The 94,806-nt window shown below is 39.0% G+C and carries 96 protein-coding genes and 1 other annotated feature (1 of these 97 running past the window's edge); of the genes, 87 read left to right on the top strand and 9 right to left on the bottom strand.

Annotation, left to right across the window (positions count from 1 at the left end; all coding sequences use genetic code 11):
• Nucleotides 1-347 precede the first annotated feature (347 nt).
• The 8 genes from cyoE to M5A78_RS02645 all read left to right on the top strand — a co-directional run bounded on the left by cyoE (nucleotide 348) and on the right by M5A78_RS02645 (nucleotide 8,383).
• Nucleotides 348-1,286, top strand: coding sequence for a heme o synthase (gene cyoE, locus M5A78_RS02680; protein WP_248733719.1), 939 nt, complete (start codon nucleotides 348-350; stop codon nucleotides 1,284-1,286).
• Between the two features lie 106 nt (nucleotides 1,287-1,392).
• Entirely contained in the window at nucleotides 1,393-2,454 is a 1,062-nt protein-coding gene (gene coxB, locus M5A78_RS02675) for a cytochrome c oxidase subunit II (protein WP_248733718.1), read from the top strand.
• Nucleotides 2,455-2,485: 31 nt separating this feature from the next.
• Nucleotides 2,486-4,354, top strand: a complete 1,869-nt coding sequence (gene ctaD / locus M5A78_RS02670; protein WP_248733717.1) for a cytochrome c oxidase subunit I — start codon at nucleotides 2,486-2,488, stop codon at nucleotides 4,352-4,354.
• On the top strand, nucleotides 4,354-4,983 hold the full coding sequence (locus M5A78_RS02665; protein ID WP_248733716.1) for a cytochrome (ubi)quinol oxidase subunit III: 630 nt from the start codon (nucleotides 4,354-4,356) through the stop codon (nucleotides 4,981-4,983). Before ctaD ends, M5A78_RS02665 begins: the two co-directional genes overlap by 1 nt.
• Nucleotides 4,984-4,987: 4 nt before the next feature.
• Complete coding sequence (gene ctaF / locus M5A78_RS02660; protein ID WP_248733715.1) at nucleotides 4,988-5,323, top strand: cytochrome c oxidase subunit IVB; 336 nt, start codon at nucleotides 4,988-4,990, stop codon at nucleotides 5,321-5,323.
• Nucleotides 5,324-5,453: 130 nt separating this feature from the next.
• Nucleotides 5,454-6,359: a cytochrome c oxidase assembly factor CtaG gene (gene ctaG, locus M5A78_RS02655; RefSeq protein ID WP_248733714.1), complete on the top strand. Its 906-nt coding sequence runs from the start codon at nucleotides 5,454-5,456 to the stop codon at nucleotides 6,357-6,359.
• Between the two features lie 265 nt (nucleotides 6,360-6,624).
• Entirely contained in the window at nucleotides 6,625-7,089 is a 465-nt protein-coding gene (locus M5A78_RS02650) for a DUF420 domain-containing protein (protein ID WP_248733713.1), read from the top strand.
• A gap of 115 nt (nucleotides 7,090-7,204) precedes the next feature.
• On the top strand, nucleotides 7,205-8,383 hold the full coding sequence (locus tag M5A78_RS02645) for a GNAT family N-acetyltransferase (protein WP_248733712.1): 1,179 nt from the start codon (nucleotides 7,205-7,207) through the stop codon (nucleotides 8,381-8,383).
• A gap of 54 nt (nucleotides 8,384-8,437) precedes the next feature.
• On the opposite strand, the gene M5A78_RS02640 is transcribed toward M5A78_RS02645, so the two are convergent.
• A complete protein-coding gene (locus M5A78_RS02640) occupies nucleotides 8,438-8,797 on the bottom strand; it encodes a YugN family protein (RefSeq protein WP_248733750.1) in 360 nt (119 codons plus the stop codon).
• A gap of 189 nt (nucleotides 8,798-8,986) precedes the next feature.
• Here M5A78_RS02640 and M5A78_RS02635 point away from each other — a divergent pair, with 189 nt between their 5' ends.
• Both M5A78_RS02635 and M5A78_RS02630 read left to right on the top strand, forming a co-directional pair.
• Nucleotides 8,987-9,421 carry a CBS domain-containing protein gene (locus M5A78_RS02635; protein WP_248733711.1) on the top strand — a complete coding sequence of 145 codons (435 nt, stop codon included), beginning with the start codon at nucleotides 8,987-8,989 and terminating at the stop codon, nucleotides 9,419-9,421.
• 190 nt (nucleotides 9,422-9,611) lie between these two features.
• Nucleotides 9,612-10,670, top strand: coding sequence for a CAP domain-containing protein (locus M5A78_RS02630; protein WP_248733710.1), 1,059 nt, complete (start codon nucleotides 9,612-9,614; stop codon nucleotides 10,668-10,670).
• A gap of 59 nt (nucleotides 10,671-10,729) precedes the next feature.
• On the opposite strand, the gene M5A78_RS02625 is transcribed toward M5A78_RS02630, so the two are convergent.
• Entirely contained in the window at nucleotides 10,730-11,089 is a 360-nt protein-coding gene (locus M5A78_RS02625; RefSeq protein WP_248733709.1) for a hypothetical protein, read from the bottom strand.
• A 76-nt stretch (nucleotides 11,090-11,165) separates the two neighbouring features.
• Complete coding sequence (locus tag M5A78_RS02620) at nucleotides 11,166-11,645, bottom strand: PaaI family thioesterase (RefSeq protein WP_248733708.1); 480 nt, start codon at nucleotides 11,643-11,645, stop codon at nucleotides 11,166-11,168.
• 148 nt (nucleotides 11,646-11,793) lie between these two features.
• On the opposite strand from M5A78_RS02620, the gene M5A78_RS02615 reads away from it, so the two are divergent.
• The 5 genes from M5A78_RS02615 to M5A78_RS02595 all read left to right on the top strand — a co-directional run bounded on the left by M5A78_RS02615 (nucleotide 11,794) and on the right by M5A78_RS02595 (nucleotide 13,962).
• Nucleotides 11,794-12,222, top strand: coding sequence for a YlbD family protein (locus M5A78_RS02615; protein ID WP_248733707.1), 429 nt, complete (start codon nucleotides 11,794-11,796; stop codon nucleotides 12,220-12,222).
• 18 nt (nucleotides 12,223-12,240) lie between these two features.
• Nucleotides 12,241-12,480 carry a YlbE-like family protein gene (locus M5A78_RS02610; RefSeq protein WP_248733706.1) on the top strand — a complete coding sequence of 80 codons (240 nt, stop codon included), beginning with the start codon at nucleotides 12,241-12,243 and terminating at the stop codon, nucleotides 12,478-12,480.
• 105 nt (nucleotides 12,481-12,585) lie between these two features.
• Complete coding sequence (locus tag M5A78_RS02605; RefSeq protein ID WP_248733705.1) at nucleotides 12,586-13,032, top strand: hypothetical protein; 447 nt, start codon at nucleotides 12,586-12,588, stop codon at nucleotides 13,030-13,032.
• Between the two features lie 63 nt (nucleotides 13,033-13,095).
• Nucleotides 13,096-13,533: a YlbF family regulator gene (locus tag M5A78_RS02600; protein ID WP_248733704.1), complete on the top strand. Its 438-nt coding sequence runs from the start codon at nucleotides 13,096-13,098 to the stop codon at nucleotides 13,531-13,533.
• Between the two features lie 153 nt (nucleotides 13,534-13,686).
• The gene (locus M5A78_RS02595; protein WP_248733703.1) at nucleotides 13,687-13,962 is read left to right on the top strand and encodes a YlbG family protein; all 276 of its coding nucleotides are present in this window, start codon (nucleotides 13,687-13,689) and stop codon (nucleotides 13,960-13,962) included.
• A 27-nt stretch (nucleotides 13,963-13,989) separates the two neighbouring features.
• Here M5A78_RS02595 and M5A78_RS02590 read toward each other — a convergent pair whose 3' ends face one another.
• Entirely contained in the window at nucleotides 13,990-14,379 is a 390-nt protein-coding gene (locus M5A78_RS02590) for a DUF7147 family protein (protein WP_248733702.1), read from the bottom strand.
• A 386-nt stretch (nucleotides 14,380-14,765) separates the two neighbouring features.
• On the opposite strand from M5A78_RS02590, the gene rsmD reads away from it, so the two are divergent.
• Together rsmD and coaD are read left to right on the top strand one after the other, a co-directional pair.
• Nucleotides 14,766-15,320 (top strand): 16S rRNA (guanine(966)-N(2))-methyltransferase RsmD, encoded by a 555-nt coding sequence (rsmD, locus tag M5A78_RS02585; protein ID WP_248733701.1) that lies wholly within the window; start codon nucleotides 14,766-14,768, stop codon nucleotides 15,318-15,320.
• Between the two features lie 20 nt (nucleotides 15,321-15,340).
• A complete protein-coding gene (gene coaD / locus M5A78_RS02580) occupies nucleotides 15,341-15,823 on the top strand; it encodes a pantetheine-phosphate adenylyltransferase (RefSeq protein ID WP_248733700.1) in 483 nt (160 codons plus the stop codon).
• Between the two features lie 26 nt (nucleotides 15,824-15,849).
• Here coaD and ylbJ read toward each other — a convergent pair whose 3' ends face one another.
• Nucleotides 15,850-17,064 carry a sporulation integral membrane protein YlbJ gene (gene ylbJ, locus M5A78_RS02575; protein WP_248733699.1) on the bottom strand — a complete coding sequence of 405 codons (1,215 nt, stop codon included), beginning with the start codon at nucleotides 17,062-17,064 and terminating at the stop codon, nucleotides 15,850-15,852.
• Nucleotides 17,065-17,428: 364 nt separating this feature from the next.
• On the opposite strand from ylbJ, the gene M5A78_RS02570 reads away from it, so the two are divergent.
• The gene (locus M5A78_RS02570) at nucleotides 17,429-18,208 is read left to right on the top strand and encodes a patatin-like phospholipase family protein (protein ID WP_248733698.1); all 780 of its coding nucleotides are present in this window, start codon (nucleotides 17,429-17,431) and stop codon (nucleotides 18,206-18,208) included.
• Nucleotides 18,209-18,216: 8 nt separating this feature from the next.
• Nucleotides 18,217-19,236 (top strand): SepM family pheromone-processing serine protease, encoded by a 1,020-nt coding sequence (locus M5A78_RS02565; RefSeq protein ID WP_248733697.1) that lies wholly within the window; start codon nucleotides 18,217-18,219, stop codon nucleotides 19,234-19,236.
• Between the two features lie 233 nt (nucleotides 19,237-19,469).
• On the opposite strand, the gene M5A78_RS02560 is transcribed toward M5A78_RS02565, so the two are convergent.
• Nucleotides 19,470-19,751 (bottom strand): transposase, encoded by a 282-nt coding sequence (locus M5A78_RS02560; RefSeq protein WP_264760430.1) that lies wholly within the window; start codon nucleotides 19,749-19,751, stop codon nucleotides 19,470-19,472.
• A gap of 474 nt (nucleotides 19,752-20,225) precedes the next feature.
• Nucleotides 20,226-21,440 (bottom strand): nucleotidyltransferase, encoded by a 1,215-nt coding sequence (locus tag M5A78_RS02555; protein ID WP_248733696.1) that lies wholly within the window; start codon nucleotides 21,438-21,440, stop codon nucleotides 20,226-20,228.
• A 239-nt stretch (nucleotides 21,441-21,679) separates the two neighbouring features.
• Between M5A78_RS02555 and M5A78_RS02550 the strand changes: the two genes are divergently transcribed.
• The 4 genes from M5A78_RS02550 to M5A78_RS02535 all read left to right on the top strand — a co-directional run bounded on the left by M5A78_RS02550 (nucleotide 21,680) and on the right by M5A78_RS02535 (nucleotide 24,090).
• Nucleotides 21,680-22,207, top strand: coding sequence for a YceD family protein (locus M5A78_RS02550; protein WP_248733695.1), 528 nt, complete (start codon nucleotides 21,680-21,682; stop codon nucleotides 22,205-22,207).
• Nucleotides 22,208-22,291: 84 nt separating this feature from the next.
• A complete protein-coding gene (rpmF, locus tag M5A78_RS02545; RefSeq protein ID WP_024029176.1) occupies nucleotides 22,292-22,465 on the top strand; it encodes a 50S ribosomal protein L32 in 174 nt (57 codons plus the stop codon).
• 147 nt (nucleotides 22,466-22,612) lie between these two features.
• Nucleotides 22,613-23,374, top strand: coding sequence for an enoyl-CoA hydratase/isomerase family protein (locus M5A78_RS02540; RefSeq protein ID WP_248733694.1), 762 nt, complete (start codon nucleotides 22,613-22,615; stop codon nucleotides 23,372-23,374).
• A gap of 86 nt (nucleotides 23,375-23,460) precedes the next feature.
• Complete coding sequence (locus M5A78_RS02535; protein WP_248733693.1) at nucleotides 23,461-24,090, top strand: RsfA family transcriptional regulator; 630 nt, start codon at nucleotides 23,461-23,463, stop codon at nucleotides 24,088-24,090.
• Nucleotides 24,091-24,236: 146 nt separating this feature from the next.
• Here M5A78_RS02535 and M5A78_RS02530 read toward each other — a convergent pair whose 3' ends face one another.
• On the bottom strand, nucleotides 24,237-24,710 hold the full coding sequence (locus tag M5A78_RS02530) for an N-acetyltransferase (RefSeq protein ID WP_248733692.1): 474 nt from the start codon (nucleotides 24,708-24,710) through the stop codon (nucleotides 24,237-24,239).
• Nucleotides 24,711-24,946: 236 nt separating this feature from the next.
• Between M5A78_RS02530 and M5A78_RS02525 the strand changes: the two genes are divergently transcribed.
• The 48 genes from M5A78_RS02525 to pyrE all read left to right on the top strand — a co-directional run bounded on the left by M5A78_RS02525 (nucleotide 24,947) and on the right by pyrE (nucleotide 75,538).
• Nucleotides 24,947-26,281, top strand: coding sequence for an acetyl-CoA carboxylase biotin carboxylase subunit (locus M5A78_RS02525; protein ID WP_248733691.1), 1,335 nt, complete (start codon nucleotides 24,947-24,949; stop codon nucleotides 26,279-26,281).
• Nucleotides 26,282-26,295: 14 nt separating this feature from the next.
• On the top strand, nucleotides 26,296-26,508 hold the full coding sequence (locus M5A78_RS02520) for a biotin/lipoyl-containing protein (protein ID WP_248733690.1): 213 nt from the start codon (nucleotides 26,296-26,298) through the stop codon (nucleotides 26,506-26,508).
• 19 nt (nucleotides 26,509-26,527) lie between these two features.
• Nucleotides 26,528-28,069, top strand: coding sequence for an acyl-CoA carboxylase subunit beta (locus tag M5A78_RS02515; RefSeq protein WP_248733689.1), 1,542 nt, complete (start codon nucleotides 26,528-26,530; stop codon nucleotides 28,067-28,069).
• 122 nt (nucleotides 28,070-28,191) lie between these two features.
• Complete coding sequence (locus M5A78_RS02510) at nucleotides 28,192-29,094, top strand: 2-dehydropantoate 2-reductase (protein WP_248733688.1); 903 nt, start codon at nucleotides 28,192-28,194, stop codon at nucleotides 29,092-29,094.
• Nucleotides 29,091-29,486 (top strand): DUF3397 domain-containing protein, encoded by a 396-nt coding sequence (locus tag M5A78_RS02505; protein WP_248733687.1) that lies wholly within the window; start codon nucleotides 29,091-29,093, stop codon nucleotides 29,484-29,486. The genes M5A78_RS02510 and M5A78_RS02505 overlap by 4 nt, the downstream gene beginning before the upstream one ends.
• An 82-nt stretch (nucleotides 29,487-29,568) precedes the next feature.
• Complete coding sequence (bshC, locus tag M5A78_RS02500) at nucleotides 29,569-31,203, top strand: bacillithiol biosynthesis cysteine-adding enzyme BshC (protein ID WP_248733686.1); 1,635 nt, start codon at nucleotides 29,569-29,571, stop codon at nucleotides 31,201-31,203.
• A gap of 340 nt (nucleotides 31,204-31,543) precedes the next feature.
• Nucleotides 31,544-31,975 (top strand): division/cell wall cluster transcriptional repressor MraZ, encoded by a 432-nt coding sequence (gene mraZ, locus M5A78_RS02495; RefSeq protein ID WP_248733685.1) that lies wholly within the window; start codon nucleotides 31,544-31,546, stop codon nucleotides 31,973-31,975.
• 108 nt (nucleotides 31,976-32,083) lie between these two features.
• Nucleotides 32,084-33,016, top strand: a complete 933-nt coding sequence (gene rsmH / locus M5A78_RS02490) for a 16S rRNA (cytosine(1402)-N(4))-methyltransferase RsmH (protein WP_248733684.1) — start codon at nucleotides 32,084-32,086, stop codon at nucleotides 33,014-33,016.
• Between the two features lie 136 nt (nucleotides 33,017-33,152).
• Nucleotides 33,153-33,512, top strand: a complete 360-nt coding sequence (gene ftsL, locus M5A78_RS02485) for a cell division protein FtsL (RefSeq protein ID WP_248733683.1) — start codon at nucleotides 33,153-33,155, stop codon at nucleotides 33,510-33,512.
• Nucleotides 33,509-35,770 carry a penicillin-binding protein gene (locus tag M5A78_RS02480; RefSeq protein WP_248733682.1) on the top strand — a complete coding sequence of 754 codons (2,262 nt, stop codon included), beginning with the start codon at nucleotides 33,509-33,511 and terminating at the stop codon, nucleotides 35,768-35,770. Before ftsL ends, M5A78_RS02480 begins: the two co-directional genes overlap by 4 nt.
• Before the next feature lie 135 nt (nucleotides 35,771-35,905).
• Nucleotides 35,906-37,825 (top strand): stage V sporulation protein D, encoded by a 1,920-nt coding sequence (locus tag M5A78_RS02475; RefSeq protein ID WP_248733681.1) that lies wholly within the window; start codon nucleotides 35,906-35,908, stop codon nucleotides 37,823-37,825.
• A 192-nt stretch (nucleotides 37,826-38,017) separates the two neighbouring features.
• Nucleotides 38,018-39,481, top strand: a complete 1,464-nt coding sequence (locus M5A78_RS02470) for a UDP-N-acetylmuramoyl-L-alanyl-D-glutamate--2,6-diaminopimelate ligase (RefSeq protein ID WP_248733680.1) — start codon at nucleotides 38,018-38,020, stop codon at nucleotides 39,479-39,481.
• A 2-nt stretch (nucleotides 39,482-39,483) separates the two neighbouring features.
• Nucleotides 39,484-39,933 carry a hypothetical protein gene (locus tag M5A78_RS02465; protein ID WP_248733679.1) on the top strand — a complete coding sequence of 150 codons (450 nt, stop codon included), beginning with the start codon at nucleotides 39,484-39,486 and terminating at the stop codon, nucleotides 39,931-39,933.
• A 1-nt stretch (nucleotide 39,934) separates the two neighbouring features.
• Nucleotides 39,935-40,912, top strand: coding sequence for a phospho-N-acetylmuramoyl-pentapeptide-transferase (gene mraY / locus M5A78_RS02460; protein ID WP_248733678.1), 978 nt, complete (start codon nucleotides 39,935-39,937; stop codon nucleotides 40,910-40,912).
• Complete coding sequence (gene murD / locus M5A78_RS02455; protein ID WP_248733677.1) at nucleotides 40,913-42,262, top strand: UDP-N-acetylmuramoyl-L-alanine--D-glutamate ligase; 1,350 nt, start codon at nucleotides 40,913-40,915, stop codon at nucleotides 42,260-42,262.
• A gap of 295 nt (nucleotides 42,263-42,557) precedes the next feature.
• Nucleotides 42,558-43,622: a stage V sporulation protein E gene (gene spoVE / locus M5A78_RS02450; protein ID WP_406603659.1), complete on the top strand. Its 1,065-nt coding sequence runs from the start codon at nucleotides 42,558-42,560 to the stop codon at nucleotides 43,620-43,622.
• A 163-nt stretch (nucleotides 43,623-43,785) separates the two neighbouring features.
• A complete protein-coding gene (gene murG, locus M5A78_RS02445; protein ID WP_248733675.1) occupies nucleotides 43,786-44,889 on the top strand; it encodes an undecaprenyldiphospho-muramoylpentapeptide beta-N-acetylglucosaminyltransferase in 1,104 nt (367 codons plus the stop codon).
• Nucleotides 44,890-44,948: 59 nt separating this feature from the next.
• Nucleotides 44,949-45,857 (top strand): UDP-N-acetylmuramate dehydrogenase, encoded by a 909-nt coding sequence (gene murB, locus M5A78_RS02440; RefSeq protein WP_248733674.1) that lies wholly within the window; start codon nucleotides 44,949-44,951, stop codon nucleotides 45,855-45,857.
• Between the two features lie 279 nt (nucleotides 45,858-46,136).
• A complete protein-coding gene (locus tag M5A78_RS02435) occupies nucleotides 46,137-46,928 on the top strand; it encodes a cell division protein FtsQ/DivIB (RefSeq protein WP_248733673.1) in 792 nt (263 codons plus the stop codon).
• Nucleotides 46,897-47,616, top strand: coding sequence for a DUF881 domain-containing protein (locus M5A78_RS02430; protein ID WP_248733672.1), 720 nt, complete (start codon nucleotides 46,897-46,899; stop codon nucleotides 47,614-47,616). The genes M5A78_RS02435 and M5A78_RS02430 overlap by 32 nt, the downstream gene beginning before the upstream one ends.
• Nucleotides 47,617-47,647: 31 nt before the next feature.
• The gene (locus M5A78_RS02425; protein WP_248733671.1) at nucleotides 47,648-48,379 is read left to right on the top strand and encodes a DUF881 domain-containing protein; all 732 of its coding nucleotides are present in this window, start codon (nucleotides 47,648-47,650) and stop codon (nucleotides 48,377-48,379) included.
• Nucleotides 48,379-48,741 (top strand): small basic family protein, encoded by a 363-nt coding sequence (locus M5A78_RS02420; RefSeq protein ID WP_248733670.1) that lies wholly within the window; start codon nucleotides 48,379-48,381, stop codon nucleotides 48,739-48,741. The genes M5A78_RS02425 and M5A78_RS02420 overlap by 1 nt, the downstream gene beginning before the upstream one ends.
• A 125-nt stretch (nucleotides 48,742-48,866) precedes the next feature.
• Nucleotides 48,867-50,162: a cell division protein FtsA gene (gene ftsA, locus M5A78_RS02415; RefSeq protein WP_248733669.1), complete on the top strand. Its 1,296-nt coding sequence runs from the start codon at nucleotides 48,867-48,869 to the stop codon at nucleotides 50,160-50,162.
• Nucleotides 50,163-50,204: 42 nt separating this feature from the next.
• Complete coding sequence (gene ftsZ, locus M5A78_RS02410; protein WP_248733668.1) at nucleotides 50,205-51,338, top strand: cell division protein FtsZ; 1,134 nt, start codon at nucleotides 50,205-50,207, stop codon at nucleotides 51,336-51,338.
• Nucleotides 51,339-51,558: 220 nt separating this feature from the next.
• On the top strand, nucleotides 51,559-52,485 hold the full coding sequence (spoIIGA, locus tag M5A78_RS02405; RefSeq protein ID WP_248733667.1) for a sigma-E processing peptidase SpoIIGA: 927 nt from the start codon (nucleotides 51,559-51,561) through the stop codon (nucleotides 52,483-52,485).
• Nucleotides 52,486-52,530: 45 nt separating this feature from the next.
• Nucleotides 52,531-53,250, top strand: a complete 720-nt coding sequence (gene sigE, locus M5A78_RS02400; RefSeq protein ID WP_248733666.1) for an RNA polymerase sporulation sigma factor SigE — start codon at nucleotides 52,531-52,533, stop codon at nucleotides 53,248-53,250.
• Nucleotides 53,251-53,408: 158 nt separating this feature from the next.
• On the top strand, nucleotides 53,409-54,188 hold the full coding sequence (gene sigG / locus M5A78_RS02395) for an RNA polymerase sporulation sigma factor SigG (RefSeq protein ID WP_248733665.1): 780 nt from the start codon (nucleotides 53,409-53,411) through the stop codon (nucleotides 54,186-54,188).
• A 144-nt stretch (nucleotides 54,189-54,332) separates the two neighbouring features.
• Entirely contained in the window at nucleotides 54,333-54,602 is a 270-nt protein-coding gene (locus M5A78_RS02390) for a YlmC/YmxH family sporulation protein (protein ID WP_248733664.1), read from the top strand.
• A gap of 70 nt (nucleotides 54,603-54,672) precedes the next feature.
• Entirely contained in the window at nucleotides 54,673-55,503 is an 831-nt protein-coding gene (pgeF, locus tag M5A78_RS02385) for a peptidoglycan editing factor PgeF (RefSeq protein WP_248733663.1), read from the top strand.
• Nucleotides 55,500-56,177, top strand: a complete 678-nt coding sequence (locus M5A78_RS02380) for a YggS family pyridoxal phosphate-dependent enzyme (RefSeq protein ID WP_248733662.1) — start codon at nucleotides 55,500-55,502, stop codon at nucleotides 56,175-56,177. The genes pgeF and M5A78_RS02380 overlap by 4 nt, the downstream gene beginning before the upstream one ends.
• An 11-nt stretch (nucleotides 56,178-56,188) precedes the next feature.
• Complete coding sequence (locus tag M5A78_RS02375) at nucleotides 56,189-56,650, top strand: cell division protein SepF (RefSeq protein WP_248733661.1); 462 nt, start codon at nucleotides 56,189-56,191, stop codon at nucleotides 56,648-56,650.
• Between the two features lie 6 nt (nucleotides 56,651-56,656).
• Nucleotides 56,657-56,920 (top strand): YggT family protein, encoded by a 264-nt coding sequence (locus M5A78_RS02370; RefSeq protein WP_248733660.1) that lies wholly within the window; start codon nucleotides 56,657-56,659, stop codon nucleotides 56,918-56,920.
• A gap of 28 nt (nucleotides 56,921-56,948) precedes the next feature.
• Nucleotides 56,949-57,722, top strand: coding sequence for a YlmH family RNA-binding protein (locus M5A78_RS02365; protein WP_248733659.1), 774 nt, complete (start codon nucleotides 56,949-56,951; stop codon nucleotides 57,720-57,722).
• Between the two features lie 84 nt (nucleotides 57,723-57,806).
• Nucleotides 57,807-58,322, top strand: a complete 516-nt coding sequence (locus tag M5A78_RS02360; RefSeq protein ID WP_248733658.1) for a DivIVA domain-containing protein — start codon at nucleotides 57,807-57,809, stop codon at nucleotides 58,320-58,322.
• A 49-nt stretch (nucleotides 58,323-58,371) separates the two neighbouring features.
• Nucleotides 58,372-58,611: a binding site (T-box leader), on the top strand.
• 155 nt (nucleotides 58,612-58,766) lie between these two features.
• Nucleotides 58,767-61,538: an isoleucine--tRNA ligase gene (gene ileS / locus M5A78_RS02355; protein ID WP_248733657.1), complete on the top strand. Its 2,772-nt coding sequence runs from the start codon at nucleotides 58,767-58,769 to the stop codon at nucleotides 61,536-61,538.
• A gap of 336 nt (nucleotides 61,539-61,874) precedes the next feature.
• Nucleotides 61,875-62,171: a hypothetical protein gene (locus tag M5A78_RS02350; RefSeq protein WP_248733656.1), complete on the top strand. Its 297-nt coding sequence runs from the start codon at nucleotides 61,875-61,877 to the stop codon at nucleotides 62,169-62,171.
• Between the two features lie 138 nt (nucleotides 62,172-62,309).
• Nucleotides 62,310-62,801, top strand: coding sequence for a signal peptidase II (gene lspA / locus M5A78_RS02345; RefSeq protein WP_248733655.1), 492 nt, complete (start codon nucleotides 62,310-62,312; stop codon nucleotides 62,799-62,801).
• Nucleotides 62,773-63,678 carry an RluA family pseudouridine synthase gene (locus M5A78_RS02340; RefSeq protein ID WP_248733654.1) on the top strand — a complete coding sequence of 302 codons (906 nt, stop codon included), beginning with the start codon at nucleotides 62,773-62,775 and terminating at the stop codon, nucleotides 63,676-63,678. The genes lspA and M5A78_RS02340 overlap by 29 nt, the downstream gene beginning before the upstream one ends.
• A gap of 188 nt (nucleotides 63,679-63,866) precedes the next feature.
• Nucleotides 63,867-64,409 carry a bifunctional pyr operon transcriptional regulator/uracil phosphoribosyltransferase PyrR gene (gene pyrR / locus M5A78_RS02335; RefSeq protein ID WP_264760425.1) on the top strand — a complete coding sequence of 181 codons (543 nt, stop codon included), beginning with the start codon at nucleotides 63,867-63,869 and terminating at the stop codon, nucleotides 64,407-64,409.
• A 165-nt stretch (nucleotides 64,410-64,574) separates the two neighbouring features.
• Nucleotides 64,575-65,885 carry a solute carrier family 23 protein gene (locus M5A78_RS02330; RefSeq protein ID WP_248733653.1) on the top strand — a complete coding sequence of 437 codons (1,311 nt, stop codon included), beginning with the start codon at nucleotides 64,575-64,577 and terminating at the stop codon, nucleotides 65,883-65,885.
• Between the two features lie 150 nt (nucleotides 65,886-66,035).
• Nucleotides 66,036-66,980: an aspartate carbamoyltransferase catalytic subunit gene (locus M5A78_RS02325; protein ID WP_248733652.1), complete on the top strand. Its 945-nt coding sequence runs from the start codon at nucleotides 66,036-66,038 to the stop codon at nucleotides 66,978-66,980.
• Nucleotides 66,940-68,217, top strand: a complete 1,278-nt coding sequence (locus M5A78_RS02320) for a dihydroorotase (protein ID WP_248733651.1) — start codon at nucleotides 66,940-66,942, stop codon at nucleotides 68,215-68,217. Before M5A78_RS02325 ends, M5A78_RS02320 begins: the two co-directional genes overlap by 41 nt.
• Before the next feature lie 4 nt (nucleotides 68,218-68,221).
• A complete protein-coding gene (locus M5A78_RS02315; RefSeq protein ID WP_248733650.1) occupies nucleotides 68,222-69,328 on the top strand; it encodes a carbamoyl phosphate synthase small subunit in 1,107 nt (368 codons plus the stop codon).
• Nucleotides 69,307-72,513, top strand: coding sequence for a carbamoyl-phosphate synthase large subunit (gene carB / locus M5A78_RS02310; RefSeq protein WP_248733649.1), 3,207 nt, complete (start codon nucleotides 69,307-69,309; stop codon nucleotides 72,511-72,513). The genes M5A78_RS02315 and carB overlap by 22 nt, the downstream gene beginning before the upstream one ends.
• Nucleotides 72,510-73,283: a dihydroorotate dehydrogenase electron transfer subunit gene (locus tag M5A78_RS02305; protein ID WP_248733648.1), complete on the top strand. Its 774-nt coding sequence runs from the start codon at nucleotides 72,510-72,512 to the stop codon at nucleotides 73,281-73,283. Before carB ends, M5A78_RS02305 begins: the two co-directional genes overlap by 4 nt.
• Complete coding sequence (locus M5A78_RS02300; protein ID WP_248733647.1) at nucleotides 73,280-74,191, top strand: dihydroorotate dehydrogenase; 912 nt, start codon at nucleotides 73,280-73,282, stop codon at nucleotides 74,189-74,191. The genes M5A78_RS02305 and M5A78_RS02300 overlap by 4 nt, the downstream gene beginning before the upstream one ends.
• A 1-nt stretch (nucleotide 74,192) precedes the next feature.
• On the top strand, nucleotides 74,193-74,909 hold the full coding sequence (pyrF, locus tag M5A78_RS02295; protein WP_248733646.1) for an orotidine-5'-phosphate decarboxylase: 717 nt from the start codon (nucleotides 74,193-74,195) through the stop codon (nucleotides 74,907-74,909).
• The gene (gene pyrE / locus M5A78_RS02290) at nucleotides 74,906-75,538 is read left to right on the top strand and encodes an orotate phosphoribosyltransferase (RefSeq protein ID WP_248733645.1); all 633 of its coding nucleotides are present in this window, start codon (nucleotides 74,906-74,908) and stop codon (nucleotides 75,536-75,538) included. The genes pyrF and pyrE overlap by 4 nt, the downstream gene beginning before the upstream one ends.
• A gap of 27 nt (nucleotides 75,539-75,565) precedes the next feature.
• On the opposite strand, the gene M5A78_RS02285 is transcribed toward pyrE, so the two are convergent.
• Entirely contained in the window at nucleotides 75,566-77,278 is a 1,713-nt protein-coding gene (locus M5A78_RS02285) for an Rqc2 family fibronectin-binding protein (protein ID WP_248733644.1), read from the bottom strand.
• A 169-nt stretch (nucleotides 77,279-77,447) separates the two neighbouring features.
• Between M5A78_RS02285 and M5A78_RS02280 the strand changes: the two genes are divergently transcribed.
• From M5A78_RS02280 to M5A78_RS02205, 16 genes are all read left to right on the top strand, one after another.
• Nucleotides 77,448-80,126, top strand: coding sequence for a calcium-translocating P-type ATPase, SERCA-type (locus M5A78_RS02280; protein WP_248733643.1), 2,679 nt, complete (start codon nucleotides 77,448-77,450; stop codon nucleotides 80,124-80,126).
• A gap of 106 nt (nucleotides 80,127-80,232) precedes the next feature.
• Nucleotides 80,233-81,108, top strand: coding sequence for a YicC/YloC family endoribonuclease (locus M5A78_RS02275; RefSeq protein WP_248733642.1), 876 nt, complete (start codon nucleotides 80,233-80,235; stop codon nucleotides 81,106-81,108).
• Between the two features lie 60 nt (nucleotides 81,109-81,168).
• Nucleotides 81,169-81,432 (top strand): extracellular matrix/biofilm regulator RemA, encoded by a 264-nt coding sequence (remA, locus tag M5A78_RS02270; RefSeq protein WP_024030186.1) that lies wholly within the window; start codon nucleotides 81,169-81,171, stop codon nucleotides 81,430-81,432.
• A gap of 11 nt (nucleotides 81,433-81,443) precedes the next feature.
• Entirely contained in the window at nucleotides 81,444-82,058 is a 615-nt protein-coding gene (gene gmk / locus M5A78_RS02265) for a guanylate kinase (RefSeq protein ID WP_248733641.1), read from the top strand.
• A gap of 1 nt (nucleotide 82,059) precedes the next feature.
• Entirely contained in the window at nucleotides 82,060-82,278 is a 219-nt protein-coding gene (gene rpoZ, locus M5A78_RS02260) for a DNA-directed RNA polymerase subunit omega (protein ID WP_248733640.1), read from the top strand.
• Nucleotides 82,279-82,657: 379 nt separating this feature from the next.
• Nucleotides 82,658-83,884, top strand: coding sequence for a bifunctional phosphopantothenoylcysteine decarboxylase/phosphopantothenate--cysteine ligase CoaBC (gene coaBC / locus M5A78_RS02255; RefSeq protein ID WP_248733639.1), 1,227 nt, complete (start codon nucleotides 82,658-82,660; stop codon nucleotides 83,882-83,884).
• Nucleotides 83,871-86,282: a primosomal protein N' gene (gene priA, locus M5A78_RS02250; protein WP_248733638.1), complete on the top strand. Its 2,412-nt coding sequence runs from the start codon at nucleotides 83,871-83,873 to the stop codon at nucleotides 86,280-86,282. Before coaBC ends, priA begins: the two co-directional genes overlap by 14 nt.
• A gap of 69 nt (nucleotides 86,283-86,351) precedes the next feature.
• Nucleotides 86,352-86,837, top strand: a complete 486-nt coding sequence (gene def, locus M5A78_RS02245) for a peptide deformylase (RefSeq protein ID WP_248733637.1) — start codon at nucleotides 86,352-86,354, stop codon at nucleotides 86,835-86,837.
• Nucleotides 86,834-87,778: a methionyl-tRNA formyltransferase gene (gene fmt, locus M5A78_RS02240; protein WP_248733636.1), complete on the top strand. Its 945-nt coding sequence runs from the start codon at nucleotides 86,834-86,836 to the stop codon at nucleotides 87,776-87,778. Before def ends, fmt begins: the two co-directional genes overlap by 4 nt.
• Before the next feature lies 1 nt (nucleotide 87,779).
• On the top strand, nucleotides 87,780-89,129 hold the full coding sequence (rsmB, locus tag M5A78_RS02235) for a 16S rRNA (cytosine(967)-C(5))-methyltransferase RsmB (RefSeq protein ID WP_248733635.1): 1,350 nt from the start codon (nucleotides 87,780-87,782) through the stop codon (nucleotides 89,127-89,129).
• 3 nt (nucleotides 89,130-89,132) lie between these two features.
• Nucleotides 89,133-90,224 carry a 23S rRNA (adenine(2503)-C(2))-methyltransferase RlmN gene (gene rlmN, locus M5A78_RS02230; protein WP_248733634.1) on the top strand — a complete coding sequence of 364 codons (1,092 nt, stop codon included), beginning with the start codon at nucleotides 89,133-89,135 and terminating at the stop codon, nucleotides 90,222-90,224.
• A gap of 5 nt (nucleotides 90,225-90,229) precedes the next feature.
• The gene (locus M5A78_RS02225; RefSeq protein WP_248733633.1) at nucleotides 90,230-90,979 is read left to right on the top strand and encodes a Stp1/IreP family PP2C-type Ser/Thr phosphatase; all 750 of its coding nucleotides are present in this window, start codon (nucleotides 90,230-90,232) and stop codon (nucleotides 90,977-90,979) included.
• A gap of 6 nt (nucleotides 90,980-90,985) precedes the next feature.
• On the top strand, nucleotides 90,986-92,965 hold the full coding sequence (gene pknB / locus M5A78_RS02220) for a Stk1 family PASTA domain-containing Ser/Thr kinase (RefSeq protein WP_248733632.1): 1,980 nt from the start codon (nucleotides 90,986-90,988) through the stop codon (nucleotides 92,963-92,965).
• Nucleotides 92,966-93,054: 89 nt separating this feature from the next.
• A complete protein-coding gene (gene rsgA, locus M5A78_RS02215; RefSeq protein ID WP_248733631.1) occupies nucleotides 93,055-93,936 on the top strand; it encodes a ribosome small subunit-dependent GTPase A in 882 nt (293 codons plus the stop codon).
• Nucleotides 93,937-93,938: 2 nt separating this feature from the next.
• Nucleotides 93,939-94,583 (top strand): ribulose-phosphate 3-epimerase, encoded by a 645-nt coding sequence (gene rpe / locus M5A78_RS02210; protein WP_248733630.1) that lies wholly within the window; start codon nucleotides 93,939-93,941, stop codon nucleotides 94,581-94,583.
• A 58-nt stretch (nucleotides 94,584-94,641) separates the two neighbouring features.
• Nucleotides 94,642-94,806 carry the 5' portion of a thiamine diphosphokinase gene (locus M5A78_RS02205; protein WP_248733629.1) on the top strand. 483 nt of this gene lie beyond the right edge of the window, so the window shows 165 of its 648 coding nt (coding positions 1-165); the start codon lies at nucleotides 94,642-94,644; the stop codon falls past the right edge of the window.

The following is a 94,806-nucleotide window of genomic DNA, read 5'->3' as shown; positions in this document are numbered from 1 at the left end:
TATAGCGTTTAACTCTTGTATTAATTAAACATTAAAGAAATAATTAATATTAATAGGAATAACATTTGTTGGAAAATGTAAAGTAATTGGTCCATATATGAACCTTGTCACAATTTAGTTAAAAATTATTCAAAAAAAGTTCACAAAAATATCAAAAAGTGTGATTTAATATACAGAGAAAGTGTTTTAGAAAATCACTGCGTTTTAAAAAAAGATTATTTGTATCAGCTGAAAAAAATAGAAGAACTACTTAACATTATTCTTCAATGATAAAAGGTATAGAATATTGAGGTATTGATAGGACTCAAATGGTGAATATTTGTTATTAAGGACTAGGAGGAAAAAATATGTCTAACTCTAAGGCTTACGGAGAAGCGGCCATAGAAAATGGCGCCTCAAGCCTGCAATCGAATATAGAAAAAACCTCGGATTGGAAAGACTTTATGGCTCTCATCAAAATTGGAATTGTAAATTCTAATTTGATTACCACCTTCACTGGTTTATGGCTCGCCCTTCATTTTTCCGGTCAAAGCTTTCTAGATAATTTGGATATCATATTTTTTACTGTAGCAGGTTCCTCGCTTATCATTGCCGGTTCTTGTGCAATCAATAATTATGTTGACCGAGATATTGATCATTTAATGGAAAGAACGAAGAGTAGACCTACGGTAACTGGGAAAATACTGCCTTCGAAAGTCCTAGTCTTAGGTATTTTACTTATTGGATTGGGAACACTCTTTTTATTCTTTACGACCATGACTGCAACAGTAATTGGACTGCTTGGAGTTTTTAGTTATGTTTGCTTATACACCTTGTGGTCTAAGCGGCAATTGGTTTCTAACACAATTATTGGAAGTATCTCAGGGGCTGTACCGCCACTAATCGGCTGGGCAGCAGTAGATGCAAATCTTGATATCATGGCATGGGCATTGTTTGTACTTATGTTTGTTTGGCAGCCTCCTCATTTTTATGCACTAGCTATGAGGCGAGTAAATGAATACAGGGCGGCGGGAGTCCCAATGCTACCTGTAGTGAAGGGATTTAAGACAACGAAAATCCACATCATAGTCTGGGTTGCGCTGCTCTTGCCAATCCCGTTTTTTCTTACCAAATTAGGAATCCCATTTCTAATCCTAGCAACCATATTAAATATCGGCTGGCTGGCATTAGGGATTTATGGATACAGGATCAAAGATGACATAAAGTGGGCAAAATTAATGTTTGTTTATTCTTTGCAATATTTAACTATTATTTTTGTGGCAATGGTTATTGTTACCTTAATTTAGTTTTGTCTGACGATTCTTTTCAGGTTTAGGAAAGAATCAACTACATACTTCTTTGATCAAACAAAAATATTAAGAATTTATAAGTGAAAGAGGGGTTTGATTAAGCATGAAAAGGCTTGCAAAATGGCGTTTGATATCGTTATTCGCGATTTTAGCGCTGGTACTCTCCGGATGCAGTGGTGAACGATTTGTTTCTGCGTTAAGACCAGCCGGTGAAGTTGCAGACATGCAATATGATTTAATGAAGCTAAGTACGTTTGTAATGGTTGGGGTTATCGTAGTGGTAATGATCATTTTCATAATCATTTTTTTCCGCTTTAGAAGAAAGGATGAAAGTATTCCGAAACAGGTGGAGGGAAGTCACAAATTAGAAATTATTTGGACTGTGATTCCAATTCTTTTACTTTTAATCCTTGCTGTTCCAACTGTGGCTACAACCTTTCACCTTGCAGACGTTTCACCGATGGAGAAGAAAAACTCCAAGGTGCTTACTATTAATGTTCGCTCTCATTTATATTGGTGGGATTTTGAGTATCCCGGCCAAAAGCTAGTAACCAGTCAAGAGCTGGTTGTACCGACAAATGAAAAGGTGTATTTCAATTTAAAATCTATGGATATTAAACATTCATTCTGGATTCCAGCCGTTGGCGGTAAATTGGATACGAATACCGATAACATTAATAAATTTTGGTTAGAGTTTGATGACAAGCGTGCAAATGAAGCAGGAAATCTCTTTTACGGAAAATGTGCTGAGCTTTGTGGTCCATCACATGCGTTAATGGATTTTAAAGTAAAAGCCATCAGCCGTGATAAATTTGATGCATGGGTTACAGCGATGCAGGGGATCAAAGAACCGCAAAAAGCACAAGGCGATTTAGCTGTTCAAGGTCAGGAACTATTTAATCAAAGCTGTATCGGTTGTCATGCTGTAACATCGGAAAACAAAATGCCTGAAACAGCGCGTACGGCACCTAACTTAACCAACTTTGGTGACCGATCTCGTGTAGCTGGTATTTTAGATCATAATAAAGAAAAATTAAAAGAATGGATTAGTAATCCTGAAACCTATAAACCAGGTAACTTGATGACAGGTAAATACCCTAAAATGTCAGATCAGCAGCTTGATGCGTTAGCAGAATATTTAATGGGCTTAAAGGTTCAGGAATAATAGGGGAATTGGTTGAAAGGGAGGTAAAATTGTGAGTACCATTGCTCAAAAAAAGGGATTTGGCGCAACGCTATGGGACTTTTTAACAACAGTTGACCATAAAAAAATTGCCATCCTATATCTTATTGCAGGTGGATTTTTCTTCGTAGTTGGTGGACTTGAAGCAGTATTTATCCGTATCCAACTTGCAATACCAAATAATGATTTTGTCAGTGCTGGGGCGTTTAATGAGATTATTACTATGCACGGAACTACCATGATTTTCTTAGCCGCTATGCCACTTTTGTTTGCCTTTATGAATGCGGTCATGCCACTTCAGATTGGCGCTCGTGACGTTGCGTTTCCGTTTATAAATGCGCTAGGATTTTGGTTATTTTTCTTTGGTGGTGTATTCCTTAACCTTTCATGGTTTTTGGGCGGTGCACCTGACGCCGGTTGGACCTCTTATGCATCACTTGCTATCCATTCAAAGGGGCACGGGGTTGATTTTTATGTTTTAGGTTTACAGATATCCGGGATTGGAACACTGATTGGTGGGATTAACTTCCTGGTTACGATTATTAATATGCGCGCACCTGGTATGACGTATATGAGAATGCCATTGTTTACATGGTCAACATTTGTTGCTTCAGCGATGATTTTATTTGCATTCCCACCATTAACAGTTGGTTTAACATTAATGATGTTTGACCGTTTGTTTGGAGCGAATTTCTTTGAAGTGGCAATGGGTGGTAATACTATTATTTGGGAACATCTTTTCTGGATTTTTGGACACCCGGAAGTTTATATTCTGATTCTTCCAGCGTTCGGTATTTTTTCGGAAATTTTCTCATTGTTCTCAAGAAAACGCCTTTTCGGTTATTCATCCATGGTATTTGCAACCGTATTAATCGGTTTCTTAGGATTCATGGTATGGGCTCACCATATGTTCACAGCTGGTTTAGGTCCCGTTGCCAATGCTATTTTCGCAGTTGCCACAATGGCCATTGGTGTACCAACGGGTATTAAGATTTTCAACTGGCTATTTACAATGTGGGGCGGCAGTGTTAAGTTCACCACTCCAATGTATTATGCTTTTGGTTTTATTCCATCATTTGTAATGGGAGGAGTAACTGGGGTCATGGTTGCCACTGCGGCAGCGGATTACCAATATCATGATACGTATTTTGTCGTTGCTCACTTCCACTATGTAATTGTTGGTGGAGTTGTGCTGGCAATTCTTGCAGCGACGCATCTTTGGTGGCCGAAAATGTTTGGTACGATGTTAAATGAAACGTTAGGAAAGATTACTTTCTGGTTCTTCTTTATTGGCTTCCATTTAACATTCTTTATCCAGCACTTCTTAGGTCTTTGGGGAATGCCGCGACGTGTGTTCACTTATCTGCCAGGGCAAGGGTTTGATGCTGCGAACGCGGTAAGTTCAGTTGGTGCCGCATTTATGTCAATTGGTGTCCTTATAATGCTCTATAACATTATTATGACATCAGTGAAAAATGTTAAGGTTGGAAATGATCCATGGGGAGATGGAAGATCTCTTGAGTGGGCAATTCCGTCACCACCGCCGTTCTATAACTTTAAGCAACTGCCACTAGTGCGCGGTTTAGATGCTTACTGGCTAGAAAAGATGGCAGGCAAAAAAGGTATGACACCTGCTGAACCTCTTGGTGATATTCATATGCCAAATTCATCGTTCATACCATTTATGATTTCATTGGGATTATTTATTGCAGCTTTTGGTGCCATGTATCATCGAGATCATTCATGGGGAATGGCAGTACTCATATTGGGATTACTCGTGACATTTGGATCGATGTTCTTACGTTCCGTTAAAGATGACCATGGTTTCCATATTCATAAAGAAGACTTAGTTGATGAAAGTGATAAGGGGGTTAAGGCATAATGCACGCTGAAGAAAAAATGACCTATGAAAAATGGCCTGCAGCGCCTGAGAAAGCAACCCTTGAGGCAAAAAATAAATTTTTAGGTTTTTGGTTATTCTTAGGGGGAGAGACAGTATTATTCGCCTCTCTCTTTGCCACATATCTTGCATTAAAAGATAAGGTTCCAGATACGAGCCAGCATTTAGCAAAGGATTTATTTGAATTACCATTAACATTTGTTGCCACAATGCTTCTCTTAACAAGCTCATTAACAAGTGTATACGCCATGTACCATATGAAAAATTTTGCATTCAAAAAAATGATGCTATGGCTTGGACTAACTGTATTACTTGGAGCAGGGTTCTTGGGGCTTGAAGTTTATGAGTTTAATCATTATGTACATGTGTATAAGCATACCTTTACAAGTAGCGCGTTTGGATCGGCCTTCTATACATTAGTTGGTTTCCACGGTGCTCACGTTGCCTTTGGTTTGTCTTGGATCTTGTCTTTAATGATCCGAAACTCTAAACGCGGTTTAAATCTTTACAATGCTCCAAAGTTCTATGTTGCAAGTCTTTACTGGCACTTTATCGACGTGGTGTGGGTGTTCATCTTTACAGTAGTTTATTTAATGGGAATGGTGGGATAGGCTGATGACAAATCAACAATTAAATTCAGGTAACCCTAGTGTTGACATTGAATATCGCCGCCGAAAAAATGCGGAAGAAATGAGATATCAAGTTATTTCATTTTCGTTAATGATTTTCTTAACATTAGTTGCTTTTGCCTCAGTGGCGATGAAGGATTTTACCGCATGGTTTACGATGCCGTTTATACTTCTTTTAGCTGTCGTTCAAGTGATTTTCCAATTGTTTTATTTTATGCATATGAGCCATAAGGGGCATGAGGCACCAACCCTATTCCTATTTTCGGGATTGTTTGTTGGATTAACCGGGATATTGGCATTTCTTACCATTGTTTGGTGGTAATAGTAAAAGAAAATCGGCTAAAAGCCGATTTTCTTTTTGAACTTAATCCATCTCATTCCTTTGCTTACAGTTTTGAGGATGGGTATAATAGAAGTATAATTCTTTCATTATTTATCGAGGTGATATTGAGGTGCTTACATTAAGTATTTTTGGATTTGAAGCCCTTTGGAGCCCGTATTTTTTATTTTTTATACTAGCAGTAACAGTAGCTTATTTTCTCATAACCGTAAAATTTAGGACTAAGTTTCGGGAAAGTGAGAATCTATCCCTAAAACAAGCTACATACTTTCTCACTTCAATGGTTCTTTTGTACGCCATAAAGGGGTCACCGCTGGATTTAATGGGGCATCTAATGTTTTATATCCATGGAATTACAATGGTGGTCTTAGTATTATTAATTCCACCACTATTTATTATGGGGATTCCTGCCTGGCTTTGGAGAAGTATTCTTAATTTAAGGATAATTAAAACCATATTTAATCTTTTTACGAAGCCTGTGGTAGCGATCCTATTATTTAATGGTTTATTTTCTTTTTACCATATTCCGATTATTTTTGATCATGTTATGCAAAATCGGTTTTACCATGGAGGGTACTCAGCTCTTTTATTTGCTGCAGCTGTTTTTATGTGGTGGTCACTACTTAGCCCGCTTCCTGAATATCGACCATTGACTGGGATAAAAAAAGTAGCTTATTTATTTGCAAACGGAATGCTGTTGACACCTGCTTGTGCACTGATTATTTTTTCTGATACGCCAATGTATGCAACCTATTATGACCCAAATGTTTGGGGTAAAGTAATGAGTTTGTGTGTGGGTACATCGACATTTTCCAATTTGAATCTAAGTGGACCAGAGCTATTTAGTTCGATGCCAGTGGTTGATGACCAACGACTAGGTGGGGTAGTAATGAAAATTATTCAGGAAATCATTTACGCCGTAGTTTTAGGACAAGTGTTTTTTGAATGGTATCGCAAAGACCAAGAAGAGTCAGAAAATGAAATGGAACATATTTTAAACCCAACACCCGCAGAATAAACTCCCATTCATTTGGGAGTTTTTTTAGAAGAAAAACTAATATAAGGTTCAACTCCTAACCCAATCATGGAAATGAATTGGAGTCTAGCAAAATTTAGTCGTGTGATTAGTGCTTAGCTGACTCCAATTCAAAGTGAAAAAATATTTTTACTATGCTAGTTAAGGTGACACGGCTCCGCCTTTTTCCACAGAATAGGAATTAATTGAAAAAGGTAGAGAACTACACTAATATAATTATAGACCCTATAAAAGAAAGGATATATTTATGAACTCTATACCGATTTTACCAACGATTAGTACATCATTCATTGTTTTAAGTGCTATTACTGTTGCTATTGGCTGGTGGCAAATAAAACAAAGAAAAATTGATGCCCACAAAAAAACGATGTTTTTTGCGGCTATTTTCGCTCTTATCTTTTTCATCATTTATGCTTCTAGAACAATTTTTATCGGGAATACCTCATTCGGTGGTCCAGATGATATCAAAATCTATTACACCATCTTTTTAATTTTTCATATTACATTAGCTACGATTGGAGCGGTATTCGGGATTGTTTCTTTACAAACAGGTTATAAAAATAATCTGTCCAAACACCGCAAGCTTGGCCCTATAACGAGTTTCATTTGGTTCTTTACAGCGATTACAGGAGTGGCTGTCTATCTTTTATTATACGTTTTCTACAAAGGCGGAGAGACAACGTCTGTAATCAAAGCTATTCTAGGATTATAGGATTATAGGATAAGGGTGCCTAATAAGGCGCTTTTATTTTAACTCTATTTATCAGAATCTTCCTATTTTTATTAAATATTAATTTCATATTAGTTTTCAAAGAGGAGGAAATAACGTGGAGATTAAAATTCTAACTGAAGAAAATTATCCTGAAGCAATGAAGCTATCAGAGTATGCCTTCCAATATAAGATTCCCGAGGATGAAATTCCAGCTAGACATAAAAAGTTAAAAAATCATAAAGTGCTAGGTATTTGGGAACAAGATCAGCTTGCCGCAAAATTACATATTATTTCCCTTCAGGTATTTATGTATGGTGAAGAGTGGAGCATGGGTGGTATCGCTGGAGTTGCTACTTATCCTGAATTCCGACGAAGTGGTTATGTTAAATCATTAATGATAGAGTCTTTAAAAAAAATGTATGAGGATGGGCAGATTGTTTCCTTGCTTGCTCCATTCGATTTTGCTTTTTATCGGAAATTCGGCTGGGAAATTTTAAGTGATAATAAAAAGATAACCATTGAAAAAAGCAATCTTAAATTTCTAAGTCATATGCCAGGTTCAATAAAAAGGTATTCAAAGGAAAGCCATCAGGAGCATATTGAAAATGTCTATAGCAAGTATTGTGACAACTTTTCAGGGATGCTTGTACGTGATACTAATTGGTGGAAAGAACATGTATATGATGATGATTCGCACATTGCTGTATATTACAATGTATCACACGAGGCAAGGGGTTATATTCTCTACAATGTGAAGAAAAGAAAGATGGAAGTTCAGGAGATGGCAGTTCTTGATCATGAAGCAAGAGGCGGACTTTGGAATTTCATTTGTCAGCACGATTCCATGGTGGAAAGTGTAACAATCAGCCTGTCTATTCATGATCCATTTCCTTATTTCCTTCAACAGCCAAAATTTAAGACCGAAGTTTACCCCTATTTCATGGCGAGGATTGTGGATGCTGAGAAGTGTTTGAATAAATTTTCATTTAATTTGGAATCAGAGCCGTTATTTCTTCATCTAGTGGATCCGTTTGCGGCTTGGAATGAGGGGAGCTATCTTGTCGGAGGAAATGGTCAAGTGAGGGCATTTAGAGAAAAAATAGGCAGTCAGTGTGTTCATCCACCACAAAAGGGAATCCAGTTAACAATCAATGACCTTTCAGCGATAATCTTTGGATATAAAAGACCACTTGAGCTCTATGATATGGGTTTCTTAAAAGGCACTCGGCAAGAAATAGATAAACTCGAAAGAATGGTTCCAAATATAAAATCATCATTTTATGACTTTTTCTAAAAAGAAGATAAGAAAAGACGTATGAAAAAAGGAATTCATACGTCTTTTCTGTGTTTATAGAGCAAACTTGCTAACTTCTTCTTTAACATCCTCAAGAATTTTTTCACATGAATTCACAAGGGAAGCAGGGAAGTTTTCACCTTCACCATATTCGACGCCATGTGGATAATAATGCTTACCTAAAAGTGGTGTCATTAACTGAATCGTTGCCTTAAATGTATCCACGTCGCCTTCTAATGCATAGCCTTGAACACGAAGGTAAAATATTTCGTCCTTCATTTCAAACTTGCGGTCGTATGTAACACGCTCATAGTCCCATTGACCTGCCCGAACTAATCCGTGAGCCTCCATTACCTCATCTAAACGGTTTAATTCAGCTTTTAATTTTTCAATACCCGTATTCTCAAATTTCATCATTAATCCCTCCTAAAAACAATGCCAGTACCCCTATGTTCCTTTAATGATATTACAGCAAGTATAATTCATTTTAATAATAGTTGAAAATGTTTCAACTTGCAATGAATTCATTTGTCGAATAATACAATAGCGAATGGAAAAGCTATTAAGGTGTTAATAGAAAAAAATTTCCTGGAGGCCGATAGGATGGAAACAATTCGTGATATTATGACTGATGAGGTTGAATGCTGTACATTATTAGATAATATGTATGAAGTCGCTTTAAAGATGAAAGAATTAAATGTTGGAGCCATCCCGATTGTTGACCAAGATAAATTGATTGGAATGATAACAGACCGAGATATTGTCATAAGGGGTGTTGCTGAAAAGCACCCAGGTTCATCAAAGGTTGGGGAAATCATGAGTCATGACATGATTACGGTTTCACCTGATACTACAAGTAAAGATGCTGCAAAATTAATGGCTAAGCACCAAATTCGCCGATTACCTGTAGTTGAGGAAAGTAGGTTAATTGGAATTGTTTCACTTGGTGATTTTGCAATAAGTGAATTAACCGATGACCAGGCAAAAGAGGCGTTAACAGAAATTTCTGAGCAAAACTATAACGGGATTCAACAATAATTATTATATAGGAAATAGAATTGTTCGTTAAGACAGGTACACAATGTACCTGTTTTTATTTATATATTGTTAACTTTTCAGACATTTTCGATAATAACTATTACGAATCAAGTTATTGGTGATATAATAATTTTATCCATTATAATGATAGAAAAAGTAATAGAGAGGATGTTAGCCTCTGAGTACGCTAATGAGAATTCTGATACTTTCAGTTGTTTTCTTAACAATTGGCTTTTATGTAAGTATAAATGACAAAAATGATAGTAATGTTTTGATTAAGGAAGATCATACATCAGAAATGAAGCAGCTGCCACAAGTGCCTGATAATAAGCCAAGTAAAAAGGCGGTCACAGAAAAACCTAAAGAGGGATTGGCTTTATTAATTGGTCAAGACGTCATATCCCTAGAAAAAGAACTCGGCAAACCAATGCGTATTGATGAATCAATGTATGGTTACCAATGGTATATTTATAATCTGGACTATTCCCATTATCTCCAGGTGGGCGTTGAAAATAAGCAGGTTGTGACGATTTTTGCTGCTGGCGAAAATCTCGACATTGCTCCGTTTGAAATCGGACAGCCGGTGGAGGAAATCTTTAATACGCAATTTATTGATACAGATATTAATTTAAGGTTAAATGGAAATTCCTATCGTTTTGAACTGAATGATACAGATTTAAATCTAAGACCTATGGTTCATATAGGTGATGTTTTTGTTCAGCTTTATATCGATAAGTTTACTGGAAACCTTTCAAGTGTGCGTTTCCTTAATGCAGAAACATTGATTAAGCAGAGACCTTATGAACTTGATTATACTGGTGAGTTAATAGTACCACCTGTACCTAGCGAAGATATGTGGAAAGAAATTGAAAACGATTCAGCACTGGAGATTTTTGATATCACAAATGTTTTGCGTATAAGGCATAAACTAAAGCCATTGGAATGGGATGATAATACTGCTGAAGCGGCCTTTGGGCATAGTAAAGATATGTTTGAAAATAAGGAGTTTTCTCACACATCAACGAAATTCGGCGACCTTGCAAATCGATTAAAGACAGCAAACGTCGCATACGTTGCTGCAGGCGAAAATATCGCGGCAAATTATACAGATGGACCTGCTGTAGTTGAAGGCTGGTTAAATAGTAAGGGGCACCGAGACTCCTTATTAAATAAGGATTTTACCCATCTAGGTGTTGGTGTTTTTCAAAAGTACTATACACAAAATTTTATTCAAAAAGTTGAACAGTAAAAAGAGGTGACACTCAGTTTGTCACCTCTTTTCAAATTTTCAATCTCTATAAACACCTATCATGACTTTTCTCCAACATAACCATTAAAGAAAAATTTGGTTCCCTCCCAGCTACCATACAAACGAATGACCTCTCCTACATTAAATGGCTCAATTTTCATATTTTTGGTGATAGGGGTTACCTTTTTCGCAGTGATTAATTTCGCCGCCGTTTTAAGTTTTAAGGTTTGTACGAATATGTATCGGTGATAATAAAAACGCTGCTTCTCTTCAGTAAGGCTTATTATCTCCCCTATTAGAACGGCTTCTTGCTGTACATTCCCGCAAGCAAGCCATTTCTTGTCATGCTCTTTCATTTCTTTTTTAGTTAGCCAATAAAAGTATAAAACAATGATTGGTATAACAATGGCGGTGACCATCTTTGATCAGACTCCTCCATTTATTATTTATTTATCCCACATTAATGTGCAGTAATCCCTCTACTGATTGATGTTTTCACTTTATGATGAAAAAAGTCCCTGTTGCATAGGCGATTTTTTTTCCATCACTGCGAAAGGCTTCTCCAGATATAACCAGCGTCTTACTTCCTTGATGAACGACTTCTGCTTTACACCGTAGTGAATCACCTATACCCGGAGCAATGTAATGGATATTGAGCTGATTTGTAACAGCTCCAAAACCTTCAGGTAGCAGGTAATTAGCTAAGCTGCCCATAGCTGTGTCGAGAACTGTCGCTGTAATCCCGCCATGAACGATATTTAGATTATTATTAATAATTGGATTAATGGGGATTGAAATTTCACAAGTATCTTTATCAAATGTCCTTTCCATATGAAGAATCCCATCAATGAAAGTGCTTCTCTTATAAGTTATCTTCTTTTGGACACCTTTTATGAGAGTGCTAAGGGCGTTTAGGTCATCATCTGTCCCATTTTCGATACATGATTCTAATAATTGACGCAATTCATCTTTCATCCTGTTTCCCTCTTTCATTTCTTTTTCTTTTGACATCTTACCATTTAAGGGCATATTAATAAATATTTTCACTTGATTTGTGGTTATCACATTTCTAACTGTTTATCATATTGTATTATTGGGATGAATATGGGCAGAGGTGAGAAACATGACACAAAAAAAATTGCACCCATCCGTACAAAAATTCAAAGAGTTTGTCAGAGATAATCCGAAAATTATTCAAGAAGTAAGGAAAGGGAAGTCGACCTGGCAGGAATTATATGAGGATTGGTATTTATTAGGAGAAGAGGATAAACGTTGGGAAACAATTGGTTCAGAACCGGATTCAGAATCAGGTTCAGAATCGGATTCTGAACCTGAAAAAAACAAAGAGTCCCAGGGAGATTGGATGTCCAATATTATGGGGATGGTTAAGAAAATGGATCCTAATCAAATGCAAAACCATATTAATAATCTAAGTCAGGCTTTAGGAGCCATCCAAGGTGTTATCGCACAATTTCAAGGAAGTAATCCAACTGCAGGACCTGTAAAACCGATCGAAGGGCCTAAGAATCCATTTTTATTTAGAAAAGACTAACGAAGGGAACATTAACCGATGCGAAGAGAGGTATTTGAGTATTTAGAAAATCAGAAGGACCTAAAGCAATTTGTTCGGGAACAGCCGCACTGGTATCGGAAGCTGTCAAGAAATCCATATGATATCCAATCACTTGAAATTGCTTCCTTACATCATTATAAGAAAACGATTCCTGACAAGGTTGAAAAGTTTTCTAGTGGTGTTCAAATGGCCAACATGATGTATCAAATGTTTCAGGCAATGAAAAATCAAAACTAACAAATGACCACATTGTTATTGATGTGGCATTTTTTTATTGTCCACAATTGAAATAGACTAAAAAAGAAAAAGGAGGCGAACAATACAGACAAAGGAGTGAGTGAGTTGAAGAGGATAATTCCAAATACAGCTCTTATATTTTTAATGATAGGAATTGCTACAGGATGCCTGAAGGATGTGTCCAATCCTGAAACAAAATCGAAAATAGTGCTAGTTAAACAACAAAGGAAAATACAAACAGAAACTATCCCAGTTTATAATCAGAATTTAAAAGAAATTCCTACTTTATATGTACATCACAAAATAAATGATAAGCAGGTTTTGGTGGAATGTATTGTGACTGGGATTAGCTTTCGCGAAACAGATCGTACCAAACAAAAAGTTGGGAAATTGGTGGTTTGGGTTGATGGAAAGAGAAATTTCGAGGTCGATTCTGCAGCATTTATTATTAAAGGTCTTCCAGCTGGAAGCCATAAATTGAAGCTTGAAGTTGTAAAGTTAAATAATGAGTCGTATGGATTAGCAAAAGAATTTATGGTAAATATCCCCTAATAAAAGTAAATCTTTCGCTTTCAACATGCATTCATGGTAAAATGTTCACGGAGGTGGGCGTAAGTGCTAGCTACGTTAGAAAGTATTGAATTGCTGGAGGATGCGGAAAGATTAGCTAAGATGGTCCTCGAATCCGATATAGCCGAACAATACCAAATTTGTTTATATAAAATGCAAAATAACAAGGAGACACAGCGAAAAATTAATCGTTTTGTCAGCCTAAAAGATCTTTACGAAGAGGTCCAAAGGTTTGGGAAATACCATCCTGATTATAAAAGGGTCATGTCTGAAATCCGTGAATATAAACGAGAAATGGATCTAGATCCGCGAGTTGCAGAGTTCAAATTGGCAGAAAATGATTTGCAAAGCCTTTTAGATGAAATCAGCATGATGTTGGGTGGAGCAGTTTCCAAACATATAAAAGTACCTACGGGGAACCCATTTTTTGATGCTGGTCACGGCAGCGGTTGTGGCGGCGGGGGAAGTTGTAGCTGTGGATGAAGATAAAAAATCAGCTTATTACAAGCTGATTTTTTTGTTATAGCAGTTGTTATCTTATTTGATGTCGGAACGCAGAAAAGTTTAAATTGAAAAGGAATGTTTTAATATGCTAGACTTATCTAAAATGATGGTTTAGCTGAAGGGGAAAAAATTATGTTTGTTCAGAGACAAGGATTAGTTGTTTGGCTTTATTCTTTAAAACAAGCTAAAATGCTAAGGCGTTTCGGAAATGTCCATTATGTTTCGAAAAAGCTGAAATATGTCGTCTTGTATTGTAATCAAGAGGAAGTGGAAAGAATCATGGAAAAGTTAAATTCCTTTTCCTTTGTTAAAAAAGTAGAACCTTCATATAAACCATTCTTAAGAATGGAGTATGAGAATTCAGCACCAGATAAAGCGAAGGAATATGATTATAAAATGGGCATTTAAAAGGTGGGGCAAATATGCCCCACCTTTTTATTGTAGTGGAAGGATATAATGATTAAGCCTTAGGATGCCGATTAAATGCTGATAGAAAAGATCTTTTTCATGAAAAGTTGTCGATGGTTTTACAGAAAATTCATGTATTTTTTTCCCGATTTCATTAGCCGTTTGCGCAAAAAGGTCATACCTCTTATTCGGTAAAAAATTTGGGTTCGGAATGCCCTCCCGACAAATATAAAGGGCTTGAAACTTCCCAGGGTCGGTTGGCTCAAAAATTACGACCAAGGAGGTCACTTCCTTATTATCAATCTTCGTGTGTAAAGCCATCATGTGTTGGAGTCGGTGCTGATTAGCCTTTGCAAGCTCTATTAACTCATATAAATCTGAATACCCGTCTCCTAGTTCAATAAAACGCTGTATCAATGATAACTCCCCTTTTTCAATTCGAATTTATCCATACTTTGTCACTTATTTGCAGTATTTTAAATAAAAAAAACCCTGCAGAAATTCTGCAGGGTCCTTCCACATCCTCATAAAGGATAGAAGGCAAAGGGAGAGGAGAAACCGGAGGAAGAACTTATGGGGAAACGTAAGTCTTCTCCGCGGTTGGCAACAACATCCTCGAATTGATGTTGTTAATTACATTATTTCCACAACCCTAGACCTTATACGTACTTTTAATAAATTTGTTACAATTTGTAAAAAGAAATTGATGAATGAGAAATGACTCAACTGATTTGTCTACTTTTTGCAAATTATGATAGGATGTATAAAGAAAATGGATTTTAAAAAAATGTGGTGATATGTAAGTGAGAGTAGTATCAGGTATTTGTAAGGGAAGACCCCTTAAGGCAGTTCCGGGAAATTCAACCCGTCCGACAACGGATAAGGTCAAAGAAGCATTATTCAATATGATTGGACCCTATTTTGACGGTGGGATCGGTTTAGATCTTTTTGCCGGAAGTGGTGGATTAGGTTTGGAAGCACTAAGCCGTGGATTGGATCAGGTAATTTTTGTTGACCGTGATCCAAAAGCTATTCAAGTGATCCACGAAAATATTAATGCCTGTAAGTTTGAGAAGAAAACTGAGGTTTATCGTAATGATGCAGATAGAGCACTTAAGGCTCTTATTAAAAGGGGAATATCCTTCGATTACATATTTTTGGACCCCCCCTATAAAAATGAAAAACTTGTCAGTTTGATGGAAAAGATGGATCAGGCAGAATTAGTGAAAACGGATGGAATAGTTGTTTGTGAACATAGTTTTGACGTGATATTACCGCAAATTGCGGGGCGGTTTACGCAAACGAAACACGAAAAGTATGGAATTATTGCTGTGACGATTTATTCGAGGAACAGCTGAAAATTAAGGGGGGAGTAAATGTGGCTAGAATAGCCGTTTGTCCTGGGAGCTTTGATCCAATTACATATGGCCATTTAGATATCATCAGAAGGGGTGCAAAGGTATTTGATATGGTCTATGTGAGTGTGATGAACAATTCATCAAAAAATCCGTTATTCAGCGTTGAAGAGCGAATCAACCTTATTAAAGAAGTAACAAAAGATCTTACCAATGTAAAGGTAGATGAGCATTCAGGTTTACTTGTTGATTATGCTAAAGCTGTTAATGCGAATGCGATAATACGTGGCTTAAGGGCCGTTTCCGACTTTGAATACGAAATGCAAATTACCTCGATGAACCGTGTTCTAAATGAGGATATTGAAACTTTTTTCATTATGACTAACAACCAGTATTCATTCTTAAGTTCCAGCATTGTCAAAGAAGTAGCTAAATACAATGGGAATATATCAACACTTGTCCCACCAATTGTTGAAAAAGAATTGAAAAAAAAGTTTAAGGGTTAGAAAATTATTGAGAGCTAAGCAAATGCTTAGCTCTTTTTTAATCTATAAAACAAAATTACTACATACACTAGGAGTGAAAAAATGGTAATGATAGGTCCAGTCTCAATCATTTTATGGTAAAAATGATTCGCCCAAGACCCCTCTTCAAAAAAACCAACAGGGAGGGCATTAGAAGGCTGTTCTTTACTATGAAAACCTAAATACACAGGTTTCCAGAGAAGTAGTGCAAACAAGCTTGCAAACATACCGTGAAAAATTCTTGCAATAAAAAATGGTTTAAATCTAATATCTGTTTGCGCAAGGATACTGGCAACTTGTGCCTGGACACTAAAACCACTAAAAGCGAGGATAAAACTTGTAATCATTGCTTTTTGTAAGAGGGTAGCATCCTGAACCTGACTTGTTAGTTGGCTTCCCAATGTGATTTCAAATAAACCTGAAATAAACGGGATGCTCAACATTTCCGGGAATGATATTGAGGATAGTAGCACCTCAACTGTTTTTGCGAGAGTCGCTGTTATATGTAAATGGTAAAGTAATTTGTTAATCACTGAGAATAAAATTATAAATCCTCCGACCATTAATAGGGTTTGAATCGATGAATTGACAGCATCACCAAGAAGCTTACCGATGGGGCGATTGTCTTTTAGTCTTGTTTGATGCAGAGTCGAAATGGCAGATCTAATTTTGAATTTTTTTCTTTCCTCAATCCTTTTTTCAGGTGATTCATTTCCGTAGAAGCGCATGAATATTCCAACACAAATATTCCCTAAATAATGGGCTAGGGCAAGGATAACCCCTAAATGAGCATTATAGAAAAAGCCTACTGAAACGGCTCCAAAGATAAACAAGGGATTCGAGGAATTGGTAAATGAAACGAGCCTTTCTGCCTCAATTTGTGTCAAATGTCCCTCTTGGCGTAATCTTGCTGTGAACTTTGCGCCAGCTGGGAACCCAGAGGCCATTCCCATTGCCCAAACAAACCCCCCCACACCAGGCACCTTAAAAAGGGGCCTCATTAATGGCTCCAATAACACACCGATAAATTTGACAACCCCAAAACCAATTAACATTTCAGAGACAATAAAAAAAGGTAATAGCGAGGGAAAGACAATTTCCCACCACATATTTAATCCTCGGATAGAAGCATCAAATGACTCTTGTGGGTAAGAAATGAGTGAAGCTGCTAAAATAGTGATGGATATCGATAAGAAGATTGTTTTTAGTTTTGACCGAAACAATAAAGGAGGCCTCCTTCCAAGAGGATCGTCTAGTTCAAACTGTGCAAATCAAATAGTTGAGTGTTAAAATAGAAAATATTCTTTCGAGAATTTCAAAACGCCTTGTCTATTCAAAGCGTAAAGGGGCTGGGCTATAGAAAGCCACCGCTTTCTTCATCCATTATGGACGACTAAGTCTCTGTCAGCATTTCACTTTCCTATCGACTTAAATTCCTATATGGCTTGGGTATGATGCTTCTGCTTTTCTACTTGTCCCATATAAAACAAATATACTCATAGAACGTCAATTTAGACCATATGATTGAACAAGATTTCTCTTTTTAAAAGTGAAAAATTCTATCAGGTTTAAATAGGAGGTACAAATATGGGGCACCCGAAAATAGGCTTGGCGCTTGGGTCAGGCGGTGCACGTGGGTTTGCTCATTTAGGTGTCATCATGGCATTAAAAGACGCCGGAATTCCTATTCATTTGATTGCCGGCAGCAGCATGGGGGCACTTGTAGCTAGTTTTTACGGGGCAGGTATTGACTTAGAACGGTTATATAAATTATCAACCGCCTTTAAAAGAAAGTACTTTTTGGATTTTACTGTTCCGAAAATGGGCTTAATCTCTGGGAAAAAAGTAAAGGAATTTATTAAGGTCTTTACTCATGGGAAAAACATTGAGGAATTATCCATACCAATCGGTATTGTTGCAACCGATTTATTGACAGGGGAAAAAGTTGTCTTCCAAAAGGGTCCAGTCGCTGAGGCAGTAAGAGCAAGCATTTCTATCCCTGGGATTTTTGTGCCGGAAAAATATAAGGGAAGAATCTTTGTGGATGGTGGTGTAACCTCCCGAGTTCCTGTATCTGTTGCCAAAGAAATGGGCGCTGATATGGTTATCGCAGTAGATGTATCAATGGTGAAACGTAACGCCGAAATTACCTCTATTTACGATGTCATCATGCAAAGCATTGACATTATGCAAACGGAAATAATCAACAGTAGGGAGATGACTGCTGACGTTATGATACGTCCCCCAGTTGAAAATTATAGTTCCCGAGCCTTCACAAATATTGAAGAAATTATCAACATTGGTTTGGAAGAAACCAAAAAACATCTAAAGGAAATAGAAACCGTTATTGAACAGTGGAAGGGGTAACTTTAGCAATGCGAAAAAAAATATACCTAGGCTCCGTACTTTTGATTGCCCTTCTTTTTATTGGGGGAATGTATTATTCACTGCCTTATTATGTTTCAAAACCGGGAATGGCAAAAGAACTTGGACCAATTATATCGGTTGAAGACGGCTATAAAGATGAAGGGAATTTTATGCTTACAACGGTTAGAATGGGGAGAGCAAATATTTACTCCTATTTAGAGGCGAAGCTGAGTAAATATGAAGAACTTTATCCATTGGAAAGGATCTTATATAAAAAAGAAACTCAGGAAGAGTATAATGCAAGACAGCTTCACCTAATGGCTGGATCAAAACTTAATGCGATCGATGTTGCCTATCGTAAAGCAGGGTTGCCGGTTCAGTACAAATATAAAGGGATCTATGTGGTACAGGTAGTTCCAGGAATGCCGGCGGAAGGGAAACTTCAGGCTGGAGATCGAATTTTTAAAGTGGATGGGCACCAATTCCCTTCCTCGGAAAAATTTATTGATTATCTTAGCAGAAAAACAGCTGGTGAACAGGTCACATTCACTTATTTAAGAAAAAATGTTACCAAAACAGAGACCTTAAGACTTCAGCCATTTAAAGAGGATCCTAAAAGAGTTGGAATCGGGATTTCACTAGTGGACGACAAAGAAATTATTGTTAATCCAAAAGTTAAGGTGAAGACTGATGAAATCGGCGGGCCATCTGCAGGGCTTATGTTTACTTTGGAAATCTATAACCAGTTAACGAAAGAAGATTTAACAAAAGGTTACCAAATTGCTGGAACAGGTACAATTGAAGTTGATGGTACAGTAGGACCTATCGGTGGAATTGAACAAAAAATTGTCGCAGCCGACAAGGCAGGTGCTGAAATCTTTTTAGCTCCGAATGAAAAAGGTGTCAAAAATTCTAACTACCGGGCCGCAGTAAAGACCGCTCGAGACATAAAAACAAAAATGAAAATTATTCCTATTGATACCTTTGATGACGCTGTAAATTATTTAGAAAAGCTGCCGAAAAAATAAAAAAGATGGTGCGGAGGCATCATCAGATTGTGGAGAAAGGGTATATTTCTCGGCAATCTTTTAATAATGGATTGGCCCTGCTAACTGGCCTGTTAATTTCCGCTCCGGGCACCCGCTTTCCGCGGGGAGGTCCGGGAGCCTCCTCGGCGCTATAGGCGCCTGCGGGGTCTCCCGAAACCTCTCTATCCCGCAGGAGTCGAGTGCCCTCCGCTCCCAATCAACAGGGTGGCAAATCAACCTAAAGAATTGCCACACACTTTTTCTAACCTGGCTAAGTGTGTCGCAATCTTTTTTATATTTTGGCAGGCTGCTGTAAGGAGAGCCTGTTCACTTGCATTCTTTAATCCCTGTAATCGGCAGTAGCGAAGGCCATGCAGCTCTTTTGAGTCTGCGAAGCTTCGATCAATTTTTTCCTTTCTAAATATATAAAGCAATTTTCCCAATTTAGATAAGCGATTTAACCTTACCTTTTTCTTTAATGGCTTTTTTCCATGCTTTATTCTATCCTCTTCAATAGCCTTGTTTAATTCATCAAAGTATTCACGAGTTTCTACTTCAACTTCTTCTCTCGTGTAATTATGCTTATTTTCATTTGCCTTTAAATGGGATCAGGAACTAATTCATCAATAGACACAAATTCATATTCACTTTGGGAAGATTCTCTTGGTTTAAACATAGATTTCGCCACTTATTTTTTTATTTTTTTGGTTGTGTGAGGACATTATTGAATTTACACCTGTTGATTGGAGCGGAAGGCGCGAAGACTCCTGCGGGAGTACGGGGCAGGGGAGACCGCGCAGGCCGCATTAGCGCCGAGGAGGCTCCCCGGCACGCCCGCGGAAAGCTAAGCGCCTGGAGCGCAAATCAACAGACATGTCGCATTAACAATATTATAATAAATTAACGCAGTGAAATGTTAAAGTAGCATAAAAAAATAAAGGCTGTCGAAAGTTTTTCGACAGCCTGATGGTGCGGAGGCATCATCTTTTTTATTTAATAAAGATTGGAGGTTGTTGAAATTCCTGCTTAATCATTTCATTTTTTAAATGATTAGGAACACCAAGGGAATATACACGTGCCGCTTTAACATCAAGTAATATCTCCTTTCCCTTAAAGGAAGATAGTTTAGAAATGAGTGGAAGGCTGATATCCTTTTTTATCTTATTTAAGTAGCTTTTTCCTCTTGTTGTCATTCCTAAAAGTCTTAAATATGAGGCTTTTTCTAGATTTCCAGCCATTTCAGCCTTTTTTGTATTTGTCAAAATATGAACGCATAATCTTTGAAGCCTTGTCCATGTATAACGTTTCGTTTTTATTTTTTGCATAAATTCAAGAAAGTTATTGGACTCCAGAGCTGCAGCTAGTAATCTGTACTCAAGACCTTCTTCCACTTCGTAAATTTCCCTTAGCTCTTCAGGACTGGAATGGATTAGCCGGAATTGAAGGTAGCCCCAATAATTTTCCCATTGATGAAAAACATGATAATGGTGTAAATATTTTTTTAATAATTGTTTGGTTGACTCAGGTACATATTGGTCAATTTCCGTATTGCCATCTTCGCCTGAGAATATGGCTTTTCGGATACTCGTCGCACTCGCAATCGTTTCGGATGAAAAATGCTCATCGTGATAGTCAGCATTTTTTCGTGGCACCGTTATCGGTTTGACTTTGCTCTTTTGCTGTTTTAGGGCTTTTATGTATTGAAATCCAAGAATATTATTTGGCTTTGCTAGATCCAAAAAATTTTCTGAATCTGATAATTGTTGAAAAGAGAGTGCTAACGCTTTTGGGTAACTTACACCAGTACCGATGAATCGTTTGATATTTTCATCGAATGAACTTTGCTGCTGTTCTAGGTAATCGATGGTTTGAAAAAAAGCAGAAATATCACCGCTCTCACTTCCAAAGCATAAAGTTTCACAAAGGGCTGCATCTAAAATCGACACGGCTCCATTTGCAAACGTTTCAGCCTTCTGAGTAGCAAAGCGGTAGGGAAGTTCAAAAACGATATCGGCGCCATTTAATAACGCCATCTTAGTCCGATACCATTTCGAAACAAGAGCAGGTTCTCCTCTCTGCAAAAAATTCCCGCTCATGACCGCAATGACAACATCGGCCTCTGCAGCTTCCTTTGAAGCCTTTAAATGGTAAGCATGTCCATTGTGAAAAGGGTTATATTCGACAATTAAGCCAACAGCTTTCATTTTCTCTCTCCTCAGTTAAAAACTATTATCATTATAGCAAAATTTTAAAGAAACCAATCCATTTATGTGATATGATATTGAAGATGTTTGATAAAAGTAGTTCTGGATAAACTAGTATAGGTATACGGTTTGTTCGAATTGCCTTTCTAAAAAAATCACCTGACGAGGTGTAAAGAAAAAACATTGACAAAAATATTTTCGAAGGCTATAATTACCTTTGTTGCCTTGGGGTGATTCAATTGAAATGGACATTAAGTCAATTACAAAAATATCGAAACAAGGATTTTTTGATTGATGAAACAATTCGGGTTGATGAGATTATAGAAGTGGATCCATCCATTCGGGAAGTATCTCCAATTCACATTATGGGTCGTGGAGATATTGATTCAACGAAAGTGACATTCCATTTAAAAATCGAAGGTCATTTAATCCTTCCTTGTTCTCGAACTTTAGTGGATGTTAAACTTCCAATTAATGTCGAAACAACTGAAACTTTCCTCTTACAAGGTTCAGTTTATGAAACTGAAGAGGAAGTATATCAAGTAAAGGGCGATGTGATTGATGTAATGCCAATCATTCGAGAAATTCTATTACTTGAGGTTCCAATGCAAGTGTTTTGCGAAGATATCGATTCTGAAGGGGCTGCTCCACAATCCGGTAAGGATTGGGAAGTTGTTCATGAAGAAGATCAAGAGAAAAAAATTGATCCGAGACTAGCAGGACTTGCTAAGTTTTTTGACGAAAACAATTCTTCTTCCGAATCATAATCGGCAAAAACTAAGAAGCAAAGTGAAGATCCAGCATTCCTGGCCTTCATTACTTTCTTAATACTCTTTAAGGAGGTGGGAAGAATGGCTGTACCTTTTAGAAGAACTTCTAAAACTGCAAAAAGAAAGCGTCGTACTCATTTTAAATTAAACGTACCTGGTATGGTAAGTTGCCCAAACTGTGGTGAAATGAAACTTGCTCACCGCGTATGTAAAGCTTGCGGAACATACAAAGGAAAAGACGTTGTGAACGACTAATTTCCATTAGGATAGAAAGCACAAGGAGCTTAGGCCCTTGTGCTTTTGTCGTTTCTAGAAAAAATTATTTGCAAAAAATATACATACTAGCGAACCTTTAGTCACCTGAACCGTTGAAAAAATATTGTAATGAAAGGAAGAGAAAAAATGTCAGCATACACCATCGAAAAACGAGAGAAAGGTTATTTATTATTTACGATTACAAGAAGTGAAAAAAGAAATGCAATTAATTATGAAGTGATGAAGGGCTTAGAAGAGGCAATAAACAGGGCTTCTGAATCTGATATTAGAGCACTCATTATTACTGGAGAAGAAGACCATGCCTTTTGCTCCGGAGGAGATTTATCCGTTTTCCACCTCCTTCACACAAAAGAGGAAGCCTACTCTATGCTTTCGAAGATGGCTGCTATTCTTTATTCGCTGCTTACCTTACCGATTCCGACCGTTGCCCTCATAAACGGGACAGTCGTTGGGGGAGGATGCGAACTTGCAGTCTCATGTGATTTCCGCTTAGCAAGAAAAGGAATAAAAGCAGGCTTTGTCCAAGGAAAGCAGGCAATAACCACAGGCTGGGGAGGCGGTTCAATCCTTACAGAAAAGCTCCCAACAGCAATTGCAATGAAGCTTCTAATGGAAGCAGAATTGCATACAGCAGAAGAATTAAAAGAAGCCGGCTTTATTGATGGCCTCTTCGAAAAAGAGGCTATACAGGTATGTGAAGCTTATCTTGAAAAAATGTTAGAAAAGGATTTAAGTGTGCTGCAATCTTATAAAAGATTATGGATAAGAAAGTGGGAGGAAAATAAGCTCCGTGAAAGAATAGAGGAAGAGGTTAAAAATTGTGCATTGCTTTGGGAAAGCGATGCCCATCATGACTATGTAAAAACTTTTATGAAGAAAAGACTGTGAAAAAAGATTAAAAGACAACTCTTGTTTAAGTCTATCTTTTCTAGTAGATGCATATGTATTATTAAAAAACTAGGAGGGATGTACAGATGTCACCAACTCGACAAGATGCTTGGTCCCAGGACGAGGATTTGTTGCTTGCAGAGGTTGTACTAAGGCATATTCGTGAAGGCGGGACACAGCTTCAGGCATTTGAGGAAGTGGGCAAAAAGTTAATGCGAACTGCGGCAGCCTGCGGCTTCCGTTGGAATTCGTTTGTAAGAAAGCAATATAAATCAGGAATTGAGTTGGCAAAAAAACAACGAAAAGAGATAAAAAAACAAACAATGCCTGTTGAGGAACAGTCTGTTCAGGAACCTGCTAAAGTTGAAAATGTAACATCGCAGCCTGGATGTGAGCAGGGCAGTACAATCACATTTCCAGCAGTCATTCATTTTTTAGAAGGACTTTATAAAAGAGCAGAGGACTTTTCCGGTTTGGAAGAAGATAGGGAGAAATCTTTTGAAAAAATTAATGAATTGGAAAGGAAATCATATTTTTTGGCCGAAGAAAATGAAAGATTGTCCAAAAATTTAAAAGCGATTGAGGAGGATTACCGTTCTTTAATTGAAATAATGGAGCGAGCTAGGAAAATGGTGGTCCTACAGGATGAAGATCGGCAGCAGAAGGTGAAGTTTCAAATGGACAAAAATGGTAATCTTGAAAGAGTAGAGAAATAATAAAGTACAACTCGTCGACTGGCGAGCAATAAGGTGAAGACAGAGGCGTAGTTGTAATAAATGCGAAATAGGAAAGAATAACCTTAATAAAGGTTTTCTTTCCTATTAGCTAAAAAGCGGACTTTTTTGTCCGCATTTATTATTTGTTAATGCTGTTGTGCCTCGACACCCTCAGGATACCAGACAAGGGGATTCTCACCACGATCACGTTCCATATCATAATCTACATTAGCAAACTCCATCTTTTCCCAAAAACCGCTTGATTTTACTCGTGGGTTTGTCTTAATTGGCAGGCCAAAGCTTTTTGCAAATTCAACAAGTTGTTTACCGTAACCCTTATCTTGATAATCTGGTAATACTTCAAGCTTCCATAATTCTAAATAGTCTTGCGGCGGATAAAAATAGCGATCAAACTTAGCATCAATTTGATATAGACTCATCCGTGCTACTAGTTTGTCCCCAAAATAAATACCGTAAAACGGTGAGTCACTATCATCCTCAACCATCTTTGCTCCAAGGTCCTCCAGCATTGATAGCTCTTGAATTCCATATTCTTTAAATTTTTTAAATTCCTCTAGTGTTTTAAAATTTACTTTTAGTTTTTCCACTTTTACTCCCATTGCCCGACCTCCTAAAATGATAACCTCATATTCTTGTATATATTTATTTGTTTCTGAATAACATGAAGTGAATAATTTTTGCATTATTCAAAACGAATTAATATCATTATATAATAAAAACAAAAAAAATTCTTCCTCTAAACTCTGACAGCGTTTTCAAAATTTGCAGGAAATTCAGGGAATGATGTAGAAAACATATTATTGGTGGAACAAAAGGGAATGAAAGGGGAAAAAATGTGCAAAAAATTTTAATTGCCAATCGGGGAGAAATTGCGCTACGGATCATTAAAACTTGTCAGGAGATGGGAATTGAAACGATTGCGATTTATTCCGAAGCTGACAAGGAAATGCCGTTTGTGAAAGCGGCAACTAAGGCGGTTTGTGTGGGTGCACCACCTGTTAATAAATCCTATTTGCAGACCGAAAAAATATTGGAAGTTGCAAGAAGCGAAAATGTGGATGCCATCCACCCTGGATATGGCTTTTTATCAGAAAATGCCGCATTTGCTAAACAAGCGATGAAGGATGGAATTATTTTTATTGGACCAAAGCCTGAAACCATTGAATTAATGGGGGATAAAATCGCATCGCGTCAAACGATGGAGAAAGTTGGAGTTCCTGTTGTGCCAGGGAGCGGAAACGGTTTAAAGACGATTGAAGAAGCTTGTAATCTAGCTGAAGAAATCGGCTACCCTGTTATGCTGAAGGCAAGCGGCGGAGGCGGCGGAATCGGAATGGTGCTGTGTGAAAATGAGCAAGCGCTCGTTAAGTCTTATGAGCAAACAAGGTCACGAGCTAAAGCCTATTTTGGTTCAGATGAGGTATTTATTGAAAAATATATTGCCGATAGCCGACATATCGAGGTTCAAGTGTTTGGAGACCAAACTGGGAACATCGTTCATCTCTTTGAAAGGGATTGTTCGATTCAAAGAAGACATCAAAAGGTTGTTGAGGAGTCGCCCTCCCCTTTCCTTTCGGAAGAAGTTCGGCAAAAAATATTTGAAACAGCTATTAAAGCGGCTCGCGCCGTTGGCTATATTAATGCAGGAACGATTGAATTCATAGTTGATGAAAATGAAAATTTTTATTTTCTTGAAATGAATACTCGTCTGCAGGTAGAGCATCCAGTGACCGAGATGATTACGGGGCTTGATTTAGTTAAATGGCAAATTATGGTAGCTGAAGGCCGGACATTGCCTTTACAACAAACTGACATTGTCTCGTCGGGAAACGCGGTGGAATTCCGACTTTATGCCGAAGATCCTGTTCGCTTCTTACCTTCGCCAGGAAAAATCAGCATTCTAGAGTGGAACAAAACAAACGCTGTGCGGATAGACTCCGGCTATGAAGAAGGCTGTACAGTAACACCATTTTATGACCCAATGATCGCAAAGTGTATTTTCCATGGAGAAACGAGGCAAGATGCATTATCAGCTGCAAACACCTTTTTTACAAACGTGAAAATTGAAGGAATTAAAACAAATGCCCCATTATTCTTAAATATTCTTGCAAACGACGACTTCCAAATCGGCTTGTACACAACTAACTTTCTAACCAAATTATTAAAATAGGGAGAGGAATAAATATGAAAGAAGTAACAGCAACTATGGCAGGAACGGTATTAAATATTTTTGTAGTAGCAGGTAATACAGTAAACCCAGGCCAAGAAGTTTTAATGCTTGAATCGATGAAAATGGAAATACCAATTGAAAGCACTACAGAAGGCGTGGTACTTGAGGTTAAGGTTAATATTGGCGATTTCGTTAATGAAGGAGATATTTTAATTGTCATAGAATAGCATTTTGAGGGGGAGCATTATGGCAACAACTAATACATTAAATAATCAGTTAAATGAAAATCGGAAAAAAATCGAAGCTGGTGGTCATCCAAAATATCACGAGAAGGCCAAAGAACAGAAAAAACTATTTGTTCGTGACCGGCTAGCCTTATTGTTTGATGGAGGTAAATTCGAAGAAGACGGTAAATTCGCTAATTTTAAGGCGGGTGATTTGCCAGCAGATGGAGTCGTTACTGCTATTGGAAAAGTTGATGGGCAAACGGTTTGTGTCATGGCCAATGATTCTACAATTAAAGCGGGATCATGGGGAGCACGAACAGTTGAAAAAATTATCCGCATTCAAGAAACTGCTGAAAAATTGAAGGTTCCATTATTCTATCTTGTCGATTCAGCTGGGGCAAGAATTACCGATCAATTAGAGATGTTTCCTAACCGTCGTGGTGCTGGGAAGATCTTTTATAATCAGGTAAAACTCTCGGGAATGATTCCCCAGGTATGTATTTTGTTTGGACCTTCAGCGGCGGGCGGGGCGTATATCCCAGCATTTTGCGATATCGTCATTATGGTTGATCAAAATGCTTCGATGTATTTGGGGTCGCCTCGCATGGCTGAAAAGGTCATCGGGGAAAAGGTAACACTCGAGGAAATGGGTGGAGCTCGGATGCACTGTTCTATCAGTGGCTGCGGTGATGTACTTGCCTACAGTGAGGAAGAAGCGATTGAATCAGCAAAAAAATACATCAATTATTTTCCGGCCAGCTTTAAAGAATATCCCAAAATGGTAGATGGAGTGGCAGCAAAAGAAGGTCGCGAATTAGAAGTGATTATTCCGGAAAACCAAAATGCTCCGTTTGACATGTTTGAATGTATTGATCGACTTGTTGATAATGATAGTTTTTATGAAATAAAAAATTTATTTGCACCGGAAATAATTACCGGATTAGCTAGAATCGATGGGAGAACTGTTGGAATTATTGCCAATCAGCCGAAGGTAAAAGGTGGTGTCCTGTTTGTCGATTCCGCTGATAAAGCAGCGAAATTTATCCAGCTTTGCGATGCTTATCATATTCCGCTTTTATTCCTTGCAGATGTCCCTGGTTTCATGATTGGAACAAAGGTAGAACGTGCAGGAATTATCCGTCATGGGGCAAAGTTGATTGCGGCGATGAGCTCTGCAACTGTTCCGAAAATCTCAGTCATTGTTCGAAAAGCTTACGGTGCTGGCCTTTATGCAATGGCAGGTCCGGCTTTCGAACCTGATTGCTGTATCGCATTGCCAACAGCGCAAATCGCGGTAATGGGCCCAGAAGCAGCTGTTAATGCTGTATACTCTAATAAGATTAATGAAATTGAGGATCCGAAAGAAAGAATCGCTTTTGTTCAGGAAAAACATAAAGAATATAAAGAGCATATCGACATTTACAAACTCGCTTCAGAACTGATTGTCGACGAAATTGTCGCACCTTCTGAATTAAGGAATGTGCTCATACAACGCTTCACTTATTATGAAACGAAAGAATTAACTTTTAGTGTCCGAAAACATCCCGTTTACCCAGTCTAAAAAACACAACCCTTTTCAAGGTTTAATCGAAAAGGGTCTATTTTTTTCTTGAATCTTACTTACAAACTGTTAAAGGCATCTGATAAAATAATGGGTATAGATGACTAAAATGAGGGATTACCATGAAGGTTGGAATAATCGGTGCTGGGTCAATTGGATTATTATTTGCGTCATACATTAGCAGCTCTTTCGAGGTAATGATTTACACAAGAACAAAGGAGCAAGCCTTTGAAATTAATAAATATGGGATTTTGCTGCAAAAAGGGTCCGAACAAACGATATCATTAGTTAACGCCTTACCAATTACAGAGTGGAAGGGAACAGAAGCTTTAGCGATTGTCGCAGTTAAACAATACCAGCTTCAATCGATATTAGAAAAAATAAATCATTTACCTTTCATTCCAGAAAATCTATTATTTTTACAGAATGGCATGGGGCATTTAGCGATGCTTGAAAAAATACGAGCGAAAAATATTTTCGTTGGATCAGTCGAACATGGAGCGTATAAGGAAAGTGCCAATAAAGTAAACCAAAATGGAGAGGGAAAAACGAATGTAGCTGTTTTTCAAGGCGATGCTGACCTGTTACAACAATTCTCCGCCCCATTTTTAAAGGAATTTCCGATTTTAGTTCAAGCTGACTATTACGAAATGTTATTAAATAAGTTAATTGTCAATGCGGCGATTAATCCGTTGACTGCCATTCTTCATGTGCAAAATGGAGATTTGGTAAACAATCACTATTTTTTTCATGTATTAACAAAGCTTTTTGAAGAAATCTCTTTCATTTTGAATTTAGAAAACCAGGAGGAACACTTAAAGCAAATTATTGATATTTGTAAAAATACGGCTGAAAATCGGTCATCGATGCTAAAAGATATTGAAGCAAACCGACTGACTGAAATAGATGCTATTTTAGGCTTCTTATTAGCTGAAGCTGACAGGCAGGGAAAAAAAGCTCCTCAACTAGAAAGCTTTTATTATTTGGTTAAAGGAAAGGAAATGGAAAGGGGGCGGGTATCGTGAGTACCATTTTCTCCTCCGTGTTAACTGTTTTCTTTACTCTGCCATTTACCGGTTCTATTTTGGTGTATTTTTTTATAAAATTAATGACAAAAAACACGCGCAAATCTATCCATAAAGCGTTAGACTATACAACTATTTTATACATCATTTCAGTTCATTTTTTAATTGTTACGATCTGGGGAAAATCACTTTTTTGGTTAATCATACTAATAATGATTTTGATTGCTATGATGTTTGTACTTGTCCATTGGAAGGTAAAAGAGGAAATTGACTTGAAAAAGGTAATGAAAGGGTTTTGGCGCTTTAATTTTATTGTTTTTTTTCTTACCTATATCAGTCTGACCCTTTATGGGATAATTTATCGTACCGTAACGTTTACCTTTTCCTCCTAAGCAAAATTTTTTTTTAATTGGACTTAGTAGTGGTATACTCGTAAAAGAATTGAATAAGGGTAATCAGAAAGGAAGTACATGAATGGAGATTTTAAATCTCTCTTTACCAGCAACCAATCGGTTTGCTTCAAATTATTTGGAACAATCTGCTGATATTCAGCCATTTTTTCATTATCGTTTTAATGATATGGACGAAGATATGAAAAGAATAGATGAATTAGACAGCAGACCGTTTCCCCGCTTGGAGGTTGCCGCACATATAGAGGGTTTTATGGAGCGTTTTCCATCTTCAGTTGCTGTTAAGAAGTCCATTGATAAACTAAAACAAAATAATAGCGTTGTAGTGATTGGAGGGCAGCAAGCAGGAATTCTTACTGGGCCGCTTTATTCGATACATAAAGTTATTTCGATTATTAAGTTAGCAGAACAAAAAGAAAGACAGCTGGGGATTCCTGTTATTCCTGTATTTTGGATTGCGGGAGAAGACCATGACTTTCAAGAAGTTAATCATGTGTTTGTGCCGGTTAAGGAAAAAGTAGACAAATGGACCTATCCGGAAAAAGTTCACCAAAAGAAAATGGTTTCAGATATTCATTTAAACAAAGATATTTGCCTTTCGTGGGTGAAGAACTTAATTGAGAACTTCGGTGAGACGGAACACACGAATGATTTATTAGCATTTGCAGAAGCACAGCTAGAAAAATCATCGACCTTCGTTGATTTTTTTGCAAATATAATAATGGAATTATTTAAAGATTTTGGGCTTTTAATTGTTGATTCTGGGAACAAGGATTTCCGCCAGTTACAAAAAGATTTTTTAACAAAGCAGATTGTTCATCATGAAGCGATTACTTTCTCTTTATTAGAACAGCAAAAACAAATTGGTAAAAAGGGTTTCCCCATCACAATTGAAGCGAGTGAGCAAGCGGCAAATCTGTTTTATTATGATGAAAAAAGAAATGAGCGAATATTACTTGAATATAACCGTGAAATCGATCGGTTTGTGGGTAAAAGTGGAGTCATTTCATTTTCTATGGAAGAATTAGTGGGGCTAGTTGCTGAAAATCCAGTGAAACTAAGCAATAATGTGGTGACGCGGCCGTTAATGCAAGAATGGCTTTTCCCAACCATCGCATTTATTGCTGGTCCAGGTGAAATTGCTTACTGGGCAGAACTGAAACTTGTTTTTGAGCATTTTAACATAAGTATGCCGCCAATTGTCCCACGGTTGAATATCACCTTCCTAGACCGTTCTGTTGAAAAGGATTTTTCGGAATTAAATTTGAAGTTAGCAGCTGTTTTAAGCAGAGGAACGGATAGGGAAAGACAGGGATTTCTGGAAGTAATTAAAGATAAAGAATTAGAAGAATTATTTTCGAACACAAGAGAACAGTTAGTAAAGCAGTATCAGCTGATTCAAGCAAAAACAGAGGAACTAAATCATGCTTTGCTGCCAATGTTAAAGAAGAATGAAAATTATCTACTAAAGGAAATCAGCTTTATGGAAGGTAAGCTCGAAGGCGCCGTTAAGTTGAAACACGATATCTTATTAAGAAAATTTGCTCGTGTCGATCTCGCTCTTAGACCTGATGGCTTTCCACAAGAAAGAGTATGGAATATCTTTTATTACTTAAATCAATATGGTCTCTCCTTTATTAATGACTTGATGGCTGGTGCTTTTGAATTCGATGGCCGCCATAAGGTGATTGCCATTTAGAAAAACTTCACAATAAATGTGGAGTTTTTCTTTTTCTGTGGAAAAGGGGCGGAGCGCCGCAAAAATGAAACAACATATCTAGCCTCGTGAGATATTTTTATCTTTTACTTTGAATTAGAAAAGTCTCTGTTCTGCTCACATCGCCTTAATTACGTTGGTGTACTACTCCTATCAATTTCATCTCAATGCAAGGGTTTGGAGTTAAAATTCATGCTAGTTTTTATCAAAAAACATGGGCCAAAAAAAGGATTTTAAAGAATTTAAGGAGAATAGTTAAAAAATAGGTGGTGGAAAGTGGGGGAATGTGGTACATTTTTAATAGAAAGTGGGGGTTATCGGTATGTTCATGGGTGAATACCATCATAGCATTGATATTAAAGGCCGCTTAATTGTGCCCTCAAAATTACGTGATGAACTTGGCGACATGTTTATCATCACACGTGGATTGGATCAATGTTTATTTGGTTACCCAGTATCAGAATGGGGGCTTATCGAGGATAAGTTAAAAAGCTTACCGCTGACAAAAAAAGATGCCCGTGCTTTTACTAGATTCTTCTTTTCAGGAGCAACCGAGAGTGAATTTGATAAACAAGGAAGAATTAATATCCCGGCACCACTTTTGCAATATGCTAAGTTGGAAAAAGAATGTGTCATTCTGGGTGTTTCCAATCGAATAGAAATTTGGAGTAAACAGATTTGGGAAGACTATTTTACACAGTCTGAAGAATCATTTACCGATATTGCAGAAAATATGATTGGCTTTGATATATAATGGGAAAGTTATATTAATATATATTTTCATTTGTCTAGCTCCAGCACTTGGACAAGGCACTTGCGCTTTTCACATTATATCGTTCGATTGGAAAAGGAAGGTACGTAAATGTTTGAACATACAACTGTATTATTAAAAGAAGCTGTTGACGGATTAAATATTAAATCAGATGGTATTTATGTTGATTGTACTTTAGGAGGGGCAGGACATAGTGCGCTCATCCTTTCAAAGCTCGGTGAGGGCGGAAGACTATTTGCCTTTGACCAGGACGAAACAGCAATAGACCATGCAAAAGAGAAATTATCCGAATATGGAAATCGGCTAACCATTATTAGAAGCAATTTCTTATATTTACAAGAAGAACTTGCCAGTCATGGGATAAATAAAGTAGATGGAGTTCTTTATGACCTTGGAGTGTCATCGCCGCAATTGGATACACCAGAGCGAGGCTTTAGCTACCACCATGACGCCCCGTTAGATATGAGGATGGACAATGAAGCAGATATATCTGCTTATGATGTTATTAATCATTGGTCATTTGAAGACTTGGTTCGCATCTTTTTTCGCTATGGAGAGGAGAAATTCTCCAAACAAATTGCTCGAAAAATTGAAGCGGCAAGAGAGACTAAACCTATTCAAACAACAGCTGAACTAGTTGAAATAATTAAAGATGCCATCCCGGCACCTGCTAGAAGAAAAGGCGGACATCCTGCCAAGCGTATTTTTCAAGCTGTTAGAATTGCTGTTAACGATGAATTAGCAGTATTTGAACAGTCGTTAAATCAAGCAATTGATTTGTTAAACACCGAGGGGAGAATCAGTGTCATCACTTTCCATTCTTTAGAGGACAGGATTTGTAAGGCTGCCTTAAAAAAGGCGAGTGAAACTCCTAATTTACCTCCAGGTTTACCAATCATTCCTGATGAATATAAACCGATTTTAAAACTAATATCACGAAAACCAATTCTTCCATCAGATGAAGAGTTAGAAATAAATAATCGTGCGCGGTCTGCTAAACTACGTATTGCCGAAAAACTATAGATTAGAAAAGTGGAAGCTTTCTTTAAGCGGCTTTCCTCGAAAAAGCTATCGTTTCGAAGCTTAATCTTATGTTGCTAATTTTTTGGAAGTTCAAAGAAATAAATTCTGATTAGATAAAATATCTGGAGGGGAAAGAATGAGTAATCTTGCCAGGAATATAGAAAGACAGCAGCAGGTTGAACAAACAGTTAAAAAACAGAGTCAATTAAAAATTAAAAAATCCTGGCTCACTCCAGGGGAAAAAATTATTGGTATTGCATTTGCTGGTTTGGTTTGTTTTGGTTCTGTTCACCTCATTTCCAATCAAGCAAAAATTTACAATGTTAACAGGGATATTCAAACGGTCGAAGGACAGGTAAATGAATTACAGAAGGTAAACAATGATTTGAAGGTTCAGGTAAGTGAAATGAGCACGTATGAACGGATTAAGGCAAAAGCTGAAAAAATGGGTCTAGTGTTTAATGAAAATAACGTCAAGGTTGTGCAGGAGAGATGAACAAGAAACAGCCATATATGAATGTAGGAGCAGCGATATTGTTTGTAATATTCGGCCTGCTCTTTTTTGTTCTACTGTTCAGATATTTCTCCATTCAAATTACGGGAGAGGTTGGTGGACAACCTCTTGCTGCTAAAGCACAGCAAAAGTATAGCAGGGAAGGAATTATTCAAGCTTCAAGGGGAGACATCCTTGACCGAAACGGAGAGGTGGTTGCAGAAGATACGACTTCCTATAATTTAATTGCCATCCTTGATAAGAAAATGACGACGAATCCTAAAAAGCCGAATCATGTTGTTAACCCAAGTAAAACTGCGACGGAACTCGCTAAGTATATAAACATGGATGAATCAGAGATTTATCGAAGATTAACCAAAAAAGGACGGTTTCAAGTAGAATTTGGTAAAGCAGGAAGAGATATAAGCAATCAAACTAAGACAAAAATTGAAGCACTTCATCTCCCAGGAATTACGTTTACCCGTGATTCGAAACGTTTTTATCCAAATGGAATTTTTGCTTCCCATTTAGTTGGTTATGTAGAAATTAATAAGAACAAGGATGGTACCTATAAAAAGGAAAAGGATGGTACCTATAAACCAGTTGGAAAAATGGGAATCGAAAAAACGCTGAATGATGAGTTAACGGGGAAAAATGGCAAAATTAATTATGCAAGTGATTTGTGGGGCTATATACTTCCAGATGGAAAAGAAAATATTACTCCTGCTCAAAATGGAAATGATGTTTATATAACTATCGATAAGAAAATTCAAACCTTTTTAGAAGATGCGATGGATAAAGTGGCAAAGGACTATAACCCTAAAAAGATTATTGCCATTGTTGCTGACCCGAAAACAGGAGAAATTTTAGGGATGGGGCAGCGGCCATCATTCCATCCAAAAACAAAAGAAGGAATTGATAAAAGCTGGCATAATGAAGCGGTTGAAACATCGTTCGAGCCAGGGTCAACGATGAAAATTTTTACCCTTGCGGCAGCCGTTCAGGAAAATGTTTTTAATCCTAATGAAAAATATCAATCTGGTTCTTATCGCGTGACACCAAAAGATAAACCTATTCATGATCATAACGGATCAGGGTGGGGAACAATCACCTATCTGGAAGGTGTTCAGCGTTCTTCAAACGTAGCATTTGCGAAAATCGCTAACGAGAAACTAGGTTTTGAAAGATTTAGAGAGTATTTATCAAAATTTGGCTTTGATAAACCAACTGGGATTGAACTTCCGGATGAGGCATCGGGGAAAATACAATTTACTTATCCGATTGAAAAAATCACCACTGCTTATGGTCAGGGAACGGCGATTACACCAATTCAACAAATCCAAGCGGCAACAGCGATTGCGAATGATGGAAGAATGTTAAAGCCGCATGTAATCAAAAAAATCGTTAATCATGATACCGATAAAACAATAAAGCAGTTTACTCCAGAAGTAGTTTCAACACCTATATCTGCCGAAACAGCCAAAAAGGTTCGTGATTATCTTGAAACTGTTGTGACTTCCCCAAAAGGTACAGGGACCCGTTATCAGATTGAAGGTTATAGTGTTGCGGGGAAAACAGGGACAGCCAACATCCCAGGTCCTGGTGCGAAATACTTAAAAGGTGCAAATAATTATATATTTTCCTTTTTAGGAATGGCACCTAAAGATGACCCTAAGTTAATTGTCTATGTAGCCGTTCAACAACCGCAACTGAAAGAGAATGAAATGGGGCAAGGAGCTATTCCTGTTTCAGCGATTTTTAATCCTGTTATGCAAAATAGCTTGCACTATTTAAATATTCAGCCATCCAAGGTTGAAAAGGCTGCTGTGAAAAAATTAGCAAATCTTAAGGGACAATCAGTGGAAGACGCGGTCAAGAATCTTAAAGCAAGCGGCGTTGAAACCGTTTTGCTTGGCAACGGAACAAAAATAGTGGGACAACTTCCTGAGGCTGGAATAACAGTTTTAGAGGGCGAAAAGGTTATCCTTCAAACAGATGGTGAGCTGACAGCACCGGATATGACAGGCTGGTCACTTAGGGATGTTATGAAAGTAGCAAATCTTGCAGGATTAAAGCTCAATTCCAAGGGGAAAGGCTATGTCTACCAGCAAAATATTAAACCCAAAGCTCTTTTACGCAATGGGGATTTCCTGATTGTCGATCTAAAAACTCCTGAAGAACAATGGGAGGAAGCAAAGAAAGTAAGCAAAAACGGACAAGCTAAAACAGAGGAAAATAAAGAAGATAAGATCCAAGATTAACTGTGAATCCCGCCTTTTAAAGCGGGATTTTTACATGTCTATTACCCTGAGGTTTCGTTCTATTTGAAAAAGTACAAGCATATAAATGAACGATATTGTAAAGTGAATGCTGGAAAAAGGAGGATCATTCATTATATGCGTGTGTCTAATGTTACTGTCCGAAAACGGCTATTGCTTGCACTTTTCGTTGGAATATTAACCTTTTTGGTTATTGATGTCCGGCTTGGTTATGTACAATTTGTTCTTGGTGATATGTTGACTGATCGTGCTAAAGGGTTGTGGAGTCGGAATATTCCTTTTGAACCTGAACGGGGACAGATTGTTGACCGCAATGGAATCCCGTTAGCAACGAATATTAGTGCTCCCACTGTTTATGTTATTCCAAAGCAAGTTAAAAATCCGGCAGAAACTGCTGAAAAGCTGGCATCGGTGTTAAATATGCCAAAAGACAAAGCCTATCGTGATATAACCAAAAAGGCATCGTCAGTAAGGATAAAGGAAGGAAGAAAAATTTCGCACGAAAAAGCAAAAGAAATTAGAGCCCTCGGCCTAAAAGGTATCTATATTGGCGAAGACTCCAAACGCCATTATCCAAATAAGAGTTATCTCTCCCATGTACTTGGGTTTACTGGAGTGGACAATCAAGGGTTGATGGGATTAGAGCAGTACTATGATAAAGAGTTAAGTGGTGAACGAGGTGCTGTCAAATTCTACGCTAATGCTAAAGGGGAAAGAATGAATGAAATGGCCGATGATTATGAGCATCCAATTAACGGTCTTGATTTGAAACTAACTATCGATTCAAAAATACAGACCATTGTAGAACGGGAACTGGATATTGCCGAGGCTAAATATAATCCGGATGGAATTGTCGCAATCGCCATGAATCCCAATAATGGCGAAATATTAGCGATGTCTAGTAGGCCGACCTTTGATCCGGCAAATTTCCGTAATGTACCGCAAGAAGTATATAACCGAAACCTCCCAGTATGGTCCACCTATGAACCGGGTTCAACTTTCAAAATTATTACCCTTGCAGCGGCGTTGAATGAAGGAAAAGTGGACTTGGAAAAAGACCACTTCCATGATTCGGGTTCAGTACAAGTGGCAGGTGCAAGGTTAAAATGCTGGAAAAGAGGCGGTCATGGTAGCCAAACCATGTTGGAAGTTGTTCAAAACTCCTGTAACCCGGGGTTCGTGGAATTAGGAGAGCGTTTAGGAAAGGAAAAGCTATTTAAATATATAAAGGATTTTGGCTTTGGCCAGAAGACAGGAATTGATTTGCAAGGGGAAGGTACAGGGATTTTATTTAATATAAACCGGGTTGGCCCTGTTGAACAGGCAACAACTGCTTTCGGACAAGGTGTATCGGTTACACCAATCCAGCAGGTAGCTGCTGTATCTGCAGCTATTAATGGTGGAATTTTATACAAACCATTTATCGCCAAGGAGTTAGTTGACCCTATTACAAAAGAAGTGGTGATGAGGAACTCACCTGAAGAAAAGCGGAAAGTCATTTCCGAGAAAACATCGAAGGAAATTCGCCATGCCCTTGAGAGTGTTGTAGCCCAAGGAACAGGGGGAAATGCGTTTGTAGATCAATATCGAATTGGCGGTAAAACAGGTACGGCACAAAAAGCGCAAAACGGAAGATATTTAGAAAATAATTTTATTGTTTCATTTATAGGCTTTGCCCCAGCTGATGATCCACAGATTGTGGTTTATGTTGCCGTCGATAATCCTAAAGGAGTAACGGCCTTTGGGGGGACCATCAGTGCACCAATCGTTGGTAATATTATGAAGGATGGATTGAGTGTGATGGGAGTAAAACCTAGAACCGATCAAATTGAGAAGAAAATTAAATGGCCGAATACTCCTTTAATAAAGCTGCCTGATTTTGTCGGGTTATCAAAAAGTGAACTCCAAGAACAGATAATTAATTTAAGAATTGACGCAAGCGGCGAAGGAGATATTGTCGTCAGACAATCACCTGAAGCAGGTACCAAAGTAAAAGAAGATTCAAAGATTAGGCTTTATTTCGGTAAAGGCGATTAACATGAATTAGATAGAAAGTCATTTAAAGGGCGGCCGGAATGTTTTCCGCCGTCTAATTTTTATATAACCTCCATAACTAAATAGCAAAATATAATTATTTAATGTAAAATAAGATGGAACTTTTGCTTAAGATCTTTTTAGAGTAATTACTAGCAAAAATGTATGTAAGGTCATGAGAGGATATGAGAGAACATGAAGCTACAAGAGCTGCTTAAGTCTTTGCATCCAATAGTTCCTTTTAAGGGCGAAAACCCGGAAATTACATCGATTGAAAACGATAATCGGAAGGTGCAAAAAGGGAGCTTATTTATTTGTATTAAAGGCTACACGGTTGACGGCCATGATTTTGCAGAAGCTGCTGTTGCAAAAGGGGCTGCTGCGATCCTTGCTGAGCGCCCGTTATTTCTAGATGTACCTGTTGTCCTTGTTAAGGATACAACACGTGCTATGGCAGTGCTCGCAGATACCTTTTACGAGCAGCCAACGAAAAAGCTGCATTTAATTGGCATCACCGGAACGAATGGAAAAACAACAACTAGTCATTTGATTGAAAAAATCTTTGCAGATGCAGGAGAAAAAACGGGCCTTATTGGCACGATGTATACGAAAATTGCTGACAGGATATTCGAGACGAAGAACACAACCCCTGAGAGTCTGACACTTCAAAAAAACTTTCGGCAAATGGTTGATGCCGGGGTCGGTTTAGCGGTCATGGAAGTCTCCTCGCACGCCCTTGACCAAGGCAGAGTCCACGGTTGTGATTATGATGTTGCGGTATTTACCAACCTGACCCAGGACCATCTTGATTACCATAAAACAATGGCTGAATACCAACGAGCCAAGAGCTTATTATTTGCTCAGCTAGGCAATACCTTTGATAATAATAATAAATCTAAATTTGCTGTCTTAAATGCTGATGACCCTGCGTCAGACATGTTTAGAAGGTCAACGGCTGCGCATGTAATTACATACGGGATTGATGAAAAGGCCGATATACAGGCAAAAAACATCCACATGACTCCTAAAGGGACAAATTTTGATCTTGTGATTGAAGCAGTTTCCTATCCAATTCATATGCAGTTTCTCGGTAAATTCAGTGTTTATAATGTTCTAGCAAGTATTGCAGCTGCATTGGTATCCGGGATAGGGATCAACGAAATTATCGCTTCCATTGAAAGTGTCGAGGGTGTGGCTGGAAGGTTTGAACTTGTGAATGCAGGTCAAGATTATACAGTTATTGTCGATTATGCCCATACACCAGACAGTCTAGAAAATGTTTTAAAAACGATTCAACATTTCGCAACGAAAAGGGTTTTCGTTGTCGTTGGTTGTGGTGGTGACAGAGATAGAACCAAGCGGCCTTTGATGGCAAGAATTGCCTGCAGCTTGGCAACAGATCCAATCCTCACTTCCGATAACCCTAGAAGTGAAGATCCATTAGCGATTTTAAAGGATATGGAGGCAGGCGTCGAAGGGGAATCCTACCAAGTCATTCCTGACCGAAAAGCAGCTATAAACATGGCTGTACGACAGGCATCATTGGGTGATGTTATTTTAATAGCCGGAAAAGGTCATGAAACCTATCAAATTATTGGGGATGTTGTTCATGAGTTTGATGACCGGCTGGTGGTAAGGGAAGCAATTGAGGTGAGATAAGAATGTATTTAGCTAGTAAAGACCTGGCAGACTTGATCATTGATAAACGAGGGATAGAAGACGACTTTTCATTTTATACGGTTACAGACCAGGCTAATGTTTCCCAGCCGAAAGGATTGTTTGTTCCTTTAAATGAAGAATCAGGAGAACTTTTGGACGCCATTGCTAATGGAGCTATCGCAGCCATTTGGGATCATAGAAAAAAGCTGCCACAATATACACCAAACCACTTCCCCGTTTTTTTTACTAATGATAATGCGGAAGCAATAAGAGAGATAATAAAACAATATAATGAAAAATTAGATGGAGAAATGAATAGTAATATGGAGATAACTAACTTTAAAATTACAAATAAAAAACTTCTTAATGAAAATAAACAAACATATGATATAGCTGTGATATTAGAAAAGCTAACAAATAAAATGGCTAATACTTCGGAAAGGAGGGGATAAAATGAAGGAGCAAGTTATTTTTTTCACAATTGTTATGGGCTTTCTCGTTTCAGTTTTACTTTCACCGATTTTTATTCCCTTCTTGAGAAGGTTGAAATTTGGACAAAGCATTCGGGAAGAAGGTCCTAAATCACACCAAAAAAAATCTGGAACTCCGACAATGGGCGGTGTGATGATATTATTCTCTATCATTATTACGACAATTGTCATGATTGGAAAATACTCTGACCAAATACCTGTAACTGTGTTTTTATTGCTGTTTGTTACTTTTGGGTTCGGTTTATTAGGGTTCTTGGACGATTTTATTAAAGTGGTTTTGAAACGAAATTTAGGATTGACATCAAAACAAAAGCTTTTAGGTCAAATTATTATTTCCGTTATTTTTTATCTTATCTATAAACATACTGGACAATCAACTGAAATCAAATTGCCCTTTAGTGATTATTCGATTGATTTAGGGTGGTCATATGTTTTTTTAGTCATTTTCTGGCTGGTTGGATTTTCAAATGCGGTCAATTTGACAGATGGACTCGACGGCTTGGTGTCAGGAACCGCGGCCATCGCTTTTGGTGCATTTGCCGTTCTTGCGTGGAATCAAAACAACTTCGAAATAGCCATTTTCTCAGTTGCTGTTGTAGGAGCAGTCTTGGGATTCTTGGTCTTTAACGCACATCCTGCTAAGGTTTTCATGGGGGATACGGGCTCGCTTGCGTTAGGTGGTGCGATTGCTGCTATGGCGATTTTAACAAAACTTGAAATACTGCTAATTATTATTGGCGGGGTATTTGTCATCGAAACCTTATCGGTTATTCTCCAGGTAGCATCTTTTAAGACTACTGGGAAGCGAATTTTCCGAATGAGCCCGTTACATCATCACTATGAATTAGTTGGCTGGTCCGAATGGAGAGTTGTTGTTACCTTCTGGAGTGTTGGACTTATACTAGCGATCCTAGGAATCTATATTGAGGTGTGGTTGTAAGTGAAGCAGATTGAATGTTATCGTCATAAAAAAATACTAGTTCTTGGCCTGGCAAAGAGTGGAGTGACCGCAGCTGCTCTATTACATAAACTTGGTGCCTTTGTCACAGTTAATGATAAAAAGCCATTATCTGAAAATCCCGAGGCTCAGGGGTTATTAGAGCAAGGGATAAAAGTGATTTGTGGAGATCACCCGATTGAACTATTGGATGAGGGCTTTGAGCTGATTGTAAAAAATCCTGGAATACCATATAACAACCCAATAATTGAAGGGGCATTTAAAAAGGGGATTCCTGTAATTACAGAAGTCGAGCTAGCCTATCAAATTTCCGAAGCACCGTTTATTGCTATTACCGGGACAAATGGCAAAACAACAACAACAACGCTTATTCATGAGATGCTGAATGAGGGTGGGAAAAAGCCTTTAATTGCCGGGAATATTGGAACTGTTGCGTCTGGTGTTGCCCAAAAGGCAAAGAAGGAAAATGTGATTGTCATTGAATTATCCTCTTTTCAGCTAATGGGAATTAAAACCTTTAACCCTAAAATTGCCATCATTACAAACCTTTATGATGCACACCTGGATTATCATGGGACGAGAGAAGAATATAAAAAAGCGAAAGCGAATATCACTGAAAATCAAACTGAGCTGGAATATTTAATCATTAATGCAGATCAGGAAGAAACATTTGAAATTGCCCGTCATACTAGAGCGAAAATTATTCCTTTTTCTACTAAGAAGCAGCTATCTGAAGGTGCGTACATCAGCAATGGCTGGATCTGTTTTAATGATGAGCAGATAATGGAAATTGCCGATATAGCCTTACCGGGAGTACATAATCTCGAAAATATTTTATCTGCTATGGCAGCAGCCAAACTTTCCGGTGTAGAAAATAGTGCGATTCAAGAAGTGTTAAAATCCTTTACGGGTGTAAAGCATCGCTTGCAATTTGTCACGGAATTGAACGGAAGAAAGTTTTATAACGACTCAAAGGCCACCAATATTTTAGCAACAATCAAGGCCCTTGCCGCATTTGAAGCCCCCATAATCTTACTCGCTGGAGGGCTCGACCGGGGAAATGAGTTTGATGAACTCCTTCCCTATTTAAAAAATGTTAAAGCAATGATTACATTTGGACAGACAGCTCCAAAGATTGAGCGGGTTGGAAGCGAGGCGGGAATAAAAACAATCAAGCGTGTCGATAATGTTGACAAGGCAGTGTCTGAAGCTTATCGTTATTCCGAATCAGGTGATGTCCTCCTGTTATCTCCAGCTTGTGCCAGCTGGGATCAATATAAAACTTTTGAAGTCAGGGGTGACATTTTTATCGAAGCGGTGCATAAGCTTTAATAAGGGCTTGTCCATACGAAAAGCGGAAGCGCCCGTTTAGCGGCGTATAGACTGGAGCGCTTCGACTGAGATAAAGGAAACACGGTGAGCGGGAGCGAACCGATGTTGACTTATCGTAGGGAGAAGAGCGAAGTCTACTAGCCGCTGGGCGCTGTAGCTAGACAATACTAAAAGCGGAAGCGCGAGCGTCGATCCCCAGGCGCTGTAGCTAAACACCTATAGTACTAAGCCCTAAAACTCCTAGTTGAGGTGTATAGTGGTGCCGACAAAGAGAACAACTCCTGATTTTATTTTAATGATTGTAACCTTTACGCTACTGGCAATAGGACTAATTATGGTTTACAGCGCAAGTGCTATCTGGGCTGAATTTAAATTTCATGATTCCTTTTTCTTTGCAAAAAGGCAAACCTTATTTGCCGGGGTCGGAATTGCAGCCATGTTTTTTATTATGAATATCAACTACTGGACATGGAGAACTTGGTCGAAAACCATTATAATCGTCTGTTTTGTGTTATTGATTTTGGTGTTAATACCTGGTATTGGCAATGTCCGAAATGGTTCAAGAAGCTGGATAGGAGTAGGAGCCTTTTCCATTCAGCCTTCAGAATTTATGAAGCTGGCTATGATCGCCTTTTTAGCAAAATACCTTTCAGAAAGGCAAAAGCTGATTACTTCTTTTAAGAAAGGCCTTGTCCCTTCATTAGGTCTTGCATTTATTGCTTTTGCAATGATTATGCTACAGCCAGATTTAGGTACTGGAACGGTCATGATGGGGACTTGTGTAGTGATGATTTTCATTGCTGGTGCCCGCATTAGTCATTTTGCCTTTTTAGGGCTGCTCGGAGTTGCTGGTTTTGTCGGCTTGATTGCTTCCGCTCCGTATCGAATAAAAAGGATTACCTCCTTTTTAGATCCCTGGTCTGACCCCCTCGGGAGCGGGTTTCAAATTATTCAATCGCTTTATGCGATTGGCCCTGGCGGTTTATTTGGGCTTGGTCTTGGCGAGAGCAGGCAGAAGTTTTTTTACTTACCAGAACCGCAAACAGATTTTATCTTCGCTATACTTTCCGAAGAATTAGGGTTTATTGGTGGTTCGTTTATTTTACTACTATTTGCCCTCCTGTTGTGGCGGGGGATTCGAATCGCCCTAGGTGCTCCTGATTTATATGGTAGTTTTCTTGCAGTCGGAATCATTGCAATGGTAGCCATCCAAGTAATGATTAATGTCGGTGTAGTAACAGGGCTTATGCCTGTAACAGGCATAACATTGCCATTTTTAAGCTACGGGGGCTCCTCGTTGACCTTGATGTTAATGGCTATTGGAGTTCTCCTTAATATTAGCCGCTATTCAAGATATTAAAAGGATACCCTGTTAAGTGGCAGGGTTCTTTTTGTTTTAAGGAATATTTTAAGCAAATCTTTACATTTAGATAACATTCTTTTTTCATTTGCTTTCTTTAATCTGTTTTTATAGTAAGATAGGAATGCAATAAGATGTGTTAAATAGTTAATGAGGTGGAAAAATGAAAATAGTAGTAAGCGGTGGAGGAACGGGTGGACATATTTATCCTGCTCTCGCACTAATCAGGGAGATTCAAAAAGAGAACAAAGATGCAGAGTTTCTATACATAGGTACAATAAATGGCTTGGAGAGTAAGATTGTCCCTAGGGAAAAGATTGCTTTTAAAGCGATTAATATTACTGGTTTTAAAAGAAAGCTTTCCTTTGAAAATGTAAAAACTGTTCTTCGTTTCTTAAAAGGCGTGAAGGATAGTAAAAAGATATTAAAGGAGTTTAAGCCTGACGTTGTCATTGGAACGGGCGGATATGTATGCGGACCAGTTGTATATGCAGCCTCAAAGCTCCGTATTCCAACAATCATTCACGAACAAAATAGTGTCCCAGGCCTTACAAATAAATTTTTAAGCCGTTATGTGAACAAAATTGCTATTTGTTTTGCTGAGGCAAAAGATTATTTTCCTGGTGACAAGGTAGTTTTTACTGGAAACCCCCGTGCATCTGAGGTAATCGGTAAGGATGGAATTCAGGGGCGACTTTCAGCAGGACTCAGTACAACCAAACCAGCTGTTTTGATCTTTGGAGGCAGCCGTGGTGCCAGACCAATCAATGAAGCTGTCGTTAAAGCCTTATCGGAATTCGCTGAAAAACCTTACCAAATTCTCTATATAACTGGCGATGTTCATTATGAGGATGTCAAAAAAGAGGTAGAGTTAGTTGGAAGTCCGAAAAATGTGGTGATAAAACCATTTGTTCATAATATGCCAGAGGTACTTGCTGGTATTGATTTAGTAGTTTCAAGGGCAGGAGCAACGACCCTTGCCGAAATAACCTCACTAGGTATTCCAAGCATTCTAGTCCCAAGTCCCTATGTAACCAATAATCATCAAGAAAAAAACGCGAGATCATTAAGTGACCATGGGGCAGCGGAATTATTATTAGAAAAAGATCTAAATAGTAAAAGTCTTGTGAACCACATTGACCAAATTCTGTTAAATATTGATGCATTAAAGGAAATGAAAATAAAGGCTAAAAAAATCGGTGTTCCGGATTCAGCGGGCAGGCTATTTTCCTTAATGAAACAACTTGTAAAAGAAAATCAAAGGTAGCCCAAAATTATTTTTAGCATAAACTAAAATTATCGGAACTTGGAAAGTAGGGTGGTAATATGGATAGCATATTAACAGAATTACAGACTTTAAATATCGGGAAAGTAAAGGAAAATGAACCACTAGCCCATCACACCACAATTAAAATTGGCGGTCCTGTCGATCTTTTTATTGAACCTTCATCAGTTGAAAATTTAAAAAAGGTAATGTATGTGATTGAAAAGCATCGCTTAAATTGGCGGGCTATTGGCAGAGGATCAAATCTTTTAGTCTCTGACAAAGGAATTGCAGGTGCAATTATTAAGCTCGGATCTGGACTTGACCATCTCGAGGTTAATGATACTGAAATTACGGTGGGAGGCGGGCATTCACTCGTTAGCTTATCAACATTAATTAGTAAAAAAGGGCTTTCTGGTCTTGAGTTTGCAAGCGGAATTCCAGGCTCTGTTGGTGGTGCTGTTTATATGAACGCAGGTGCCCATGGTTCAGATATTAGCAAAATATTAACAAGGGCTCATATATTATTTGAGGATGGATCGCTAGAATGGCTTTCAAATGAAGACATGGAGTTCTCCTATAGGACATCTGTCTTGCAGAAAAAGCGCCCAGGAATCGTTGTCGAAGCCGTTTTCAAGCTTGCTCTAGGAGATAGAGGAGCCATTGTTTCCCAAATGCAAAAAAACAAGGATTACCGAAAAGAAACACAACCGTGGAATTTCCCTTGTGCCGGCAGTATTTTTCGAAATCCTCTTCCTAACTATGCAGGCAAATTAATAGAAATTACAGGGTTAAAAGGCTTCAGTATTGGCGGTGCAAAGGTTTCAGAAATGCATGGGAATTTTATTGTGAATGCAGGTAATGCCACTGCGGGAGATGTGCTTGCCTTAATTGAGCATGTAAAGGATACCATTTACAGTTTGTATGAAATTAAAATGGAGACTGAAGTAGAAATAATCGGGCGAAAATAGCTGCAGTCGTGTTCTCATAGTTCCAAGAAATTAAACTTACTTTTCTTGTAAGAAATCTCTTACGAATGACAAATATTGTGTTATAATAACTGATAATATTATAGGTGGAAAGCCTGAAGAAAATAAGTGACGGCATGATTTTTTCGTGCCGTTGTTTCTCTTTTAAGGCTACCGCGAACGATTATTTTGGACAAGCCTAATGTTGTTTTTCAGCTAATCAGATTGAATCTTAAATCTGATTGCAAAAAGGGGCGACCGTTTTTATTTGGAGGAATATGGATGGAAAAAGGTAAAATCGTTGCTCTGGAGGATCGTATTCCAAAATTAAAGGAGCAAAGAAGGCGGAAAGCAAACAGACGCCTAGTGCTCCTATTAATTTTATTTTTTACATTAATAGTAGCAATTGCTTATACACAATCGCCATTGAGTCATGTTAAGACAATTACGATAAAAGGAAATGAAGTTTATTCTAGTACTGAAATAATCAGTAAGAGCGGACTTTCAAAAAATACGAATATTTGGAAAGTAAGGAAGAGCGAGGTTATTGCAAAATTACAGCAGTTATCTGAAATAAAGAAGGCGAATGTTAAGATTCATTGGCCAAACACCATTCAAATTCAAGTAAAAGAACACAAAAGAATAGCCTATCTAAAACAAGACAATAACTATTTTCCAGTAATGGAGAACGGTAAAATTCTAAAAGATAGGAAAACGGAAACAGTTCCAGTTAATTCTCCGATTCTTTTTGAATTCAAAGAGGGGAACGCCCTTAACGAAATGGTAAAAGAGTTAGAAAAACTTCCAGGTGAAATTTTAAACTCCATTTCCGAAATTCATTATTCTCCGAAAAAAACAGATCAGTATCATATTTCCTTATTTATGAATGATGGCTTTGAAGTTAGTGCCACCATTAGAAGTTTTTCGGAAAAAATGGTCCATTATCCCTCAATCATAAGCCAATTAGACCCAACCAAAAAGGGAATCATTGATTTTGAAGTTGGCTCGTATTTTAAGGCTTTTGAATCGGAAGTGGAGGAAAATGAAGTTGAAAAAGATCAAGGTCAAGGGTAAACATTTTATCTTGTCCCTTGTCTGTCTTGTGCTGGGGTTTATGATTGCCTACTCCTATCATCTGACCCAAATCGAGACTCAAAATGAAAACCGGGACATATCAGCTAAACAATATGAAAAGACTCTTGTTTTAAGGAATCAATTGATTGCCCAAGAGGAGACCAATCGTAAGCTTCAAAAGGAATTAAATAAAAAGCAAGACAAGGTTCTTAAAAATGAAAAAGGGCTAGCAAAGGAAGCCCAAGTCTTTCTTAACCTTGCTGAAGATACTGAAAAATATCGGATGTTCCTAGGTAAAGTAAAGATAAAAGGAAAAGGGGTAAAAATTACTCTTTCTGATGGTGCTTATGACCCGAAAGAAGTAAATATTAATAATTATCTTGTCCATGAACACCATGTATTTAAAGTGGTGAATGAGCTTTATATCTCAGGAGCAGCAGCGGTAGCCATAAATGGGCAAAGGCTGACGAGCCATTCATATATTGTTTGTAATGGGCCAGTCATTACTGTTGATGGTGTTCAGCATCCTGCTCCATTTGTTATTTCTGCAATCGGTGACCCTGATGTTCTCTCATCATCCCTAAACCTGACGGGGGGAGTAAAGGATCAGCTTGTTAACGATAACCTTGTTTTTACACTAGAAAAAGAAAATGAAATTATTCTGAATCCAATTTTAGGAAGCATATAAAAGTCCACGTGAAGAAGGCTAGGTGAAAGAAGTGGACAAGCCAAAAATTAATATTAGTTTTACCTTAATTGCTGCAGTCGTTGGTTTTATGATCGCGATTCAATTCCAAACAGTGAAGAAACCAGTTGAACGGGATACACGCGATGTCTGGCAGCTTCGTGAAGCGTTACTGAAAGAAAAAGAGCTTCAGTCCAATTTATTGAACGAAATTCGTTCAAATGAAGAAAAACTTTCAGCCTACGAGTCTAAGCGAAAACAAAGCAAGGAACAGACCTTGAGGGAAACGTTAGATGAATTAAAAATGGAAGCAGGATTGACCGAGGTCACAGGTCCGGGGATAACATTAATGATTGAACCAATAGTTGAGGACATTAAGCTGGGTTATCCTGTTACAAAGGTTGTTTCACCAGAGTTGCTAAAAAGATTAGTAAACGAATTGAATATGTATGAGGCAAAATATGTGGCGATTGATGGTCAAAGAATTATTAATACCACTGTAATAAGGGATATTAATCGGGAAACTAAAATTGACGGGCACTCAATCAGGAGTTTGCCGATAGAGGTTAATGTCGGCGTCGATTCCATTAATACTGCTGAAAAGTTATCTAATCGGATGAAAGTATCAAAATCTAGGGATGAATTTTTTACTGAAAGCTTGAGACTGAACGTTTCTGAGGCAAATCCGAATGTTTCTATTCCTGCCTATGATAACCCAATCCGCATTAAGTATATGGAGCCAATAAAGGAAGGAGGCGGTTCCTGATGTGGCTTCCGTTTATGGGACTAGTTATTGGAATCATTCTTGGTTTATTAACAGAAATACGGATTCCTGAAGAATATTCCAATTATTTGTCGATTGCTGTCTTAGCTGCCCTCGACACACTTTTTGGTGGAATTAGGGCTTACTTGCAAAATATTTATGATGAAAAGGTATTTGTTTCAGGATTCTTTTTTAATATAATACTAGCTGCAAGTTTAGCTTTTCTCGGTGTTCATCTTGGTGTAGACTTGTATTTAGCGGCAGTTTTTGCGTTTGGTGTCAGATTGTTTCAAAATATTGCCGTCATCAGACGCATATTATTGACAAAATGGTCAACAAACAAAGAAAAAGTAGAAAAAAATTGAGATTTTTTAAAGGGAAATATGTAATTGTGACGAATAATTTTATAAGATATTACTATTAGAAAACTTTTATTGGACAAAAGTAAATTGTTGTTCGACCTAAGGAAATTAAAAGGAGGTGCCAAAGAATGAACAGCAATGAAATATATGTTAGTCTTGACATCGGTACATCCAGTGTAAAAGTAATCATTGGTGAAATGGTCAATGACTCTGGTAAAGACTCGTTGAATATAATTGGTGTTGGCAATGTGAAATCTGAAGGCTTACGAAAGGGATCGATTGTCGATATGGACGATACCGTTCATTCTATTAAGCGGGCGATTGAGCAGGCGGAAAGAATGATTGGGATGGAGATCAGAGAAGTGGTGGTCGGAATTTCCGGAAACAACGTCATCCTTCAGCAATGTCACGGCATTGTAGCTGTATCCAGTCAAAACCGGGAAATTACCAATGAGGACGTCATACGTGTCATTGAAGCATCCCATGTGGGATCCATTCCACCAGAAAGAGAAAATATTGGAGTCATTCGAAAACAATTTATCTTAGATGGTAAGGATGAAATTAATGATCCAAGAGGAATGATTGGTGTCCGTTTAGAAATGGAAGGTACACTTATTACCGGATCGAAATCGATTATCATTAATACATTACGTTGTGTAGAACGAGCAGGTCTTGAGATTTTAGACATTATCTTACAGCCGCTAGCAGCAGGTGATTATGCTCTATCGAAGGATGAAAAAAATCTCGGTGTTGCCCTGATTGATATTGGCGGCGGGTCTACTACTATAGCAATGTTTGAAGAAGGATTTTTGAAATCGACAAGTGTCATCCCAGTTGGTGGCGATCTTCTTACGAATGACCTTTCAAAGGTTCTACATACTTCAACCGAGGATGCCGAAAATATCAAGATAAAATATGGACATGCATTCTATGACAATGCTTCAGAGGACGAGTTCTTCAGTGTTCCAATTATTGGGAGCGACCAGCATCAGCAATTTAATCAGCTATATGTTTCCGAAATTATTGAAGCTAGAATGGAAGAAATTTTTGAATTAATCGCCCATGAAATGAAACGGTTAGGTGTAACTGATTTACCTGGTGGTTTTGTTTTAACAGGCGGAACGTCAAAAATGCAAGGTGTACTAGAGCTCGCACAGGATATTTTCCAAACTCCAGTCCGCATTGCGTCACCCGACTATATTGGTGTAAGAGAACCTCAATATACAACAGCGGTTGGCTTAATTAAATATGCTTACAAGAATGGTAGATTACCAGGGGGAACCATGAGCGGATCCTCTGCGGTATCAGAGCCAATCGAAAAAAGAATACCAAAGCAACATCAACCAAAAGCAAAGCCCGAAAAACATCCGGAAGAAAAGATGTCATCAAAAGTAAAAAAATTCCTTGGTTACTTTTTCGAATAAACTTCATCGAAAAGGAATATCGACGAATTAGGAGGATTTGTCATGTTAGAATTTGATACAAATTTAGATTCTCTTGCAACAATAAAAGTTATTGGAGTAGGTGGCGGCGGTAATAACGCGGTAAACCGAATGATTGAACATGGTGTTCAAGGTGTAGAATTTATCGCCGTTAATACAGATGCGCAAGCCTTAAATCTTTCAAAAGCAGAAGTGAAAATGCAGATTGGTGCGAAACTGACTCGTGGTCTCGGGGCAGGGGCTAATCCAGAGGTTGGCAAAAAAGCTGCAGAAGAAAGTAAGGAACAAATTGAAGAAGCACTTCGTGGTGCAGATATGGTATTCGTAACAGCAGGAATGGGTGGTGGAACAGGCACGGGTGCTGCACCTGTTATTGCACAAATTGCCCGAGATTTAGGGGCATTAACAGTTGGTGTTGTCACACGCCCGTTTACGTTTGAAGGTAAAAAACGTTCAAACCAAGCATCTGGTGGTATCGGTTCCATGAAAGAAGCCGTTGATACGTTGATTGTCATTCCAAATGACCGCCTACTTGAAATCGTTGATAAAAGCACTCCAATGTTAGAAGCATTTCGTGAAGCAGACAATGTCCTCCGCCAAGGTGTTCAAGGTATTTCAGATTTAATTGCAACTCCTGGATTAATTAACCTTGATTTCGCAGATGTAAAAACAATTATGTCTAATAAAGGATCTGCGCTAATGGGTATCGGAGTGGCTGCTGGCGAAAATCGTGCTACGGAAGCTGCCAAAAAGGCGATTAATTCTCCTTTATTGGAAACATCTATTGACGGGGCCCAAGGTGTGTTAATGAATATTACGGGCGGAACCAATTTGAGTCTTTATGAAGTCCAAGAAGCAGCGGATATCGTGGCAATTGCTACTGACCAAGAAGTAAACATGATTTTTGGCTCGGTTATTAATGAAAATCTTAAAGATGAAATCATCGTAACTGTAATTGCAACTGGTTTTAATGAAGAGGTTGCACAGCCTAAAGTAACTCGTCCTTCATTTGGACAATCGAAACCTCCTGTTGGTACTGTCAAAAGGGAGCACAAGCGTGAAGAAACTCCGCAAGAACCAGTACGGAACACGAATGTATCGCAAGAAGAAACGTTAGATATACCAACCTTCCTACGCAATCGTAATAGAAGAGGTTAAGAGACTTTACTGAAAAAGGCATGCTCCCATCGGGAGCATGCCTTTTTCAGTTTTGAGTTATGATGACATGTGACAAAATCCGTTGTGAATAGTGAAAATTTCTGTTTTTTTGAATACAGGAAGTGACACACTTCGGCCTCTTATCTACGTTATACTTTTTCCTAAACAGAATAGAAAAGCGGAAGCGCTTTGGTCAGCAGTAATTGAAGGAGGAAGCAGATTGATTGTTTATTTGGATGTAATCTGGGCTCTTAATTTGTTATTTGATAGCCTTCTCCTTTATTTAACAGCTATTTTTCTAAAAAGAAGAATCAGGCTATGGAGAATACTTGCAGGGGGATTTATTGGTTCATTGATTATTTTATTATCGTTTACACCATTAAATGTCTATACAAGTCATCCAATTTCAAAACTTATCTGTTCAATCATGATGGTGTTCATAGCCTTCGGATATAAACGGTTGACTTTCTTTATTAAAGCTTTAATGACGTTTTATGTTTCTACTTTTTTAATTGGAGGAGCAATAATAGGGGCCCATTTTTTTATTCAATATGATTATGTGCTGACGATAAACGTACTAAAAGGATTTGGCGATCCTATTAGTTGGCTATTCGTTTTTATTGGCTTTCCGATTGCCTGGCACTTCTCTAGAAAAAATGTAGAAAGAATGGAGATGACCAAAATTCAATTCGAACAAATCGTCAATGTGAGATTGAATATTGAGGGTGAAAGCTTAATTTTTAAAGGATTAGTGGATAGTGGGAATCAACTATATGATCCGTTGTCTAGGCTGCCAGTGATGTTTGTCTCAATAAAGAACGACATGGAAACGATCCCTGAACCAATTAGAAAGCTGGCTTCCGATCCTGAACCACTCTTAATGGGTAGCTTTGTATTCCCTGATGAATGGCAAAATAGGCTAAGAATTGTTCCATGTCGCGTGGTTGGACAAGAGCATCAGCTCATTGCTGCGATTAAACCCGATCTAATTTTAATCGAACATAACGGAACACAGTATTTATGTGAAAAGGGTCTAGTCTCCTTTACGATGCAGCAGCTATCGGCGGAGGATGCATTTCAATGTATTGTTCATCCGAAAATGCTGACGGGTTCTAAGCGGCAAGGGGGGGCTGTGAAAGTGAGTTAGTAATACTATACTCAGAAAAAACATATTTTAGAAGGAGGAACATGCATGAAAAAATGGCGACTTCGCTTATCCTATTACTGGTATAAAATATTAATAAAAATGGGTCTGAAAACGGATGAAGTTTATTATATTGGCGGAAGCGAAGCCTTACCGCCTCCTTTAAGTAAAGAAGAAGAAGAGATATTATTAAAAAAACTGCCCGGCGGTGATAAGGCAGCAAGATCCATTTTAATTGAACGAAATCTCAGACTTGTTGTTTACATTGCCAGAAAGTTTGAGAATACTGGGATTAATATTGAGGATTTAATCAGCATTGGTACAATTGGATTAATTAAAGCTGTCAATACCTTTAACCCTGAGAAAAAAATAAAACTTGCTACATACGCCTCAAGATGTATCGAAAATGAAATACTCATGTACTTACGGCGAAACAATAAAATAAGATCTGAAGTGTCATTTGACGAACCCTTAAACATTGATTGGGATGGAAATGAACTATTATTATCTGATGTATTGGGAACGGACGAAGATATTATTACAAAGGACCTTGAAGCTAATGTGGACAGAAAACTCCTGACCAAGGCATTACATCAGTTGACAGATCGTGAAAAGCAAATCATGGAGCTCAGGTTCGGTCTGACAAATGGGGAAGAAAAAACACAGAAGGATGTCGCAGACATGCTGGGTATTTCTCAATCCTATATTTCACGTTTAGAAAAGAGAATCATAAAGAGATTACGGAAAGAATTTAATAAAATGGTCTAGAAAAGAAAATTTTTACCATCATAAAACCTAAGAATTTAGTGTTTTAATTACATTTTTCGACATTTATGCACTTATCCTTGATTGGGACAAGTGCATATTTTTCCTTCTCAAGGAAATACTGTTTTTTGTACAGCAGCTCCTGTGAGGAGGGAAAAGGATTGACTCGTAATAAAGTTGAAATTTGCGGTGTGGATACATCAAAACTTCCTGTATTAAAAAACGAAGAAATGAGAATACTCTTCAGGCAAATGCAAGCGGGTGATATAACCGCCAGAGAAAAACTTGTCAACGGTAATTTACGCCTCGTATTAAGTGTCATTCAACGGTTTAACAATCGAGGAGAGTTTGTTGACGACCTGTTTCAGGTTGGCTGTATTGGACTAATGAAATCGATTGATAACTTTGATTTAGGTCAAAACGTAAAGTTTTCTACTTATGCGGTACCAATGATTATTGGAGAAATTCGAAGGTACTTACGTGATAATAACCCAATTCGCGTTTCCCGTTCCTTGAGGGACATCGCCTATAAGGCCCTTCAGGTTAGGGAACGATTAATGAGCGAAACCTCTCGTGAACCAACTGCTGAAGAGATTGCCAAGGTTTTAGAAGTGCCACATGAGGAAATTGTCTTTGCCTTAGATGCTATACAGGACCCAGTGTCCCTATTTGAGCCGATTTATAATGATGGCGGCGACCCTATTTATGTAATGGACCAATTAAGTGATGAGAAAAATAAAGATATCCATTGGATTGAAGAAATTGCTTTAAAAGAAGGAATGCGAAGATTAAATGAACGGGAAAAATTAATTTTACGAAAACGGTTTTTTCAAGGAAAAACGCAGATGGAAGTGGCTGATGAAATTGGCATCTCCCAGGCCCAGGTTTCACGTTTAGAAAAAGCAGCTATTAGACAAATGAATAAAAATATTCAAAGTTAAAGAGGATATCTCAAAAGTGTTTGGCCCCTCACTCTAGTGGTAAAGGGGTCAGACACTATCTTGAGATATCCTCATTATTTTTTCTTTACTAATTTGACGAATGTTATCATATATTTCTAATAAATGTGACTGGGAGTGGTGTGTGTGGTCAAGATTTCCGAATTCCAAATAAAAGATGTTGTCAATGTATCGGATGGTAAACGTCTTGGAAATATTGGTGATATTGAGATTAACTTAACGACAGGAAAAATTGAAGCGGTCGTAATCTCCGGCAACGGTAGAGTCCTTGGTTTTTTTGGAAAGGATGAGGAAATCGTAATTCCTTGGAAGAATATAATAAAAATTGGGCAGGATGTCATTTTGGTTAGGTATAAGGGTAGTGTAGAGAAAATAGTTGAAGAAGCAGAAGTTTGACAAATGCTATTTACGGTGACCATTTTTTCTTTTCATGGTAAACTAAAGAAAAAACATAAGAGGTATTGAAATGGAGCCCTTTGTTTTATTAAATCATTCTTATTTTACACTTGAAAGCTGGACTAAGTCATTTCCGGGATTGATCGCCGGATTTACAGCCAAACGTGGAGGAACGAGCAAAGGGAGTTTTGAGTCCCTGAATTTGGGCTTTCACGTTGGAGATGAAGTAAGTGCTGTTCGTTTAAATAGAGAAAAGGTTTCTGAGTTGCTAGATTTCCCGCTAAATTATTGGGTCGGAGCAGAACAAACACATGACATTGTTCTTAAAAAGATTACAAAAGCCGACCGAGGGATAGGTTCCGATTCCTATGAACATTCATTTAAAGGCACCGATGGTTTTTATACGAATGAAGAGGGCATCCTGCTAACGCTGTGCTTTGCCGACTGTGTCCCTCTTTTTTTTATTGCTCCCGAAAAAAAGATGATTGGTTCGGCCCATGCTGGATGGAAAGGAACTGTGGGGAAAATTGCTTACGAAATGATACAAGCATGGGGAAGGGAAGGCATTAAGCCTGAACAGATTTTTGTCGCAATTGGACCATCCATTTGTGAAAAATGTTATATCGTTGATGACCGTATAATTAACTTAGTTGAAAATACACTAGAAGATAACGAAATATTACCATATAATTTAATTAAAGATGATCAATATTCTTTAGATTTGCGAGAATTAAACAGGCAAATACTCTTGAAATCAGGTGTGCCGGATCAAAATATCCTTACTACAGGACTTTGCTCCAGCTGCAATCATGAGGAGTTTTTTTCGCATCGCCGTGATCAAGGTAAAACAGGAAGAATGGTAAGCGTTATTGGCTGGAAGGAGACTGCGAATCGTTTATGAGGGTAGCAGTAAAGCTTGAACACATTAATCAACAAATAAATGAGGCATGCCTTAAGGTAAATAGAAGTCCTGACGAAGTGAAATTAATCGCTGTCACAAAATATGTAAGCATTGAAAGAGCATCTGAGGCGTTTGAAGCAGGGATAAAAAATCTTGGTGAGAACCGCGATGAAGGCCTCCTGGAAAAGTGGGAGGTTTTAGGGGACAAGCCTAACTGGCATTTTATCGGAACACTGCAAAAACGTAAGGTGAAAAATATTATTGATAAAGTTGAATATATTCATTCTTTGGACCGGCTTTCACTTGCTGAAGAAATTAATAAACGTGCGGGCCACAAGATAAAATGTTTTGTACAAGTAAATGTCTCTCAGGAAGATACAAAGCATGGATTATCACCAAAAGAGACAATTGAATTTATTGAATCGCTTCGCCCTTTTGATAATATTAGCGTAGAAGGTTTAATGACAATGGCTCCGCTTACGAAAAATGAGCAGGTGCTTCGTGATTGTTTTCGCAAATTAAGGGAACTTCGCGATCAAGTACAAGCCAGTAATTTAGATTTTGCACCCTGCAGGGAACTGTCAATGGGAATGTCGGGAGATTTTCCAATTGCTATTGAAGAAGGGGCAACAATGGTAAGAATAGGTACAGCCCTCGTTGGTGAAGATGGTTAGGAGAGGAAAATATGACGATTAAATCGAAATTAAAAACATTTTTCTTTTTAGATGATGAATATAATGATAACAATGACGACCATGTAGTGGCGAATGAACCAGTAAAACAAAAGCTACCGCCAGTGAAAAGCAAAAATGTTGTCAGTCTGCAAAGTGTTCAAAAGACTACAAATTCTACAAATCCTTCAAAGGCTTCCAAGGTAATATTAGTAGAACCACGAGCCTATTCAGAGTCAACGGAAATTGCTGATCATTTAAAAAGTCGCCGAGCGGTAGTAGTAAATCTGCAGCGTATTGATAATGAGCAAGGCAGGCAAATTGTCGACTTTTTAAGCGGTGTAGTTTATGCACTTGGCGGGGATATTCAAAAAATTGGTTTAAGTATATTTTTATGTACTCCTGATAATGTAGAAGTGTCAGGGAATATTTCAGATCTTATTCCTGATTATGAAAATCAAACTACAAGGTGGTAGAATTTAATGAATTTAATTTTTGCTATTTTACAGCAAGTAATTACTATTTATTCATACGCATTAATTGTGTACATTTTAATGTCATGGTTTCCTAACGCTAGGGAATCCTCGATTGGTCAACTTTTGGGAAGAATTTGTGAACCATATTTGGAGCCATTTAGAAAAATCATTCCTCCAATTGGGATGATGGACATTTCTCCTATTGTTGCTTTTCTTGTTCTAAACTTAGCAAGTAGTGGTTTATCCAAAGTTTCTTTTTGGCTCACATAAGATATTGAATTAGGTTGTGTATATATTAATGAACATTTATCAGCATTTCCGGCCAGAAGAACGGGAATTTATCGACCAAGTCTTGCAATGGAAGAATTATGTGGAGGCACAATATACACCTAAACTGACTGATTTTCTAGATCCAAGAGAACAGCATATTCTTAAAATGCTAATTGGAGAAAATGGCGATGTAAACTTTCAGCTTTTTGGCGGGAGCCTTAATGTTGAACGAAAAAGAGCATTGCTTTATCCTGATTATTTAATAACAAATGAGGACGAATTTCAAATTAGTCTATTTGAAATTAACTATCCAACCAAGTTTGTGACGATTGAACACCGCCAGGTTTTAGGGACGCTCATGTCTTTAGGGTTAAAGCGGGGGAAATTTGGTGACATTCTTATTAAGGATGGAAGAATACAATTTTTTGCTGCTAAGGAAGTCATTGAGTATATTAAAAGCAATGTCGAATCAATAGGCAAGGCAGGCGTAAAATTAGTTGAAACGAGTTTAGGAGAAGCGATTTCTGCAAAAGAATTATGGGAAGAAAATGATTTAACAGTAGCTTCTTTACGTCTTGATACTGTTATTTCTGGTATCTATCATATATCGCGGCAAAAATCGCAAACCTTTATTCAACAGGGATTAGTGAAAGTAAACTGGACATTATCCGAAAACCCTGCGTTTCATTGTGAAATAAGTGACATGATTTCTGTTCGAGGTTATGGAAGAGCAAAAATTATTGGTATTGATGGAAAAACAAAGAAAGAAAAATGGAGAATTATCGTCGGAAAGCAAAAATAATTCAATTTTTTGAAGGGTTTTCGAAAAACATGTCGAATATTTCCTTATACATATAGAAGTACAGACCGTATGGAGGTGGCATTAATGCCGTTAACGCCGTTAGATATTCATAATAAAGAGTTTAATAAAGGTTTTCGCGGGTACGATGAAGATGAAGTGAACGAATTTCTCGATCAAGTCATCAAGGATTATGAATTAGTACTTAGAGAAAAGAAAGAAACAGAAGAACGATTAAATGAAATGAAGGATCGCCTTGGCCATTTTGTGAATATTGAAGAGACACTCAACAAGTCAATCATCATTGCTCAAGAAGCTGGTGAAGACGTAAAACGTAATGCCCAAAAGGAAGCAAAACTAATAATTAAAGAAGCTGAGAAAAATGCAGACCGGATTGTCAACGAATCCCTTTCAAAAGCGAGAAAAATTGCACTTGAAATTGAGGATTTAAAGAAGCAGTCAAAAGTGTTCCGGACTCGTTTCAAAATGTTGATTGAAGCACAGCTTGATATGCTGAACACAGACGATTGGGATCATTTATTGGAGTATGAAGTGGATGCAACAGAATTAAAAATTCACGAAAAAGAAGATTCCTTAGCTTGACGTATTGGTATTATTTCGCATATAATTTTTTAATAAGTTAAATTAGATAGTCATGACTATGATAGGGACAGTACAATTTTTCTATTGTTTTCTTAAGCGAACTGGGGAGGGTGAGAGCCCGGTAAAGCGGAAGAATTGGAAAATCACCCTTGAGTTCCGGACCGAATTTCACTAATGGATAGTAGGCTCTGGCGTGTTATTCACGTTACGAATGGTAAAGAGGATAGTATGTTACATCGTACTATTTATCAGGGTGGTACCGCGGGAAAAAAACCTTCTCGTCCCTATTTAGGGATGAGAGGGTTTTTTTATTTGCCGATAGGAAAGTATTACTTTCCCTTCAGGCATAAATCCAACTACACCTCTGTCTTCGCCAATAGGCGAGTTTTCTTTAGAAAAATGGTCATTCTATTCAAATAGCAAGATATACAGGAGGAAGAAAAAATGGAATACAAAGATACGTTACTAATGCCGCAAACGGAATTTCCAATGCGAGGAAACCTTCCGCAAAGAGAACCTGAGATTCAGGCTAAGTGGGAAGAAATGAATATTTATCAAAAGGTACAGGAACGTACTAACGGACGTCCGATGTTTGTTTTGCATGATGGGCCTCCATATGCAAACGGGGATATCCATATGGGACATGCACTTAATAAAATTTTAAAAGACATGATTGTCCGTTATAAATCCATGAGCGGCTTCCATGCCCCATATGTCCCTGGCTGGGATACACATGGGCTGCCGATTGAACAAGCATTAACAAATAAAGGTGTCAAACGGAAAGAAATGACCCTTGCTGAATTCCGCGAGCTTTGTACCAAGTATGCCCTTGAGCAAATTGATAATCAGCGTACGCAATTTAAACGCCTAGGTGTTCGCGGGGATTGGGAAAATCCATATATTACACTTAAACCGGAATACGAAGCACAGCAAATTATAGTATTCGGAGAAATGGCGAAAAAGGGCTATATTTATAAAGGTCTAAAGCCTGTTTATTGGTCCCCATCAAGCGAATCTGCACTTGCAGAGGCCGAGATTGAATATCAGGATAAACGCTCTCCATCCATCTATGTTGGCTTTAAGGTGAAAGACGGAAAGAATGTTCTTGATACGGATACTCAAATTGTTATCTGGACAACAACCCCGTGGACGATTCCTGCAAACTTAGGAATTTCTGTTCACCCTGATCTTACTTATGTGGTTGTTTCAGTAAATAGTAATAAGTTCTTGGTTGCAGAAGCACTTTTAGAAGCAGTGACAAAAGAAATTGGTTGGGAAAATGCTTCTGTTGTTAAAAGGGTCAAAGGTATGGAATTAGAAAATATTGTTGCAGCACATCCATTATATGATCGTGATTCTTTAGTAATGTTAGGTGAACACGTTACTACTGACGCTGGAACAGGCTGCGTTCATACAGCTCCAGGACATGGGGAAGATGACTTCTTTGTTGGTCAAAAATACGGTTTAGAAGTACTCTGTCCAGTTGATGATAAAGGTGTCATGACTAGTGAAGCACCGGGATTTGAAGGGTTATTTTACGATACAGCTAATAAACCGATTGTACAAGCGTTAGAAGAAGCTGGTGCGCTGTTAAAGCTTTCGTTTATCACACACTCCTATCCACACGATTGGAGAACAAAGAAACCGGTTATTTACCGTGCGACAGCTCAATGGTTCGCTTCGATTAAAGACTTTCGTAACGAACTGTTAGAAGCCGTAAAGGAAACGAAGTGGGTTCCGGCATGGGGCGAAACTCGTCTATTTAATATGGTGCGTGACCGTGGTGACTGGTGTATTTCTCGTCAGCGGGTCTGGGGTGTTCCAATTCCTGTTTTCTATGCAGAAAATGGTGAAGAAATCATTACCGATGAAACCATTAATCATGTGTCTGATTTATTCCGTGACAATGGATCAAATATATGGTTTGAACGACAAGCAAAGGATTTGCTTCCTGAAGGGTTTACCCATCCAGGAAGTCCAAACGGAACATTTACAAAAGAAACAGATATTATGGATGTTTGGTTTGATTCTGGTTCCTCACATCAAGCCGTTTTACTTGAACGAGAGGATTTAGTTCGTCCAGCTGACCTTTATCTAGAAGGCTCTGACCAATATCGTGGCTGGTTTAACTCTTCGCTTTCAACGGCAGTTGCGGTAACAGGTAAAGCACCATACAAAGGTGTCCTAAGCCACGGATTTGCTTTAGATGGAGATGGACGAAAAATGAGTAAATCATTAGGAAATACCGTCGTACCAGCGAAGGTCATGAATCAACTTGGTGCCGATATTTTACGCCTGTGGGTTGCTTCCGTTGATTATCAAGCGGATGTCCGTGTTTCTGATGCCATCTTAAAGCAGGTCGCCGAGGTATATCGTAAAATTCGTAATACCTTCCGATTCTTGCTCGGAAACTTAGCAGACTTTGATCCGGCAGTAAATAAAGTTGCTTATGAAAACCTGCGTGAAGTTGATCAATTTATGCTCGTTAAATTGAATAAGTTGATTAAATATGTTCGTAATGCATATGAGAACTATGAGTTTGCAGGTATTTATCACGCGGTTAATAATTTCTGCACACTGGACCTTAGTGCTTTTTATCTTGATTTTGCAAAGGACGTTTTATATATTGAAGCGGTTGATCACCATGAGCGCCGTGCCATTCAAACTGTTCTGTATGAATCATTACTCGTCTTAACAAAATTGGTATCGCCAATTCTTTCTCATACGGCAGATGAAGTGTGGAAATTTATTCCTTCTGTTGCAGAAGACAGTGTCCAATTAACTGACCTTCCAGAATATCAAGAGCTTGCGGGTGCGAAAGCCCTAGAGGAAAAATGGACTGCATTCATGAAGCTTCGTGACGATATCTTAAAGGCATTGGAAGAAGCTAGAAATGAAAAAGTCATTGGGAAATCATTAACGGCAAAAGTTACCCTTTATGTTAATGATCAATCGAAGGCTCTTTTAGATTCGATTGAAGAAAATATGAAACAGTTATTTATTGTCTCAGGCTTTGAAGTGGCGGGGTCATACGATGAAGCACCTGATAATGCGCTTAAATTAGAGACAGCAGCCATTGTTATTACAAAGGCTGAGGGTGAAACATGTGAACGCTGCTGGATTGTTACAACAGAAGTTGGTCAAGATGCAGAGCATAAAACCCTTTGCCCACGCTGTGCCGAAGTAATCAAAGAAAACTATTCACACTTGGCATAAGAAAAGCGCAAGCGCCCTGTTCAGCGGCGTATGGTCTGGAGCACTCCAACTGAGATAAAGGAAACACGAAGAGCCGTAAGGCGATTCGATGTTGACTTATCGTAGGGCGGAGTGCGAAGGACACTAGCCGCTAGGGCGCTGAGCTGGACAATTCTCGAAGTCGAAAATTATTCTTTCTTATCGCATAAAAAAGTAGGCCCTGAGCTAATTGCTCAGGGTTTTTTCATTAATTATCCTCTTTCGTTAATTGTTGTTGATGATGTCAAATGTTTTCCCGTGTCAGCTATACGTTGCCGGATATAATAAGACAAATGACCTAACGGAGGTAATAGCACTATGAATGCCATGCAGGAAGAGCTGTTTTTGGAACTCCGTCAAACACAAATAGAAATTGAACAATCATTAACAAACAAACAAAAGCAGGATTGGTTAACATCTATTTTGGAAGCAGAACTATCAGATGTTAAATCAGCTATTCAAAAATTAAAGGATGGAAATTTCGGGGAATGTGAAATTTCCGGTGAGCTATTACCAGAAGATTTATTAAAAATAATTCCTACAATAAAGTGGATAAAGGATTCAGGAGATTTAGGAAGATATTACAAAAAGCCGATATCAACTTCTTATTTATAACGTTTGATTGTCGTTTTGTTAGTATGTATGCTAAAATGCTAAGAGAAAGAAAAGCGTAAGCGTCCGTTTAGCGAGGTATACTAGTCGTTGGATGCTGTAGCTAGACAAAAGTCTAGGCGAATGTGGAGGTATTTCTTAGTGTTTTATTACTTAATCGCTCTTTTTGTTATCTTGTTAGATCAATTTACCAAATGGTTAATTGTAAACAATATGTTTTTAGGGGAAAGTATTCCGATCATTGATAATGTATTGTATATTACTTCACATCGCAATAGCGGAGCTGCTTGGGGAATCCTGCAGGGGCAAATGTGGCTATTCTACGTAGTTACCATCATTGTGATATTCGCTATTATGTATTATATTCATAAAGCAGTAAAAGGTAAAAGGTTACTAGGTATATCTCTTGCTTTTATGCTTGGCGGAGCAATCGGAAATTTTATTGACCGCGTGTATCGAAAAGAAGTTGTCGATTTTATACATACGTATATTTTTGGCTATAATTTTCCTGTTTTTAATATCGCGGATTCAGCTTTAGTAATCGGTGTAGTATTATTGATGATTCAGATGTTACTCGAAGAGAGAGCTTCAAAGGAGAAAACTTATGGAGAAAATGGACCACACCATTCTTGAAGACCAAAAAGGAGATCGAATTGATAAAGTGATCTCAGGCTTGGATGAAGAATGGTCGAGAACACAAGTGCAGCAATGGATTAAAGATGGTAATGTTCTTGTGAATGGACAAAAAGTTAAGACAAATTATAAATGTAGTTTGAAGGATCAAATTGAAATCACTATTCCTGACCCGGAAGAGTTAGATGTGATACCTGAAGAATTAAATTTGGAAATTTATTATGAGGACAAAGATGTTTTGGTTGTGAATAAACCAAGAGGCATGGTCGTTCATCCGGCACCAGGACATATGACGGGAACACTTGTTAACGGATTAATGGCGCACTGTAAAGACTTATCCGGTATTAATGGGGTGTTGAGACCAGGGATTGTTCACCGGATAGATAAGGATACCTCGGGGTTATTAATGGTTGCGAAAAACGATATGGCTCATGAAAGCCTCGTCAACCAGTTAGTCGAGAAAACCGTCACCCGGAAATATTTGGCAATTGTTCACGGGGTGATTCCGCATGACTTTGGAACCATAGATGCCCCACTTGGCAGGGATACAAAGGACAGACAGAGCATGACAGTCGTTGATCATGGAAAACATGCCGTGACTCATTTTCATGTCATTGAACGCTTTAATGACTTTACCTTTGTAGAATGTCAATTAGAAACGGGAAGAACGCATCAAATTCGTGTCCATATGAAATATATCGGTTACCCGCTTGCTGGAGATCCGAAATATGGACCGAAAAAAACACTGGATATTGATGGCCAGGCCTTGCATGCTGGTGTTCTTGGATTTATTCATCCAAGAACTAGTGAGTATTTAGAATTTGAAGCTCCACTTCCTGAAGATATCATCCGTTTGCTTGAGCACCTTCGAAAATAATCGTTGACGAAAGCAGAGAATTAAAGTAAGATGACTATAGTTAAATAAGCCCTTTAATTCGGTCCCGTGAGGCTGAGAAGGAAACGGTTAAAGATTAAGGCATCTATGCCTTTTCTGTAAAATTAACATGTTAACCTCTCACCAAAACCGGTGAGAGGTTTTTTATTTTTAGAAAAGAAGGTGTAAAAGTGAACCAAAAAGCACTTGTCCTTGATGGGCAGGCAATCGGAAGGGCAATGTCCAGGATTGCCCATCAAATTATTGAAAGAAACAAAGGTATAGATGATTGCATTCTCGTCGGAATTCGCACGAGAGGCATCTATCTGGCAGAACGCTTAGCTGCTAAAATTAATGACATTGAGGGAAAGACGGTACCAGTTGGTGAAATAGATATTACCCTCTATCGCGACGATTTAACGAAAAAAACGGACAATCAAGAACCACTTGTGAAAGGTTCTGATATCCCTGTTGATATTAGCAATAAAAAAGTCATTCTTGTTGACGATGTATTATATACAGGCAGAACGGTGAGGGCAGGTCTTGACGCTCTCATGGATATTGGACGCCCAGCAGCCATTCAGCTAGCCGTCTTAGTGGACCGTGGCCATCGCGAGCTCCCGATAAGAGCCGATTATGTGGGAAAAAACATCCCAACATCAAGTGACGAAAAGATTGTTGTCGAGTTAGCCGAAGTGGATAAATTTGACCAAGTTAGCATCTTTGAAAAATAAATAGCAGCCCTTTTAAATGCAGTCCCGTGAGGCTGACAAAGGGGAAAGAGCCGTTGGTTTTATAAAATGCGGCATTTTCTAAACCCTCTTTGTATCTTTACGGTCAAAGAGGGTTTTTTTATTCAAACAAATAAAAACACATAAAAAAATGTAGGGGAGATTAGAATGAACAATAAACCGATCTTAGACGTAACAGAAACTCCAACACCAGGTCAATTACTGACATTAAGTATTCAGCATTTGTTCTCCATGTTTGGGGCAACAATTCTCGTACCATACCTGATAGGTTTAAGCCCGGCAATGGCTTTAATTTCAAGTGGATTTGGTACTTTAGCATTTTTATTAATAACAAAATTCAAAGTTCCAGCTTATCTTGGTTCATCGTTTGCTTATATTATTCCCATGCAAAAAGCTTACGAACTTGGTGGTCCAGGTGCTGCCATGCTGGGAACCTTCCTTGCAGGGCTTGTATATGGAATTGTGGCCCTTATCATCAGTAAAGCAGGACATCGTTGGATCATGAATTTACTTCCGCCTGTTGTAGTTGGGCCGGTGATCATCATTATTGGTTTGTCCGTTGCCCCGACAGCCGTAGGAATGGCAATGAATAATCCCACCGGAAAATATAGTATGCTTCATTTCTCTGTTGCACTGGTCACACTTGCAGCAACTATCATATTCTCGGTTTTTGCCAAAAAAATATTAAGCATTATCCCGATATTAGCCGGAATTATCGTTGGTTATCTTTACGCCTTAATGGTTGGAATCGTCGATTTTGGGCCGGTAATGAAAGCTCATATGTTTGAAATGCCGGATTTTATTATCCCGTTTGTTAGCTATAAGGTGAACTTCACTTGGGATATATTCTGGTTAATGGTGCCAGTTGCAGTTGTAACCATTTCTGAACATATCGGTCACCAGTTGATTCTTAGTAAGGTGGTTGGTCGTGATTACATTAAAGAACCAGGTCTACATCGCTCCATTCTCGGTGATGGGACAGCCACGATTATTTCGGCATTGATTGGCGGTCCGCCCAAAACAACCTACGGCGAAAATATCGGTGTCTTAGCAATTACACGGGTTTACAGTGTCTATGTATTGGCAGGTGCTGCAGTTTTAGCGATAATCTTCGGGTTTAATGGAAAGATAACAGCTTTAATTCAAACGATACCAACACCAGTTATGGGCGGGGTTTCTATCCTTTTGTTCGGTATTATCGCATCCTCAGGATTAAGAATGTTAGTCGATAGTAAAATTGATTTTGACGAAAAACGAAACCTCGTTATTGCATCTGTCATTCTTATCGTCGGAATTGGCGGAGCCATCCTTAAGCTGCCATTTAAAGATATCCAAGTTCAGGGTATGGCCTTAGCAGCGATTTTGGGGGTAGTGTTAAACCTCATTCTTCCTGGCAGACAGTCAGTGAGTGAAGACATGTTTGAAGAGCAAACAAATGAAAGAGAAAAAACAGCATAATAAAGAAACCTTTTAACTAAGTCCAGAGAGTCTTAAAAGGGTGTTAAGCTTAAATCCGTTCTTTAAAGGAATGATTTAAGTTTGGATTCAACGCACCCTGATGGATGATTCAGGGTGCATTTTTTATCCAAATGAGAGGGATGTGAAAAAATGTTAAACCATTTACTAACTACGAACGAATTAAAGGTAGAAGAAATTTATCAAATTCTCGAGGATGCCAGAAGGTTTTCAGAGGGAATGGTCTGGAGTCCGGAGCGGCAAATGTTTACGGCAAACCTGTTTTTTGAAGCAAGTACAAGAACAAAATGTAGTTTCGAAGTGGCGGAAAGAAGGTTAGGGTTAGGTGTTATTCCATTTGAGGTGGAAACCTCAAGTGTCCAAAAGGGAGAGACACTTTACGATACCGTCAAAACATTGGAATCGATTGGTGTCAATGCTATCGTCATTCGCCATGGGCAGGATCGTTATTTTGATGAACTGGTAGGAAAAATCAATATCCCGATTCTTAATGGCGGGGATGGCTGTGGTCATCATCCAACACAGTCGCTTCTTGATCTTTTAACCATCCAACAAGAGTTCGGTCGATTCGAGGGCTTGAAAATTGCCATTATTGGGGACATAAGTCACAGCAGAGTGGCACGGTCCAATGCTGATGCCTTAACAAGGCTTGGAGCTGATGTGATTTTTTCCGGACCGGAGGAATGGTTTGATTATCACAGTTTAAATTCAACCAGATTCCAACCAATTGACCAAGCCATAAGAGAAGCGGATGTCGTCATGCTGCTGCGGGTTCAGCATGAACGCCATCAAAAGAAGGGAAGCTTTACAGCATCTGAATATCATAACCAATATGGTCTCACGTTGGATAGGGAACAGCAGATGAAGCCTAACAGCATTATTATGCATCCTGCCCCAGTAAACCGGAATGTGGAAATTGCTGACAGCTTAGTAGAATGCAAACGGTCGAGAATCTTTAAGCAAATGGAAAACGGTGTTTATGTCAGAATGGCTGCCTTAAAACGGTCAATCGAAAGTTTAATGGGAGGGAACCAATATGAAGCTGCTTATTCAGAACGCAAGTTACATAGCATTTGACGGACAAAAGGATCAGACTGATATTTTAATAGAAAATGGGATTATTACGAAAATAGAGAAGAAAATTGAAGCGGATGTAAATCGCCGTGTTGACGCAACAGGAATGGTAGTCTCACCTGGATTTATTGATTTACATGTCCATCTTCGCGAGCCTGGCGGAGAAAAGAAGGAAACCATTGCTACAGGTACACGCTCAGCAGCAAAGGGTGGCTTTACAACCATTGCTGCGATGCCGAATACAAGACCGGTGCCTGACACTAAGGAACAACTGGATTGGCTGCAAGCACGAATTCACGAAACAGGCAATGTACGGGTATTACCATATGCTTCGATTACGACTAGACAGCTTGGCCAGGAATTGACGGACTTTGAGGAGTTAAAAGAAGCAGGTGCTTTCGCCTTTACGGATGATGGTGTAGGCGTACAATCGGCGAATATGATGCTGACAGCTATGCGTAAAGCGGCAAAGGCAAATATGGCAATCGTTGCTCATTGTGAAGAAAATACACTTATTAATAAGGGTTGTGTACATGAAGGTTCCTTCTCAGAAAAGAATGGATTAAACGGAATCCCATCGGTTTGTGAGTCAGTTCAAATTGCTAGGGACGTTTTACTAGCTGAAGCAGCAGGTTGCCATTATCACGTCTGTCATATTAGCACAAAGGAATCTGTTCGAGTGGTAAGGGATGCAAAAGAGGCCGGTATTCATGTTACTGCGGAGGTAACGCCGCATCATTTATTATTAACACAAAATGATATCCCAGAGCTTGATACGAATTTTAAAATGAATCCGCCACTAAGAGACGTTTCCGACAGAACAGCTTTAATTGAAGGTCTTCTAGATGGAACAATTGATTTTATTGCAACCGACCACGCACCACATACGGAAGAAGAAAAAAGTGAAGGAATGGAATTAGCTCCATTTGGAATTGTTGGTTTGGAGACAGCATTCCCACTTCTTTACACACATTTTGTATTAGAAGAGATCATTTCACTCGAACAATTAATCAGCTTTATGACGAAGAAACCAGCGGACAGCTTTGGCCTGCCATATGGAAAAATTGAGGTGGGTGCTGCAGCTGATTTAGTTCTCTTGAACTTAAATGAAGAAAAAGTAATTGATCCAGAGGAATTTTTATCAAAGGGAAAAAACACACCATTTAAAGGCTGGAAATGTAAAGGCTGGCCGGAGATGACGATAGCAAACGGGAAGATAGTTTGGGAAAAGGATGTGTGACAGCATGAAAGCACAGCTTATTTTAGAGGATGGAACAATTTTTGTCGGTGAGGGTTTTGGCAGTCATATGGATACAATGGGTGAAGTTGTCTTTAATACCGGGATGACAGGTTACCAAGAGATTCTTTCAGACCCGTCTTATTGTGGTCAAATTGTTATGCTTACCTATCCGTTAATTGGAAATTACGGGATTAACCGCGATGATTTTGAATCGATTAATCCAGCAGTGAAAGGATTTATTGTTAAAGAAGTCACCGAATTTCCATCCAATTGGCGCAGTGAATTTACCATCGATGAATATTTTAAGATGAAGAAAATTCCCGGAATTGCCGGGATTGATACCCGAAAATTAACAAGGATTATCCGTCAACATGGAACATTAAAAGGAGCGATCTGCAGCATAGAGAGGGATTCGAATGAAGTATTGAGCAGCTTACGGCAAACAAGACTGCCGATTGACCAAGTGAGAACGGTGTCCACGAAAAATTCATACCCAAGCCCTGGCCGGGGGAAAAGAATTGTTCTTGTTGATTTTGGTATGAAGCACGGTATTTTACGAGAATTAAATAACCGTGGTTGCGATGTCATTGTCGTTCCATACCATACAACCGCAGATGAAATCCTCCAATTGCGACCGGACGGAATTATGCTCTCAAATGGGCCTGGAGATCCAAAGGATGTCCCAGAAGGTATCCATATGATTAAACAAGTACTAGGAAGCATACCGATTTTTGGAATTTGCCTTGGGCATCAATTGTTTGCCCTTGCCTGCGGTGCCAATACAGTGAAAATGAAATTCGGCCATCGCGGTTCCAACCATCCTGTCAAGGAACTAGCTACAGGTAAAATTGCGATCACTTCGCAAAACCACGGATACACGGTAGAAACAGAGTCATTACATCAAACAAGATTAGCGATTACACATACTGCTTTGAATGATGGAACAATAGAAGGATTAAAACATTTGGATTATCCTGCCTTTACGGTTCAATATCATCCCGAGGCTTCCCCGGGACCTGAGGATGCAAACAGCTTATTTGAACAGTTTCTTGCCTTGATTGAAGCTGAAAAACAGGAGGTTACAGCAATATGCCAAAACGTACAGAGATAAACTCCATTTTAGTTATCGGATCAGGACCAATTGTTATCGGTCAGGCTGCGGAATTTGACTATGCCGGTACCCAGGCATGTCTTGCACTGAAGGAGGAAGGATATCGTGTCATTCTCGTAAACTCGAATCCGGCAACGATTATGACAGATACAGAAATCGCCGATGCCGTTTATATTGAACCATTAACAGTGGAATTTGTCAGTCGAATTATTCGCAAAGAACGCCCAGATGCTTTGTTAGCTACGCTTGGCGGTCAAACCGGTCTGAACCTTGCTGTGGAGCTAGCAAATTCAGGCGTACTCCAAGAGTGTGAGGTAGAAATATTAGGCACAAAGCTTACGGCAATTAAACAAGCAGAGGACAGAGAATTATTCCGCAGTTTAATGAACGAGTTAGGAGAGCCAATCCCCGATAGTGAAATTGTCCATGAGTTAGAGGAAGCAACAGCTTTTGCTGAAAAAATTGGCTTCCCGGTCATTGTTCGTCCGGCCTATACACTTGGAGGAACTGGCGGTGGCATTTGCCGAAATATTGAAGAGCTAAAGGATACTGTGACAAGCGGACTGAAGAATAGCCCTGTACATCAATGCTTACTTGAAAAAAGCATTGCAGGCTATAAGGAAATTGAATATGAGGTTATGCGTGACGCCGCTGATAACGCGATTGTTGTATGTAACATGGAAAATATCGACCCGGTTGGCGTCCATACAGGAGATTCCATCGTCGTTGCTCCAAGCCAGACCTTAAGCGATCGAGAATACCAACTGCTTAGAAATGTTTCCCTAAAAATCATTCGAGCACTCGGTATTGAAGGCGGCTGTAACGTCCAGCTTGCCTTGGATCCATCAAGTTTTAACTACTATATTATCGAAGTAAATCCTAGGGTAAGCCGGTCATCCGCCCTCGCATCAAAAGCAACGGGCTATCCAATTGCCAAGCTTGCTGCAAAAATTGCTGTTGGTTTAACACTCGATGAGATGCTTAACCCGGTAACGGGAAAAACATATGCCTGTTTCGAACCTGCACTTGACTACATCGTGACGAAAATCCCTAGATGGCCGTTTGATAAATTTGAATCAGGAAACCGTTCACTAGGTACACAAATGAAAGCAACAGGAGAAGTAATGGCGATTGGCCGAACCTTTGAAGAATCGCTTTTAAAAGCCATCCGTTCCCTGGAGGCGGGAGTCTACCATTTTGAATTGAATGGGGCGGATGACATTGATGATGAATTACTCAAAAAACGGATTCTTAATGCGGGAGATGAGCGGCTCTTTTATATTGCGGAAAGCTTAAAGCGGGGTACTTCTATTGAAACCATCCATCAATGGAGCCAAATAGATTTATTTTTCTTAAAGAAAATGGAAGGGTTGATTGAACTCGAGGCCAAGCTTTCTGCTCGCCCATTTGACACGGAACTCCTTAAAGAAGCAAAGCAAAAAGGATTTTCAGATAAAAAAATGGCCGTGCTTTGGAATAGGAGTGAAAGGGAAATATTCCATTTTCGCAAGGAGATTGGGATTGTCCCAGTTTACAAAATGGTGGATACTTGCGCGTCTGAATTCGAGAGTGAAACACCTTATTATTACGGTACCTATGAAGAGGAAAACGAATCGGTTGTTACCGGCAGAAACAGTGTGATTGTTCTGGGCTCAGGTCCAATCCGCATCGGCCAAGGCGTTGAGTTTGATTATGCTACTGTCCATTCGGTTAATGCCATTAAAGAAGCCGGCTATGAGGCCATTATTATCAACAACAATCCGGAAACCGTTTCAACTGATTTCAGTATCTCCGATAAGCTCTACTTTGAGCCACTGACGATTGAGGACGTCATGCCTATCATCGAATTGGAGAATCCGATTGGCGTGGTCGTTCAGTTTGGAGGGCAGACAGCAATCAATCTGGCAGCAGGGCTTGCTGAACATGGGGTGAAAATTTTAGGAACAAGCTTAGAGGATTTGGATCGTGCGGAGGATAGGGATAAATTTGAACAAGCACTCGAGAGGTTAAATATCCCTCAGCCGCTTGGTAAAACAGCCTTATCGGTGGAAGAAGCTGTTGCGATTGCTACAGAAATCGGCTATCCGGTCATCGTCCGCCCATCATATGTTCTCGGCGGCCGTGCGATGGAGATTGTCTACCGTAAGGAAGAACTGCTCTATTATATGGAAAATGCTGTTAAGATCAATCCGGAACATCCAGTCTTGATTGACCGTTATTTAACAGGGAAAGAAATCGAAGTAGACGCCATCTGTGATGGTGAAAATGTATTGATTCCGGGTATTATGGAGCATATTGAACGGGCGGGAGTCCACTCTGGAGATTCAATCGCTGTATATCCGCCGCAGACAATTTCGCAGGATGTGAAAGAAACACTTGTTGAATATACGGAAAAATTGGCTAGGGGCTTAAATATTATCGGGCTGTTAAATATTCAATATGTATTATCTGGGAATCAAGTATATGTTCTTGAAGTTAATCCGCGTTCAAGCCGAACCGTTCCCTTTTTAAGTAAAATTACAAATGTTCCGATGGCGAAAATAGCAACAAAAGCGATTCTAGGAATTTCAATAGAACAACAAGGATACCAGTCTGGGCTTGTTCCAGAACAAAAAGGCGTTTTTGTAAAGGTGCCAGTCTTTTCATTTGCAAAGTTAAAAAGTGTGGATATCACATTAGGACCGGAAATGAAATCAACTGGTGAGGTAATGGGGAAGGATTTGACGCTTGAAAAAGCATTATATAAAGGATTAATCGCCTCAGGCATGAATATTCAAAAGTTTGGAACTGTGTTGTTTACTGTAGCGGACAAAGATAAAAATGAAGCATTAAAACTGGCAGTAAGATTTGCTGCAAACGGCTTCCGCTTAATGGCAACAGGCGGGACAGCTGAGGTTCTTGAGTCCGCTGGTTTAAGGGTAAAGATTGTTGGGAAAATCGGCGCGGAAGGCCAGACACTATTAGATGTCATCCATCGTGGTGAAGCCCAATTCATCATCAATACATTAACAAAAGGAAAACAGCCGGAACGCGACGGATTTAGAATTCGTCGTGAAGCGGTTGAAAATGGGGTTCCATGTCTAACATCACTAGATACTGCCGATGCAATTCTGAAAGTGATTGAATCAATGAACTTTTCAACTGAAGCGATGAATGTTGAGGAAAAGGAGGCTGTGTTTGCATGATTAGAAAAGAGTTATGCAAAATTATCAGCCAAAAGGAAATCGCTAACGACATTTATGAGCTTACAGTCGAAGCTCAATTGGTCAGTGAAATTACAGAACCAGGTCAATTCGTTCATATTCGGGTCTCAAACAGCTGGGACCAGACTTTACGAAGACCGATCAGCATTTCTTCTTATGATAAAAGAATCACGCAATTTACAATGATTTATCGGAAGGAAGGAAAAGGAACTTCAAAGCTTGCCGAAATGGGTCCAGGAATGGAACTAGATATTCTTGGCCCATTAGGAAATGGCTTTTCTGTTGAGGAAGTAAGTAGTGGAGAGACAGCGCTGCTTGTCGGCGGCGGAATTGGTGTACCACCGCTATATGAACTATCCAAGCAGCTAGTGGCCAGAGGGGTGAAAGTCATACACGTTCTCGGGTTTCAAACTGAATCCGCTGTATTTTATGAACAAGAATTTTTGAAAAATGGCGAAACATACGTTGCCACGGTTGATGGTACGTATGGAACAAAAGGGTTTGTCACTGATGTGATGAAAAATTTAAACTTCGATTGTATCTATACATGCGGGCCAACTCCAATGCTCCGTGCAATTGAACGAGGTTATCCAGATAAGAAAGTATTTCTCTCACTAGAGGAAAGAATGGGCTGCGGTGTAGGTGCATGCTTCGCTTGTGTCTGCAAAAAAGCGGACGATCCACTTGGAGTTTCTTATAAAAAAGTTTGCAGCGATGGACCAGTATTCCGTGCAGGGGAGGTATTAATATGATGGGTTTAAACATCGAGTTACCTGGCTTAAAATTAAAAAATCCTATTATGCCTGCCTCCGGTTGCTTCGGTTTTGGCCGCGAGTACAGTCAGTTTTATGATTTAAGCAAACTTGGGGCAATTATGATTAAGGCTACGACTGTAGAACCAAGGTTTGGTAATCCTACACCTAGAGTTGCAGAAACCTCATCAGGAATGTTAAATGCAATCGGACTGCAAAACCCTGGTCTTGAAAAGGTTCTTGGTGGAGAGCTGCCATGGCTTGCACAATATGATGTGCCAATCATCGCCAATATTGCTGGGACATTAGAAGAGGATTATGTTGCGGTAGCCAAAGAAATTTCTAAAGCACCAAATGTTCATGCACTCGAGCTAAATATTTCATGTCCAAATGTGAAAACAGGTGGCATCGCCTTTGGAACGATTCCTGAGGTGGCCAAGCAATTGACGCGGAAGGTGAAAGAAGTTTCCGAGGTGCCGGTCTATGTCAAGCTGTCCCCGAATGTCACTAATATTGTCGAGATGGCAAAGGCAGTGGAGGATGGCGGTGCTGATGGCCTTACGATGATTAATACGCTTGTTGGGATGAGGCTTGATTTAAAAACTGGCAAGCCGATTTTAGCAAATCGGACCGGAGGGCTATCTGGGCCTGCGATTAAGCCAGTGGCGATTCGGATGATTTATGATGTAAGCCAAGCCGTTTCGATTCCGATTATCGGGATGGGCGGTATTCAATCTGCTGAAGATGTGATTGAGTTCTGTTATGCAGGAGCCAGTGCCGTAGCGGTCGGAACAGCGAATTTCGTCGATCCATTTGTTTGTCCAACCATTATTGAAGAACTGCCCTTGTTATTAAAAAAATTAGGGTTTGAACATATCAGTGAATGTACAGGAAGGAGCTGGAAATAGCATGGACAATTCGCTTATCATCGCGCTTGATTTTGCTAACAGAAGCGAAGTAGCTCGTTTTTTGGAACCGTTTGGGGACAGGGAGCTTTTTCTAAAGGTGGGAATGGAATTGTTTTACCAGGAAGGTCCTTCCATCGTTCAGCTATTAAAAGAAAAAGGACATCAAATTTTTCTAGATTTAAAGCTTCATGATATTCCGAATACGGTTTTTGGGGCAATGAAGGGGCTAGCCCAATTGGAATGTGATCTGGTGAATGTCCACGCTGCTGGAGGAAAAGAGATGATGCAAGCGGCATTAGAAGGCTTGTCGGCCGGAACAGCATCAGGACGAAAACGTCCAAATTGCATTGCAGTAACCCAACTGACAAGCACCTCGCAAGAACAGATGAATAAAGAACAACTCATTCCCATTACTTTGAATGAGTCAGTGCTGCATTATGCTTCGTTAGCAAAAGATGCGGGTCTAGATGGAGTAGTATGCTCAGCATGGGAATCCGTATCGATTCATGATAACACAGGAAACTCATTTATAACCGTTTGCCCTGGAATCAGAATGGAGTCTGATCATGTTGGTGACCAAAAACGTGTTGCTACTCCCGAATTTGCAAGAAATGCAGGTGTAAGTGCTATTGTTGTCGGACGTGCGATTACACGGTCTGCTGATCCTGCAAACAGCTATGAACAATGGATGGAAGCATGGAAGGGAGTACACCAATGAAACATTTAATTGCTGAAAAACTATTAGAAATCAATGCAGTTGCTTTAAGACCGCATGATCCATTTACTTGGACTTCTGGACTTCGTTCCCCGATTTATTGTGATAATCGTCTTACACTTTCCTATCCTGCAGTTAGAAGAGAGATTGCCGAGGGATTAAAGACACTCATTCTTGAAAACTTTCAAGATGTAGAAGTTATTGCCGGAACGGCAACAGCGGGAATTCCACATGCTGCCTGGGTAAGCGAGCTTCTAGACTTGCCCATGTGCTATGTTCGTTCCAAAGCGAAGGGACATGGAAAAGGGAACCAGATTGAAGGAAAAATTGAGCAAGGTCAAAAAGTGGTGGTAGTTGAGGATTTGATTTCAACTGGGGGAAGTGTGATAACTGCAGTACAGGCATTAAGGGAGTCAGGCTGTGAGGTGCTTGGGGTTGTGTCCATTTTTACATATGGACTTGAAAAAGGGATAGAAAGATTTGCACAGGAAAGAATTAAGAGTCAGTCGTTAACCGATTTTCCTAGATTAGTAGAGACAGCTATTGAAAAAGGCTACATTAGTGAAAGCGACCAGGAAAGTTTACTTTCATGGAGCAAGGACCCTGCTGAATGGAGTAAGTGGTATGAATAAACAAAAAGCCCCGAATCTGGGGCTTTCCTAATTTTTCTTTAATTTAAGTACTAATTCCTCATCAGGTGTCACATATACCGTCTGCTGATTATCATAAATGACAAATCCTGGCTTGGCCCCGCTAGGTTTTTTTACATGACGGACTTTTGTATAATCGACAGGTACGGAACTGGAATTTCTTGCCTTGCTGTAATATGCCGCTAAAGCTGCAGCTTCCCGAATAGTCCCTTCAGAAGGTTCTTTACTGCGAATGACCACATGGGATCCAGGGATATCCTTCGTATGCAGCCAAATTTCATCTCTAGCTGCCAGTTTATTTGTTAAATAATCATTTTGCTTATTATTTTTTCCAACAATGATATCCGTACTGTCTGAGGCAATAAAGTGATCCAAAACCGGCTTCGCATTCTGCACTTTCTTTCCGTTTCTTTTCTGCCTTTCGCGGATATAGCCGCCCTCGACTAGTTCCTCCCGAATCTCTTGAATATCCTTCGGGGATGCAGCCTGTACCTGTTGTTGTAAATTATCAAAATACTCGACTTCCTCACGAGCCTTGTCAATTTGTTCAACCACCACGGCTAAAGCATTCTTCGCTTTTTGGTATTTGGAAAAAAACTTTTGCGCATTTTCTGATGGTGTCTTTCTTGGGTCTAGCGGAATCGCAATCATTCCACCAAATTCATCATAATAATTGAGAACCTCAATTTCCTTCATACCCTTTTTGGCTGCGTAAAGATTAGCAGTTAAAAGCTCTCCATGACGCTGATACTGCTCTGCCTTTTCCGCTTCCTTTAACGTATCCTTTAACTTTTTAATTTTCTTTTCATTTTTTTCTTTCTCATTACTAATAAAGCGTTCGATATCATTTCCTTGCTGCTTAACCCTGTCACGTTCTGCTTTGCCGAAATAATACCGATCAAGCATCTCGCTTAGAGTCGGAAAGTTTTTCATTTCTCCATTTAAATGTTCAAGGGGAAATAAATAAAACGATTCCTTTCCATTTGAAGACATTATTGAAGGAGAAATATTCCCTGAAGCTATTTTTTTTATTAAACGGACAAACGTCTCCGGCACAGTAGTGCGATTAGCAAGACCGCTTTGAAAAATAACTTCCTTAGCAAAGAGCGGTGAGGTGCCAGCGAACTGCTCAACTAATTGGCGGTCTATTTTTCCTGCATTAAAATCAATTTTTCTTAAAATATCATCTTCCCCTGAAGTAAACGGATTATGCTTATGCTGTTCAGGAGGAGAAACATACGGTTGTCCTGGCAATATCGCCCTATGGCTGTTCACGGCAAAGGAGATATGTTTGATACTATCAAGAATGACATTGCGCGTTTTATCGACCAAAACGATATTACTATGACGCCCCATAATTTCAATAATTAATTGTTTATAGCTAATATCGCCGATTTCATTCCGACCTTTAATTTCAAAAATAATCATCCGATCATTTTCAATCTGATATAAATCCTCCAAAATGTAACCCTCAATATGCTTCCTGAGCAGCATACAAAACATCGGCGGTTCACTCGGATTATCATAAGCTTCATTCGTTAACTGTACCCTTGCATAACTTGGGTGTGCAGATAAAAGTAGTTTTTGATTGACTCCGTTTGCCCGGATGGTAAGAATCACTTCATTTTTATAGGGCTGATGTACTTTGTTAATCCGCCCGCCCTTTAAGGAACGAACAAGCTCATCAGCCATTGCTTTTGTAAATAACCCATCAAATGACATTAAAAACATCCTTTTCTTCAAACATATGAATTCATTATATCCTACTTAGCGAAAATCTGTCTTATTTTCCCCTGACATTAACGTTAATCATAGCATTTTTTGGGACGACCCTGAATAAGCTTACCTTAGAGAAAGTCTCTTATATTAAAGGGGGAAGTGAGATGGTCGGATGAAATTCCATGAAATGAAGATAGAACAAGTAGAAAAGGCCTTAGAAACCGACTTTTCTTCTGGGTTAGCACAAGAAGAAGTAAAGAAGCGGATCAACCAGCATGGACTAAATGAATTGGACGAGGGAGAAAAGCAATCGGCTTTACTCTTATTTTTTAGTCAATTTAAAGATTTTATGGTTTTAGTGCTCCTTGCTGCCACCTTGATTTCCGGATTGCTTGGTGAGTATATTGATGCGATTGCCATTATCGCAATCGTCATCATTAATGGCTGTCTTGGTTTTTACCAAGAACGTCGTGCGGAGAAATCTCTCCAAGCTTTGAAGGAATTATCTGCTCCCCAAGTTTCGGTCCTGAGAGAGGGAAAATGGTTTAAAGTTCCCTCAAAAGAAATTGTTATTGGTGATATTTTAAAGTTTGCCAGTGGCGACCGAATTGGCGCTGATGTCCGAGTCATTGAATCCAAAAGCTTAGAAATTGAAGAATCTGCACTAACAGGTGAGTCTGTTCCCGTTTCGAAGCATATAGATTGTTTAACAAATCCTAACCCGGGTATTGGTGATATGGAGAACATCGCCTTTATGGGTACGATGATAACGAGAGGAAGCGGTTTAGGAGTCGTGATTGCGACCGGCATGAAAACAGCAATGGGTCAAATTGCTGATTTACTTCAAAACGCAGAAACTCAAGACACTCCTCTACAGCGCCGCTTAGAGCAGTTGGGGAAAATATTAATTACTGTCGCCTTACTTTTAACCGTCCTGGTTGTAGTAGTCGGTGTTTTACGGGGTCATGAAATTTACGAGATGTTTTTAGCAGGTGTTTCACTTGCTGTAGCAGCGATACCTGAAGGGCTCCCAGCGATTGTGACCGTTGCCTTATCCCTTGGTGTTCAAAAAATGATCAAGAAAAATGCGATTGTCCGGAAGCTCCCGGCTGTTGAAACCCTTGGCTGTGCCTCCATTATTTGCTCTGACAAAACAGGCACGATGACGCAAAACAAAATGACGGTTACTCATTTATGGAGCGGTGGAAAAACATGGACTGTCGATGGAGTTGGGTACAAGCCGCAGGGTAGTTTTTATCGAAACAATCAAATGGTTTCCCCAAAGGATGAAAAAACCTTGCAGCAAATGCTGCTTTTCGGAATGTTATGTAACCATTCGGATTTAGTTATCAAGGATGATGATTTCATTCTTGACGGTGACCCAACAGAGGGGGCGCTGTTGGTCAGTGCGATGAAAGCAGGATTCCATCGCCCTAAATTATTAGATGAATTCATTATTGTTAATGAATTTCCATTTGATTCGGGCAGAAAAATGATGAGTATTCATGTGAAAGATAAGCAAGACCGGCATTTTATTGTTACTAAAGGTGCGCCAGACGTCATTTTAGGTATTAGTGAATCGATTCTTTGGGATGAACGAACGCAATTCTTAAATAAGCAAACACAAGTCAAAGTTCAAGAAGCGATAGATGGTCTCGCTTCACAGGCACTTCGAACAATTGCGATTGCTTTTAAGCCAATTCCAGCAAGCACCATTATCTTAAGTGAACAGGAGGCAGAGAAAAAATTAACCTTTATTGGTGTCCAGGGAATGATTGACCCGCCTAGACCTGAAGTAAAGGAAGCAGTAAAGGAATGTAAGGAAGCAGGTATAAAAACGATAATGATTACTGGTGACCATGTAATAACCGCCAAAGCGATTGCATCCCAGTTAGGGATTTTAACGAAAAATAGCAAGGTGCTTGATGGAAAAGCCTTATCTCAAATGTCAGTGGAAGAGCTGGAAGAAGTGGTCGATGATGTTTCGGTGTTTGCCAGAGTTTCACCAGAGCATAAGCTGAAGATCGTAAAAGCTTTACAAAACCAGGGACATATTGTAGCGATGACGGGTGATGGTGTCAATGATGCCCCGGCCATCAAGGCAGCAGATATCGGGGTGGCGATGGGAATCACCGGAACAGATGTTGCCAAAGAAGCATCGGCTCTTATCTTATTGGACGATAATTTTGCTACGATTAAGGCGGCGATTAAAGAGGGCAGAAACATCTATGAAAATATTCGTAAATTTGTCCGCTATTTACTGGCTTCAAATGTTGGAGAAATATTAGTGATGCTGTTTGCGATGCTTTTAGGACTGCCGTTGCCGCTTGTACCTATCCAAATTCTTTGGGTGAATTTGGTAACAGATGGGCTCCCGGCTATGGCTCTTGGTCTTGATCGTCCTGAAGAAAATGTGATGAAACGGAGGCCGAGAAGTCCTAATGAAGGTGTTTTTTCACGCGGACTTGGCTGGAAGGTTATTTCAAGGGGATTCTTAATTGGTATCGTAACTTTGTTGGCCTTTATGATTGTTTACCAAAACAATAAAGCTCAGCTGCCTTATGCACAAACCGTAGCTTTTGCCACCCTCGTAATGGCCCAGCTGATTCATGTGTTTGACTGTCGAAGTGAAAAATCAGTGCTGTCGAGAAACCCATTTGGAAATCGATATCTTGTTTGGGCAGTCCTTTCTTCGCTTGCGTTAATGCTTGTGGTTATTTACTATCCGCCACTACAGCCAGTTTTCCACACTCTGCCAATTGCGGCCAAAGACTGGCTCTTAATCGTTGGACTATCATCAATTCCAACTTTTTTATTAGCAGGATCATTTTTGTTAAGAAAAACAAAATAAAGTATGTTATAATCCAAAAGGTAATAGAATCCATTCTATTGCCTTTTGTCTTTTTTATATAGTATAGAAAACCGATCATTTTTTCAAAGATTGGATGTGCGAGTGAATGGTTATTAGTATGACAGGCTTTGGAAGAGGAAAGACTGAATCGGATTCTTTCTCAGTTAATGTGGAAGTAAAAACAGTTAACCACCGTTTTTGCGAAATAAATATCCGAATGCCAAGACAGCTATTAAAAATAGAAGATAAAATGAAAAAGAAATTAAACCAGCATATCCGTCGTGGAAGGGCTGAGGTTTATGTAAGTGTTGAAGGTGAAGGTGTCGTTACCCGAAAAGTCCATGTAGATTGGAAGCTGGTTGAAGAATACTACCAATTCATCAAGCAGGCACGTGAAAAGTTTGGGATTGAAGGAACAATCACACTTCAGGATTTGCTTAATCGAACAGACCTTTTACATATAGAAGAAAGTGAAGCTGGCAATGAAGAGCTCGAGAATTTAGTTCTAACCGCAACGGAAGAAGCAGTGGTGTTGCTAAAACAAATGAGAATGGCTGAAGGAGAAGAAATTAAAAAAGATTTACAAGCAATTCTTTCGCAATTAGAAGCAAATCTATTTGAACTTCAGAGGTTTGCTCCGTTCGTTGTTCAATCATTTAAAGACCGTTTGACGAAGAGAATGCAGGAGTTTGTTAATGGGAAGATAGATGACACAAGGATTTTAACCGAAGTGGCTGTTTTTGCTGACAAAGCTGATATTAATGAAGAAATAACAAGATTAAAAAGCCACATTCAACAATTCATGCACACTATTAATGATCATGAACCTATTGGGAGAAAACTTGATTTTCTTGTTCAAGAAATGAATAGAGAGGCAAACACCATCGGTTCCAAAGCAAATGATTCTAACATTGCGAAACAGGTAGTCGAAATAAAAAGCTTACTTGAGAAACTGAAGGAACAAGTACAAAATATCGAATAGGACTTGTTTAGAAACTGTATTAGACGGTCAAAATATATTATTAATGATTGGATGAAGACCATGTCGATTAAATTGATTAATATTGGATTTGGAAATATCGTTTCTGCCAACCGAATTATTTCAATTGTCAGCCCTGAATCTGCCCCAATAAAGAGAATTATTCAAGATGCCCGTGACCGGGGATCTTTGATTGATGCTACATATGGAAGACGTACACGTGCTGTGATTGTCATGGATAGCGATCATGTCATCCTCTCAGCTGTACAGCCTGAAACGGTTGCCCATCGCTTAACAGACCGCGATGATACTATTGATGAAGGGTAGGATTTTTGAAAATGCAGGAAAAAGGATTGCTGATTGTACTTTCTGGGCCATCCGGGGTTGGAAAAGGAACAGTTCGAAAAGAGATTTTTTCTCATCCAGATACGGCGTTTGAATATTCGATTTCCATGACAACCCGTTTGCCACGCGAAGGGGAGAAGGATGGAGTAGATTATTTCTTTAAGTCAAGAGAAGAGTTTGAAAAATTAATCAGACAAGGCAAGCTGTTAGAATATGCCGAATTTGTCGGAAACTATTATGGGACTCCTGTTGATTATGTGCGGCAAACCTTGGATGCTGGTAAAGATGTGTTTTTAGAAATTGAAGTAAAGGGTGCCCGCCAAGTTCGTGAAAAGTTTCCTGAAGGGTTATTTATCTTCCTTATGCCGCCAAGTTTAACCGAATTGAAAAATCGAATTGTAACAAGAGGTACCGAAACAGATGACATCATCCACAATCGAATGCTGTCTGCCCGTGAAGAAATTGAAATGATGGAATTATATGATTATGTTGTTGAAAATGACCAAGTCGATCTTGCCTGTGAACGCGTAAGAGCCATTGTTACAGCTGAACATTGCCGCAGGGAACGAGTCGAACATCGTTATAAAAAATTGTTGGAGGTTGAATAGAATGTTATATCCATCTATTGATTCATTGCTTGAAAAAATTGATTCTAAATACTCACTGGTATCTGTTGCTGCGAAACGTGCTCGTGTGATGTCTCAGGTAAGAGATGAAAGGCTGCCAAAATATGTTTCCTATAAATTTGTAGGAAAAGCATTAGAGGAAATTTATAGCGGTGAGCTGACATACCGGATTTCTAAAAAAGCAGAAGGATCTGCTGAATAATCGAAAATAGTAACCAACAGCTTGTAAATCATGAAAGAAGGTCTGACGACAAAGGAAAACTCCTTAAGTGTCAGCCTTTTTTATTTTTAGGCTATGTTAATGTTCATAGTTGATTTTGCCAATATGTTGATTAGAGCGGAAGGCGCGAGACTCCTGCGGGAAAAGCAGGTCAAGGGAGACCCCGCAGGCGCGATTAGTGCCGAGGAGGCTCCCGACCGCCCGCGGAAAGCGAGTGCCTGGAGCGGAAATCAACAGACAAGTTTAACATAGCCTATTTTTAAAAAATTTTGTCGAATTCAGTAAGGAAAAAGATGAAATATTGATTCTGTTCAATCATAATAGGAGAAAAGAAAGAATGATCTAGAAATGGGGGATTCGGGTGACAGTAAAGGATAAGAAAATATTATTATGTGTTACCGGAGGAATAGCAGTATATAAGGCAGCTGCCTTGACAAGTAAGCTTGCTCAAGCTGGAGCACATGTGAAAGTTATGTTGAGCGAATCTGCAGCTAAGTTCGTTACCCCGCTAACTTTTCAAGCATTAGCACGCAATGAAGTGTATACAGATACTTTTGATGAAAAAAATCCACAAGTAATTGCTCATATTGACCTTGCTGACTGGGCCGATTTAATTCTTGTCGCACCTGCAACCGCCAATACAATCGCAAAATTAGCTGCTGGAATTGCCGATAATATGATTACAACCACGCTGTTAGCTGCTACGGCCCCTGTTTGGGTTGCCCCTGCGATGAATGTACATATGTACGATCATCCGGCAGTAAAAAAGAATCTTTCCATATTAGCTGAATATGGATATCAATTCATCGAACCGAGTGAAGGTTGGCTTGCCTGCGGCTATGTTGGTAAAGGCCGATTAGAGGAGCCAGAGAAAATAGTGGAGTTGATTCAAAAATTCTTTGGGAATAATGATGGAAAACAATTAACGGGGAAAACAGTATTAATTACGGCAGGACCGACAAGGGAAAAAATTGACCCGGTCCGCTTCATTTCCAATCATTCAAGCGGCAAGATGGGATATGCCCTTGCTGAAGAGGCGAAAAGACAGGGCGCGCATGTGGTATTAGTTTCCGGCCCAGTTCAATTACAGGCCCCTTCCGGTGTGGATATTGTCAAGGTCGAGAGCGCAGAAGAAATGTACAGTGCAGTTTTAAGCTATTTTGATGGAGCAGATATCGTGATAAAAACGGCGGCAGTTGCCGATTACCGCCCCAAAATTGCCCATGATCATAAGGTGAAAAAACAGTCCGGAGACACGACAATAGAACTTGAAAGAACAAAAGATATCTTGTTTGAACTAGGACAACGAAAGAAGAAACAATTACTGGTTGGCTTTGCAGCTGAAACAAATAATGTGGAAGAGTACGCAAGAAAAAAATTATTCGCGAAAAATGCTGATATGATTGTCGCTAATAATGTAAAAGCTGACGGGGCAGGGTTTGGCTCCGATACAAATATAGTAACCCTGTTTAAGCCAAATGGGTCTATTACCAAATTACCGCTTATGACTAAAACAGCAGTAGCAGAAAAAATAATCGAAGAAATTACTTCGCTTCTGAAGGAAATGGGTAAAAATGGAGATTGCTAGTGTGATTGTTGATGTTCCGACAAAACAAACGGATAGGGCTTTCGATTATTTAATTCCAGATCAATGGAGGGAAACCATCCAACCTGGAATGAGAGTAATTGTTCCGTTTGGTCCAAGAAATATTCAAGGATTTGTCGTTGAGTTAAAAAAAGAATCTGAGTTAAAGCAGTTAAGAGAAATCATCGAGCCAATGGATCTTGAACCTGTTTTAAATAAGGAATTACTAGCACTTGGGAACTGGCTTATGGAAACTACGCTCTGCTTTAAAATATTTGCCTATCAAGTGATGCTTCCGGCCGCCTTAAAAGCGAAATATGAAAAGATGGTGAAACTGGCTCCAGGTGTGGGATTAGATTCACTACCCTCCCCTCTTCGTGCTTTTTTTTCAAAGGATGGAAAACTGGATTGGGTAGATGCCTTAAAGAATGGAATTGTTTCCTTGTTACAAAAGGAAACTGCAAAAGGTCATCTTGAAGTCAATTACATCGTTAAGGAAAAAGTTAAGAAAAAACAACGAAAATATATCCGTCCACACGTTCCCCTTGCTGCATTAAAGGAGGAAATGGAGCGATTACCAGCAAATGCTGAAAAGCAAAAGCAGGTATTAAATTATTTTGTCGAACATTTTACTGCAGTTGAATTGAGGCTACTAGTCGCTGAGGTAAACGCAACGGCTTCGACTGTTAAAGCTCTAGTTGGTAAAAAGCTTTTAGCTGAAGAGGAAATGGAAGTTTACCGCGACCCGTATGAGCATCGGACATTCGAACGAACGAAACCATTGCCCTTAACAAAGGACCAACAAATCGCTATCGTGCCGATTTTAAATGCGCTTGAACAAAACCTGCACGAAGTATTTTTGCTTTATGGAGTAACGGGCAGTGGAAAAACGGAAATCTACCTGCAATCCATTCAAGAAGTAATTGAAAAAGGGCAGGAAGCGATCGTCCTAGTACCGGAAATCTCTCTCACCCCGCAGATGGTGAATCGTTTTAAGGGCAGGTTCGGAGATTTAGTCGCTGTTTTACACAGCGGTTTGTCAGCTGGAGAAAAATATGATGAGTGGCGCAAGATTCAACGGAAAGAAGTAAAGGTCGTCGTTGGAGCGAGATCAGCTATTTTTGCACCATTTGAGAACCTTGGTATTATTATTATTGATGAAGAGCACGAAACGAGTTATAAACAAGAAGAAATGCCACGGTATCATGCAAGGGATGTAGCAATTGAAAGGGCAAAAACCTACAGTTGCCCCGTTATACTTGGTAGTGCGACACCTTCACTTGAATCCTTTGCCCGAGCACAAAAAAAGGTGTATCACCTTTTATCACTGCCAAGTCGGATGAATAATCAACCTCTTCCAGCTGTTGAAATCATTGACATGCGCGAGGAACTCCGCGAAGGGAATCGGTCGATGTTTTCACGTAAGCTTTTCGAAATGCTCAAAGACCGATTAGAGAAGCAGCAGCAATCTGTCTTATTTTTAAATAAACGCGGCCATTCATCGTTTGTAATGTGTCGTGATTGCGGTTATGTAATGAATTGTCCCAACTGCGACATCTCACTTACTTATCACCGCGTTAATGAGCAGATGAAATGTCATTATTGCGGTTATGAAAGCTTTGTTCCTAAGGTGTGTCCGGAGTGTTCGAGTGAATATATTCGCTATTTTGGGACGGGGACACAAAAGGTAGAGGATGAGTTGGGGAAAATTCTTCCCGAAGCAAGGATCATTCGGATGGATGTTGATACAACCGGTCGAAAAGGCTCACACGAACGGCTGTTAAGGGATTTTCAAGATGGAAAAGCGGATATTCTTCTAGGGACGCAAATGATTGCAAAAGGACTGGATTTTCCTAATATCACCCTTGTTGGCGTGCTTTCAGCCGATACGATGCTGCATTTACCTGATTTCCGTGCGTCTGAAAAAACTTTTCAATTGCTAACACAAGTAAGCGGACGGGCAGGCCGTCATCAATTACCTGGTGAAGTTATTATTCAAACCTATACACCTGAACACTACAGCGTGGAACTTGCAGGAACACAAGACTATGACCTTTTTTATCAGCAGGAGATGATGATCCGAAAAACGCATCATTATCCACCGTTCTATTATCTATCACTTATTACAGTCAGTCATGATCAGTTATTAGCCGTTGTAACAGCCACAGAGAAAATCGTAAACTATGTCCGCTTACGATTGTCGGACGCTGCAGTGATTTTAGGACCTGCAGCTTCGCCGATACCTAGGATTAATAATAGATATCGTTATCAATGTCTGATAAAATACAAACGGGAACCGAACTTGACGAAAACATTAAAAACGATCCTTGATCAATATCAAAAGGATACGAAAAGTGGACTGCAGGTTTCAATCGATGTAAACCCGTTTATCTTAATGTAAACTGGGTGAAAATAATAAAAAAAATAAAAGGCCGCCTTTTACGATAATGGCATTAACGGAGGAACAGCATTGGCTATACGAAAAATTGTAATTTATCCTGCCGAGATTCTGGAGCAGACATGTAAACCGGTGGAAAAATTTGATAAAAAACTTGCGAAAGTACTCGATGATATGTATGACACTATGATTGAATATGATGGAGTCGGACTTGCTGCTCCGCAAATTGGACTAGATGCACGCATCGCCATTGTTGATATTGATGATGAATTGGGAACAATCGAAATGGTTAACCCTCGTGTTATTAAAACTGAGGGTGAGCAAACAGGACCAGAGGGTTGTTTAAGCTTTCCTGACCTTTTCGGCGAAGTAACAAGACCAAATTTTGTAATGATTGAAGCTTATGACCGGAAAGGCAGAAAATACTCGCTTGAGGCAGAAGGTTTCCTTGCCAGGGCTATTCAACATGAAATCGATCATCTTGACGGGATTTTATTTACTACCAAGGTAACACGATACCTCGAAGAAGATGAGTTAAAAGGAGTAGAAAGTGAATGACGAAAATTGTATTTATGGGGACGCCTGATTTTTCCGTTCCGGTCTTAAGACAAATCATTGAGGACGGTTATCAGGTTATTGGCGTTGTCACTCAGCCAGATCGTCCGGTAGGAAGAAAAAAACTGTTAACACCGCCACCGGTTAAGGTGGAGGCCTTGAAACATGGAATCCCCGTCTTTCAACCAGAAAAAATCCGTCAAGAAGAGGAGCTAGCAAACATTCTTTCCTTAAATCCAGACTTAATCGTTACGGCAGCTTTTGGACAAATTTTACCGAATCAGCTGTTAGAAGCTCCAAAGTACGGCTGTATTAATGTTCATGCCTCCCTGCTTCCAGAACTTCGCGGTGGTGCCCCGATTCATTACGCTATCATTCAAGGCAAACAAAAGACAGGTGTGACCATCATGTATATGGTCGAGAAATTAGATGCGGGCGATATTTTAACCAGTGTGGAGGTGCCAATTACAGAAGAAGACAATGTTGGTACGCTTCATGAAAAGTTAAGTGCTGCGGGGTCTAAGCTGTTAGCTGAAACCTTGCCGTTGCTGTTAGAAGGCAAGCTTACCCCTAAGCCGCAAAACAATTCCGAAGCGACCTTTGCAGCAAACATTAAACGAGAGCAGGAAAAAATTGACTGGTCGAAAACCGGTGAAGCAATTTATAACCATATTCGCGGATTAAACCCCTGGCCGGTTGCTTTTACAACTATGGATGGTCAGGTCATAAAAATATGGAGTGCTGAAAAAGTATCCGGGCTAATGAGTCAAGAGCCAGGAACCATTTTAAAAATAGAATCAGATGGCTTTATAGTGAGTACAGGAAATGAAACTGCCATTAAAATCATCGAGCTTCAGCCTTCCGGGAAAACAAAAATGAAGTGTGAACAATTTTTACGAGGTGCCAGTTCGAAAATTTTATTAAGCAGCAGACTGGGAGAATAAAATGACATCAACGAAAAAAAATGTACGTGAAATTGCGTTGGACTTATTAACTACGATTGAGAAAAACCAATCATATAGCAATTTGCTTCTTAACACGACGATTGAAAAAAATGAATTGTCTTCAAAGGACGTTGGATTACTAACAGAATTGACGTATGGAACATTGCAAAGAAGAATGGCATTAGACTATTTTTTAGAGCCTTTTGTCAAAGAGAATAAAAAATTAGCCGATTGGATCCATCATTTGCTTAGAGTAACACTCTATCAAATGGTTTATCTCGATCGGATTCCAGACAGAGCCGCCATTTACGAAGCAGTAGAAATTGCTAAAAAACGCGGGCATAAAGGGATTGCCAGTTTAGTAAATGGAGTGTTAAGAAGTATTCAGCGCGAAGGGCTTCGTTCATTAAATGACATTTCTGATCCGAACCAAAGGTTAGCTTTGGAAACAAGTCACCCTGAATGGCTTATTACAAGGTGGGTTAACCAATTTGGCTTTGATAAAACGAGAAAAATGTGTGAGATTAACTTAACAGCTCCCATGCAAACAGCTAGAGTAAATCTTACAAAAATTTCGAGAGATGAATGTATCGCACTTTTAGAAGAGGATGGTTTTCAAATCGAAAAAAGTCCTATCATACCTGAGGCGATAAGGTGTTTAAAGGGGAACTTAGCTTCCACCATAGCCTTTAAATATGGAATGTTTACGATTCAAGATGAAAGTTCGATGCTAGCTGCCTATGCATTAGGTGCCGAGCAAAACGAATTCGTTCTTGATGCCTGTGCAGCCCCAGGGGGTAAGAGCACACATATTGCGGAACAGATGGATAATACAGGTGAAGTGATATCGGTTGATCTTCATCAGCATAAAGTAAGATTAATCAACGATAATGCCCGACGTTTAGGGTTAGGAAATATAAAAACAAGCGTATCTGATTCTAGACATATACAGGAAAAGTTTAAGATTGAATCATTTGATCGAATTCTCCTTGACGCACCGTGTTCAGGCCTTGGAGTAATGAGGCGTAAGCCTGATATGAAATATACAAAAACAGAAAAGGACTTAGAACGTTTAAGTACTATTCAGCAAGATTTATTGACGTCAGTTGCTCCTTTATTGAAAAAGGGTGGTATTCTTGTCTATAGTACATGTACAGTAGATAAAGAGGAAAATGAAAATACAGTAACGAAGTTTTTGGAAAATAATCCTGATTTTGAACCGGATTTATCTTTCAAAAACAGGATGCCTGAAGCCATTCAACCATTAATATCTGGCTATGACCTGCAAATATTCCCACAGGACTTTGGCTCAGATGGATTCTATATAGCGACCCTAAGAAAGAAGGTGTAACAGTTGGAACAATTAAATACAACTGATACGAACACAACCCTAGACAAAAAGCTTCCCTCGATTTATTCGTTAGAACTACAAGCATTAAAGGACTGGCTTTCAGAGAATGGAGAAAAGCCGTTTCGTGCCGAACAAATTTTCGATTGGCTTTATCAAAAAAGAATTACCTCTTTTGATGATATGAGTAATTTAGGTAAAGAATTGCGGGATAAACTTTCAAGTCACTATCAAATCACCACATTAAAGACGGTCATTCAGCAAACCTCTTCCGATGGAACTATCAAATTCTTATTTGAGCTTCATGATGGGTATTCAATTGAAACAGTGCTAATGCGCCACGATTATGGGAATTCCGTCTGTGTCACGACACAGGTAGGCTGCCGGATTGGATGTACTTTCTGTGCTTCCACGCTTGGAGGCTTAAAACGGCACTTGGAAGCCGGGGAAATTGTTGCCCAAGTAGTCAATGTGCAACAGGCCCTTGATGATACAGATGAACGTGTTAGCTCAGTCGTTATCATGGGAATTGGGGAGCCGTTCGATAACTACGATAACATGTTATCCTTTTTAAAAATAATTAATCATGAAAAAGCCCTTAATATCGGAGCGCGTCATATAACCGTTTCAACAAGTGGAATTGTCCCGAAAATTTATCAATTTGCTGATGAAAATACACAAATAAATTTCGCTATTTCACTTCACGCACCAAATACCGAAATACGATCAAGATTAATGCCGATTAACAAAGCATATAAACTAGATGACTTAATGAAAGCAGTGCGGTATTATATCGATAAGACAGGAAGACGTATTAGCTTTGAATATGGTCTTTTTGGCGGTGTGAATGATTCAACTGAACATGCAGAAGAATTAGCTGCGCTGTTAAATGGGATAAAATGTCACGTGAATCTTATTCCGGTTAACTATGTTCCTGAAAGGGATTATGTCAGGACACCAAGAGACAAAATTTTTGCTTTTGAAAAAACGCTGAAACAACGTGGTATTAATGTGACAATTCGCCGAGAGCACGGTCATGATATTGATGCAGCATGTGGACAACTTCGTGCAAAGGAGCGGAAAGAAGAGACGAGGTGACTTTTGTGAAGGCTGTTTATAAAACGGATCAAGGTAGAGTTCGCCAAAATAATGAGGATTGCGGCGGAACTTTTGTTAACCGGGATGGTCATCGCCTAGCCATTGTAGCAGATGGTATGGGCGGTCACAAGGCCGGTGATGTGGCTAGTAAAATGACTGTTTCCCACTTGCAAGAAATGTGGGAGCAATCAGAAGGGATTCAAACAGCAGACGATGCTGAAAAATGGCTTAATACTCATATTATTCAAGTAAATACATTGGTATTTGAACATGCAAATAGCAACCAAGAATGCGATGGTATGGGTACTACTATTGAAGCGGTGATTACCACCAATCATTTTGCTACCATTGCACATGTTGGCGACAGTCGCTGTTATATATTAAATGATATCGGGTTTCAGCAATTGACTGAAGATCATACACTTGTAAATGAATTAGTTCGAACAGGCCAAATAACAAGAGAGGATGCTGAGCATCATCCGAGGAAAAATGTTATTTTGCGAGCTTTAGGAACAGAACCAGATGTCAGAATAGATACTAAAACTATTATGTTTGAGGATGGAGATATCCTGCTCTTATGCTCTGATGGATTGTCGAATAAAGTAAATGAAGAGCAAATGCATACTATTCTTCATTCCGAAGACTCACTGGAACAAAAGGCTACAACACTGATTAACTTAGCAAATGAAAATGGTGGAGAAGACAACATCACCCTTATCATACTAGAGTTTGATGAGAATATTGAAAGAGGGTGAAGATAAATGTTAATTGGGAAAAGAATTAGCGGCCGCTATAAGATTCTAGAGATGATTGGCGGAGGCGGTATGGCAAATGTCTACTTAGCCCATGATATGATTCTCGACCGCGATGTTGCCGTTAAAATGCTTCGCCTTGATTTTGCAAATGATGAAGAGTTCATACGTAGATTTCGTAGGGAAGCACAGTCAGCTACAAGTCTTGCTCATCCAAATATCGTTAATATTTATGATGTAGGCGAAGAAAATGACCTTTATTATATCGTAATGGAATTCGTCGATGGAATGACTCTAAAACAATACATACAACAAAAATCACCTTTACGAGTTGAAGAGGCCATCGGAATCATGAGGCAGCTGACATCAGCGATTTCACATGCCCATCAAAACCATATCATCCATCGGGATATTAAGCCTCATAATATTTTGGTTGATAATGAGGGTAATGTGAAAATCACTGATTTTGGAATAGCCATGGCTTTAAGTGCAACCAGTATAACGCAAACAAATTCAGTACTTGGTTCAGTCCATTATTTATCTCCGGAGCAGGCTCGCGGCGGGATGGCCAACCGGAAATCTGATGTTTATTCGTTGGGGATTGTCATGTTCGAATTATTGACAGGTAGGCTTCCCTTCTCAGGGGAGTCGGCTGTATCGATTGCCTTAAAACATCTTCAATCGGAAACACCTTCATTAAGAAGATGGAATCCAAACATACCACAAAGTGTTGAAAATATTGTTTTAAAAGCAACCGCAAAAGATCCCTTCCATCGGTATAATAGTGTCGATGAAATGGAGGAGGATTTACGGACAGCACTCGACCTTGAAAGGATGAACGAACCCAAGTTTGTAATCCCCATTGATATTGAAGCAACCAAGGCCATTCCTGTAATAACAGATGACAGGCCGCTAAAAAACCTTGATGAAACATTAGTGCATAGTAATGAAAAGACCATGGGAAGCCCGAAAGCTCCTTCAAAAAATGGGAAGAGTAAAAAAGGAAAACGAAAAAAGTGGCCGATAGTATTAATATCTACCTTCTTGGTACTTGTCATTCTCGGAATATCTTTTACCGTTTTACCTGGATTATTGACTTCAAAGGATATTAAAGTTCCAGATATAAGTGGAATGAATTTAGATGATGCCATTTCTAAGCTTAAACTTAAAGGATTGGTGGCAGGGAAAAAAGTCGAGATAACTGACGAAGAAGTCAAAAACGGAAAAGTAATTAAAACCATCCCGGAAATTGGCAGCACGGTTAAGGAAAATTCAAAAATCAACATATACATTAGTTCTGGCAAAGAAAAATATGAACTATCAGATTATGTTACGCGTCAATATGAGGATGTCTACGGTTTATTAGAAAATAAAGGTTTTAAAGACATTAGAAAAAATGAAAAAAATGATGATAGTGAACCGGGAACAATTATTAGCCAAGACCCTCCAGGTGGAGAAAAGGTAGTGCCGGAGGATACGATTTTAGAATTTGAGGTCAGTAAGGGACCTGAGAAAATATTGTTAAAGGACTTAACGCAATACAATTTACAAGGGGCTCAAGATTATACTTCATTAGTTGGATTGACCCTGGATGCTTCTCAAGAAAAATATGATGATAAGATTGGTGAAGGTATGGTCATATCTCAGTCGCCTCCAAAAGGAACAGAAATGAAAAAAGGCGACAAGGTTACGGTCATTATTTCAAAAGGAAAAGAAGAAAAGCCGCCAAAAGAGGTTATCATTTATCTAACAATACCTTACGAACCGTCTGTTCCGGGGGAGCCGGGCCAGAAACAATTGGTTACCATTTTCATTGAGGATATGAATCACAGTATGACAGAACCTTCGGAACTTCCATTTTATATTACTGAAAATACCAAGAAACAAATTAAATTATTAATACCATATGGTGGGAAAGCTGGGTACAAAGTCATTCGTGACACCAAGGTCATAATCGAAGAAAATAAAAACTATTCAGATACAGAATAGTTCTACCTATGGAAAAAATATTGCACTCGAACAGAATTTTATAGAAAAAAATAAGACACGTGGTAAGTTATTGGGCAAGGAGTGTGACTATGCCTGAAGGAAAAATTGTCAAAGCATTAAGTGGTTTTTATTATGTTCTTCAAAATGAAGAAATGATCCAATGCCGAGGGAGAGGCGTTTTCCGGAAAAACAAAATAACCCCGCTTGTGGGTGATGAAGTCGTTTTTCAAGCTGAAAACGAACGGGAAGGTTATATTCTCGAAGTAAAAGAGCGGAAAAATGAATTAGTCCGCCCGCCAATCGCCAATGTTGATCAGGCCATTCTTGTGTTTTCAGCTGTAGAACCGAACTTCAGCACTGTCCTATTAGATCGGTTTCTTGTTTTGGTGGAATTTAATCAGATTGTACCATTAATCTGTATTACCAAAATAGACTTGGCAACAAGTGATCATAAGTTAACGATTTCAGAATATGCCGAACAATATAAAGCAGCTGGTTATGAGGTAATCCTTACATCTTCAGAAACAGAAGCAGGGATTGAACAATTATTTCCCCATGTGGATAATAAAATCTCGGTTTTTGCTGGTCAATCAGGTGTGGGGAAGTCTTCGTTGTTGAATGTATTAAGACCGGACCTTGAATTAAAAACCAATGATATTTCTTCACATCTTGGCCGTGGAAAACATACAACCAGACATGTAGAGCTTATGAAAATTGGAAATGGCCTTATTGCAGATACACCTGGCTTCAGTTCGTTAGAGTTCAATAATATTGAAACGGAAGATTTAACTTCCTGTTTTCCTGAATTACAAAAGGCGAGTGAGGATTGTAAATTTAGGGGCTGTTTACATGTGACTGAGCCAAAATGCGGGGTTAAACTGGCGGTTGAATCAGGTGGAATCCCAGCTTACCGCTATAAACATTATTTAGATTTTCTCCAAGAAATAAAAGATAGAAAGCCGAGGTATTAAGAATGGTGAAAATAGCACCTTCGATTCTTTCCGCCGATTTTTCAAAATTGGGTGAAGAGATTTTAGCAGTTGAAAAAGCGGGAGCTGACTACATTCATATTGATGTCATGGATGGTCACTTTGTACCCAATATTACGATTGGCCCGTTGATTGTGGAAGCTATTCGTCCGATTACAAAGCTGCCGCTGGATGTGCATTTGATGATCGAGAACCCTGATCAATATATTGAAGCATTTGCCAAGGCTGGAGCTGATTATATTACGGTTCATGTGGAAGCGTGCCGTCATCTACACCGTACGATTCAAAACATTAAATCTTTTGGTATTAAGGCGGGGGTAGTATTAAATCCAGCCACGCCAGTAGAATCCATTCAACATATTGTTGGGGATATTGATATGGTGTTATTAATGTCAGTCAATCCTGGATTTGGCGGTCAAAAGTTCATTCCTGAGGTCCTTCCAAAAATAAGAAAAGTAAAAGAGATGGCTGAAGAAAAAGGGTTAGCTCTTGAGATTGAAATTGATGGCGGCGTAAATCAGGAAACCGCAAATCTGTGTATAGAAGCAGGTGCAAATGTACTGGTCGCAGGCTCAGCGATTTATAATCAACCTGATTACGCAAAAGCCATTTCGTTATTAAGAGATTAGAGAGTGAAAAGCCGGCTTGTTATGCCCGGCTTTTCGTTATTATACGGGGTGATGATAGATGATTATCAATATTCTTGCGGGTGGTCCAGAAGACCTTCTTCCTGATTTAACTGAATATAGAGAGGAAAGTGCAATATGGATTGGTGTAGACCGTGGTGTTTATTACCTGTTAAAAAGGGATATAAAGCCACTCATTGCTTTTGGTGATTTCGATTCTGTTTCA

The organism is Neobacillus rhizosphaerae, from assembly GCF_937468385.1.
In the GTDB taxonomy this organism is placed as follows: Bacteria; Bacillota; Bacilli; order Bacillales; family Cytobacillaceae; genus Neobacillus; species Neobacillus rhizosphaerae.
Note: the sequence above shows the minus strand (reverse complement) of the source record. Positions and strands in the feature narration are given on the sequence as shown.

Bases quoted from the DNA above. Each gene is read 5' to 3' on its own strand.
- cyoE (WP_248733719.1), top strand. From the start codon at position 348: ATGTCTAACTCTAAGGCTTACGGAGAAGCGGCCATAGAAAATGGCGCC.
- coxB (WP_248733718.1), top strand. From the start codon at position 1,393: ATGAAAAGGCTTGCAAAATGGCGTTTGATATCGTTATTCGCGATTTTA.
- M5A78_RS02665 (WP_248733716.1), top strand. From the start codon at position 4,354: ATGCACGCTGAAGAAAAAATGACCTATGAAAAATGGCCTGCAGCGCCT.
- ctaF (WP_248733715.1), top strand. From the start codon at position 4,988: ATGACAAATCAACAATTAAATTCAGGTAACCCTAGTGTTGACATTGAA.
- M5A78_RS02650 (WP_248733713.1), top strand. From the start codon at position 6,625: ATGAACTCTATACCGATTTTACCAACGATTAGTACATCATTCATTGTT.
- M5A78_RS02640 (WP_248733750.1), bottom strand. From the start codon at position 8,797: ATGAAATTTGAGAATACGGGTATTGAAAAATTAAAAGCTGAATTAAAC.
- M5A78_RS02635 (WP_248733711.1), top strand. From the start codon at position 8,987: ATGGAAACAATTCGTGATATTATGACTGATGAGGTTGAATGCTGTACA.
- M5A78_RS02630 (WP_248733710.1), top strand. From the start codon at position 9,612: ATGAGAATTCTGATACTTTCAGTTGTTTTCTTAACAATTGGCTTTTAT.
- M5A78_RS02625 (WP_248733709.1), bottom strand. From the start codon at position 11,089: ATGGTCACCGCCATTGTTATACCAATCATTGTTTTATACTTTTATTGG.
- M5A78_RS02620 (WP_248733708.1), bottom strand. From the start codon at position 11,645: ATGAAAGATGAATTGCGTCAATTATTAGAATCATGTATCGAAAATGGG.
- M5A78_RS02615 (WP_248733707.1), top strand. From the start codon at position 11,794: ATGACACAAAAAAAATTGCACCCATCCGTACAAAAATTCAAAGAGTTT.
- M5A78_RS02610 (WP_248733706.1), top strand. From the start codon at position 12,241: ATGCGAAGAGAGGTATTTGAGTATTTAGAAAATCAGAAGGACCTAAAG.
- M5A78_RS02595 (WP_248733703.1), top strand. From the start codon at position 13,687: ATGTTTGTTCAGAGACAAGGATTAGTTGTTTGGCTTTATTCTTTAAAA.
- M5A78_RS02570 (WP_248733698.1), top strand. From the start codon at position 17,429: ATGGGGCACCCGAAAATAGGCTTGGCGCTTGGGTCAGGCGGTGCACGT.
- M5A78_RS02565 (WP_248733697.1), top strand. From the start codon at position 18,217: ATGCGAAAAAAAATATACCTAGGCTCCGTACTTTTGATTGCCCTTCTT.
- M5A78_RS02555 (WP_248733696.1), bottom strand. From the start codon at position 21,440: ATGAAAGCTGTTGGCTTAATTGTCGAATATAACCCTTTTCACAATGGA.
- rpmF (WP_024029176.1), top strand. From the start codon at position 22,292: ATGGCTGTACCTTTTAGAAGAACTTCTAAAACTGCAAAAAGAAAGCGT.
- M5A78_RS02540 (WP_248733694.1), top strand. From the start codon at position 22,613: ATGTCAGCATACACCATCGAAAAACGAGAGAAAGGTTATTTATTATTT.
- M5A78_RS02535 (WP_248733693.1), top strand. From the start codon at position 23,461: ATGTCACCAACTCGACAAGATGCTTGGTCCCAGGACGAGGATTTGTTG.
- M5A78_RS02530 (WP_248733692.1), bottom strand. From the start codon at position 24,710: ATGGGAGTAAAAGTGGAAAAACTAAAAGTAAATTTTAAAACACTAGAG.
- M5A78_RS02520 (WP_248733690.1), top strand. From the start codon at position 26,296: ATGAAAGAAGTAACAGCAACTATGGCAGGAACGGTATTAAATATTTTT.
- M5A78_RS02515 (WP_248733689.1), top strand. From the start codon at position 26,528: ATGGCAACAACTAATACATTAAATAATCAGTTAAATGAAAATCGGAAA.
- M5A78_RS02510 (WP_248733688.1), top strand. From the start codon at position 28,192: ATGAAGGTTGGAATAATCGGTGCTGGGTCAATTGGATTATTATTTGCG.
- bshC (WP_248733686.1), top strand. From the start codon at position 29,569: ATGGAGATTTTAAATCTCTCTTTACCAGCAACCAATCGGTTTGCTTCA.
- mraZ (WP_248733685.1), top strand. From the start codon at position 31,544: ATGTTCATGGGTGAATACCATCATAGCATTGATATTAAAGGCCGCTTA.
- rsmH (WP_248733684.1), top strand. From the start codon at position 32,084: ATGTTTGAACATACAACTGTATTATTAAAAGAAGCTGTTGACGGATTA.
- ftsL (WP_248733683.1), top strand. From the start codon at position 33,153: ATGAGTAATCTTGCCAGGAATATAGAAAGACAGCAGCAGGTTGAACAA.
- M5A78_RS02480 (WP_248733682.1), top strand. From the start codon at position 33,509: ATGAACAAGAAACAGCCATATATGAATGTAGGAGCAGCGATATTGTTT.
- M5A78_RS02475 (WP_248733681.1), top strand. From the start codon at position 35,906: ATGCGTGTGTCTAATGTTACTGTCCGAAAACGGCTATTGCTTGCACTT.
- M5A78_RS02470 (WP_248733680.1), top strand. From the start codon at position 38,018: ATGAAGCTACAAGAGCTGCTTAAGTCTTTGCATCCAATAGTTCCTTTT.
- M5A78_RS02465 (WP_248733679.1), top strand. From the start codon at position 39,484: ATGTATTTAGCTAGTAAAGACCTGGCAGACTTGATCATTGATAAACGA.
- mraY (WP_248733678.1), top strand. From the start codon at position 39,935: ATGAAGGAGCAAGTTATTTTTTTCACAATTGTTATGGGCTTTCTCGTT.
- spoVE (WP_406603659.1), top strand. From the start codon at position 42,558: ATGATTGTAACCTTTACGCTACTGGCAATAGGACTAATTATGGTTTAC.
- murG (WP_248733675.1), top strand. From the start codon at position 43,786: ATGAAAATAGTAGTAAGCGGTGGAGGAACGGGTGGACATATTTATCCT.
- murB (WP_248733674.1), top strand. From the start codon at position 44,949: ATGGATAGCATATTAACAGAATTACAGACTTTAAATATCGGGAAAGTA.
- M5A78_RS02435 (WP_248733673.1), top strand. From the start codon at position 46,137: ATGGAAAAAGGTAAAATCGTTGCTCTGGAGGATCGTATTCCAAAATTA.
- M5A78_RS02430 (WP_248733672.1), top strand. From the start codon at position 46,897: ATGAAGTTGAAAAAGATCAAGGTCAAGGGTAAACATTTTATCTTGTCC.
- M5A78_RS02420 (WP_248733670.1), top strand. From the start codon at position 48,379: ATGTGGCTTCCGTTTATGGGACTAGTTATTGGAATCATTCTTGGTTTA.
- ftsA (WP_248733669.1), top strand. From the start codon at position 48,867: ATGAACAGCAATGAAATATATGTTAGTCTTGACATCGGTACATCCAGT.
- ftsZ (WP_248733668.1), top strand. From the start codon at position 50,205: ATGTTAGAATTTGATACAAATTTAGATTCTCTTGCAACAATAAAAGTT.
- sigE (WP_248733666.1), top strand. From the start codon at position 52,531: ATGAAAAAATGGCGACTTCGCTTATCCTATTACTGGTATAAAATATTA.
- pgeF (WP_248733663.1), top strand. From the start codon at position 54,673: ATGGAGCCCTTTGTTTTATTAAATCATTCTTATTTTACACTTGAAAGC.
- M5A78_RS02380 (WP_248733662.1), top strand. From the start codon at position 55,500: ATGAGGGTAGCAGTAAAGCTTGAACACATTAATCAACAAATAAATGAG.
- M5A78_RS02375 (WP_248733661.1), top strand. From the start codon at position 56,189: ATGACGATTAAATCGAAATTAAAAACATTTTTCTTTTTAGATGATGAA.
- M5A78_RS02370 (WP_248733660.1), top strand. From the start codon at position 56,657: ATGAATTTAATTTTTGCTATTTTACAGCAAGTAATTACTATTTATTCA.
- M5A78_RS02365 (WP_248733659.1), top strand. From the start codon at position 56,949: ATGAACATTTATCAGCATTTCCGGCCAGAAGAACGGGAATTTATCGAC.
- M5A78_RS02360 (WP_248733658.1), top strand. From the start codon at position 57,807: ATGCCGTTAACGCCGTTAGATATTCATAATAAAGAGTTTAATAAAGGT.
- ileS (WP_248733657.1), top strand. From the start codon at position 58,767: ATGGAATACAAAGATACGTTACTAATGCCGCAAACGGAATTTCCAATG.
- M5A78_RS02350 (WP_248733656.1), top strand. From the start codon at position 61,875: ATGAATGCCATGCAGGAAGAGCTGTTTTTGGAACTCCGTCAAACACAA.
- M5A78_RS02340 (WP_248733654.1), top strand. From the start codon at position 62,773: ATGGAGAAAATGGACCACACCATTCTTGAAGACCAAAAAGGAGATCGA.
- M5A78_RS02330 (WP_248733653.1), top strand. From the start codon at position 64,575: ATGAACAATAAACCGATCTTAGACGTAACAGAAACTCCAACACCAGGT.
- M5A78_RS02325 (WP_248733652.1), top strand. From the start codon at position 66,036: ATGTTAAACCATTTACTAACTACGAACGAATTAAAGGTAGAAGAAATT.
- M5A78_RS02320 (WP_248733651.1), top strand. From the start codon at position 66,940: ATGAAGCTGCTTATTCAGAACGCAAGTTACATAGCATTTGACGGACAA.
- M5A78_RS02315 (WP_248733650.1), top strand. From the start codon at position 68,222: ATGAAAGCACAGCTTATTTTAGAGGATGGAACAATTTTTGTCGGTGAG.
- carB (WP_248733649.1), top strand. From the start codon at position 69,307: ATGCCAAAACGTACAGAGATAAACTCCATTTTAGTTATCGGATCAGGA.
- M5A78_RS02305 (WP_248733648.1), top strand. From the start codon at position 72,510: ATGATTAGAAAAGAGTTATGCAAAATTATCAGCCAAAAGGAAATCGCT.
- M5A78_RS02300 (WP_248733647.1), top strand. From the start codon at position 73,280: ATGATGGGTTTAAACATCGAGTTACCTGGCTTAAAATTAAAAAATCCT.
- pyrF (WP_248733646.1), top strand. From the start codon at position 74,193: ATGGACAATTCGCTTATCATCGCGCTTGATTTTGCTAACAGAAGCGAA.
- pyrE (WP_248733645.1), top strand. From the start codon at position 74,906: ATGAAACATTTAATTGCTGAAAAACTATTAGAAATCAATGCAGTTGCT.
- M5A78_RS02285 (WP_248733644.1), bottom strand. From the start codon at position 77,278: ATGTCATTTGATGGGTTATTTACAAAAGCAATGGCTGATGAGCTTGTT.
- M5A78_RS02280 (WP_248733643.1), top strand. From the start codon at position 77,448: ATGAAATTCCATGAAATGAAGATAGAACAAGTAGAAAAGGCCTTAGAA.
- M5A78_RS02275 (WP_248733642.1), top strand. From the start codon at position 80,233: ATGGTTATTAGTATGACAGGCTTTGGAAGAGGAAAGACTGAATCGGAT.
- remA (WP_024030186.1), top strand. From the start codon at position 81,169: ATGTCGATTAAATTGATTAATATTGGATTTGGAAATATCGTTTCTGCC.
- gmk (WP_248733641.1), top strand. From the start codon at position 81,444: ATGCAGGAAAAAGGATTGCTGATTGTACTTTCTGGGCCATCCGGGGTT.
- rpoZ (WP_248733640.1), top strand. From the start codon at position 82,060: ATGTTATATCCATCTATTGATTCATTGCTTGAAAAAATTGATTCTAAA.
- priA (WP_248733638.1), top strand. From the start codon at position 83,871: ATGGAGATTGCTAGTGTGATTGTTGATGTTCCGACAAAACAAACGGAT.
- fmt (WP_248733636.1), top strand. From the start codon at position 86,834: ATGACGAAAATTGTATTTATGGGGACGCCTGATTTTTCCGTTCCGGTC.
- rsmB (WP_248733635.1), top strand. From the start codon at position 87,780: ATGACATCAACGAAAAAAAATGTACGTGAAATTGCGTTGGACTTATTA.
- pknB (WP_248733632.1), top strand. From the start codon at position 90,986: ATGTTAATTGGGAAAAGAATTAGCGGCCGCTATAAGATTCTAGAGATG.
- rsgA (WP_248733631.1), top strand. From the start codon at position 93,055: ATGCCTGAAGGAAAAATTGTCAAAGCATTAAGTGGTTTTTATTATGTT.
- rpe (WP_248733630.1), top strand. From the start codon at position 93,939: ATGGTGAAAATAGCACCTTCGATTCTTTCCGCCGATTTTTCAAAATTG.